Annotated in this window: 97 protein-coding genes (2 of these 97 running past the window's edge); 57 read left to right on the plus strand and 40 right to left on the minus strand. The window is 70.3% G+C overall.

Annotation, left to right across the window (positions count from 1 at the left end):
* The 3 genes from DFJ64_RS20115 to DFJ64_RS16515 all read left to right on the plus strand — a co-directional run.
* Nucleotides 1-28, plus strand: the end of a protein-coding gene (locus tag DFJ64_RS20115) for a D-Ala-D-Ala carboxypeptidase family metallohydrolase (protein WP_211310641.1). 719 nt of this gene lie to the left of the window's left edge; 28 of the gene's 747 nt are visible here — the last part of the coding sequence; its start codon lies beyond the left edge, outside the window; it ends in the stop codon at nt 26-28.
* A gap of 340 nt (nt 29-368) precedes the next feature.
* Nucleotides 369-575, plus strand: coding sequence for a hypothetical protein (locus DFJ64_RS16510; protein WP_115851259.1), 207 nt, complete (start codon nt 369-371; stop codon nt 573-575).
* Nucleotides 576-882: 307 nt separating this feature from the next.
* Nucleotides 883-1977, plus strand: a complete 1095-nt coding sequence (locus tag DFJ64_RS16515; RefSeq protein ID WP_245941180.1) for a glycoside hydrolase family 172 protein — start codon at nt 883-885, stop codon at nt 1975-1977.
* A gap of 43 nt (nt 1978-2020) precedes the next feature.
* Here DFJ64_RS16515 and DFJ64_RS16520 read toward each other — a convergent pair whose 3' ends face one another.
* Nucleotides 2021-2842 (minus strand): FadR/GntR family transcriptional regulator, encoded by an 822-nt coding sequence (locus tag DFJ64_RS16520; protein WP_115851260.1) that lies wholly within the window; start codon nt 2840-2842, stop codon nt 2021-2023.
* A 158-nt stretch (nt 2843-3000) separates the two neighbouring features.
* Between DFJ64_RS16520 and DFJ64_RS16525 the strand changes: the two genes are divergently transcribed.
* The 14 genes from DFJ64_RS16525 (at nt 3001) to DFJ64_RS16590 (ending at nt 19032) form a co-directional block, all read left to right on the plus strand.
* On the plus strand, nt 3001-4545 hold the full coding sequence (locus tag DFJ64_RS16525; protein WP_115851261.1) for a UxaA family hydrolase: 1545 nt from the start codon (nt 3001-3003) through the stop codon (nt 4543-4545).
* Nucleotides 4521-5900: a nickel pincer cofactor-dependent isomerase, group 22 gene (locus tag DFJ64_RS16530; protein WP_245941181.1), complete on the plus strand. Its 1380-nt coding sequence runs from the start codon at nt 4521-4523 to the stop codon at nt 5898-5900. The genes DFJ64_RS16525 and DFJ64_RS16530 overlap by 25 nt, the downstream gene beginning before the upstream one ends.
* 125 nt (nt 5901-6025) lie before the next feature.
* Nucleotides 6026-6613 carry a Rieske (2Fe-2S) protein gene (locus DFJ64_RS16535; protein ID WP_245941182.1) on the plus strand — a complete coding sequence of 196 codons (588 nt, stop codon included), beginning with the start codon at nt 6026-6028 and terminating at the stop codon, nt 6611-6613.
* Between the two features lie 84 nt (nt 6614-6697).
* Complete coding sequence (gene uvrC, locus DFJ64_RS16540) at nt 6698-8842, plus strand: excinuclease ABC subunit UvrC (RefSeq protein ID WP_115851262.1); 2145 nt, start codon at nt 6698-6700, stop codon at nt 8840-8842.
* Nucleotides 8823-9692, plus strand: coding sequence for an RNase adapter RapZ (gene rapZ / locus DFJ64_RS16545; RefSeq protein WP_115851263.1), 870 nt, complete (start codon nt 8823-8825; stop codon nt 9690-9692). Before uvrC ends, rapZ begins: the two co-directional genes overlap by 20 nt.
* A complete protein-coding gene (locus DFJ64_RS16550; protein ID WP_115851264.1) occupies nt 9689-10678 on the plus strand; it encodes a gluconeogenesis factor YvcK family protein in 990 nt (329 codons plus the stop codon). The genes rapZ and DFJ64_RS16550 overlap by 4 nt, the downstream gene beginning before the upstream one ends.
* A 99-nt stretch (nt 10679-10777) precedes the next feature.
* Nucleotides 10778-11758, plus strand: a complete 981-nt coding sequence (whiA, locus tag DFJ64_RS16555; RefSeq protein ID WP_115851265.1) for a DNA-binding protein WhiA — start codon at nt 10778-10780, stop codon at nt 11756-11758.
* A gap of 370 nt (nt 11759-12128) precedes the next feature.
* Nucleotides 12129-13151 carry a type I glyceraldehyde-3-phosphate dehydrogenase gene (gene gap / locus DFJ64_RS16560; RefSeq protein WP_115851266.1) on the plus strand — a complete coding sequence of 341 codons (1023 nt, stop codon included), beginning with the start codon at nt 12129-12131 and terminating at the stop codon, nt 13149-13151.
* Between the two features lie 2 nt (nt 13152-13153).
* Nucleotides 13154-14347: a phosphoglycerate kinase gene (locus tag DFJ64_RS16565; protein WP_115852175.1), complete on the plus strand. Its 1194-nt coding sequence runs from the start codon at nt 13154-13156 to the stop codon at nt 14345-14347.
* 35 nt (nt 14348-14382) lie between these two features.
* Nucleotides 14383-15162, plus strand: coding sequence for a triose-phosphate isomerase (tpiA, locus tag DFJ64_RS16570; RefSeq protein WP_211310846.1), 780 nt, complete (start codon nt 14383-14385; stop codon nt 15160-15162).
* Between the two features lie 179 nt (nt 15163-15341).
* Nucleotides 15342-16067: a RibD family protein gene (locus DFJ64_RS19990; RefSeq protein ID WP_115851268.1), complete on the plus strand. Its 726-nt coding sequence runs from the start codon at nt 15342-15344 to the stop codon at nt 16065-16067.
* 3 nt (nt 16068-16070) lie between these two features.
* Nucleotides 16071-16547, plus strand: a complete 477-nt coding sequence (locus tag DFJ64_RS19995) for a cytidine/deoxycytidylate deaminase family protein (protein ID WP_115851269.1) — start codon at nt 16071-16073, stop codon at nt 16545-16547.
* A 64-nt stretch (nt 16548-16611) separates the two neighbouring features.
* Nucleotides 16612-17382 carry an enoyl-CoA hydratase gene (locus DFJ64_RS16585; protein ID WP_245941183.1) on the plus strand — a complete coding sequence of 257 codons (771 nt, stop codon included), beginning with the start codon at nt 16612-16614 and terminating at the stop codon, nt 17380-17382.
* Nucleotides 17383-17448: 66 nt separating this feature from the next.
* Nucleotides 17449-19032, plus strand: a complete 1584-nt coding sequence (locus tag DFJ64_RS16590) for an N-acyl-D-amino-acid deacylase family protein (protein WP_115851271.1) — start codon at nt 17449-17451, stop codon at nt 19030-19032.
* A 20-nt stretch (nt 19033-19052) separates the two neighbouring features.
* Here the strand turns inward: DFJ64_RS16590 and pgm are convergent, their stop codons facing one another.
* A complete protein-coding gene (pgm, locus tag DFJ64_RS16595) occupies nt 19053-20702 on the minus strand; it encodes a phosphoglucomutase (alpha-D-glucose-1,6-bisphosphate-dependent) (protein ID WP_115851272.1) in 1650 nt (549 codons plus the stop codon).
* A gap of 104 nt (nt 20703-20806) precedes the next feature.
* Here pgm and DFJ64_RS16600 point away from each other — a divergent pair, with 104 nt between their 5' ends.
* The gene (locus DFJ64_RS16600) at nt 20807-22282 is read left to right on the plus strand and encodes an MFS transporter (RefSeq protein ID WP_115851273.1); all 1476 of its coding nucleotides are present in this window, start codon (nt 20807-20809) and stop codon (nt 22280-22282) included.
* Here the strand turns inward: DFJ64_RS16600 and DFJ64_RS16605 are convergent.
* A complete protein-coding gene (locus DFJ64_RS16605) occupies nt 22276-22611 on the minus strand; it encodes a YciI family protein (RefSeq protein WP_115851274.1) in 336 nt (111 codons plus the stop codon). The genes DFJ64_RS16600 and DFJ64_RS16605 overlap by 7 nt on opposite strands.
* A gap of 115 nt (nt 22612-22726) precedes the next feature.
* On the opposite strand from DFJ64_RS16605, the gene secG reads away from it, so the two are divergent.
* The 3 genes from secG (at nt 22727) to rbsK (ending at nt 24407) form a co-directional block, all read left to right on the plus strand.
* Entirely contained in the window at nt 22727-22960 is a 234-nt protein-coding gene (gene secG, locus DFJ64_RS16610) for a preprotein translocase subunit SecG (RefSeq protein WP_115851275.1), read from the plus strand.
* Nucleotides 22961-23074: 114 nt separating this feature from the next.
* Entirely contained in the window at nt 23075-23431 is a 357-nt protein-coding gene (locus DFJ64_RS16615; RefSeq protein ID WP_115851276.1) for an RNA polymerase-binding protein RbpA, read from the plus strand.
* A gap of 55 nt (nt 23432-23486) precedes the next feature.
* Nucleotides 23487-24407, plus strand: coding sequence for a ribokinase (gene rbsK, locus DFJ64_RS16620; RefSeq protein WP_115851277.1), 921 nt, complete (start codon nt 23487-23489; stop codon nt 24405-24407).
* Between the two features lie 3 nt (nt 24408-24410).
* On the opposite strand, the gene DFJ64_RS16625 is transcribed toward rbsK, so the two are convergent.
* Nucleotides 24411-24623, minus strand: coding sequence for a DUF2277 domain-containing protein (locus tag DFJ64_RS16625; RefSeq protein WP_115851278.1), 213 nt, complete (start codon nt 24621-24623; stop codon nt 24411-24413).
* Between the two features lie 214 nt (nt 24624-24837).
* Nucleotides 24838-25803: a dihydrodipicolinate synthase family protein gene (locus DFJ64_RS16630; RefSeq protein ID WP_245941184.1), complete on the minus strand. Its 966-nt coding sequence runs from the start codon at nt 25801-25803 to the stop codon at nt 24838-24840.
* 201 nt (nt 25804-26004) lie between these two features.
* Here DFJ64_RS16630 and DFJ64_RS16635 point away from each other — a divergent pair, with 201 nt between their 5' ends.
* Genes DFJ64_RS16635 through DFJ64_RS16645 form a run of 3 tightly spaced genes read left to right on the plus strand, consistent with a single transcriptional unit; the run spans nt 26005 to nt 27936 of the window.
* Nucleotides 26005-26700, plus strand: a complete 696-nt coding sequence (locus DFJ64_RS16635) for a FadR/GntR family transcriptional regulator (protein ID WP_115851280.1) — start codon at nt 26005-26007, stop codon at nt 26698-26700.
* Between the two features lie 58 nt (nt 26701-26758).
* On the plus strand, nt 26759-27631 hold the full coding sequence (locus DFJ64_RS16640) for an acyl-CoA thioesterase (RefSeq protein ID WP_115852176.1): 873 nt from the start codon (nt 26759-26761) through the stop codon (nt 27629-27631).
* A 5-nt stretch (nt 27632-27636) separates the two neighbouring features.
* Nucleotides 27637-27936, plus strand: coding sequence for an MTH1187 family thiamine-binding protein (locus DFJ64_RS16645; protein ID WP_115851281.1), 300 nt, complete (start codon nt 27637-27639; stop codon nt 27934-27936).
* Here DFJ64_RS16645 and DFJ64_RS16650 read toward each other — a convergent pair.
* On the minus strand, nt 27933-28871 hold the full coding sequence (locus DFJ64_RS16650; protein ID WP_245941185.1) for a spermidine synthase: 939 nt from the start codon (nt 28869-28871) through the stop codon (nt 27933-27935). The two genes, DFJ64_RS16645 and DFJ64_RS16650, sit on opposite strands and share 4 nt — an antisense overlap.
* Before the next feature lie 117 nt (nt 28872-28988).
* Here DFJ64_RS16650 and DFJ64_RS16655 point away from each other — a divergent pair, with 117 nt between their 5' ends.
* Nucleotides 28989-29402: a hypothetical protein gene (locus DFJ64_RS16655; RefSeq protein WP_115851282.1), complete on the plus strand. Its 414-nt coding sequence runs from the start codon at nt 28989-28991 to the stop codon at nt 29400-29402.
* Nucleotides 29403-29567: 165 nt separating this feature from the next.
* On the opposite strand, the gene DFJ64_RS16660 is transcribed toward DFJ64_RS16655, so the two are convergent.
* Entirely contained in the window at nt 29568-30128 is a 561-nt protein-coding gene (locus DFJ64_RS16660) for a hypothetical protein (protein ID WP_115852178.1), read from the minus strand.
* Between the two features lie 75 nt (nt 30129-30203).
* Here DFJ64_RS16660 and mgrA point away from each other — a divergent pair, with 75 nt between their 5' ends.
* The 4 genes from mgrA to DFJ64_RS19560 all read left to right on the plus strand — a co-directional run bounded on the left by mgrA (nt 30204) and on the right by DFJ64_RS19560 (nt 33338).
* Nucleotides 30204-31241 carry an L-glyceraldehyde 3-phosphate reductase gene (gene mgrA / locus DFJ64_RS16665; protein WP_115851283.1) on the plus strand — a complete coding sequence of 346 codons (1038 nt, stop codon included), beginning with the start codon at nt 30204-30206 and terminating at the stop codon, nt 31239-31241.
* A 145-nt stretch (nt 31242-31386) separates the two neighbouring features.
* On the plus strand, nt 31387-32373 hold the full coding sequence (locus tag DFJ64_RS16670; protein ID WP_170152648.1) for an ATP-binding cassette domain-containing protein: 987 nt from the start codon (nt 31387-31389) through the stop codon (nt 32371-32373).
* Nucleotides 32370-33020: an ABC transporter permease subunit gene (locus tag DFJ64_RS16675; protein ID WP_115851285.1), complete on the plus strand. Its 651-nt coding sequence runs from the start codon at nt 32370-32372 to the stop codon at nt 33018-33020. Before DFJ64_RS16670 ends, DFJ64_RS16675 begins: the two co-directional genes overlap by 4 nt.
* 165 nt (nt 33021-33185) lie before the next feature.
* Nucleotides 33186-33338: a hypothetical protein gene (locus DFJ64_RS19560; RefSeq protein ID WP_170152649.1), complete on the plus strand. Its 153-nt coding sequence runs from the start codon at nt 33186-33188 to the stop codon at nt 33336-33338.
* A 104-nt stretch (nt 33339-33442) separates the two neighbouring features.
* Here the strand turns inward: DFJ64_RS19560 and DFJ64_RS16680 are convergent, their stop codons facing one another.
* The 3 genes from DFJ64_RS16680 to DFJ64_RS16690 all read right to left on the minus strand — a co-directional run bounded on the left by DFJ64_RS16680 (nt 33443) and on the right by DFJ64_RS16690 (nt 37539).
* A complete protein-coding gene (locus DFJ64_RS16680) occupies nt 33443-34612 on the minus strand; it encodes a carbohydrate kinase family protein (protein ID WP_115851286.1) in 1170 nt (389 codons plus the stop codon).
* 191 nt (nt 34613-34803) lie between these two features.
* On the minus strand, nt 34804-35760 hold the full coding sequence (locus DFJ64_RS16685) for a sigma-70 family RNA polymerase sigma factor (protein ID WP_115851287.1): 957 nt from the start codon (nt 35758-35760) through the stop codon (nt 34804-34806).
* 213 nt (nt 35761-35973) lie between these two features.
* A complete protein-coding gene (locus tag DFJ64_RS16690; protein ID WP_115852179.1) occupies nt 35974-37539 on the minus strand; it encodes an ATP-dependent DNA ligase in 1566 nt (521 codons plus the stop codon).
* 42 nt (nt 37540-37581) lie between these two features.
* Between DFJ64_RS16690 and DFJ64_RS16695 the strand changes: the two genes are divergently transcribed.
* The gene (locus DFJ64_RS16695; protein ID WP_115851288.1) at nt 37582-38685 is read left to right on the plus strand and encodes a quinone-dependent dihydroorotate dehydrogenase; all 1104 of its coding nucleotides are present in this window, start codon (nt 37582-37584) and stop codon (nt 38683-38685) included.
* Nucleotides 38686-38690: 5 nt separating this feature from the next.
* Here DFJ64_RS16695 and DFJ64_RS16700 read toward each other — a convergent pair whose 3' ends face one another.
* The 5 genes from DFJ64_RS16700 to DFJ64_RS16720 form a co-directional block, all read right to left on the minus strand.
* Nucleotides 38691-39989, minus strand: a complete 1299-nt coding sequence (locus DFJ64_RS16700; protein WP_245941186.1) for a S1C family serine protease — start codon at nt 39987-39989, stop codon at nt 38691-38693.
* A 393-nt stretch (nt 39990-40382) separates the two neighbouring features.
* On the minus strand, nt 40383-41810 hold the full coding sequence (locus DFJ64_RS16705) for a HAMP domain-containing sensor histidine kinase (RefSeq protein ID WP_211310643.1): 1428 nt from the start codon (nt 41808-41810) through the stop codon (nt 40383-40385).
* Entirely contained in the window at nt 41807-42487 is a 681-nt protein-coding gene (locus tag DFJ64_RS16710) for a response regulator transcription factor (protein WP_115851290.1), read from the minus strand. Before DFJ64_RS16710 ends, DFJ64_RS16705 begins: the two co-directional genes overlap by 4 nt.
* A 95-nt stretch (nt 42488-42582) precedes the next feature.
* Nucleotides 42583-42867 carry an acylphosphatase gene (locus DFJ64_RS16715; RefSeq protein WP_115851291.1) on the minus strand — a complete coding sequence of 95 codons (285 nt, stop codon included), beginning with the start codon at nt 42865-42867 and terminating at the stop codon, nt 42583-42585.
* Nucleotides 42864-43388 (minus strand): hypothetical protein, encoded by a 525-nt coding sequence (locus DFJ64_RS16720; protein ID WP_147304741.1) that lies wholly within the window; start codon nt 43386-43388, stop codon nt 42864-42866. The genes DFJ64_RS16715 and DFJ64_RS16720 overlap by 4 nt, the downstream gene beginning before the upstream one ends.
* Before the next feature lie 146 nt (nt 43389-43534).
* Between DFJ64_RS16720 and DFJ64_RS16725 the strand changes: the two genes are divergently transcribed.
* From DFJ64_RS16725 to DFJ64_RS16735, 3 genes are all read left to right on the plus strand, one after another.
* Nucleotides 43535-44089 (plus strand): hypothetical protein, encoded by a 555-nt coding sequence (locus DFJ64_RS16725; RefSeq protein ID WP_115851293.1) that lies wholly within the window; start codon nt 43535-43537, stop codon nt 44087-44089.
* A 370-nt stretch (nt 44090-44459) separates the two neighbouring features.
* Nucleotides 44460-44828, plus strand: a complete 369-nt coding sequence (locus DFJ64_RS16730) for a DUF6318 family protein (protein WP_147304742.1) — start codon at nt 44460-44462, stop codon at nt 44826-44828.
* Nucleotides 44825-45697 (plus strand): hypothetical protein, encoded by an 873-nt coding sequence (locus DFJ64_RS16735; RefSeq protein WP_115851295.1) that lies wholly within the window; start codon nt 44825-44827, stop codon nt 45695-45697. The genes DFJ64_RS16730 and DFJ64_RS16735 overlap by 4 nt, the downstream gene beginning before the upstream one ends.
* 89 nt (nt 45698-45786) lie before the next feature.
* Here the strand turns inward: DFJ64_RS16735 and DFJ64_RS16740 are convergent, their stop codons facing one another.
* Nucleotides 45787-47166: a DNA polymerase IV gene (locus DFJ64_RS16740; protein ID WP_115851296.1), complete on the minus strand. Its 1380-nt coding sequence runs from the start codon at nt 47164-47166 to the stop codon at nt 45787-45789.
* Nucleotides 47167-47541: 375 nt separating this feature from the next.
* Here DFJ64_RS16740 and DFJ64_RS16745 point away from each other — a divergent pair, with 375 nt between their 5' ends.
* The 3 genes from DFJ64_RS16745 (at nt 47542) to DFJ64_RS16755 (ending at nt 51549) form a co-directional block, all read left to right on the plus strand.
* Nucleotides 47542-49020, plus strand: coding sequence for a glutamate-cysteine ligase family protein (locus DFJ64_RS16745; protein ID WP_115851297.1), 1479 nt, complete (start codon nt 47542-47544; stop codon nt 49018-49020).
* A 180-nt stretch (nt 49021-49200) separates the two neighbouring features.
* Nucleotides 49201-49593: a universal stress protein gene (locus DFJ64_RS16750; RefSeq protein ID WP_115851298.1), complete on the plus strand. Its 393-nt coding sequence runs from the start codon at nt 49201-49203 to the stop codon at nt 49591-49593.
* Nucleotides 49594-49956: 363 nt separating this feature from the next.
* On the plus strand, nt 49957-51549 hold the full coding sequence (locus DFJ64_RS16755; RefSeq protein WP_115851299.1) for an RNA polymerase sigma factor: 1593 nt from the start codon (nt 49957-49959) through the stop codon (nt 51547-51549).
* Between the two features lie 364 nt (nt 51550-51913).
* Here DFJ64_RS16755 and DFJ64_RS16760 read toward each other — a convergent pair whose 3' ends face one another.
* Complete coding sequence (locus DFJ64_RS16760; protein WP_211310644.1) at nt 51914-52120, minus strand: DUF7455 domain-containing protein; 207 nt, start codon at nt 52118-52120, stop codon at nt 51914-51916.
* 388 nt (nt 52121-52508) lie between these two features.
* Here DFJ64_RS16760 and DFJ64_RS16765 point away from each other — a divergent pair, with 388 nt between their 5' ends.
* Both DFJ64_RS16765 and DFJ64_RS16770 read left to right on the plus strand, forming a co-directional pair.
* Nucleotides 52509-54590 (plus strand): DNA gyrase/topoisomerase IV subunit B, encoded by a 2082-nt coding sequence (locus tag DFJ64_RS16765; RefSeq protein ID WP_115851301.1) that lies wholly within the window; start codon nt 52509-52511, stop codon nt 54588-54590.
* A 361-nt stretch (nt 54591-54951) separates the two neighbouring features.
* Nucleotides 54952-56301 (plus strand): APC family permease, encoded by a 1350-nt coding sequence (locus tag DFJ64_RS16770; RefSeq protein ID WP_115851302.1) that lies wholly within the window; start codon nt 54952-54954, stop codon nt 56299-56301.
* Here DFJ64_RS16770 and DFJ64_RS16775 read toward each other — a convergent pair.
* From DFJ64_RS16775 to DFJ64_RS16785, 3 genes are all read right to left on the minus strand, one after another.
* Nucleotides 56261-58006, minus strand: a complete 1746-nt coding sequence (locus DFJ64_RS16775) for an MFS transporter (RefSeq protein WP_115851303.1) — start codon at nt 58004-58006, stop codon at nt 56261-56263. The two genes, DFJ64_RS16770 and DFJ64_RS16775, sit on opposite strands and share 41 nt — an antisense overlap.
* Nucleotides 58003-58683 (minus strand): LppX_LprAFG lipoprotein, encoded by a 681-nt coding sequence (locus tag DFJ64_RS16780; protein WP_170152650.1) that lies wholly within the window; start codon nt 58681-58683, stop codon nt 58003-58005. The genes DFJ64_RS16775 and DFJ64_RS16780 overlap by 4 nt, the downstream gene beginning before the upstream one ends.
* 109 nt (nt 58684-58792) lie before the next feature.
* Nucleotides 58793-61237 carry a DNA gyrase/topoisomerase IV subunit A gene (locus tag DFJ64_RS16785; protein WP_115851305.1) on the minus strand — a complete coding sequence of 815 codons (2445 nt, stop codon included), beginning with the start codon at nt 61235-61237 and terminating at the stop codon, nt 58793-58795.
* 343 nt (nt 61238-61580) lie between these two features.
* On the opposite strand from DFJ64_RS16785, the gene DFJ64_RS16790 reads away from it, so the two are divergent.
* Nucleotides 61581-61763, plus strand: coding sequence for a hypothetical protein (locus DFJ64_RS16790; RefSeq protein WP_147304743.1), 183 nt, complete (start codon nt 61581-61583; stop codon nt 61761-61763).
* Between the two features lie 310 nt (nt 61764-62073).
* Complete coding sequence (locus DFJ64_RS16795) at nt 62074-63690, plus strand: ABC transporter substrate-binding protein (protein ID WP_147304744.1); 1617 nt, start codon at nt 62074-62076, stop codon at nt 63688-63690.
* 287 nt (nt 63691-63977) lie between these two features.
* Here DFJ64_RS16795 and DFJ64_RS16800 read toward each other — a convergent pair whose 3' ends face one another.
* Nucleotides 63978-64226, minus strand: coding sequence for a hypothetical protein (locus DFJ64_RS16800; RefSeq protein WP_245941187.1), 249 nt, complete (start codon nt 64224-64226; stop codon nt 63978-63980).
* A gap of 103 nt (nt 64227-64329) precedes the next feature.
* On the opposite strand from DFJ64_RS16800, the gene DFJ64_RS16805 reads away from it, so the two are divergent.
* A complete protein-coding gene (locus tag DFJ64_RS16805; RefSeq protein WP_115851309.1) occupies nt 64330-67008 on the plus strand; it encodes a bifunctional acetate--CoA ligase family protein/GNAT family N-acetyltransferase in 2679 nt (892 codons plus the stop codon).
* Nucleotides 67009-67221: 213 nt separating this feature from the next.
* On the opposite strand, the gene DFJ64_RS16810 is transcribed toward DFJ64_RS16805, so the two are convergent.
* Nucleotides 67222-68217 carry a Gfo/Idh/MocA family protein gene (locus DFJ64_RS16810; protein WP_115851310.1) on the minus strand — a complete coding sequence of 332 codons (996 nt, stop codon included), beginning with the start codon at nt 68215-68217 and terminating at the stop codon, nt 67222-67224.
* A 193-nt stretch (nt 68218-68410) separates the two neighbouring features.
* Nucleotides 68411-69412, minus strand: a complete 1002-nt coding sequence (locus DFJ64_RS16815) for a Gfo/Idh/MocA family protein (RefSeq protein WP_115851311.1) — start codon at nt 69410-69412, stop codon at nt 68411-68413.
* A 453-nt stretch (nt 69413-69865) separates the two neighbouring features.
* Between DFJ64_RS16815 and uvrA the strand changes: the two genes are divergently transcribed.
* On the plus strand, nt 69866-72898 hold the full coding sequence (gene uvrA / locus DFJ64_RS16820) for an excinuclease ABC subunit UvrA (protein ID WP_115851312.1): 3033 nt from the start codon (nt 69866-69868) through the stop codon (nt 72896-72898).
* Between the two features lie 121 nt (nt 72899-73019).
* The gene (locus DFJ64_RS16825) at nt 73020-73991 is read left to right on the plus strand and encodes an NAD(P)/FAD-dependent oxidoreductase (RefSeq protein ID WP_115851313.1); all 972 of its coding nucleotides are present in this window, start codon (nt 73020-73022) and stop codon (nt 73989-73991) included.
* Between the two features lie 14 nt (nt 73992-74005).
* On the opposite strand, the gene DFJ64_RS16830 is transcribed toward DFJ64_RS16825, so the two are convergent.
* The gene (locus tag DFJ64_RS16830) at nt 74006-75076 is read right to left on the minus strand and encodes a Gfo/Idh/MocA family protein (RefSeq protein ID WP_115851314.1); all 1071 of its coding nucleotides are present in this window, start codon (nt 75074-75076) and stop codon (nt 74006-74008) included.
* A gap of 162 nt (nt 75077-75238) precedes the next feature.
* The gene (locus tag DFJ64_RS16835) at nt 75239-75964 is read right to left on the minus strand and encodes a class I SAM-dependent methyltransferase (protein WP_115851315.1); all 726 of its coding nucleotides are present in this window, start codon (nt 75962-75964) and stop codon (nt 75239-75241) included.
* A gap of 173 nt (nt 75965-76137) precedes the next feature.
* On the opposite strand from DFJ64_RS16835, the gene DFJ64_RS16840 reads away from it, so the two are divergent.
* Together DFJ64_RS16840 and DFJ64_RS16845 are read left to right on the plus strand one after the other, a co-directional pair.
* Nucleotides 76138-77535 carry a hypothetical protein gene (locus DFJ64_RS16840; protein WP_147304745.1) on the plus strand — a complete coding sequence of 466 codons (1398 nt, stop codon included), beginning with the start codon at nt 76138-76140 and terminating at the stop codon, nt 77533-77535.
* A 110-nt stretch (nt 77536-77645) separates the two neighbouring features.
* Nucleotides 77646-80537, plus strand: a complete 2892-nt coding sequence (locus tag DFJ64_RS16845; RefSeq protein ID WP_115851317.1) for a DUF2961 domain-containing protein — start codon at nt 77646-77648, stop codon at nt 80535-80537.
* 131 nt (nt 80538-80668) lie between these two features.
* Here the strand turns inward: DFJ64_RS16845 and DFJ64_RS16850 are convergent, their stop codons facing one another.
* Both DFJ64_RS16850 and DFJ64_RS16855 read right to left on the minus strand, forming a co-directional pair.
* Complete coding sequence (locus DFJ64_RS16850; RefSeq protein ID WP_115851318.1) at nt 80669-81094, minus strand: pyridoxamine 5'-phosphate oxidase family protein; 426 nt, start codon at nt 81092-81094, stop codon at nt 80669-80671.
* Nucleotides 81095-81261: 167 nt separating this feature from the next.
* Nucleotides 81262-81687 (minus strand): pyridoxamine 5'-phosphate oxidase family protein, encoded by a 426-nt coding sequence (locus DFJ64_RS16855; protein ID WP_115852181.1) that lies wholly within the window; start codon nt 81685-81687, stop codon nt 81262-81264.
* A gap of 229 nt (nt 81688-81916) precedes the next feature.
* On the opposite strand from DFJ64_RS16855, the gene DFJ64_RS16860 reads away from it, so the two are divergent.
* On the plus strand, nt 81917-83323 hold the full coding sequence (locus DFJ64_RS16860) for an MFS transporter (protein ID WP_245941188.1): 1407 nt from the start codon (nt 81917-81919) through the stop codon (nt 83321-83323).
* Nucleotides 83324-83500: 177 nt separating this feature from the next.
* Complete coding sequence (locus DFJ64_RS19755; protein ID WP_211310645.1) at nt 83501-85036, plus strand: lytic murein transglycosylase; 1536 nt, start codon at nt 83501-83503, stop codon at nt 85034-85036.
* Nucleotides 85037-85180: 144 nt separating this feature from the next.
* Here the strand turns inward: DFJ64_RS19755 and DFJ64_RS16870 are convergent, their stop codons facing one another.
* A complete protein-coding gene (locus DFJ64_RS16870; protein ID WP_115851319.1) occupies nt 85181-86446 on the minus strand; it encodes a hypothetical protein in 1266 nt (421 codons plus the stop codon).
* A 131-nt stretch (nt 86447-86577) separates the two neighbouring features.
* Here DFJ64_RS16870 and DFJ64_RS16875 point away from each other — a divergent pair, with 131 nt between their 5' ends.
* From DFJ64_RS16875 to DFJ64_RS16895, 5 genes are all read left to right on the plus strand, one after another.
* Nucleotides 86578-87831: an AAA family ATPase gene (locus DFJ64_RS16875; RefSeq protein WP_115851320.1), complete on the plus strand. Its 1254-nt coding sequence runs from the start codon at nt 86578-86580 to the stop codon at nt 87829-87831.
* The gene (locus tag DFJ64_RS16880; protein WP_115851321.1) at nt 87828-88820 is read left to right on the plus strand and encodes a DUF58 domain-containing protein; all 993 of its coding nucleotides are present in this window, start codon (nt 87828-87830) and stop codon (nt 88818-88820) included. Before DFJ64_RS16875 ends, DFJ64_RS16880 begins: the two co-directional genes overlap by 4 nt.
* Nucleotides 88817-89770: a VWA domain-containing protein gene (locus tag DFJ64_RS16885; RefSeq protein WP_115851322.1), complete on the plus strand. Its 954-nt coding sequence runs from the start codon at nt 88817-88819 to the stop codon at nt 89768-89770. The genes DFJ64_RS16880 and DFJ64_RS16885 overlap by 4 nt, the downstream gene beginning before the upstream one ends.
* 56 nt (nt 89771-89826) lie before the next feature.
* On the plus strand, nt 89827-90588 hold the full coding sequence (locus DFJ64_RS16890) for a DUF72 domain-containing protein (protein WP_115851323.1): 762 nt from the start codon (nt 89827-89829) through the stop codon (nt 90586-90588).
* 185 nt (nt 90589-90773) lie between these two features.
* On the plus strand, nt 90774-91271 hold the full coding sequence (locus DFJ64_RS16895) for a DUF3145 domain-containing protein (RefSeq protein ID WP_115852183.1): 498 nt from the start codon (nt 90774-90776) through the stop codon (nt 91269-91271).
* Nucleotides 91272-91580: 309 nt separating this feature from the next.
* Here the strand turns inward: DFJ64_RS16895 and DFJ64_RS16900 are convergent, their stop codons facing one another.
* The 4 genes from DFJ64_RS16900 to DFJ64_RS16915 all read right to left on the minus strand — a co-directional run bounded on the left by DFJ64_RS16900 (nt 91581) and on the right by DFJ64_RS16915 (nt 97206).
* Nucleotides 91581-92909 carry a (Fe-S)-binding protein gene (locus DFJ64_RS16900; RefSeq protein WP_115851324.1) on the minus strand — a complete coding sequence of 443 codons (1329 nt, stop codon included), beginning with the start codon at nt 92907-92909 and terminating at the stop codon, nt 91581-91583.
* Entirely contained in the window at nt 92900-94084 is a 1185-nt protein-coding gene (locus DFJ64_RS16905; RefSeq protein WP_115851325.1) for an FAD-binding oxidoreductase, read from the minus strand. The genes DFJ64_RS16900 and DFJ64_RS16905 overlap by 10 nt, the downstream gene beginning before the upstream one ends.
* On the minus strand, nt 94065-95519 hold the full coding sequence (locus DFJ64_RS16910) for an FAD-linked oxidase C-terminal domain-containing protein (protein ID WP_115851326.1): 1455 nt from the start codon (nt 95517-95519) through the stop codon (nt 94065-94067). Before DFJ64_RS16910 ends, DFJ64_RS16905 begins: the two co-directional genes overlap by 20 nt.
* Before the next feature lie 73 nt (nt 95520-95592).
* Nucleotides 95593-97206, minus strand: coding sequence for an MFS transporter (locus DFJ64_RS16915; RefSeq protein ID WP_170152652.1), 1614 nt, complete (start codon nt 97204-97206; stop codon nt 95593-95595).
* Nucleotides 97207-97311: 105 nt separating this feature from the next.
* Between DFJ64_RS16915 and aceB the strand changes: the two genes are divergently transcribed.
* A complete protein-coding gene (gene aceB / locus DFJ64_RS16920; RefSeq protein ID WP_115852185.1) occupies nt 97312-98910 on the plus strand; it encodes a malate synthase A in 1599 nt (532 codons plus the stop codon).
* A gap of 3 nt (nt 98911-98913) precedes the next feature.
* On the opposite strand, the gene DFJ64_RS16925 is transcribed toward aceB, so the two are convergent.
* From DFJ64_RS16925 to DFJ64_RS16955, 7 genes are all read right to left on the minus strand, one after another.
* Entirely contained in the window at nt 98914-101649 is a 2736-nt protein-coding gene (locus tag DFJ64_RS16925; RefSeq protein ID WP_115851327.1) for a hypothetical protein, read from the minus strand.
* 197 nt (nt 101650-101846) lie between these two features.
* Nucleotides 101847-103298: an acyl-CoA carboxylase subunit beta gene (locus DFJ64_RS16930; RefSeq protein WP_245941189.1), complete on the minus strand. Its 1452-nt coding sequence runs from the start codon at nt 103296-103298 to the stop codon at nt 101847-101849.
* Nucleotides 103299-103347: 49 nt separating this feature from the next.
* Entirely contained in the window at nt 103348-104583 is a 1236-nt protein-coding gene (locus tag DFJ64_RS16935) for a beta-ketoacyl-[acyl-carrier-protein] synthase family protein (RefSeq protein ID WP_115851328.1), read from the minus strand.
* A 114-nt stretch (nt 104584-104697) separates the two neighbouring features.
* Nucleotides 104698-104949, minus strand: a complete 252-nt coding sequence (locus tag DFJ64_RS16940; protein WP_115851329.1) for an acyl carrier protein — start codon at nt 104947-104949, stop codon at nt 104698-104700.
* Between the two features lie 64 nt (nt 104950-105013).
* A complete protein-coding gene (locus DFJ64_RS16945; protein ID WP_115851330.1) occupies nt 105014-106012 on the minus strand; it encodes a beta-ketoacyl-ACP synthase III in 999 nt (332 codons plus the stop codon).
* Entirely contained in the window at nt 106009-107199 is a 1191-nt protein-coding gene (locus tag DFJ64_RS16950; protein WP_115851331.1) for an acyltransferase domain-containing protein, read from the minus strand. The genes DFJ64_RS16945 and DFJ64_RS16950 overlap by 4 nt, the downstream gene beginning before the upstream one ends.
* A gap of 87 nt (nt 107200-107286) precedes the next feature.
* Nucleotides 107287-108459 carry a PucR family transcriptional regulator gene (locus tag DFJ64_RS16955; protein WP_245941190.1) on the minus strand — a complete coding sequence of 391 codons (1173 nt, stop codon included), beginning with the start codon at nt 108457-108459 and terminating at the stop codon, nt 107287-107289.
* Nucleotides 108460-108662: 203 nt separating this feature from the next.
* Between DFJ64_RS16955 and DFJ64_RS16960 the strand changes: the two genes are divergently transcribed.
* From DFJ64_RS16960 to DFJ64_RS16970, 3 genes are all read left to right on the plus strand, one after another.
* Nucleotides 108663-109679 (plus strand): PHP domain-containing protein, encoded by a 1017-nt coding sequence (locus tag DFJ64_RS16960; RefSeq protein WP_115851332.1) that lies wholly within the window; start codon nt 108663-108665, stop codon nt 109677-109679.
* A gap of 28 nt (nt 109680-109707) precedes the next feature.
* Nucleotides 109708-109905, plus strand: coding sequence for a hypothetical protein (locus DFJ64_RS16965; protein ID WP_115851333.1), 198 nt, complete (start codon nt 109708-109710; stop codon nt 109903-109905).
* Nucleotides 109906-110088: 183 nt separating this feature from the next.
* Nucleotides 110089-111600 carry an SPFH domain-containing protein gene (locus DFJ64_RS16970; RefSeq protein WP_115852188.1) on the plus strand — a complete coding sequence of 504 codons (1512 nt, stop codon included), beginning with the start codon at nt 110089-110091 and terminating at the stop codon, nt 111598-111600.
* A 126-nt stretch (nt 111601-111726) separates the two neighbouring features.
* Here the strand turns inward: DFJ64_RS16970 and aceE are convergent, their stop codons facing one another.
* Nucleotides 111727-114492, minus strand: coding sequence for a pyruvate dehydrogenase (acetyl-transferring), homodimeric type (aceE, locus tag DFJ64_RS16975; RefSeq protein WP_115851334.1), 2766 nt, complete (start codon nt 114490-114492; stop codon nt 111727-111729).
* Between the two features lie 468 nt (nt 114493-114960).
* Here aceE and DFJ64_RS16980 point away from each other — a divergent pair, with 468 nt between their 5' ends.
* Nucleotides 114961-115343: the 5' portion of a secondary thiamine-phosphate synthase enzyme YjbQ gene (locus DFJ64_RS16980; protein WP_115852189.1), read on the plus strand. The gene runs 31 nt beyond the window's last position; only the first 383 of its 414 coding nucleotides appear in the window; its start codon is at nt 114961-114963; its stop codon lies off the right edge, out of view.

Raw genomic sequence — 115343 nt, forward strand, 5'->3', positions numbered from 1 at the left:
CTGGGACGCGCCGAGCTGTGGCATCTGATCCCGGTGAGGTGAGCGGAACAAGCGAGAAGTCTCCACCGTCCCCGACCACCGGGTGGTCTGCTCGACCAGCCGCCCGACCTCCGGTGGTCGGGGCTTCTCGTGCGTCGGGGCCAGCGTCGGGGTGACCGCGGACGGCCCTTCCCGCCGGCCTTCCGACGGCCCGGAAGGAAGCCAGATGTTCCAGTCCGCAAGGGAGCCGTGCGAGGAGCGCCACGCCGAGGCGCACCCACCGGTGTCCACCGTGCGGGTGGTCCGAGTAGGGTCGGATCTTGGCGACAGGCCGACGTCGGTCCGGATCGTCGAGAAGGAAGGACGGACTTCGGAATGCAGGTGGGTCGGTGATCCGCATCCAAGGTGATGAGGAGAGCGGCTACCTCACCACGGTCGCCTGTGACGAGTGTGACACGCGTGTGGTGTTCCGCCCGCGTGACCACGGCTTGTGGATCGGCTCCGCTCGCCAAGTCCGCATCTACCTGACCGACCACGCCGGTTGGGTGTGGGACGAGAACTCCGGAGCCTTCTACTGCCCGGAGCACTTCCGCTGAGCGACGAGCCGACGCGGCCCCTCCACCAGCTCGGGAGCCCGCGACGCCGGGTGTCTCGAGGATGACGACCGTCCGGGGTGGTCGACCACCGGGGTGCTCCGTGGTCGACCACCCCCAGTGTTTGCCTCTGCACCGTTGACCGTCAGGCACACCGTTGACCGTCAGGCCGGCGGCCCCAGTGATCAGTCCCAGGGCGACGTGTCCGGCATCACGCCCCGTGTCCGGGACAGGTCACGACGGAGGGTCGGGTTGGGTGGCCGTGGGCCGGTACGTTTCCGGGGTATCGATTTCTCGGAAAGGATGCAGCGTGAACGCACTCGGAGGTCTCGGCAGCGGACTGGTCAACGGCCTGGCTGACCTCGCGCGGGTGTCCACCGCGGTGACCCGCTCGATCAGCGCGGAGAACCCCACGGGCGAGAAGGGCCGGGGTGGCGCGGCGACCGAAGGCACCGGGGCGCACGCCGCCCGTGACCTCGGACGAGGGTGGAAGGTCTCGCCCTCCATCCGGATCGAGGGCGGCACCACGGCGACCCTCGCCGAGATCCAGGGACCGGGCGCGATCCAGCACATCTGGCTCACCACGCACACCGTCAACTGGCGCCGCCTGGTGCTCCGCTTTTTCTGGGAGGACGACCCGCGACCCGCGGTCGAGGTGCCCGTCGGTGACTTCTTCGGCCAGGGATGGGGCACGTTCGCCCAGCTCAGCTCGTTGCCGGTGGCGGTGAACCCGCACGGCGGGTTCAACTGCTACTGGGCGATGCCGTTCCGTCGCTCGGCTCGGATCACGCTGGAGAACCTCAGCGACGAGGACGTGATCGTCTACTACCAGGTCGACTACACCCTCACCGAGGTCGGCGAGGACGTCGCCTACTTCCACGCCCAGTGGCGACGCAGCAACCCCCTCCCGTACGCCGAGGTGCACACGATCCTCGACGGGGTGGAGGGGGCCGGTCACTATGTCGGGACCTACCTCGCCTGGGGGGTCAACAGCACCGGCTGGTGGGGCGAGGGCGAGGTGAAGTTCTACCTCGACGGAGACGAGGAGTTCCCGACGATCTGCGGCACCGGCACCGAGGACTACTTCGGCGGCGCCTGGAACTTCGACGTGCCGGGGCAGGGATACACCGCGTTCACGACCCCGTTCCTCGGGTTGCACCAGATCATTCGGCCGGACGGCCTCTACCAGAGCCAGCAGCGGTTCGGCATGTACCGCTGGCACGTGCTCGACCCCATCCGGTTCAGCACCGACCTCCGCGTGACCGTGCAAGCACTGGGATGGCGGTCGGGCGGCCGCTACCTCCCCCTCCAGGACGACATCGCCTCGACCGCGTTCTGGTACAGCGACCAGACCTCCCACCCCGGCTGGGGTCCGATGGACCACGACACGCTGGAGATCTGCTGAGCGGCGGTCACGGTGTGCGCAGTGGCCAGGGCTGGGCTCGCCGTCACCGCCCGGGTGCGGCGGCCCGGCCCACCCGCTCACGGTGCGCCGCTGACGCGGCGGCGAGGGAGGCGGTGAAGTCCTCCGTCTCCTGCAGGTGCTGGTCCATGAGCACACCGGCGGCCTTCCGGGCCCTCCGCCGCACCGCGGCCATGATCTTCGTGTGGTACGCGATGGCGCGTTCGGCCAGCTCGGCGTTCTCCTCGACCGTGCGACGCCGCACGGTCCGGAGCGCGCCATCGATGGAATGGAAGAGGGTCAGGGCGAAGGTGTTGCCGGCGGCGCGGAGCAACGCGTCGTGGAAGTCGACGTCCGCGGAGCTGAAGGTATCCAGGTCCTTGCGCTCCCAGGCCTCCCGCATCGTGCGGACGGCGTCCTCCATGCGGGCCAGGTCGGCGGCGGTCCTGCGCACCGCGGCGAGCTCGGCGATGCCGCGTTCGACGATGCGGCGCAGCTCGGTGAGCTCATGGGCCAGTTCATACCCTTGCTCCAGCGACACGCGGGCGTTGAGGACGGTGCTGTCGAACGGCGCCCAGACCGTTGGGGGGTTGACGAACGTCCCCCTGCCCTGCTGGACGCGGAGCACGCCCCGCTGCCGCAGGTCCTTGATGGCCTCGCGTAGCGTCAACCGGCTCACTCCAGCGCGCTCGGCGAGGACCGGCTCTGGTGGAAGGCGGGTATCGGGGGGATACACGCCGGCCACGATCTCATCCAGCAGGCGTTCGGCCAGCTGATCGGCGAGGACGGCGCGATTCGCGGTGGCGAGGTCGGCGTCAGCGCGCCGGCTGCTCGACGTCGCGGTGCCGTTGGCGAGGTGCTCGGTCATCTCGACGTACGCCTTTCTGGGTGGCCAGCTCCGGACGAAATCCACGGCCAACAGGAAGGTTCAGAGTATGGCAGTCGGCTGGGCAGCTCGTCGGCACGGGCCGGGGCAGTACCATCGCCAAATCGAAACATCAGATGTCTGGAGGGTGGCGTAACCCCATGGACGCTCCGACGCTCGCCGAACACACGCTCCGGCTGCACGCCGACGACAACGTGGTCATCGCCATGCGGGACATCGAGCCGGGGACCTACCAGCTGCCCGGCGGTGGCACCCTCGACGTGACGGACGTGATACCCCGAGGGCACAAGCTGGCGGTCACGCCGGTCGCGGAGGGGCAGCCGGTGCGGAAGTACGGCCAGGTGATCGGCTTCGCTAAGGAGGCCATCGCGCCCGGCCGCCACGTCCACACCCACAACACAGCGTTCCAGATGTTCGACCGGGAGTACGAGTTCGGCGTCGACACCCGACCGACGCAGTACGTCCCGGAGACGGCGCGAGCCACGTTCCAGGGCATCGTCCGGCCGGACGGCCGCGCCGCGACCCGGAACTACATCGGCATCCTCACGACCGTCAACTGCTCGGCGACCGCGGCGAAGCTGATCGCGGAGCGGTTCCGGTGGGACGCCCTCGACGACTACCCGAACGTGGACGGGGTCGTCGCGCTCACCCATGGGACCGGCTGCGGCATGGCGGGGCCGGGCAGCGAGTCCTTCGAGGTCCTGCGGCGCACGCTCACCGGTTACGCCAACCACCCGAACTTCGCCGGCTTCCTCGTGCTCGGACTCGGCTGCGAGGTCAACCAGGTCTCGACGCTCGTCGAGCACTGGCAGATCCCCGAGCACAAGATCACGGTACCGATGACCATCCAGGAGCTTGGCGGCACGCGCAAGACGGTCGCGGAAGGCGTGGCCCGCATCAAGGAGATGCTGCCCGACGTCAACAAGGTGACGCGGGAGACGGTGCCGGCGAGCGAGCTGATCCTGGCGATGGAGTGCGGCGGATCCGACGCCTACTCCGGCATCACCGCCAACCCGGCGCTCGGCGCCGCCGCCGACCTGCTCGTCCAGCACGGCGGGACGGCCGTCTTCGGCGAGACGCCGGAGATCTACGGCGCGGAGCACCTCCTCGCTCGGCGCGCAGTGAGTCGAGAGGTAGGCGAGAAGCTCATCGCCCGCATCCGCTGGTGGGAGGAGTACACCGCCAAGCACGGCGGCTCCATGGACAACAACCCCTCGCCCGGCAACAAGGCGGGTGGCCTCACCACGATTCTCGAGAAGTCGCTCGGCGCCGCCGCCAAGGGCGGGACGACCAACCTCGTCGACGTGGTCGAGTTCGCCGAGCCCGTCACCGCGAAGGGCCTGGTCTTCATGGACACCCCCGGCTACGACCCGGTCAACGCGACCGGCATGGTGGCGGGCGGTGCGCAGGTGCTCTGCTTCACCACGGGACGGGGTTCGGCGTTCGGCTGCAAGCCGACGCCGTCGATCAAGCTGGCGACCAACACGCCCGTCTACGAGCGCATGATCGACGACATGGACTACAACTGCGGGCTCATCGCGGACGGCGGCATGTCGGTCGAGGAGGCTGGGCGGGAGATCTTTGAGCTGGTGCTCCGGGTGGCGTCCGGCGCCAAGACGAAGAGCGAGGAGCTTGGCTACGGTGACGAGGAGTTCGTGCCATGGCAGCTGGGCGCGGTGATGTGACGACGGCGACCGTGCCGCCGGGACAGCCGACGGCGGCGTCCGCGGCGTGCGCGCCGAGCCTGGGGCCCTTCGAGCGGGTCCGCGGGCTGACGGCCAAGGCCCCGCTGCCGCGTCTGCTGCCGGTGCGTCAGCGCTACGACGCCCCTGTCGAGCCGGACGTCGTCGCGGCCACCCGCCGGGAGCTGGAGTCGCTGCGTGGCCGGATCCAACCCGGCGCCCACATCGCGGTCACGGCAGGTAGTCGGGGAATCCGGGATGTCGCGGTCGTCATCAAGGCGGCGTGCGACTGGCTGAAGGAACTCGGCGCCGAGCCATTCATCGTGCCGGCGATGGGCTCGCACGGTGGCGCGACCGCCGACGGGCAGCGGGCGGTCTTGGCGTCGTACGGCGTGACCGAGGAGCGGATGGGCGTGCCCATCCGCGCGACCATGGACACCGTGGTGCTGGGTCGGGTTCCCGACGGCCCACCCGTCCACCTCGACGCGTACGCCGCCCAGGCGGACGGGATCCTGCTCGTCAACCGGGTCAAGCCGCACACCGACTTCCACGGCGAGGTGGAGAGCGGCCTCGCCAAGATCGCCGCGATCGGGCTCGGCAAGCAGCGCGGCGCGGAGGCCATCCACGCCTACGGTTCCCCGAACCTGCCCCGGTGGGTGCCTCTCGTGGCGCGGCGCATCGTCGAGAGTGGCCGCGTCCTGGGTGGGCTGGCCATCCTGGAGAACGCGTACGAGCGAACGGCACGGGTCGCGTTCGTCGAGCCGGACGGCGTCGCGGGAGCCGCGGAGGCGGCGCTGCTGGGCGAGGCGCGCCAGCTGCTCGGTCGACTCCCGTTCGACGACCTCGACGTCCTGATCGTCGACGAGCTGGGCAAGGACAAGTCCGGCTCGGGCATGGACACCAACGTCATCGGACGGATGTGGATCGAGGGCGTCCCAGAGCCGGAGCGTCCGCGCGTCACCAACATCACCGTCCACGCGATCAGCGAGGCGTCCCACGGGAACGCCGTGGGGGTGGGTCTGGCCGACTTCATCCCCTTCCGCGTCCTCGAGCAGATCGACCTCCACGCCCTCTACGTCAACGCGATGACGTCCGGGATCGGCGGCGTCCGCAGGGCCAAGCTGCCGATCGCGCTGCCCACGGATCGCGACGCGGTGGCCGCCGCGATCGCCATGTGCGGGCGGCCCGACGTGGAGAACGTGCGACTGGTGCGGATCCACGACACGCTCGACACGGTGTCACTGCTCGTGTCGGAGAGCTTGCGGGCGGAGGTCGAGGCGCATCCGCGGCTGGAGGTGACCGGAGACCCGGTACCGTTCGAGTGCAGCGCGGAGGGGGATCTGCCGGCGTGGCCGTAGCCACGTGCTCAGGTGACCGGTGGGTTGGGGACGATCCAGCCGGGGTGAACCGGTCGGCGGGTCCTTCCGTGTGACAGGTCGAACCGACCATCACACAGGAGACGCCACGCACTCAGGAGAGCCACGTGGACTACACCAAGCCGCAGCCCGTGCCTGCGTCCGACATCTCCGGCGAGACCACCGGTGACCATGGCCGGTCGTCGACCACCGACCTGAGCCGGCGCCGGGTGCTGGGAGGCGTCGCGTTGACCGGGGCCGCCCTCCCGATCCTGGCCGCCTGCGGCGGCGGGCCGGAGCCGTTGCCGGACAATGACGACACCGGGTCGGACGATGGCACGGCGGCTGAGACGCCGGAGGCCGCCGCGTCCGAAGAGACGGAGACCGGCGAGCCGGGGGCTGGAGACCAGGGTCGGCAGGGCTCCACCGGTCAAGCCCTGGCCAAGACCTCGGAGATCCCGGTCAACGGCGGCAAGGTCTATCCCGAGCAGCAGGTGGTCGTCGTCCAGCCGGAGGCCGGCAGCTTCAAGGCGTACAGCGCCGTCTGCACCCACCAGCAGTGCACCGTCACCGCCGTCCAAGACGGCTCGATCATCTGCCCCTGCCACCAGACCCGGTTCAGCGTCGCCGACGGCAGCGTGCAGTCCGGTCCCGCGCCGGAGCCACTGCCCGCGCGGGCCATCACGGTCGACGGCGACACGATCATCCTGGCCTGACGCGAGAGTGATCTTGCGCACGACGTGATCAGCCAGTGCGGGGCGGGAGGCCGACACGCGGGTGAGTCGCCTACCCTCGGATAAGTGGCAGATCCCGCGACCTACCGCCCCGCACCCGGGTCCGTCCCGGACGCACCCGGCGTCTACCGCTTCTCGGACGAGTCCGGGCGAGTGATCTATGTCGGAAAGGCGAAGAGCCTCAGGTCGCGGCTCGCGTCGTACTTCCAAGACCTCGCCTCCCTCAACCCGCGCACTCAGGCGATGGTCCAGTCGGCCGCCAAGGTCGAGTGGACGGTGGTCAACAACGAGGTCGAGGCGCTGCAGCTGGAGTACTCCTGGATCAAGGAGTTCGACCCACGGTTCAACGTCAAGTACCGCGACGACAAGAGCTACCCGTGGCTCGCGGTCACGCTCAATGAGGAGTACCCACGGCTGCAGGTGATGCGCGGGCCGAAGAAGCGGGGCGTCCGCTACTTCGGCCCGTACGTCCACGCCTGGGCGATCCGGGAGACGCTCGACCTGCTGCTGCGGGTGTTCCCGGCGCGGACCTGCTCCAACGGCGTCTTCAAGCGGTCGCAGCAGATCGGCCGGCCGTGCCTCCTCGGGTACATCGGCAAGTGCTCCGCTCCCTGCGTCGGCCGGGTCTCGGCCGAGGAGCACCGCCGGATCGTCGAGGACTTCTGCGACTTCATGTCTGGCCGCTCCGCCCCGTACGTCAAGCGGCTGGAGCGGGAGATGAAGCAGGCGGCCGCGGAGCTGGACTTCGAGCGGGCCGCGCGGTTGCGTGACGACCTCAAGGCGTTGGAGCGCGCCCTGGAGAAGAACGCCGTCGTCCTCCCCGACGGTACCGACGCCGACGTGATCGCGTTGGCGGAGGACCAGCTCGAAGTCGCCGTCCAGGTGTTCCACGTGCGCGGCGGTCGGATCCGCGGCCAGCGCGGCTGGGTCGCCGACAAGACCAGCGACGCCGGAACCGGCGACCTGGTGGAGAGTCTGCTCACCCAGCTCTACGGCACGGAGTCCGGCGAGGGAGTCCCGAAGGAGGTGCTGGTCCCGGCCTTGCCGGCCGATGCGGAGGCGCTCGCGCAGTGGCTGAGCGAGCGTCGCGGCTCCCGGGTGGATGTGCGGATTCCTCGACGCGGCGACAAGCGGGCCTTGCTCGAGACGGTCGCGCGCAACGCGGCCGAGGCGCTCGCCCTGCACAAGACCAAGCGGGCCAGTGATCTGACCACTCGAAGCCGGGCCTTGGAGGAGATCAGGGACGCTCTCGGGCTGGACGAGGCGCCCCTGCGGATCGAGTGCTACGACGTGTCGAACCTGCAGGGTTCGAACGTCGTCGCGTCGATGGTGGTCTTCGAGGACGGGCTGCCTCGCAAGAGCGACTACCGGCGCTTCACCATCCGCAGCCGGGGTCGGGGCGACAGCGCCAATGACGTCGCGGCGATCCACGAGGTGATCACCCGGCGGTTCCAACGCTACTTGGCCGAGCGCTCACAGACCGGCGAAGTCGCCGCGGGGCAGCGGCCCGACGGCGGGGGAGGCGAGCCTGACGCGTCCGCTGTGCCCGCCCCCGGTGAGGGCTCGCCCACCGTCAGCTCGCTCATCGACCCGGAGACCGGGCGCCAACGCAAGTTCGCCTACACACCGGGCTTGGTACTCGTCGACGGTGGACCGCCACAGGTAGCCGCCGCCAAACGCGCGCTCGACGAGCTGGGCATCGACGATATTCCGGTCGCGGGTCTGGCCAAGCGGCTGGAGGAGGTGTGGCTCCCTGGGGCGGAGGATCCGGTCATCCTGCCGCGTACGAGCGAAGGGCTGTACCTGCTCCAGCGAGTGCGTGACGAGGCTCACCGCTTCGCGATAACGTTCCACCGCCAGAAGCGGTCGAAGTCGATGGTCGAAAGCGCGCTCGACGGCATCAGCGGTTTGGGGGAGACCCGGCGCAAGGCGCTCTTGCGGGCGTTCGGCTCTCTCAAACGTCTGCGGTCGGCCTCCGTGGAAGAGATCGCCCAGGTCCCCGGGATCGGAACCCGAACGGCGCAGGCGGTGGTCGAGGCGTTGCGGCAACGCGCCGAGACGCGCCCCGCGGTCAACACCGCCACGGGTGAGATCGTCGACGACGGGTCCGCCGGACCATCGGACGATGGCGAGCCATCGGACGACGGCGGCGGCCCGAGCCCGAACATCCCGCAGCGACAGGAAGTCACCAATGGCGAGGCGCCCACCTGAGCTGGTGCTCGTCTCCGGCATGTCCGGGGCGGGCCGAAGTACCGCCGCCGATGTCCTCGAGGACCTCGGCTGGTTCGTCGTCGACAACCTCCCTCCAGAGTTGCTCCCCACCGTGGTGAAGCTGCTCGCCGAGGGGCAGCGCGCGGTCGCCAAGGTCGCCGTCGTGATCGACGTGCGGTCCGGCTCCTTCTTCGCCGCCTTGCAGGGATCGCTCAGGGCGCTCCGCGCTCGCGGGGTGCGACCCACGCTGCTGTTCCTTGAGGCGAGCGACGAGGTTCTCGTCCGTCGCTACGAGAGCGTGCGGCGCCCCCACCCGCTCCAAGGCGACGGGCGGGTCCTGGACGGCATCGTCGCCGAGCGTGAGGCGCTGCGCGAGCTGCGTGCCGTCGCCGACCTGGTGATCGACACCTCGAACCTCAACGTCCATCAGCTCACGGCCAAGATCGTCAACGCCTTCGGTGATCCGGACGACCAGGCCCTGCACGCCACGGTCGTCTCGTTCGGGTACAAATACGGCATACCGGTCGACGCGGACCACGTGGTCGACTGCCGGTTTCTCCCCAACCCCTACTGGCAGCCTGAGCTGCGCGGACAGACCGGTCTCGATCCAGATGTCCGCGAGTACGTGCTCAAGCAGGACGACGCCCTGCCGTTCCTCGACCGGTACGAGGCGTTGGTGACCTCCTTGGCACGTGGCTACCTGCGCGAGGGTAAGAGGTTTGTGACGATCGCGGTCGGTTGTACTGGCGGCAAGCACCGGAGTGTGGCGATGGCAGAGGAACTGGGGACGAGGCTACGCGCGCACGGAATCGGGACCCTCGTCCTGCACCGCGACCTGGGGCGGGAATGAGCCGGCGAGAGTCGTCCAGCGGTCGGAGCGTGCCCGCCGCGCCGCGGTCGGGGCCCAAAGTGGTAGCACTCGGCGGTGGTCACGGTCTCGCGGCGTCCTTGTCCGCCCTGCGCCACGTGACCGATAACCTCACCGCCGTCGTGACGGTCGCCGACGACGGCGGGTCCTCGGGGCGCCTGCGTCGCGAGTTCGGGGTCCTGCCACCCGGCGACCTCCGCCAGGCGCTCGCCGCGTTGTGCGGCGACGACGAGTGGGGACGGACCTGGGCTGAGGTCCTCCAGCACCGGTTCGAGAGCGACGGCCCGCTCGCCGGCCACGCGGTCGGCAACCTGCTCATCGTGGCCATGTGGCAGCGGCTCGGCGCGCACGTCACCGGGCTCGACTGGGTGGCCCGGCTGCTGGGTGCGCAGGGGCGGGTGCTGCCGATGTGCGACGTGCCGTTGGAGATCACCGCCCAGGTCGAGGGCTTGGACCCGAATGACCCGACGGCGGTGCGCACGTTGCGCGGCCAGTCCGTGGTGGCGGCCACGACCGGGCGAGTGCTCAGCGTGGCGCTCGAACCCGCCAACCCTCCGGCTTGCCCCGAGGCGCTGGCGGCGATTCGTGCGGCCGATGGCATCGTCCTCGGCCCGGGCTCGTGGTTCACCAGCGTGCTGGTCCACCTCCTGGTGCCCGAGCTGTCGGCTGTCCTGCACGAGGCCAAGGGCACGCGCGTGCTCACCCTGAATCTCGCTCCACAGGCGGGGGAGACGCGAGGCTTCTCGCCGGAGCGGCACTTGGAGGTGCTGCGCGCGCACGCACCGGACCTGCGCATTGACGTCGTGGTGGCGCACGATGCGTTCGTCGCCGACCAACCGGCGCTGGCGGCGGCCGCCTCCGCCCTCGGCGCTGAGCTGGTCGTCGCCGATGTGGCTCGCCGTGATGGATCTCCACGGCATGATCCCGAGCGCCTGGCCCAGGTCTACGCCAAAGTCCTCGGCGGCTAGGACGGTCAACTCACTCTGCGTCACCATTTCTATTCGCGGCGAGCTGACCGGCTTGACCCATTGGCCGAATGACACCGCTATGCGTGGCAGTATCAGGCCATGGCAATGACGGCTCAGGTCAAGGCGGAACTGACGAGCACGACGGTGACGAAGCCGTGCTGCCGCAAGGCGGAAGTATCCGCCATGCTCCGCTTCGCGGGAGGCCTGCACATCGTCAGCGGCCGCATCGTCGTCGAGGCGGAGCTCGACACCGGCGCCTGCGCCCGCCGACTACGGAGAGAGATCGCGGAGGTCTTCGGTCACCCCAGTGACGTCCTCGTCCTGGCGCCGGGGGGCATCCGTAAGGGCAACCGGTTCGTGGTTCGCGTCGTCAAGGACGGCGAGGCGTTGGCTCGGCAGACCGGGCTACTCGACGGTCGGGGGAGGCCCGTGCGGGGCCTGCCTCCCCAAGTGGTCAACGGGTCCACGTGCGACGCGGTGGCGGCGTGGCGCGGCGCGTTCCTGGCGCACGGTTCCTTGACCGAGCCTGGTCGATCGGCCGCACTCGAGGTCACCTGCCCTGGCCCCGAGGCCGCCCTCGCCCTCGTCGGAGCGGCTCGGCGCATCGGTATCGCCGCCAAGGCCCGCGATGTGCGGGGAGTCGACCGGGTGGTCATCCGGGATGGTGACGCGATCGGAGCGTTGCTCACCCGGCTCGGCGCGCACGAGAGCCTGATGGCGTGGGAAGAGCGCCGGATGCGGCGCGAGGTGCGCGCGACCGCGAACCGCCTCGCCAACTTCGACGATGCCAACCTGCGACGGTCGGCGCGGGCCGCGGTCGCCGCCGGCGCGCGCGTCGAGCGCGCTCTGGAGATCCTCGGCGACGACGTGCCGCCGCACCTGAGGACTGCCGGTGAGCTTCGGATCAAGAACAAGCAGGCCAGCCTGGAGGAGTTGGGGCAGCTGCACGACCCCCCGCTGACCAAGGACGCCATCGCCGGGCGTATCCGTCGGCTCTTGGCGATGGCCGACAAGCGTGCGGCTGAGCTCGGCATTCCGGGGACGGAGGCGAACTTGACCCCGGAGATGCTGAACTCCTGAGACATCGACTCCTGAGACATCGACTCCTGAGACGGACGTCACGCCTCAGACACGTCGGTTCACCACCGCGATGCTCGGCTGCCGCACCCCGGCGCGTGACTAGGCTGAAGGTGGGGGAGATGTCGAAGCAGCCGCGGATTCGAGCTGGTCTCGAACAACCTGGGGCGGCCCATGACCGCGCCGCGACCGTGTGAGGGCGGCCATATCGGGGTCAACCTCACCCGATAGTCTCCGAAGGAGAGTGTCGGCGGCCGCCGACCTCTGCGAGCCTGCCCTTCGGCGCAGACACCGGGGAGGCGGCGCCAGGCAACGAGGCCACGCCCCTGTCCGCACAAGCATTGAGAACGCGACTACTGCGAGGGAGCGTCCTGTGACCGTTCGCGTAGGAATCAACGGCTTCGGCCGCATCGGCCGTAACTTCTTCCGCGCCGTTCTCGCCCAGGGAACGGACATCGAGGTTGTCGGCATCAACGACCTCACCAGCAACGACGTCCTCGCGCACATGCTGAAGTACGACTCGGTGCTCGGCAGGCTCGACGCGCAGGTGAGCTTCGATGACAACAACCTCATCGTCAACGGGAAGGCCATCCGCGCGACGGCGGAGGCCGACCCCGCTCAGCTGCCGTGGGGTGAGCTCGGCGCGGACATCGTCATCGAGTCGACCGGGCGCTTCACCAAGGCTGAGGACGCCCGCAAGCACGTCGACGCGGGTGCGAAGAAGGTGATCATCTCCGCGCCGGCGACGGGTGAGGACATCACGATCGTCCTCGGCGTGAACGACGACAAGTACGACCCGGCCAAGCACACGATCATCTCGAACGCGTCGTGCACGACCAACTGCGTCGCGCCGATGACCAAGGTGCTGCTCGACAACTTCGGGATCGTCAAGGGTCTCATGACGACGATCCACGCCTACACCACCGAGCAGCAGCTGCTTGACCAGATCGCGCTCACCCGTAAGGGCACGGTGAACTTGCGTCGTGCTCGGGCCGCGGGCATCAACATCGTCCCGACCACCACGGGCGCGGCCAAGGCCACGAGCCTGGTCATCCCCGAGGTCAAGGGCAAGCTCGACGGCATGGCCTTCCGGGTGCCTGTGCCGACCGGCTCGGTGACCGACCTCGTGGTCGACCTCGAGCGTGAGGTGACCAAGGAGGAGGTGAACGCCGCCTACAAGGCGGCCGCGGAGGGCCCGCTCAAGGGCATCCTGGTCTACACCGAGGACGAGATCGTCTCCTCCGACATCGTCAACACCGCGCCGAGCTGCACGATCGACGCCTCGCTCACGATGGTCAACGGCAACCAGGTCAAGGTTGTCGGCTGGTACGACAACGAGTGGGGCTACTCCAACCGGTTGGTGGATCTGGCGCTTCTTGTGGGTCGGTCGCTGTGACGGTGAAGACCATCGAGGATCTGGGAGACCTGCGGGGCCGCCGGGTCTTGGTGCGCTCCGACCTCAACGTCCCGCTGGCGGGTGACCCGCCCAACCGAACCATCACCGACGATGGGCGGATCCGGGCCAGTGTGCCGACGATCCGTGCGCTTCGTGATCGGGGCGCACGGGTCGTCGTCATGGCTCACCTCGGCCGTCCGAAGGGCCAGCCGGACGAGAAGTACTCGCTCGCTCCGGTCGCCAAGCGGCTCGGTGAGCTCCTCGGCACGTCGGTGGCGTTCGCGGCCGACGTGGTCGGCGAGAGCGCGCGAGCGGTCGTCGCCGGCCTCGGTGAGGGAGAGGTCGCGCTCCTGGAGAACGTGCGCTTCGACCCGCGCGAGACGAGCAAGGTCGACGCGGAGCGGGAAGCCTTCGCCGAGGAGCTGGCGGCGTTCGGTGACGCGTTCGTTTCCGATGGGTTCGGCGCTGTTCACCGCAAGCACGCCAGCGTCTACGACGTGGCCCGGCGGTTGCCGCACGCGGCCGGCCAGCTCGTGCTGGACGAGGTGAAGGTGCTCCGCTCGTTGACGGAGAACCCGGAGCGTCCCTACGTCGTGGTGCTCGGCGGAGCGAAGGTCTCCGACAAGCTGGGTGTCATCGACAACCTGCTCGGCACGGCCGACCGACTGGTCATCGGTGGGGGCATGGCCTTCACCTTCCTGGCCGCGCAGGGGCATGAGGTCGGCCGGAGCCTGCTGGAGGAGGACCAGATCGAGACGGTCCGGGGCTACCTCCAGCAAGCAGGTGATCGGATCGTGCTCCCGGTCGACGTCGTGGCGGCGACCGCGGTGTCCGAGGACGCCGAGTACAGCGTGGTGCCGGTCGACGCGATCCCCAAGGATCGGATGGGCGTCGACATCGGTCCTGAGTCGGCGCGGCTGTTCGCCGAGAAGCTCGCGGACGCGCGGACGGCCTTCTGGAACGGCCCCATGGGGGTCGCGGAGATCCCGGCCTTCGCCAAGGGCACCCGCGCTGTCGCCGAGGCGCTCACCCGGGTCGACGGCCTGTCGGTCGTCGGCGGTGGGGACTCCGCCGCCGCGGTCCGCGCGCTCGGCTTCGCCGAGGACGCCTTCGGACACATCTCGACGGGTGGAGGTGCCAGCCTCGAATACCTCGAGGGCAAGACACTTCCCGGCCTCGCCGTCCTGGAGGACTGACAGTGGCAACCAAGCGAGCCGAGCGCACGCCTTTGATGGCCGGTAACTGGAAGATGAACCTCGACCACCGCGAGGCGGTCCATCTCGTCCAGAAGCTGGCCTGGATCCTGCAGGACAAGAAGCACGACTTCGACGCGGTCGAGGTCGTCGTCCTCCCGTCGTTCACCAACATCCGGTCGGTCCAGACCCTGATCGACGGCGATCGGCTGCGCATTCGGCACGGTGCGCAGGACCTCAGCCCGCACGACAAGGGCGCCTACACCGGGGACGTCTCCGGTGCGATGCTGGCGAAGCTGGGCTGCTCCTATGTCGTGGTGGGCCACTCCGAGCGTCGCCAGCACCACCGTGAGGACGACACGATCGTCAACGCCAAGCTGCAGGCGGCGCTGCGGCACGGGATCCGACCGATCCTGTGCGTGGGCGAGGGACTCGACGTGCGCAAGGAGGGCCGGCACGTCGAGTACACGGTCGGGCAGGTGCAGGCCGCGCTGGACGGCGTGAAGGCGGAGCAGATGTCCGACGTCGTCATCGCCTACGAGCCGGTATGGGCGATCGGCACGGGCGAGGTCGCGACACCGGACGACGCGCAGGAGGTGTGCGCGGCGATCCGCAAGGTCGTGGGCGACCGCTTCGGGGACGACGTCGCGCGCGGTGTTCGGGTTCTCTACGGCGGCTCGGTCAAGGCGTCGAACGTCGCCGGGATCATGGCGAAGCCCGACGTCGACGGCGCTCTGGTGGGCGGGGCGAGCCTCGACCCCGAGGAGTTCGCCGGCATCTGCCGCTACTACGACCTGCCGATCCTGCCGTCGGCATAGGACGGTTGACGCTGGTGGGGCGGGCACGCCGTGCTCGCCCCACTGTCGTCTTCGGGCGAGGTCCCGTACGAGGGCGCTCGGACCTCGCCGATCGGACCAGGGTTGATCGGACTACGGTCGATCGGACAGGGGGTCGATCGGACAGGCGGTCGATCGGACAAGGGTCTCGGGAGCGACGCATGGAGAGTGGCAGGGGGAGGCGGCCGTACGTCGTGGCGAGCTGCGCGATGTCCGTCGACGGCTTGATCGACGACGCCAGCGACCGACGGCTCGTCCTCTCCAACGACGCCGACCTGGATCGCGTCGATCAGGTGCGGGCCGAGTGCGACGCGATCCTGGTGGGCGCCGAGACGGTCCGTCGGGACAATCCGCGCCTGCTGGTGCGATCGGCGAGGCGGCGACGTCTGCGACGCGAGGAGGGTCGTCCCGACTCTCCGCTCAAGGTGACGTTGACACGCAGCGGTGACCTCGACCCGGCGGCACGCTTCTTCACCGAGGGAGGGGCGGAAACGCTCGTCTACGCGGCGTCGGCTGCGTACACCCGGACCCGCGACCGGCTGGGATCCGTCACGACCGTGGTCGACGCCGGGAGCTCGCCCGAGCCGGACGAGGTGCTCGCCGACTTGTGGGCACGGGGCGTTCGCCGGCTCCTCGTCGAGGGTGGGGAGCGCGTCCATACGGCGTTCCTCACCGCGGACCTCGTGGACGAGCTGCACCTGGTGATCGCGCCCTGCTTCGTCGGGCACGCCGACGCCCCGCGCTTCGTCGGACCTGGCCCGTTCCCCCACCACCCCGGCCGCCCCATGACGCTGGTCGAGGTCCGCCCGATCGGCGACGTGGCTTTGCTGCGCTACCGCTTGGGCAGCGGACGGGACGCCGCGGCGGGAGACCAAGCCGACAGGTGAGCGATGGCTGAGCGAACGTCAAGGCGAGAGCCCAGTGAGAGGGATCTCCGATGGCTTCGGGCTGCGATCGAGCTGTCTCGACGCTGCCCGCCCTCCCCGTCGGCGTACTCGGTGGGCGCGATCGTGGTCGACGCGAGCGGCGAGGAGATCGCGCGGGGATTCTCCCGTGAGTCGCACCCGCGTGACCACGCCGAGGAGGCCGCCTTGGCCAAGCTCCCCCCGGGTGATCCTCGCCTCCGCACGGCCACGGTCTACTCGAGCTTGGAGCCGTGCAGCACCAGGGCGTCCCGACCGACTCCCTGCGCACAGCTGCTGATCGAGGCCGGCGTTCCACGGGTCGTGCTGGCCTGGCGGGAGCCCGAGCTGTTCGTCGACTGCCGTGGTGTGGAAGTGCTCGAGGCCGCGGGTGTCGAGGTGGTCGAAGTCCCCGAGCTGGCATCGCTCGCTCGCGCGGTCAACGCCCACCTGTTCGACACCTGAGCGAGTCCGTCGCTCGAGCCGGCCATGTGCCCACGCCGGTGGCAGGGGGCACCATCTCCACGTGGTGGACGAGCTGCTCCTGGACAGGGACGGGGCCATCCTGCGGGTCACGTTCAACCGGCCGCGTCGACGCAATGCCCTGACCTGGGAAATGTACGACGCGTTGCTCGCGGTGTGCCACCAGGTCGAGGCCGACCCTGGCGTCCGGGTGTTGGTCCTGCGGGGCGCTGGCGGTGAGGCCTTCGTCTCGGGCACCGACATCGCGCAGTTCGCGGAGTTCGCGAGCGGCGAGGACGGCGTGGAGTACGAGCGGCGGGTGAGCGACGTCCTCGAGGGCCTCACTCGCCTGCGCGTTCCCACCATCGCGGTGGTGACCGGGTGGTGCGTGGGTGCCGGGCTCGCCGTGGCGGCGGCGTGCGACCTGCGCATCGCCACCCACGGGTCGCGCTTCGCGATCCCGATCGCGCGCACCGTGGGAAACACCCCCTCGCTCGCGACGATCGCCCTCCTCGCCGACCAGCTCGGTGTCGGGCGCACCCTGGACCTTCTCCTGCGCGCACGCGCGATGACGGCGCGGGAAGCGCACGAGGCGGGTTTCGTGTGCGAGGTCTGCGGCGACGAGGAGATCGTCGAACGCACCGCGGAGATCGAGCGGCGACTCCTCGAGCACGCGCCGCTGACCATGTGGGCGGCCAAGGAAGCCATGCACCGGCTGCGGACCGCTCGACTTCCAGACGACACCGACATCCTGCGTCGCGTCTATGGCAGCGAGGATTTCCGCGAAGGAGTCCGAGCGTTCCTGGCGCGCGAACCCCCCAGGTGGGGAGGCCGCTGATCGCTCGCCGTCCAGGGGCACCACCGCCGGTAGCGACCACGTCGGGGGCCTGCCAGGGTTGGCTCCATGAAGGGTGACATCCTCCTGCGCGGGGGCACGCTGCTCGACGGGACCGGAGCACCGGCACAGACCGCGGACGTCCTCCTCGCGGAGGGCCGCGTCGTCGCGGTCGGCCAGCTCTCCGGCACGGACGCTCGGCGGGTGCTCGACGTCTCCGGCGCCGTGGTGTGCCCTGGCTTCATCGACCTGCACTCCCACGCCGACTTCACGGTCTTCAGCGCACCCGACGCCCTCACCCAGGTGACGCAGGGCGTGACCACGCTGGTGACCGGCAACTGTGGCTTCTCCCCGTTTCCGGTGCAGCCCGAGCACGCCGAGGAGCTTCGGGCGCATGGCGGCTTCCTCGACGACGGCCTCCCATGGGAGTGGTCGAGCGCGGCCGAGTACGCCGAGGCGGTGTCCCGGCTTCCGCTCGGCGTCAACCTCGCCTTGCAGGTCGGCCACGGCGCCCTCCGCATCGCGGTCATGGGAGGCGCGGACCGGGCGCCGACCGACGCGGAGCTGACCCGAATGCGGGACCTCCTGCGTTCCTCCGCGAGGACGGTCGTCGGCCTGTCCAGTGGGCTGATCTACGCGCCCGGCTCCTACGCGGACACCACCGAGCTGGTCGCGCTCGCCCGCGAGGCAGCGGCGGCCGGCTTGTTGTACTCCACCCACATCCGAAACGAGGGCGCGGGCCTCCTCGACGCCGTCACCGAGGCGCTGACCGTCGGCCGGGAAGCCGGGGTGCGTGTCCAGATCTCGCACCTGAAGGCGAGCGGCGCCGACAACTGGGGCAAGGTGACGGACGCGCTGACATTGGTGCGACAGGCACAAGCCGAGGGCCTCGACGTCGGCGTCGACCAGTACCCCTACACCGCGTCCAGCACCACCTTGACCGCCTGGCTTCCGGCATGGGCGCTCGCCGGCGGGCGTCAGGCGCTGGTCCGTCGCCTGGACGACCCTGAGCAGGCCGGGCGAATGGCGGCGGAGATCGCCGGCACCGTCAACCGTTCGTTCCGCCCCGACCGCGTCGTCCTCGCGGACACGCCGGACGGTCCCTACCGGCACCTCGTCGGCAAGACCGTCGCGGACGCGGCGGCGGAGCTCGGCCTGGATCCCGCCCGCGCCGTCGTCGAGCTGTTGCGCGGCCAGCGGGGCGTGCTCGGCGTCATCCACCACAGCATGTCCGAGGACGACGTCCGCACGGTGCTGCGGGACCCTGAGGTCGCGGTGGCCAGCGACGGCCACGTCCTCGGCTGTCACGGGCGTGGTCGACCTCACCCGCGTGGGCTCGGTACCTTCGCCCGGGTGCTCGGTCGCTACGTCCGGGAGGAGGGCGTCCTCGACCTCGCGGTGGCGATCCGCAAGGCCACCTCGGTGCCGGCGACGCGGCTGGGCTGGACCGACCGCGGCGTCGTCGTCCCGGGCGCGATCGCCGACCTGGCGGTCTTCGATCCCGCCACCGTGCTCGATCGAGCCACCTACACCGACCCGTGGCAGCTGTCGACGGGTGTGCTGTACACGTTCGTCGGTGGGACGCCTGTCCTCGACGACGGTCATCCGACAGGGGAGGCGCCGGGCCGCGTGCTGCGCCCGGCTCGCCGCTGACCGCGCGAGGGGGTGTGGGGTCAGGCCCCAGTCCGCAGCACCGCGTCGACGATCGCCCGGGCCTCGGCCTGGACCTCGGCCAGGTGCGCGGGACCCCGGAAGGACTCGGCGTAGATCTTGTAGACGTCCTCGGTCCCCGAGGGGCGAGCGGCGAACCACGCGTTGGGCGTCACCACTTTCAGCCCACCGATCGGCGCGTCATTGCCCGGCGCACGGGTCAGCGTCGCGGTGATCGGTTCGCCAGCGATCTCGGTGGCCGTCACCTGCTCGGGTGAGAGGGCGCCGAGGAGCGCCTTCTGCTCCCTCGTCGCCGGCGCGTCGACCCGCGCGTAGGCCGGATCACCGAAGCGGCGGGTGAGCTCGGTGTAGTGCTCGCTCGGGGACCGCTCCGTCACCGCCTGGATCTCCGCCGCGAGCAGGCACAGGAGGATGCCGTCCTTGTCGGTGGTCCACACCGAGCCGTCGCGGCGGAGGAAGGACGCGCCGGCGCTCTCCTCGCCACCGAACGCGAGGCTGCCGTCGAGCAGGCCGTTGACGAACCACTTGAAGCCCACCGGTACCTCGACCAACCGACGACCGAGGTCAGCCGCCACGAGGTCGATCATCGAGGAGCTCACCAGCGTCTTGCCGATGGCGGTGGACGCCGGCCAGCCCGGCCGGTGGCCGCACAGGTACCAGATCGCGACCGCGAGGTAGTGGTTGGGATTCATCAGGCCGGCCTCGGGCGTGACGATGCCGTGACGATCGGCGTCGGCGTCGTTGCCGGTGGCGATCTGGTAGGTGGCCCGTCGGTCGATGAGGGACGCCATCGCGTGGCGAGACGAGCAGTCCATGCGGATCTTGCCGTCCCAGTCCAAGGTCATGAACCGCCAGGTGGGGTCCACGAGCGGGTTGACGACGGTGAGATCGAGCCCGTAGCGCGCGCCGATCTCGCCCCAGTACGCCACGCTCGCACCACCCAGCGGGTCCGCGCCGATCCTGATGCCCGCCGACCGAATCGCGTCGAGGTCGACGACGCTCGGCAGGTCGGCGACGTACGCGTCGAGAAAGTCGTACCGACCCGTGGTGTCGGCCGAGCGCGCGCGGGCCAGGGGGACTCGCCGGACACCGGCCAGCTTGTCGCGCAAGAGAGCGTTGGCGCGGTCCTGGATCCAGCGCGTCACATCGGTGTCGGCCGGGCCACCGTTCGGTGGGTTGTACTTGAAGCCGCCATCGCTTGGAGGGTTGTGCGACGGCGTGACCACGATCCCGTCCGCCAGACCGGACCGGCGGTTCCGGTTGTAGGTGAGGATCGCGTGGGAGAGGGCCGGGGTCGGCGTGTACCCGTCACGGGCGTCGACGAGGACCGTGACGCCGTTCGCCGCGAGGACTTCCAAGGCCGTCGCCCACGCCGGCTCGGAGAGCGCATGGGTGTCCCGTGCGAGGAACAGCGGCCCGTCGACACCCGCGGCCTTGCGATGCTCGCAGATCGCCTGCGTGATCGCCGCGATGTGGTCGTCGTTGAACGACCCGGTGAGGCTGGACCCGCGGTGGCCGGAGGTTCCGAACGACACCGCCTGCTCGGGGACCGTCGGGTCAGGGTGCTCGGTGAAGTAGGCGGTGACGAGGCGGGCGACGTCCACCAGATCGTCTGGTTCGGCTACCTGTCCGGCGCGCGGGTGGGTGCTCATCGACAACCCTCCGAATCGACTCCTGATCCAGGCCTACCCAGCCGCCTAGCCTGCCAGCGGAATCGAGTTGTCCCCACTGGCGGCTCCACCGAGAATGCCGGGTCGTGAGTCGTTCTGAGTCCACGGAGGACGCGTCCCCCGCAAAGGACGCGTCCCCTGGATCACGCACAGCCCGGCTCGTTCGTCGGCTCGGGGCTCTTTGTCCCGATCTGACACCGTTACGAACGTCCCGCGACTTTCGGCTGCTGTGGATCGCTGGCACGATCTTCTACCTGGGCGGGATGGTGACGTATGTCGCCCTCCCGTACCAGATCTACCAGCTCACCGGCTCCAACTTCGCGATCGGCCTTCTCGGGCTCGTCCAGCTGGTGCCGTTGATCGTGTGCGGGCTGTACGGCGGCGTGCTGGCCGACCGTGTCGATCGCAAGCGGGTGCTGGTGGTGACCGGGGCCGCGCAGTGCGTGCTCATCGGTCTGTTGCTCGTCAACGCGGCCCTTCCTGACCCACAGATCTGGCCCATCTACGCCCTCGGCGCGCTCCTCACCGTGACGCAGTCGCTGCAGCGCCCGAGTCGAGAGGCGCTGACTCCCCGGGTCGTTCGCCACGAGGAAGTGCCAGCCGCGGTCGTCCTGTCCTCGATCGGCCTCCAGGTCGGGATGCTCGCCGGGCCCGCGCTCGGCGGCGTTCTCACCGCCAAGGTCGGCGTCGCGTGGGCGTACGCGATCGACGTCGCGGGGCTGCTCCTCTCGACCGCGCTGTTCGCCGCGTTGCGGCCGTATCCACCGCTGACCGACAGCGGGCAGGCTGGACTGGGGAGCGCCATCCGAGAGATCGCTGAAGGGATGCGCTACGCCGTCCGACGCAAGGACCTGCTCGGCACGTACGTCGTCGACATGACCGCGATGGTCCTCGCGATGCCCGTCGTGCTCTTCCCAGCGTTGGCGTCGGACGTGTTCCACCAACCTGCCGCGCTCGGACTCCTCTATTCCGCGTCGACCGTCGGCTCGCTCGTGGCGACCGCGACCAGCGGCTGGACCTCGCGCGTGCACCACCACGGGCGAGCCGTCGTCCTGGCCGCCGCTGCCTGGGGCGCGGCGGTGGCGCTCGCCGGCCTGGCGCCGTCGGTGTGGCTCGCGGTGGCGGCCTTCGTGATGGCGGGCGCGGCGGACATGATCAGCGGCTTGTTCCGCAGCGTCATCTGGAACCAGACGATTCCCGACGATCGTCGTGGTCGGCTGGCGGGCATCGAGATGCTGTCGTACTCGATCGGTCCGCTCGCCGGCGAGGCTCGCGCCGGTCTCGTCGCGGACATGACGAGCGTGCGCGCCTCGATCGTCAGTGGCGGCGCGCTGTGCGTCGTGGGTGTCGGCTTGGTCGCCCGTTGGCTTCGCGAGTTCTGGAGGTACGACGCCCGTACCGACGAGCACGCCGTCCGCGAACGTGAGCGAAGGGCCGCGCTCGCGGCACAGACCGCGACGTCGGATGTCCACGGAGGCGGCAGCGACGCACCTCCCGACGCCAGGGAAGCCTCACCACACGACGGGGCCGCCGCGTCGCTGACCTCCTCAGGACGTCACTGACCTGCTGGCGAAGGAGCGTTCCCCGACGAGGGAGAGGGCGGGGACGAGGTTCCCGCGGCCGATAGCGGAAACAGCGGACGCCACTCCCGCAGCTCCGCGATCTCGTAGACGTCCTCGGGCGTGTAGGGGTCGTCGGCGAGAAGCCGCCGAAGCTCCGCCTCGTCGGCCACGTTGTAGATGAGGAGGGCGCCGGTGTCGTCGACCCACGGTCCGGCGGTCACCAGCTTGCCGGCGGCATGGAGAGAGGCGAGGTACTCACGGTGCTTGGGACGGACACGAAGACGACGCTCGTTGTCCGTGAACCGCAGCTGCACGATGAAGAGCGCCATGCGGGCGAGGCTACAGTGCCGGGGGCTTTCGTTCCCTGTGCAGTGTCGTACTCTTGGGCTTCAGCTTCCAAAGAGTCGGTCAGTGGCGTAGTCGGACAAAGGGGTTCACCGGACCGTGGTCACCACGCTTGCGATCCTGTTGATCCTCACGAGCCTGACGCTCGTGTTGCTCATCTTGCTCCACAAAGGGCGGGGTGGCGGCCTGTCCGACCTGTTCGGTGGCGGAGTGACGTCCAGTCTGGGCGGTTCGTCCGTCGCCGAGCGGAATCTCGACCGGATCACAGTGGGCACCGGCATCATCTGGCTCGCCTGCATCGTCGGGCTCGGATTGATGCTCAAGTTCACCTAGGCCACCACTCCCGTGCGGTGGCGCCACGGCCCGCGGAGCCCGCTCCACTGATCGACCGCGTGAGCTACCCACTGATCCATCGCCCCCGTCAGCGTTCATCACGAGGAGACGTCCGTGGCAAGTGGCAGCGCCATTCGAGGCAGCAGGGTCGGTGCCGGCCCCATGGGAGAGGCCGAGCGTGGCGACGCCGCACCGCGTCGGCGTGTGAGCTACTGGTGCGCCAACCGACACGAGACCCGACCGAGCTTCGCGCTCGATGCTCAGATTCCCGAGTCGTGGGACTGCCCACGCTGCGGGCTTCCGGCCAGCCGGGACGCCGATAACCCACCACCGCCGCCGAAGAACGAGCCCTACAAGACCCACCTCGCCTACGTCAAAGAGCGCCGCACCGACGAGGAGGCCGAGCAGATCCTCCAGGAGGCCCTCCAGCAGCTGCGGGAGCGGGTCGCCCGAGGCGAGATCATCCTCTGAGTGAACCGTCCAGCCCGTCGTGGCTGGTCAGGGTGCCGAGGCTGAGGAGGGTCCGATGCCGAGCCCGCGGGTCTGCGTGCTGGGCAGCGCGAACATGGACCTGGTCGTCTTCGCCGACCGCGCGCCAGCCCGGGGCGAGACCGTGGCCGGCCGGAGCCTCCTCACCGTGCCCGGCGGCAAGGGCGCCAACCAGGCGATCGCGGTGGCCCGAGCGGGGGGCGACGTCCGCATGGTCGGAGCGGTGGGCACCGACGTCTGGGGCGACCAGGTCCTCGCCGTCCTGCAGGCCGCTGGCGTCGATGTCAGTGCGGTCCGCAGGGTGGACGGCCCTACCGGCACGGCGCACGTCCTGGTGGACGCGTCGGGCGACAACTCCATCGTCGTCGTCCCCGGCGCCAATGGCGCCGTCCATGACCCGGTCCCGGGCCTGGACGCCGCACTGGACGGCGCAGGGATTCTCCTGCTCCAGTTGGAGCTGCCTCTCGACGCGGTGCTCGCCGGAGCGCGGGCCGCGCGACAGCGCGGCGTGCGGGTCGTCTTGACGCCCGCTCCGGCCCGAGCCCTACCCGCCGAGCTGCTCGAGCTCGTCGACCTCCTCGTGCCGAACGAATCTGAGGCGGCCGTGCTCACCGGGTGCGGCGATCCCGAAGCGGCCGCCGCCGCACTTCTGGACGCGGTGCCTGAGGTCGTCGTCACCATGGGGGCGCGGGGCGCGGTGTGGCGGCGTCGCGGCGCCGATCCGCTGCACGTGCCCGCGCCCCAGGTGACCGCGGTGGACACGACAGCCGCTGGCGACACCTTCGTCGGCGCGCTCGCGGTCGCGCTTGGGGAGAATCGACCCCCGCGTGCGGCGCTCACCTGGGCCGTGGCGGCCGCCGCGCTGTCGGTGCAGAAGCGGGGCGCGAGCACCTCGATGCCGAGCCGCGCGGAGATCGTGGCCTTCGTGCGGGATGCGTTCGGGCACGAGGTCTGCTGACGGTCAGGCCCTGCCTCGTACGACGAGCTGGTCGAGGAGCTGCTGCGTCGCGGCGGCGACGGCCTCGACAGCGGCGTCGAACGCTTCCCGGTTGTGGGCCGCAGGCGTCCGGAAGCCCGACACCTTCCGGACATACTGGAGCGCCGCGGCGCGAACGTCGTCGGGTGTCACGGTCTCCACGTACGGCGCTCGCAGCGTCTTGATGCTCCGGCACATGGGCGGCTCCGGCGAGTCACAGGCCACGCAGTGTGGTCACGGCGGGTGTCGGACTCGGGCTCGGCGAGCGGCGCCGCCGTGACCCGGTCACCCTGGTAGTACAGCACGGTCGTCGTGCCCGAGCGGAACCACGGGCGACGGCGAGGCGCTGTCCGGCGTCGACTGGGCCACGAGTCGGCGGACGGCAGGGGCACCTCAGGTCGTCCGCGCCGTGTCACAGCAGGCCGGCGTCTCGCAGGTGTGTGGTCACCGCGTCGACCTCGACGTCGTTGAGCGGAAGCATCGGCAGGCTGGTCGTCGCGTGGGCCAGGATCCCCCGTTGCACCAGCGCCGACTTGAACGCCCCGATCGCGGAGGAGTACCGCCCGATGCGCCGCTGGTCGCCCACCGTGATGATCCGGGAGAGCCGCCGGAGTCGTTCTTGCTCGGCCATCGCCGCGGTCCAGTCGCCTCGGCGGGCGGCCTGGTAGAGACGGACGAAGCCGGCGGGGTCCACATTGCCGAGTCCTGGGACCAGGCCCGCCGCGCCGAGCAGCAGTGCCAGGTCGGCGTGCACCTCCGAGCCGGTGTACGCCTTGAAGGACGGAGCGCCGGCCGGCCTGGCGACGTCCCGGAAGCCGTCGAGGTCCCCGCTGGAGTCCTTGACGCCGGCCAGGACGCCCTCCTGGGCCAGTGCGGTGACCAGCTCAGCGGGGAGCTTCGTGTGGACGGCGCTGGGAATGTCGTAGGCCACGATCGGCACGTCGACGGCCGCTCGTAGGGTGCGGAAGTGGAGCTCGATCTCGGCCGGATGGGTGGGCGCGTAGAACGGCGCGGTGGCGACGAGAGCGTTCGCTCCGTGTCGCACGGCCGCGCGTGCCCGGTCCACGACGCGCGGGGTCGTCATGTCGATGACCCCGGCGAGCACGGGCACCTGCCGGGCGGTGAACGACACGACTACCTGGAGAACCCGGGCGCGGAGCTGGTCGGTGAGGTAGGCCGCCTCCCCAGTCGAGCCGGCCACGAACAAGCCGGCGACACCGGCGTCGAGGAGGAACGTGCACAGCCGTTCGAGGGAGGAGACGTCGAGCTCCCGCTCCGGCGTGAGTGGGGTGAGGATCGGAGGAATGACGCCGGAGGGCAGGACCTCGTCGCTCTCCGGTTCGGTGGCGGGGTCGGGTGGGACGTGCGATGAGGACACGAGAGGCCTCCGGGCTGGCGCGCGGCTGGGTGTCGACAGCGCGGACATCGGACGTGGGATGACGACCCGTAGGCTAGTCCGGTCGGGCGGCAAAGAGCCGTCGCAGGGCTTCTCGCCGCGTCGAACGGAGGCCCGACTCGGCGGAATCGAGGCCGAGCCGGGACGAACGAGCCGACGGTCGAGTCGAAGGAGGGCGGGCGGATGGCCGCGAGCGGTCGCCAGTTGGAGGCGCGCATCGTCGACCTCATCCTGGAGCGGCGCCTCACCGCAGGAGAGCCCCTGCCCGCCGAGCCCGTACTGAGCAAGACACTCGGCGCCAGTCGCAACTCGATCCGGGAGGCGGTGCGCGCCCTGCACACCCTGGGCATCGTCGAGCTCCGGCACGGGTACGGCACGTTCGTCGGTCGGGCACCACTCACCGCGGTCACCCCCGGCCTGCTGTTCCGCACCCGCCTCGCGGTTCGCGAGGACCCTCGCGCCCTCGCGGATCTCGTCGAAGTCCGCGAGCTGCTCGAGCTCGGCCTCATCGAGCAGGTCGCCGAGCACGCCGACGACCAGCTGCTCCGGTCACTGGACGAGGAGGTCGCCGCGATGCGTGCGGGCGACCTTCCCGGCGCCGACCGGCGCTTCCACGAGAAGCTGTACGCGCGGATCACCAACGAGCTGGCGACCCAGCTCATCGCGTTGTTCTGGGACGTCTACCACCAGGTCGCGGCGGAGCTGGAGGCCCCGCCGGTCGACAGCGGCCAGGTGGCCGACAGCCACCGCCGCATCGTGGACGCCCTGCGGGCGCATGACGCCGCTCAGGCCCGCAGGGTGCTGCGCTATCACTTCGAGGATCTCCACGAGCGAGTCGACCGCATGGTCGAGGCCGCACGGGCGCGAAGCTCCGCGTAGCCAGCTCGGCGCCCGACCGGCACGCTCGCGGAGGCGGCGCGGATGACACGATGTGGCCGTGCCACGTTCTCTCGACGAACTGCTCGACCTCCTCGACCTGGAGCGAATCGACGACAACCTGTTCCGGGGCCGGCAGCCGGAGACCCGACTCCAGCGGGTCTTCGGTGGGCAGGTCGCCGGCCAGGCCCTGGTGGCCGCGGCTCGCACGATGGAGCCCGGCCGGACGGTGCATTCCCTCCACGCGTACTTCCTGCGACCGGGTGACACGAGCGTCCCGATCGTCTACGACGTCGAGTGCACCCGTGAGGGGCGGTCGTTCAGCACCCGGCGGGTCGTGGCACGGCAGCACGGCGAGACCATCTTCTTCATGGCCGCCTCGTTTCACGTCGCCGAGAGTGGCTTCGACCACCAGGACGTCGCGCCGGACGTACCGCCGCCGGAGTCCTGCCCCACTCTCGGCGAGGTGATGGAGAAGGTGTCGGGTCGCCCGAGCGACGACTGGGCCGAGGAGTGGTCCGCGCTGGAGGTCCGTTACGTCGGTGACTCCCGACGCGGTGGTGTCCCGCGGGACGGCGAGCACCCGGCCCGGGCGCGCGTGTGGTTCCGCGCCGCCGGCACCTTGCCCGACGACCCGGTGCTGCACAGCTGCGTGCTCGCCTACGCCAGCGACCTCACCTTGCTGGGCGTGACGCTCGTCCCCCACGACACCTACATCGGCGCGCCCAAACTGCAGACAGCCTCGATCGACCACGCGATCTGGTTCCACCGACCCGTTCGGGTGGACGACTGGCTGCTCTACGACCAGCACTCGCCCTCCGCCGCCAACTCCCTCGGGTTGGCGACCGGGCGGATCTTCGCAGGCGGCCGTCGGCTGGTCGCCTCGGTCGCTCAGGAGGGCTTGATCCGAGGGCCGCGCGATACGGCAAGGTGAGATCCATGATTGTGGCGTTCAGCATCAGCCCTTCGACGACGGACGAGAGCGGCAGCGTCAGCGAGACGGTCGCCGAGGTCGTCAAGGTCGTTCGGGAGTCCGGCCTGCCCAACGAGACCAACGCGATGTTCACCAACATCGAGGGGGAGTGGGACGAGGTGATGGCGGTGATCAAACGTGCCGTCGACGTCGCCCTCGCCCGGTCGCCCCGCGTGGGCCTCGTCCTGAAGGCCGACATCCGCCCCGGTCACACCGGCGAGCTGACCGGCAAGGTCGAGCGGGTGGAGCGTCTCCTCCGCGACTAGGGCGACGTCGGCGAGAGGTCTTGGTCCCCACCGGACGAGTCCCGGTCCGAGGGGGTCGCCGGGGGATCGGTGAGCGGACGCAGACCGGCGACTAGCCGCGCCACGCGCTCCGGGGGAACCACGCGGGCGCGGATCGCGCCCGAGGCCAGCCGCCGGGTGAGAGCGTCCAGCGGCAGGGGAGCGTTCGAGGCGAGGACGAGCACGTTGCCGTAGCGGCGGCCGCGCAGCTGGGATGGCTCGGCGATCAAGGCCACCTCGCGGAAGACCTCCCGCAACGTGGCGGCCTCCGCTCGGGCGTGCCGCTGCTCGGCCCGGTCCGCGACGTTGGCGACGTACACCCCGTGGGGCGCGAGGACCCGGGCCACCTCGTGGCCGAACTCCACGGTCGTCAGGTGTTCCGGCACCGTGTCCCCAACGAAGGCGTCCCGGATCACGACGTCCACGGAGGCCTCCCACAGCTTGCTCAGCCCTGACCGCGCGTCGTCGACGCGGATCCGAAGACCCCCCTCGCGCCGCAGCCCAAACGCCTGGCGGACCAGCTCGACGAGCTTGGCGTCGTGCTCGAAGACCAGCTGTCGCGATCCGGGCCGCGTGGCCATGACGTAACGGGCGAGCGTGCAACCGGCGCCACCGAGATGGGCGACCCTCAGCGGCGCGGGCGCGGCGAGAGGCGCGTTCAGGAGGTCGAGGACGTCACCGATCCATCGCACGTACTCGAACTCCAGCCGGGTCGGGTCCGTCAGGTGGACGTAGGAGCTGGGGACCCCGTTGACGATCACCATCCAGCCGTCCGGGTCGTCGCGGTCGGCGACCAGCTCCGCCTCGCCGGTGGCGATGGGGTGCGTGCCGGCGAAGGGCCTTGGCTCAGGCGTACGCGAGCGCCGCGCCGGAGCCCTGCCTCGCCCGGCGCGTGGGGAACGTCGGCGGTCAGGCACGCCGCCAGCCTCGCACGGGCGCACGCGACGACGGAGGGAGGGCCGGCGGTGTTCCGGGCGGCCCGAGCGGCGTGCGGCGTGGCAGGCTGAGGGGGACGAGGGGCCGGAGGTGGTCGGATGGCAGGCAAGGGGCGGTTCGTGAAGGTCGCGGTGATCTACGCGGCGAAGTACGGACCGATCGTCTTCGAGGCGGTCAAGCACGGGCGGGAGCCGGCCCAGCGCGCCCTCCAACGGGCGTTGGCCCGGCAGTCTCACCGTCGGCGGGCCCGCGAGCACGCCTCCACCGTGGTCGACGGCTCCGTGCTGCGGGTCTTCCACCAGGGCGAGCCCCTCTGGGTCGTCTTCTCCGGCGACACTCCGGTCGCGAGCTACCCCCCGGTCGACACGCCCCTGGAGACGGTCCTGGAGTACGCGGACCTGAGCTTGCGCGTCCGCCCGGAGGCTCTCGCCGACAGGTGGGTCGTACCGGACCCCCGTCGGGTTCCCACCCTGGTCCTTCGCGTCCTTCGTCGCCGTCCACCAGGGTCGTAGCACGTGCCGCGCCCTTCGATCGGAAACGGCGAGCCTTGTCCTCCGACGCCGTGCGACGGTGCTGTCCCGCCGAAGCGGGCCAACCACGACGAACCGCGGGCGGGGCTCCGGTGGCAAGGTCACTGATCGCGCGTGGTCCCCGCGAGACCATCAAGAAGCGGCCAGTCAGCTGTCCAATGCTGCCCCGAGATCCCGTCCACGGTGGTAGCCGCGCCGGGTGATCGAGTCGATGAGGTGGCGAGCGTCGGTGAGATCCTCGGCGCCCGCCCGACGGATCAACGTGCGGAGGTCGCGGTCACGTTTCTCGCTGGGCCGCCAGAGGAGCTTGACCGCGATCAGATGTCCGATGCGAGCGACGGGGATCGTCAGACCCGGCGCGACCTCCAACGGCTCCGCTGCCCCCACGACCTCGGCTTCGACGCCGCAGCTCGCGAGGAACAAGTCAACGGCCACGTCCTTGGCGACGGCAGGTGAATCCAGCTTGACGGTCGCAAGTCGACCGGTCTGGGCGTTCGCGATCGACTTCTTCCACCGGTAGCCGACGGCGAGCAGGTCATCGACGTATGCCTTCGCTGTCGCGTCGTCAGCGGTGACGACGGCAATGTCGATGTCAGCGGTGGGCCGCGGCTCCGCCCGGGCACAAACCGCGAGGCCTCCGACCAGCGCCCAAGGCAACCTCCGATCATGAAGATCGCCGACGACGTACGTGAGGGCCTCTTCGATCATGGTCACCAGGATTCATCCACGCACTGGTTCGGCCCCACGCGGGATGCCTTGACGGCCATGGGACACTCGGGGCCCATGGGATACACCGCCGCGTCGAATCGCTATGACTCCATGCAGTACCGCCGCTCCGGTCGCAGTGGCTTGCAGCTCCCGGCGATCTCGCTCGGTCTCTGGCACAACTTCGGTGACGACGTCCCGCTCGAGCGGCAGCGGGCGATCCTGCGGCGTGCGTTCGACCTCGGGGTGACCCACTTCGACCTCGCCAACAACTACGGCCCTCCGCCGGGCGCGGCGGAGCGGAACTTCGGCACGCTGCTCCGCCAGGACTTCCGGCCGTACCGTGACGAGCTCATCATCTCCACCAAGGCTGGCTACCGCATGTGGCCAGGACCCTACGGCGAGTGGGGATCGCGCAAGTACCTGCTGGCCAGCCTCGACCAGAGCTTGTCGCGGATGGGCTTGGAGTACGTTGACATCTTCTACTCCCACCGCTTCGACCCAGACACCCCGCTCGAGGAGACGATGGGGGCACTCGCCTCCGCCGTCCAACAGGGCAAGGCGCTCTACGCCGGCATCTCGTCGTACTCGCCGGAGCACACCCGGCAGGCCGCCGCCATCATGGCGGACCTCGGCGTGCCGCTGGTGATTCACCAGCCGTCGTACTCGATGCTCAACCGGTGGATCGAGGAGAGCCTGCTCGACACCCTCGCCGAGGAGGGCATCGGGTGTATCGCGTTCTCGCCGCTGGCGCAGGGCCTCCTCACGGACAAGTACCTCGCGGGCATCCCCGCTGACTCCCGAGCGGCCCAGGGCAAGTCGTTGCCGCGCGAGCAGATCTCGGAGACCAACCTCAAGCACGTGCGCGCGCTCAACGAGATCGCGGCCCGTCGAGGGCAGACACTGGCGCAGATGGCGCTCGCCTGGGCGCTCCGCCATTCCGAGATGACCTCGGTGCTCATCGGCGCGAGCAGCGTGCGCCAGGTGGAGGAGAACGTCGCCGCGCTCGACAACCTCGATTTCAGCTCCGACGAGCTCGCCGAGATCGACCGGCACGCCGTCGAGGCAGGCATCAACTTGTGGCGGCGATCCAGCCATGGTTCGCGCGACGCCTGATCGGCTCCGCTGGCCCTACCCGCCATCCTCTGGCGACCCTGCCGTCACCGCCAGATGATCATGGTGGTTGACTACGCGTGATCTTGGTCGGACGGTTCTGTCGTCCGACTCCCACCTACGAGCCACGCGTGTCGAAGGCCCCGCCGTGATCGAGCTGGACGACATCCGCAGGACCCGTCGCCATGACCACGGGGAGCAGATTCTCCTTGACAGCGTTGACCTCTACCTCGACGCGGGGGAGGTCTGCGGCGTCGTCGGGGAGCCCGCCGACGGACCCCGGACCCTCCTCCGCTGCGTCAACCTGCTCGAACGTCCCGACGAAGGCACGGTGCGGGTCGCCGGTGAGGACTTGACGGCGATGAGCCCCCGGCAGCTCCGTCGGGCCCGCCACGCCATCGGCGTCCTCGGGCCGGGGGACCGGCTCCTCGAGCAACGGACCGTCGCACGCAACGTCTCCTTGCCTCTGGAGTTCGCCGGGGTTCGGCAGCGAGAGCGCGACCTTCGGGTTGACGAGATCCTCGACCGGATGGGGCTCGCGGAGGTCGCCGATCGCTGGCCCTCCGACCTGACCGCGGAGGAGCGTCGTCGGACGGCGGTCGCTCGGGCCTTCGTCACCCGGCCACGCGTGCTGTTGTGTCAGGAGCCGACCGGCGGCCTGAGTGAGGACGGCGCCCGCTCCCTCCTCGCGCTCATGCGGGGGCTCATCGCCGACCAGCAGACCACGGTCCTCGTGGCGACGCAGAACCCCGCCGAGCTCGCGGCCCTGTGCGAGTCGGTGGCGTTCCTGCACGACGGCCGGGTCGTCGAGCAAGGCACCCTTCCTGACACGATCGCGAACCCGTCGTCGAAGCTCGCGAGCCTCTTCCTGCCGACGCTGCCCGACCCGGACGCCGAGCACGGGACCGGAGCTGTTCTGGTCGACCTCACCTTCGCCGGCGTCGACCCCCACGTTCTCAGCGAGGTCACCCGAGCGTGCGGGGTCGGCGTCAGCGTCGTCGCCGGGTCGTTGGAAAGCCTTCGCAGCCGAACGGTGGGTCGGCTCCGCGTTGAGCTGACCGGGTCAGGAGAGGACTGTCAGCGGGCTCTGGACAAGCTCACCGACCTCGCCCTCTCTCCCAAGGTGCATCCATGAGTCACTGGCTGAGCGTGCTGCCGGAGCTGGCGCGAGCGACAGGGACCACGCTGGCGACAGCGTCTGTGGCGACGGCGTGCGCTGTCGCCCTCGGCCTCCTCTTCGGGGTCGCACTGGTAGCGACGGACAAGGACGGTCCGCTGCGGGTTGTCCACGCGGTGCTCGCTTGCCTCGTCGAGATCGTGGGCTCCGTTCCCGTCGTCATCGTTCTGCTCGCCGCCACGTCGCTGCTCCGTGCCAGCGCGGAGCGCGGTCTCGCGGCCTCCGTCGTGCCGCTTGTCGTCGCCGCGACACCGTGGTTCGCCCGACGCGTCGAGTCGAACCTGCGTGCGGTGAGCCCTGCGGTCGTCGAGATCGCCGTCGCCATGGGCGCGCGGCTTCGTCACGTCCTGGTGACCGTGCTGCTGCGGGAAAGCCTGCCCGGAATCGCCTCCAACGTCGCGCTGACCGCGGTGCTCCTCCTGGGCTTCACCGCGGTCGCGGACGTCCTCGACCGACGAGGGCTCGGTGGTCTGGCGCTCGCCTACGGCGTCGAGGAGCCGCGAGCCGACGTCGTCGTGGTCGTCGCCGGCGTCTTCGTGGCCCTCGCCCAGGCGGTGAAGTGGCTCGGCGATCAAGTGGCCCAACGGCTGGACCACCGACGGTGACGGTGCCAGCTTCCAGGTGCCCGCCTCCAGGTCGCCCCGAGTCGTCGTCCTGTGACGACAGCGGCCACCTCAGGGACCCGTAGGGGAGACGTCAGGGATCACCGAGGGTTTCGCCGGCCCACTCCGTGCCGTTCCTCGGCCTACGATGACCATGGGAGGTGGCACATGCTGCTCAAGATCCTGCTCGTCATCGCCATCATCTGGCTGGCCCTCGCCCTCATCGGCTTCATCATCAAGGGCCTGCTGTGGCTCGGCATCATCGCGGCGGTGCTGTTCGTCGCGACCAGCCTGTGGGGTTGGATCAAGCGCAATACCTGACCGCAGAGTCACACCCGATCGGGTGACTCCTCCGCGTCGCCCCGCCCCCACCGTCCACGCTGGCCACTCGCTCGCGGAGACGCCGGCGGGATAGCTGCTCGACCCTACTGCTCGAGACCTTCGGTCTCGAAGCCGATCGTCGCGGTCGCCCGGCGGACGGCCCCGACCGGCTCGTGGGGCACGACGTCGTCGAGGAAGGCGTACTCCTTCGCGATGTCCCCGAGACCGGGCACCCGCTGCGCGACCTGCCACCAGCCGGCGATGTCGGCCCAGCCAGGCGCCGAGAGCGACCCACCGAAGTGCTGCACCGACAACGCGGCGCACAGGTTCGCGAAGCGCAGCCGGTGGAGCAGGGGCCAACCCGCGAGAGTGGCGGTGATGAAGCCGGCGGCGAACACGTCCCCAGCGCCCGTGGTGTCCAAGGCCGCGACCGGGAGCGCGGGGACGTCGGCGTACTCACCGGTCTCGTTGTCGATGGCCACCGCCCCCTTGCTGCCTCGCGTGACGACGGCGACCCTGACGTGCTCGGCGAGCTTGGCGACCGCGTCCTCGGGGGTGTCCGTCCTCGTGTAGGCGAGCGCCTCGGGGGTGTTGGGCATGAAGGCGTAGCACCAACGCAGTCGCTCCAACAGCGCGGGCGACCACTGCTCGGTGGGGTCCCATCCCACGTCGGCGAAGACCAGCGCGCCCTCGGCGGCGGCTCGCTGAGCCCAGGTGTCCGCGTCCTCGTCCAGGTCGATGAAGCAGGCACGCGTCCCAGGCGGACCGTCCTTGGCGGCGATCATCTCGTCGGCGCAGACCGGCGGCTCGTGCGCGTGCGTGATCAGACTGCGGTCGGCCTCGTAGGCCAGGGAGACCGTGACCGGCGAGTGCCAGTGCGGGAACCGCTGGGACCTCGACAGGTCCACTCCCTCCTGCTCGGCGAGCGTCCGCCAGCAGAAGTCCCCGTAGACGTCATTGCCGAAGGCTGCCGCCAGCGAGGTGCGCAGCCCGAGACGGGACAGCGCGATCGCGAGGTTGGCGATCCCACCGGGGGAGCAGCCCATGCCCTCGGTGAAGATCTCCGTGCCGTTGGTGGGCGGACCAGCCAGCCCCGTGAAGATGATGTCGAGGAAGACGGTGCCGGACAGGAAGACGTCGAACGGCGGATCGTCCGGCATGCGACGTGACGCGAGCGGGTCATGGGAAGGGCCGCGGCCAACGATCCCACCCAGCTCCCATGGAGTCGACGTGGTGCCGTTGTCCGGACTCGGTGTCGTCCGGGTTTGGTCCATCGACCCCTCCTTCTCTCGAGCAGTGCCAACGCGTCCGCGCGGGGACAGGGAGATGCCAGAAACCGTAGCGTGACGGCCATGCGTCGCACGGCAGACCAGGCCCACAAGTGCGTCACACCTGCGCCAGACACGTCATGTCCCCGCACCGCAGCACGGCGGGCGGGGACATGAGCGATCGTGTGGTCGTCCGCTCACGCGGCGTTCGGGCCGACCAGGTCCGGCTCGGCGAGCTTGCGGAGCCGGTGCAGCGCGTCACGCTCGAGCTGACGGACCCGCTCGCGGGAGAGACCGAACCGGTCGGCGATCTCCGCGAGCTTCCATGGCCGACCATCGTCGAGGCCATAGCGCAGTCGGACGATCTCGGCCGACCTCGGGTCGAGCGTCTCGATCAGCGCGGCGAGCCGGGAGCTGGACTCCGCGGCGACGACGGTCTCGTCGGGTCCGGGCATCACGTCACGCGCCACCAGGTCGCCGAGCGAGGTCTCACCATCGTCGTCGACGGTGACGTCGAGCGACACATGGTCGCGACCCCAGCTGACGAGCTCCTCGACCCGGTGCTCGGCCACGCCCAGCTGCGCGGCGAGCTCGGCGTTGTCCGGCTCGCGTCCCAGCTCCCGCTCGAGGGCACGTCGGGCGGCGCCGAGCGCGTTGAGGTCCTCGACCACGTGCACCGGCAGCCGGACGACCCGCGCTTGCTGGGCGATGCCCCGGGTGATCGCCTGCCTGATCCACCACGTGGCGTACGTGGAGAACTTGTAGCCCTTGGTGTAGTCGAACTTCTCGATCGCCCGGATCAGGCCGGTGTTGCCTTCCTGCACCAGGTCCAGCAGGGGCAGGCCCGACCGCCCGTAGCGGCGCGCGATCGAGACGACCAGGCGAAGGTTCGCCTCGAGGAAGTGCCGCTTGGCGCGACGGCCCTCCTCTGCGATCCAGGCGAGTTCCTCCGGGGTCGCTCCGTCCGGGACACGAAGGTCCGTATCCTCACGGTTGGCGAGGAGCTGCTCCGCGTATTGACCAGCCTCGATCGCCTTGGCAAGCTCAACTTCCTGAGCCGCGTCGAGTAGCGGCGTACGCGAGATCTCGTCGAGGTAGCGACCGACGAGGTCGCGGTCCTCGACGTAGTCCTCGGCTTGGCGGCGCACCGGCAACGTGGCTCCCCTCCCACAATCAACAACGCGGACCTCGACTTCCCCGGAGATCCGTCACCAGGTCAACGTCCTGGCCAGGCGACCGAATTCCCGGGGCGGGGGACTTCATGCGCAATCCGCGGGCTGAGTTCCGTCCGACAGGGCGATCAAGGGTTCGACCCGTGGGACCGCGTCCTCGCACCACCTGGTCGCGATCGTCCGATGGGCTTCACCTCAGGACGTCTCGCGACGGCTTTGTCCGCTCTCGTCGCCTTGGTGAATCGCCCGCACCGTCTGGACGGTGTCAGCCTCCGCGGCCGACTTGTCAGGGCGGTAACGAAGAACGCGGGCGAAGCGCAACGCCATTCCCCCGGGGTAGCGGCTCGAGGTCTGGACGCCGTCGAAGGCCACTTCCACGACCAGCTCCGGCCGAACGTACACGGTCCAGCGATCGCGGTGGGTCTCCAAGGCCAGGAGCCGCTCGGTCTGCCACCGCAGGAGCTCGTCGGTGAGGCCCTTGAAGGTCTTGCCGAGCATGACGAAGTCCCCGGTTCGCGCGTCCCGCGCTCCCAGGTGCAGGTTGGACAGCCAGCCGGTACGCCGTCCGTGCCCCCACTCAGCGGCCAAGACCACCAGGTCGAGGGTGTGGCGGGGCTTCACCTTGATCCACGCAGCGCCGCGCCGACCGGCCTCGTAGGCGGCCTCGAGGGACTTCACCAGTACTCCCTCGTGGCCTCGGTGAACGGCGTCGGCGAAAAAGCCGGCGGCCTCGGCGGGATCGGAGGTGACGACGCGCGGCACTCGCATGGCGGATGGGACGAGAGCCTCCAGGACCGCCGCCCTGCTCCTACCGGGTTCGCCCAGCAGATCGCGTCCGTCGTGGTGGAGGACGTCGAAGAAGAACGCCCGCAACGGCACGGTGGCCCGCATCGTCGCCGGATCACTGCGGGTCCCCACCCGGCTCGCGGTGACCTGGAACGGGCGGGGACGCTCGTCCGCGTCGAGTGCGATCACCTCTCCGTCGAGGACGAGGGACGTCACCGGGAGAGCCCGCACCGCCTCGACCACCTCGGGGAGACGGTCGGTGACGTCGTCGAGGGTGCGGGTGAACACCTGGACGGCGTCCCCTGCGCGGTGCACCTGCACCCGGATGCCGTCGAGCTTCCACTCCAGCGCCGCCTGGCCGCCGAGCTTGTCCAAGGCCTCGCGGACGTCGGGCGCGGAGGCGGCGAGCATCGGGCGAAGGGGACGACCCACCTCGAGCCGGAATCGATCGAGGACACCGGGGTCTCCCTTGGCGGTGACCACCGCGCTGGCGACCGGCGGTAGGGACCCAGCGACCATGACGGCACGACGGACATCGGCCGCGGGAAGCTCGCTTGCCTTGATGATGGCGTCGAGCATCACCCCGTCGAGTGCACCCTGGCGGAGCTCGCCACTGATCAGCCCGCGGAGGAAGCGTTGCTCCTCGGCGGTCGCCGCGCCCCACAAGCGGGCCAGCAGCTCTCGCCGACGGCGTTGCGCCCCGGTGCCGGAGACCGCCGCGATCTCCTCGAACACCGCGTCGACCTGGCTCACCCCCAGACTGGGCGACTCCGCCGGTGGGGGAAGATCACGAAGCGCGGCGTACCCCACACCGGTACGGCGTTGCCGCAGCTCGCCGGACAAGTACCGCACGACCAGACCGGTCTCGTCGGGGTCGGCGGCGCGCAGGCACGCCACGATGCGGCGGACCTTCTCCAGCCGGGACGAGGTCTCCGACACCGCCGCGGAGGCCCGCGCGAGCTCGGCGAACAGCATGGAAGGATTCTGCCCGGCGGCCACCGACAGGCTGGATGGTTGATGTACAGGCTCCTCTTCTCGCTGGTGTTGACGCGGCTGCCGGCAGAGACCGCGCATCGGCTCGCCTTCGCACTCATCCGGGCGGTGGGCGCCGTCCCTGGACTGTCCGGACTGCTGCGGCGGTGGCTGGGGCCGCGCGATCCGGTGCTCCGGGTCCAGGCGCTCGGGCTGGATCTTCCCGGACCTCTGGGCCTCGCGGCGGGTTTCGACAAGGACGCCGTCGGTGTTGACGCGCTCGCGTGCCTCGGCTTCGCCTATGTCGAGGTCGGCACGGTCACCGCGCACCCTCAGCCCGGCAACCCCCGGCCACGCATGTTCCGCTTGACCGCCGACCGGGCACTGGTCAACCGGATGGGGTTCAACAACGAGGGCGCGGCGGCCGCTGCTGGGCGACTTCGTCGTCGACGGGCTCGAGGGCGGCGCTTCCCCGTCGGGGTCAACATCGGGAAGACGAAGGTGGTGCCCGAGGCGGAGGCCGTGGCCGACTACACCACGAGCGCCGGGCTGCTCGCCGAGGTCGCCGACTACCTCGTGGTCAACGTCAGCTCACCCAACACCCCGGGGCTGCGGAACCTGCAGGCGGTCGAGCACCTGCGACCGCTGCTCCTCGGGGTTCGCGAGGCGCTCGACCGGGCGACGACCCGACGGGTGCCCCTTCTCGTGAAGATCGCGCCTGACCTAGCCGACCAGGACATCGACGCCATCGCTGACCTCGCGCTCGAGCTCGGCCTCGACGGCATCATCGCCACCAACACGACGATCGATCGTCCAGCGACGCTGCGCACCCCGCGTGCTGACGTCGAGGCCATCGGGCCCGGTGGACTGTCCGGTGCGCCGTTGAAGGCCCGCGCCTTGGAGGTCCTGACCCGTCTCTACGAGCGCGTCGGCGACCGCGTCGTGCTCATCGCAGCCGGTGGCATCGAGGACGCCGAGGACGCGTGGCAGCGGATCACCGCGGGCGCCACCTTGCTCCAGGCGTACACCGGATTCGTCTACGGCGGCCCACTCTGGCCGCGACGCCTCCACCGCGAGCTGGCCCGGCGCGCCCGGGCGGAGGGATACGCCCGCCTCCGCGACGCGGTGGGTGCCGCCCACCGCCGGTAGGCCGGTCACCGCGACCAGGGGAAGGGAAGCTCCTCCTCCTGCTGCTCCTCGCCCTGTGGCGCCTGTCCGCCGTCGCTGCCGAGGGTCGCGGTCGTGGTGTGCGTCCGGCCATTCCTGACGTAGGTCAACCTCACCGTGTCGCCCGGTCGGTGGGAGCGCACGGCGGCGATGAGCGCGTCGGGGTCGGGCACCAGGCGATCGTCGACCTTGGTGATGACATCGCCGCGTTGCAGGCCGGCCTTCTCCGCAGCGCCGTTCGGGGTGAGCGACTGGATCTGCGCTCCCTCGGTGACACCGCTCCCCACGACGGCCTGGCTCACCGAGACGCCGAGCTGGGCGTGCTCCGCGCGGCCGGTCTCGATCAGCTGCTTCGCGATGGGCCGCGCCTGGTCGATGGGGATGGCGAACCCCACCCCGATCGAACCCGACTGGCCGCCCATCGAGGCGCCGAGGGTCGCGATGGCGGTGTTGATGCCGACGATCTGGCCGGACATGTCGACCAACGCGCCGCCGGAGTTGCCCGGGTTGATCGCGGCGTCGGTCTGGATGGCGTCGATGACAGTGTTGTACTGGTCAGTGGGGGAGTCGTCGGTTCGGACCGGGCGGTTGAGGGCGCTCACGATGCCCGAGGTCACCGTGCCGGAGAGGCCGAGCGGTGAACCGATCGCCACGACCGGCTGACCGACCGACAGCTCGGAGGACCGGCCGAGCTCCGCCGGCTTCAGCCCCGACACCCCCTCGGCGCGGATCACGGCCAGGTCGGTCACCGGGTCCAGGCCCACGATGCGAGCGGGGGCGCTCGTGCCGTCGTTGAAGGTCACGCCGAGTTGGGCGCCCCGCTGCGCCGACTCGACGACGTGGTTGTTGGTGAGGATCAGTCCGTCGGAGCTCAGGATCACGCCGCTGCCGTTCCCATTGCCGCGCGGCGTGGCGATCGTGATCGACACCACGCTCGGCAGCACCTTGTTGGCGACGTCCTGGACGCTCCCGGCCGGAACGCGAGAGGCGGAGCGGGCCGACGGGGTGTCGTCGAGGGAGGAGGACACCTGCGCGCGGTCGCCCCGGGTGAGGTACCACGTGGTGGCGGCGCCTGCCCCGCCACCCACGAGGCCAGCGGCGAGTACGGCCGCGGCGATGGCGGCGGCACCGCGCTTGCGCAGCGAGTGCTCCTTCGTCCGAGGTGTCGGAGTTGGCCCGAGACTGAGCGTCGGCTCCCCGTAGGAGTAGCCGAACGGCGGGGGTAGTGGGCTGGTCGTCGCGTTGGACGGCTCGAACGTCGGACGGTTGCGTGTCGTCTCCTCCACGGTTGCCTCCCGATTCGGTGCCGTGCGCCCGTAGCCCGGCGTGCCGGAGGCCGTCGCGTCGTGTGCGCCCCGGGGACCTGGAGCCTGCCCGCTGAGGGCATACGGTGCCACCCGTGTGGTGGGCTCGTCGGCCGCCTCGGCCTGGTGCGTCAACGAGCGGGACGGTGTGGACGAGGTGGCCGTCGACGGGTGAGACGACGTCGACGGGCCAGGCGACGTCGGCCGGTCGGGTGGTGCCGACGGGCCGGGCGGGGTGGCGTCGGACTGCCGTGGCTGGTTCCCCAAGGTCTCGCTCATGTCCTCAAGCGTTCCTGCGCTACCTGAAACCAGACTGAGAGTCACGTCAAAGGTGACAAAGAAACCACGCCGCCGGTCGTGGCAGCCGGCCCGGCCTCAGCGGGCGGTCGTGCGGGGAGCATCCGGCCAGCCATGCCCGGGCACGCCCGGCAGTCGAAGCGTCAGAAGGGCGCCACCGCCAGGCGCGCGACCGGCACTGACCGAACCGCCGTGGCGTTCCGCGGCCTGCTTGACGATGGACAAGCCCAGTCCGGAGCCGGGCATGCCGCGCGCCTCCGCCGACCGGTAGAAGCGTTCGAAGACGTGCGGGAGGTCCGCGTCCGCGATGCCGGGTCCCTGGTCGGCGACGGTCAGCACCCCGTCCCGCAGGGCCACGGTCACCACGCCGTCGGGTGGGCTCCACTTGGCGGCGTTGTCGAGCAGGTTCGTGACCGCTCGCTCGAGTGCCTGCGCGTCGCCGAACACCGTCCACGGCTGCGTGTCGACGTCGAACCGCACGCTGGGCGCACGGCGGCGGACCCGCTCCACGGCGTGCGCGACCACCTCGCTGAGATCGACGGGGGCGTGGACGGCGGCCGGAGGATCGTCGCGAGACAGCTCGACCAGGTCACCGACCAGGGCGGACAGCTCCACGACTTGGGCGCGGACGTCCTCCAGCAGGGCGGCCCGGTCCTCCGGCGACAGCCCAGGGCGTCCCTCGCTCTGGGCGAGCAGGTCGAGGTTGGTGCGCAGGCTGGTCAGCGGCGTACGAAGCTCGTGACCGGCGTCGGCGATGAGGCGACGCTCGCGCGCTCGAGCCTCCGCCAGCGCGGACAGCATCGCGTTGAAGGCGTGTGCGAGCCGAGCCAGCTCGTCGCTCCCGCGCACCGGCACAGGCCGCAGGTCGCCGGTGCGGGCGACGTGCTCGGCCGCCGCGGTCAGCCGTTGCACCGGGCGCAGACCGGTCCGCGCGATCGCCGCGCCTGCCCACGCCGCGGTGCCGATCCCCGCCGTCCCCACCAGGAGCAGGACCAGGCCGAGGCGACGCAGCAGCGCCTCGGTCGGTGCGGTCGGCTGGCCCAGGACGAGGGCGAAGCCAGGGACGCCGGACGCGGGAACGGCGACCACCCGATAGCGCACCCCGTCCGGCCCGACACCGGTCCGGACGCTCTCGGGCTCCGCACCGTGAGCGACGAGACGCTCCGGCTCTCCCAGGGGAGGACGGATGGGGCGGCCGTACTGGTCGTGCGCCGAGATGTAGTAGCCGTCGGCGCGCAGCAAGGCGATCCGGATGTCGCCGGCGCCGAGCGCCTCGGACGGAATCGAGGCGAGGACCTCCTGCTGGGCGAGCCGTCCGGCGGCCGCGGCGTGCGCACGAGCCAGCAGGGTCGAGTCGACCTGGCGCAGCAGGGAGACCCGGACCGTCACGTACGCCGCGACCGAGATCAGGACGACGAGGAGTCCGGCGCCGAGCGCGGCGAGCAGACCCACGCGGGCGCGCAGGCTCAGGTCGCGGTGCTTGGTCAAGGCGGAGAGCGGGCTCACGGCGGGGTGTCTCGAAGCACGTAGCCGACGCCACGGACGGTGTGGATGAGCCGGGGCTCCCCGCCGGCCTCGGTCTTGCGGCGAAGGTAGCCGACGTAGACCTCCAGAGAGTTCGCGGTGGTGGGGAAGTCGAAGCCCCAGACCTCCTGGAGGATCCGCGAGCGTTCGAGCACCTGGCGGGGGTGCCGCATGAACAGCTCCAGGAGGGTGAACTCGGTGCGGGTGAGACTGATGGGACGCTCGCCGCGGCGGACCTCGCGCGTGGTGAGGTCCAGGGTGAGGTCGGCGTAGGTCAGGCGGTTGCCGTGGGTGCCGGGGGTCGCACGGCGGAGCAAGGCCCGCAGCCGGGCGAGCAACTCCTCGAGCGCGAACGGCTTGGGCAAGTAGTCGTCGGCTCCCGCGTCGAGCCCCGCCACTCGGTCGGCGACCGCGTCCCGAGCCGTGAGCACCAGGATCGGTACGTCGTTGCCGCTCGCCCGAAGTGCCCGACAGGTGGCGATACCGTCAAGCCCCGGCATCATCACGTCGAGGATGACCGCGTCGGGGTTGCGAGCGGCGACTGCTCGCAACGCCGCCTCGCCGTTCTCGGCCAGCTCGACCTCGTAGCCGTTGAAGGCGAGTGAGCGACGCAAGGACTCCCGGACGCCTTGGTCATCATCCACGACAAGGATGCGCACGGACCCAGTGTGCCCGCTTCACCTGAGCGGATGCTGAGCACGCCGCCCGCGCCCAGTCCGCCAGAGCAGCCAGACTCAGGCCGGCGACGACGGGCTCAGGCTCGGCGGATGGTGAATCCGGTCAGTCCCTCGGGTTGTTCGGGGTAGGTGTCGACGCGTTCGACGCGAGCCAACGGCGGTCCCTTCCGACACCACTCGACCATCGCCTGGACGTGGTCCTCGGCCCCTTCGAACACCGCCTCGACCGATCCGTCGGGCAGGTTGCGCACCCACCCAGCGACGCCGCGCGTCACGGCCATCCGCCTGCAGGTGTCGCGGAAGAACACGCCTTGGACCTTTCCGTGCACGACGACACGGACTCGTGTGGGGGACGCGCTCATGTGCTTAGCGTGCCCAACCACCGTGCCTGCGGGATCTCGGCGTGCCGCATCCCCGTTCCGCACGCGTCGCTCAGCCGCCGGGCAGGGAGGCTTGGGCTTCGGTCGGCCACCCCGCTGACCCGCGTCCGCCATCCGTGTTCGGACACCAGGAAGGCGTCGGTGAGGGGAAGTCCTCGTGTGCGCGCGCCGAAGGTCGCCGCGTCAACCCACCGCTCATCGGAGGGCAGCCAGATGACGCGACCTGGACGACAGCGAACGACCGTGATCGCGTGGGTGGGTGGGTGCGTGCGGCCCGGTGGTACCAGGGGGTCGAGGGCGTCGTGGACCAGGGCGTGGACCTCGGCCAGCGTGAGGGTGTGGTCGTCGGGTTCGTCCACCCAACCGGCTCGCTCGACGTAGGAGCGGGACAAGCGGACGAGGGCGAGGATGACTCGACCGGCTTCGAACGGCACGTGTCGGCCGACGCGCCGCAGCAACGTCCGGGGATCGCAATGCGTGACGTGATGAACCTGTGGAGTCACGATCTCCAGCGTGCCGCGTCCGCCCTGACCGTGCGGTGCGTTGTCCACAGGCCGCTGTCTGTGGATGACGATCATCCCCGCTCGTGCCGCCCCGCCATGCTGGGCCTCGTCCCGACAGCGGGCGGTCAGGACAGGGAGGCGACGTCATGGAGCTCATGGAGCTCACGGCCACGGAGCTTGTCGAGCGGTTCCACCTGGCGGGGTGCGTCTGGATCGACCCGCCGCTGCGCCGTGAGGAGCTCGAGTACCTCACCGCCTTCACCGAATCCCGTCGGTGGCGCCGACCCGGTGGACCCTACGCCGTCCCCGACAACCCCCTCGCGGAATGCCTCGACCCCGCGCTTGACCTCGCCCTCTACACGACTCCGCCGGCAGGACAGCCCAGCGTGTACTGCCCGTGGACGCCGGCACGTGCCGGGCACGCCCTCGCGCTTCGCCAGGACGTCGCGGGCGGTCACGGCGTTCCCCCTCACGAGGTCGCTGCATGGCTGGCGTACCTGCGGGACCACTTCCTGCGGCCCGGCGCCCTCGCTGCCCAGTCGAACGAACCCGCCTTCGCCGGCTTCGGCTTCGACCACGTCCTCCAGGGCGCTGCCGCGGTGTGCAGCGAGTGGACGGGACTGGTGACGGTGCTGCAGGTCGAGGCGAACGACATCACCGTGCTGACCTTCGGTCGTCACGCGCCGACCGGCCGCGCGTGACGCCCAAGGCTCTGACGCACCTGCGTGACGCTCAGGCCTCTGGCGGACGTAAGCGAATGTTCGGTCTCGCGTCCACACGTCCGGCGTGCTAGCCTCCTGCGGGTTTGCGAGATCACAGGGTTGTTGAGTGACGCCGACACCACCTGCTCGTGAGGCGGTTCCGGTGAGGAAACGGGGGAGAGTGAGCCGAGTCGGTGCCGCGAGACGTATCGCCTGCGTCGCAGCGGCCGCGGGAGTGTTCATCCTCGCGAGCTGTAGCGCTGACCCCGTGGAGCCGGACGTTCGCACGACGTCACCGACGACCACGGCTGCGACGCGCTCCCCCTCAGCCACACCCACGACCACGCCGAAAGCGGCGCCGGACGACCCCGTGGAGTTCGTTCGGCACTACGTCGAACTGGTCAACACCGCGCGGATGAGCGGCGATGTGTCGGCCGTGCTCGCGCTGAGCGCCCCAGGATGCGAGGGCTGTCGAAGTGTCGCGCGCGTCATCAAGGAGATCCACGACAACGGTGGCACTTACGAGGGGGATCCGAACTGGACGATCCCGGCGGACGGCGCGAGTCTGGTGAACGAGGACCCACCCATCGTGCAGGCGTACATCCACACCCAGGAGGTCGAGGTCGTCCGCAAGGCCGGGGGAGAGCCCGAGACGTGGCCCGGCCAGACCACGCTCAACGAGTTCACCTTGAAGCGTGAGGGGGATGGATGGAAGGTCGAGGAGTTCGTCATCCGGTGAGCGGGTCGGGCCGATCGCGCAAACTCGCTGCGGTCCTCATGGCGGTCGCCGTCATCGTGTTCACCGGGATGCTGGCCGGTACAGCCCAAGCGCTGCCACCGGGCTGTCGGCCGCGCCCCGACGGCCGGATCGACTGCGGCGGCAGTGAGGAGGACCCGAGGAATCCTGGACCGGACCGCCCCGGTCCGAGGGTGCCTCGGCCGCACGACATCTACTACACGCCGGCGTGCCCGTATAACGGGCCTCCCCCCAACGACCCGAGCGTGATGTGCGAGAGCGCCGTCCGCACCTGCGAGCTGCGCGGTCAGGACGGCATCCTCATGCGCATCTACTACCAGTGGGAGCCGGGCGGGCCCTGGGAGCTCCAGGCCACCCGCTGTGTGGGCGGTGCCCAGGAGGATGAGCTCCAGGTCGACCCCGGCCGCGTGCGCCTGGAGCTGGTCACCCGCTACCTGCCCGCGGCCAATGTCGCGGTCAACCCCGGCAACGGGCGGACGCTGCTGAACTTCCCGACCATCTTCTACACGGAGGTCGGACCGTACCGGGAGACCGTCACGATCCTCGGCCAGCCGGTGACGATCGAGGCGGAGCCGGTCGCGTTCCTGTGGACGTGGGGCGACGGCCAAACCGCGCGCACGACGACACCGGGTCGCCCCTACAGCCCGTCGGCCGACCCCTCGGAGTACGTCACCCACGAGTACACCGTGGCTCGCGCGACCCCCTACACCGTCGACGTCGACGTCGAGTGGCGGGCCAGCTTCTCGGTGGGCGGCGGTCCGCAGCAGGACCTCGGCACCCTCACGGTGACCCGTGGCGAGACGGCGAGCGTGACCGTGCTGGAGAAGGCCGACGTCCTCTCCGGGTCCTAGAAGGCGCTCCTGCACGCGGAGGGGCCGGCCTCGGGTCGGCCCCTCCGCGTTTCCGAGGGTCTGCGCCGAGGGAACCTGTGGCCGAATGATCAGCCGGCGGGTGGGGGGTCGGTCCGTGCGAGCGGAGAGTGCGGGGTCAGCGGCGAGTAGGGGGCGAGCTCGGGGTCATCCGAGGCGAAGGTGCGCACCGGGCCGGGCCCGGTCGTCGCGGTCTCGAAGCGCACCGTGACCCGTCCGAGTCCCGAGCCCCACACCCATCCCGCGCCGTAGCGCCGGTGGATGACGTCGGCTCCAGGCACCCACCGCGGACCGGTCTGGACGGGCCCTGACGTGACCCGCTCCGTCTCACTGTGCTCAGCGTCGGCGTGCTCAGCGTCGGCGTCGGTCTCGTCGACGAGTGCGCCGAACAGGTCCTCCTGCACCCAGTCGGCCAGGCCGGACACGCCGACGCCGAGCAGGCGCACCCCGGCGGAGGTGTCGACCTCCGACAGCAGCCGCCGGGCCAGTCGCGTGATGACACGGTCGTCGTCGGTGGGACCGGCGAGGGTCGCCGAGCGGGTGTGGGTGGTGAAGTCGTACAGCCGCACCTTCACGGTGACCGTCCGGCCGGAGAGGCGCTCGCGGGCGAGGCGCTCGCACACCCGGCTGGCCAGTCGTTCGATGACGACGCCGAGCAGCGCCGGGTCGGCGATGTCGTGGTCGAAGGTGTCCTCGACGCTGATGGACTTCGCCTCCCGCTCGGCGACGACGGGACGGTCGTCGCCGGCGCAGGCGAGCCGGGCGAGCGCCTGGCCGTGCGCCTTGCCGAGGGCGCGAACGAGCTCCTCCTCGCCCACCCGGCCGAGGTCGCCCACGGTGTGCACACCCATCCGTCGCAGCCGCTCCGCTGTGGCCGGCCCGACCCCAGGGATGACCGAGACGGGCATCGGTGACAGGAGCTCGGTCTCAGCGCCCGGGGTCACGACCAGGAGCCCGTCGGGCTTGCGCAGATCGCTCGCGATCTTGGCGATGAGCTTGGAGGTTCCCACCCCGATCGACGCGGTGAGTCCTCCGGTGACCCGCCGCACCGTCCGCTTCAGGTCACGGGCGAGGCTCTCGACAGCGCTGGGCGAGAGGTCACCGATCGTGCCCGCGGTCAGGTCGACGTACGCCTCGTCGAGCGACAGCGGCTCGACGACGGGGGAGAGCTCGCGCAGAGCCGCCATGACGGCCCGGCTCGTCCGGCGATAGATCGTGAAGCGCGGGGACAGGAAGGCCGCGTGCGGACACCGGGCGCGCGCCTCCGCCATCCGCATGGCGGAGCGAACGCCGAACGCTCGCGCCTCGTACGAGGCGGTCGCGACGACACCGCGAGGGCCCAGACCGCCGACCACAACCGGCTTCCCGCGCAGCGACGGCTTGTCCCGCTGCTCGACGGCGGCGAAGAAGGCGTCCAGGTCCAGGTGAAGGATGCTCGGCTGGGGGCGCACGCGGCGATCCTCCCAGGCGTCCCGGACCTCCCCGCAACGACGACGGCTTGGCGCCGCCTGACGGCCGTGGCGAGTCGTGACGCCACCGCGTACCCGGACCCGAGGTCGGGTTTCACCCACCCGATGGTGGGTACGACCGCGGCCGCCTCGCGTGTCGTGGAACAGTCGACGGGAGTGGAAGGTCCCGGCGCCTACCACCGAAGGCGCTCCCGCGCCGCACACCTTCTCGACTCCGCAGCGAGGACGGGAGGTCGCATTCGTCCGGTTCGACAGCTGTGCGACGAAATTTGGTCACGAGACGGGACCGCCGACCCCTTGGCTCGACGCGGTCCCGGTGTCACGCTCCGAGCAAGGTCCCTGGGGGAGGAGCCGTCGATGGGCCAGCGCATCGAACCCCAGGTCTTCACTCGCGAAGACCGCACGCACTTCCGGCACAAGCTGCGTCGCTGCTTGCAGGCTTTCAGCCAGATGGTGGAGGAGTCCCGGTTCGACCCCACCCATCGCTCGACTGGCTTCGAGATCGAGCTCAACCTCGTCGACGACCGCGGCGACCCGGCGTTGAAGAACACCGAGGTCCTCGCCGCGATCGCGGATCCGGCCTTCCAGACCGAGCTCGCGCTCTACAACATGGAAGTCAACATGACGCCGCGCTCGCTGCGCGGGAGTGGGCTGAAGGAGTTCGAGGACGATCTCTGGGCCCGCCTCAACGCCGCGGACAAGAAGGCGCGGGAGCTCGGGGTCCGGGTCGTCATGGTCGGCATTTTGCCGACGGTGACCACCGACCACATGTCGATCGAGGCGCTGTCCCCGGACGCCCGCTACACCTTGCTCAACGACCAGATCATCCTGGCGCGGGGCGAAGACATCCACATCGCGATCGACGGGGTCGAGCGGCTGTCGTTGACGACGGACACGGTGGCGGCCGAAGCGGCCTGCACGAGCGCCCAGTTGCACATCCAGATCAGCCCCGAGGCGTTCCCGGCCTACTGGAACGCCGCGCAGGTGATCGCCGGTCCGCAAGTGGCCCTCTCGGCCAACTCGCCGTTCCTGTTCGGTCGAGAGCTGTGGCGTGAGACCCGCATTCCGCTCTTCGAGCAGGCGATCGACACGCGCACGGACGAGCTGACCTACCAGGGGGTTCGCCCACGGGTGTGGTTCGGGGAGCGGTGGTTGAGCTCGGTGAGCGAGCTGTTCGAGGAGAACGTCCGCTACTTCCCGCCCCTCCTCCCGGTGAGCGAGGAGGAAGACCCGGTCGAGGAGCTCGCGCGGGGGAACACACCCAACCTGGGCGAGCTGCGCTTGCACAACGGCACGATCTATCGGTGGAACCGGCCGGTCTACGACGTGGTGGACGGACGCGCCCACCTGAGGATCGAGAACCGCGTCATGCCGGCCGGTCCCACCGTGGTCGACGTCCTGGCGAACGCCGCGTTCTACTTCGGGCTGCTGCGTCGGCTGGCCGAGGAGGAGGTTCCGCTGTGGTCGCGCATGTCCTTCGACGCGGCGGCTGACAACTTCTTCCAAGGCGCCCGCGCCGGTATCCAGGCCGAGCAGTACTGGCCGGGGGCGGGCTGGATCGGCACGCCGGAGCTCGTCCTGCGCAAGTTGCTGCCGCTGGCGCACGAAGGGCTGTCGGACATGGAGGTCGACCCGGCTCAGCGTGACCGCCTCCTCGGGGTGATCGAGCAGCGCTGTCTGTCGGGGCAGAACGGCGCGGAGTGGCAGGTCCGGACCTTCCACAGGCTGCTCGAGTCCACCGGCGGGTCGAGGCTCGACGCGCTACGGCAGATGCTGCGGCGCTACGTGGAGTACATGGCGACGAACGCGCCGGTCCACACGTGGCCGGTCGACTGAGGGACGCAGGCTCCTGGCGCCAGTCACGTGTGGGCCGTAGGGGTGAGTGAGAGCCGCCCTGTCCCCACGGCCTGAACGCGCCGGGCGCGTCGTGGGTCATCCGTGGCGGGCCAGCCGGTGTAGTAGCGTCCGGACCAGGTTCGTGGCCGGGAGTTCTCGTGGCGCGGGAGGTGACCCCCGATGACGGCGATCGTCGTGAGCTACGTCGACAAGCCAGAGGGCTGGGCAGCCCTGCGCCGCGCCGTCGCGGAGGCGAAACTGCGCCGGGCCCGCCTCGTCGTGGTGTGCGCGCGCCGAGTCGTCGACCCGGACGCCGACCCGGCGATCCGTGCCGCGCGCGAGGAGCTGGAGTCCGACGGCCTCCCCAGCGCTGTCGAGATGACGCCGGTGGATCGGGAGCCGGCCGACGGGCTCATCACGGTGGCTGAGCGTGAGGGAGCCGACTTCATCGTGATCGGTCTGCGCCGGCGCTCGGCGGTGGGCAAGCTCATCCTGGGCAGCAACGCGCAGCGGGTCCTGCTCGACGCGCCGTGCCCCGTCCTCGCCGTCAAGGCAGCGCCTGGTGCGGCCTAGCGTGGGGTGAGCTCGCCCACATCGCGTCTGGTCTCCTCGGTCGCGGGCCGCGAGATGTCGCCGAAGCGGTGAACCCGGATTGCGCCGGGGAGCCTCCCGGGCATACCCGCTCCAGGGACCACGTCTGCCAGGGGGGACCACATTCGCCGCCACCGGCGTCGCGACCGGGGTTGCCTTGATGGCCGACGTATGCTGAACATCAAGCAATCCGGGCCCGACCGCGTGAGGCATCGTGCCGCGTCATCCTGACCGATCCCACGTAGGTGCCGCGCGAGCATCTGCGAAGGGGCATGCCACAATGCACCTTTGCGTCATGCCGGGTGTCCCGGTCACTCTCACCACAGGTACGACGAGAGGAAGGTCGTGTCGTCCCGCACGTCCCGGAATGCCCATCTTCTTGAGATTCCGCAGGTCCGGCAGCTGGTCGAGAAGGGCAGAGAACGCGGGCACGTCACCGCTGAGGAAGTCCGCGGCGCCTGCGAAGAGGTTGGGATCGGCAAGTCTCAGTGGGCAAACTTGCTGCGGTACCTCGGCGAGGAAGGTGTGACCGTGTCGGTCGACTCCACAACTCAGACGACCCGCAAGCGGGTGGCCGCCGCCGCGTCGAGACGCGCGGCCGCCGTGACCCAGAGCACGACCGCTCCCGCCAAGCGGACGTCCACGTCGAAGTCCCGCACCACGAAAAGGGCGGCGAGTGCGGTCAAGACGTCCACTGAGCGTCCCGCCGCCGAGGAGACGCCGACCGTGCGCGCGGACACGCCGGACGACGCCTCGACGACCTCGACAGCCGCTGAGGCCCCGGCGTCTCGTGCCGGTACCGGTCGGAAGAGCTCCAGTTCGGGCAAGAGCACGACCAAGACCGCGAAGAAGACGTCCTCGGCCAAGTCCTCCAAGGCCAAGAAGGCGCCGAAGCCCATCGACGAGCCGGACTTCGTCGACGACGAGGACCTCAACCTCGACCTGGAGGGCGATCTCGACGACGAGGGCTTCGTGCTGTCGGAGGGCGACGACGCCGACGAGCCGGAGCAGCAGGTCATGGTCGCGGGGGCGACCGCCGACCCGATCAAGGACTACCTCAAGCAGATCGGTAAGGTCCCGCTGCTCAACGCCGAGCAGGAGGTCGAGCTCGCCAAGCGGATCGAGGCCGGGCTGTTCGCTGAGGAGAAGCTCGCGAACAGCAAGGACCTGCCGCCGCAGCTGGTGACCGAGCTGGAGTGGATCGCCGAGGACGGCCGACGGGCGAAGAACCACCTGCTGGAGGCGAACCTGCGGCTGGTGGTCTCGCTGGCCAAGCGGTACACCGGCCGGGGCATGCAGTTCCTGGACCTGATCCAGGAGGGGAACCTCGGCTTGATCCGTGCGGTGGAGAAGTTCGACTACACCAAGGGCTACAAGTTCTCCACCTACGCGACCTGGTGGATCCGGCAGGCGATCACCCGGGCGATGGCGGACCAGGCCCGGACGATCCGGATCCCTGTCCACATGGTCGAGGTGATCAACAAGCTCGCCCGCGTCCAGCGGCAGATGCTCCAGGACCTCGGTCGCGAGCCGACTCCGGAGGAGCTGGCCAAGGAGCTGGACATGACGCCGGAGAAGGTCGTCGAGGTCCAGAAGTACGGCCGGGAGCCGATCAGCCTGCACACCCCGTTGGGTGAGGACGGCGACAGCGAGTTCGGTGACCTGATCGAGGACTCCGAGGCCATCGTCCCCGCCGACGCGGTGTCCTTCACGCTGCTGCAAGAGCAGCTCCACGCGGTTTTGGACACGCTGTCCGAGCGGGAGGCCGGTGTGGTGTCGATGCGCTTCGGGCTCACCGACGGCCAGCCGAAGACGCTCGACGAGATCGGCAAGGTCTACGGCGTGACGCGGGAGCGGATCCGCCAGATCGAGAGCAAGACGATGAGCAAGCTCCGCCACCCGAGCCGCTCCCAGGTCCTGCGGGACTACCTGGACTGAGCCCCGGGGACCGCGCTCGCACGGGCTCGGGACGCCGAAGACGGCCCTCGTGGCCGTCCTCGCGTCCTGCGCTCGAGCCTCGCGGTTCCGAGATCCCGCGCGTGTCACAGCTCCGGGGTGGCTCGGCGTCGGCGCCGCTGGGGCCTTCGCCCTGGGAACTCACCCTCGCCCACGTGGCGAGGGTTTTCTCACGCGTGGACCTTCACGCAAAGTCGCATCACATGAGCATTTCGTTATCTCTCAGACGGAGTGGGACGCACCCGAGACTGACTCCGAAACACGACGTGCCGGCCACCCGTCGATGGCCGGCACGTGTTCGCTTATGTGCACAAGGACGCGCGCAGGGGACCCCGCCCCCGCGGCCTCAGCTGGAGGAACCCGCGCGGAGTCGGTCCGTCTCGTCCTGGATGTCGATCGCGACCTCGCGCAGCTTGGCCGAGTGCTTGCGCCCGTGGTGCGCGCAGAAGAGCAGCTCACCACCGGACGGCAGGATCACCCGGACATACGCCTGGGCGCCACAGCGGTCGCAGCGGTCCGCGGCCGAGAGCGGTGTGGCAACTGCAGCAGTCACGTGTCCTTCTCTCCGATCGTCGGGGTCTCCAACTCTCTCCAACATCCAACCAGGTGCCGGCTCTTCCCGCCCACACGCGCGAATGACCCGGGCATGCAACCAAGCTTCGCGCCTGTGGACGCTGAACGCCAGTGACGCCGGCCGCTAGGCGCGGCGACGCGCGCCTGAATCGGGACCTTTGACGGCCGGATGTGGCCGTATGGTCCCACCGCGGTGTGACGAAGCTCACCTACCCGCGATCGCCTCGGTGAGCCGAGCGATCAGCCTAACCGGAGTGGTAACACGCCGTCCGACCGGCGCGTCGGTAGCCTGGTTCCGCTCGCCGAGAGGCGGGTGGCGCCCGCCGTCTCGCCCCCGCGAATCGTGCCTATTCGAGAGGAGTCGTTCGTTGTCGACTCGGCCCGCGTCACTGGACCACTCCAGCTACACCGCACGGCACCTGACGGTGCTCGAAGGGCTGGAGGCGGTGCGCAAGCGGCCCGGCATGTACATCGGCTCGACCGACACCAAAGGCCTCATGCACTGCCTTTGGGAGGTCATCGACAACGCCGTCGACGAGGCGCTCGCTGGGGCGTGCACCCGGATCGAGGTCATCCTCCACGCCGACGGCTCCGCCGAGGTCCGGGACAACGGTCGCGGGATCCCCGTCGACATCGAGCCGCGGACGAAGCTGTCCGGTGTCGAAGTCGTGTTCACGCGGCTGCACGCGGGCGGCAAGTTCGGCGGCATCTCCTACACCGCCTCCGGCGGCCTGCACGGCGTGGGTGCGTCCGTCATCAACGCGCTGTCGGCTCGCCTCGACGTCGAGGTTGACCGACCACCGGCCACGTGGGCGATGAGCTTCCGCCGCGGTGTCCCCGGCACGTTCGCCGGGGAGGGGCCGCGCGCCCCCTTCACCAAGAAGTCGGGCCTGACCAAGATCGGCCGGGTCAAGAAGGGCGTCACGGGCACCCGGGTGCGCTTCTGGCCGGACCGTCAGATCTTCACCAAGGACGCGGTCTTCGTCTTCGACGAGCTGCTGACTCGGGCGCGGCAGACCGCCTTCCTGGTGCCCGGACTGGAGGTCATCGCTCGCGACGAGCGTGGTGAGTCCGTCGTCGAGGAGCGGTTCTGCTACCAGGGCGGGATCGCCGAGTACGTCGAGTTCCTCGCCCCTGACGAGGGGGTCACCGACGTCATCCGCCTCCAAGGCACCGGCCATTTCACCGAGACGGTCCAGGTGCTCGACGACAAGGGGCACCTCACGCCCCGTGAGGTCGAACGGGAGCTCGCGGTCGACATCGCCCTGCGGTGGGGAACCGGCTACGACACCGAGATCCGATCGTTCGTCAACGTGATCGCGACCACCAAGGGCGGCACGCACGTCCAGGGTTTCGAGCGGGCGCTCACCCGGACCTTCAACGAGGTTCTCCGCGGCACCCGGCTCCTGCGCGCCAACGAGGCGGACGTGATCAAGGACGATGTCCTCGAGGGTCTCACGGCCGTCGTCACGGTGCGACTGGCCGAGCCTCAGTTCGACGGGCAGACCAAGGAGGTGCTGGGCACGCCGGCCGCGTCCCGCATCGTGGCCAATGTGGTGTCCAAGCAACTCAAGGCGTTCCTGACGTCCACCAAGCGCAGCGAGAAGCCTCAGGCCAGGGCCGTCCTGGAGAAGGTCGTGGCGGCGGCGCGCACCCGTGTGGCGGCGCGGCAGCACCGCGAGGCGCAGCGCCGCAAGAACGCGCTGGAGTCGTCGGCGCTCCCCGCCAAGCTCGCGGACTGCCGGTCCACCGACGTCGACCGGTCGGAGCTGTTCATCGTGGAGGGGGACTCGGCGCTCGGCACCGCCAAGCTCGCGCGCGACTCGGAGTTCCAGGCGCTCCTCCCGATCCGGGGAAAGATCCTGAACGTCCAGAAGGCCTCGGTCTCCGACATGCTGAAGAACGCCGAGTGCGCGTCGATCATCCAGGTGGTCGGGGCCGGGTCGGGTCGGACGTTCGACATCAACCAGGCCCGGTACGGCAAGATCATCTTCATGGCGGACGCCGACTCCGACGGCGCCCACATCCGGTGCTTGCTCACCACGCTCTTCTGGCGCTACATGCGACCGCTCATCGAGGCTGGGCGGGTCTACACGGCGGTGCCGCCGCTGCACCGGATCGAGCTGCTCAACCCGAAGAAGGGGCAGGACAAGTACATCTACACCTACTCCGATCCCGAGTACCAGCGAGTCCGGTCGGAGCTGGAGAAGAAGGGCGTTCGCTTCAAGGAGCCGCCCCAGCGCTACAAGGGTCTCGGCGAGATGGACGCCGACCAGCTGGCGGAGACCACGATGGACCCGCGCAGCCGGACGCTCCGCCGGATCACCGCCTCCGCCGCTGAGGAGGCGGAGAAGATCTTCGAGCTCCTCATGGGCAACGAGGTCGGGCCCCGCAAGGAGTTCCTGATCGCGGGTGCCCAGGAGCTGGACGAGTCCAGACTCGACGTCTGAGCCGTACTCACGGGCCTCGAGCGAGGAGCTGCGGCTGCTCCAGCGGCCGGGGTCGTGGGCCCGTTTCCCGCGAGGCGTCTCGATCGACGTCCGAGACGCGACACCACGCGGCCGGACCGGCGCGGGAGGGCTCCCTACCGCCGGCAACGCAACTATCGTCGGGGTATGTGCTCGCGTCGTGACCGGGCGTCGCGGTGACGACCAGGCGACCAGCGCCCTGGACGCCAGACGGCCGACCGCGAGAGCCGTCACGGTGGGTCAGCATGGGCTGGCAGCAGACGGGCGGGCGGTCGGCTCGCACGCGCCATGTCCGACTGGCGGTAGGGAGTCCGACTGGCGGTAGGGATGGAAAGGACAGTAGGTGGCCGACTCCACCGGGACGGCGGGAGCCGAGCAGGACGCACAGCCGCCGCTGCGCCGCGTCATCGGGCCCAAGCTTCTGGTGTTCTTCGTCATCGGCGACATCCTCGGCACCGGCATCTACGCCTTGACCGGTGCGGTCGCCGGAGAGGTCGGCGGCGCCGCATGGATGGCGTTCGGCCTCGCGTTCATCGTCGCCATGTTCACCGCGACGTCCTACGTCGAGCTCGTGGGGAAGTACCCGCGGGCCGCTGGGGCGGCGCTCTACACCCAGCGTGCGTTCGGGATCCACTTCCTCACGTTCATGGTGGCGTTCGCAGTCATGTGCTCCGGCCTGACCTCGGCCGCGGCGGCGTCCCGCGCCTTCGCTGGTGACTACCTGCAGGAGTTCGTCAGCCTTCCGGCGCTCGCCGTGGCGATCGCCTTCTTGGTCGTGCTCGGGCTCATCAACTTCCGAGGCGTGGCCGAGTCGGTGCGGCTCAACGTGGTCCTCACCACCATCGAGCTCTCCGGGCTCGTGCTCATCATCGTCATCGGTGCCATCGCCTTGGCCCGTGGCATGGGGGACGCCGGCAACGCCTTCCGGTTCCAGCCCGAGGGCACACCGGTGAGCCTGGTCATCAGCGGCGCTGCCCTGGCCTTCTTCGCCCTCGTCGGGTTCGAGGACTCCGTCAACATGGCGGAGGAGACGACCGACCCCACGCGCACGTTCCCCCGGGCGCTGTTCACCGGGATCGCCATCACCGGCGTGGTGTACATGCTGGTCGCGTTCGTCGCGACCGCCCTGGTGCCGCTCGAGACGCTTGCGCGGTCCACGGGTCCGCTGCTGGAGGTCGTCCGCGTTGGCGCGGCCTGGTTCCCGCTGGCCGTGTTCTCCTTCATCGCCTTGTTCGCGGTCAGCAACTCCGCGCTGATCAACATGATGATGGCGTCCCGCCTCGTCTACGGCATGGCGCGCGAGGGCATCATCCCCGGTGCTCTCGGCTTGGTGCACCCGCTCCGGCAGACGCCGTGGGTGGCCATCGTCTTCACGTCCGTGCTGGCGATCGGACTGGCCAGCTACGGGGGAGTGGAGAACCTCGGCGGGACCACTGCGCTGCTCCTGCTGTGCGTCTTCGCCCTCGTCAACGCCGCTGTGCTGGTGCTGCGACGACACAAGGTCGAGCACGAGCACTACCGGGCGCCGACGATCTTCCCCGTCCTCGGCGTGGTGTCCTGCGCTTACCTCGCCTCCCCGTGGTCCGGCCGCGACGTGCAGCAGTACCGCATCACCGGAGTCCTGCTCGCGATCGGGCTGGTGCTGTGGGCCGTCAACCGGGTCGTCCAGCGACGGGTGAGAGGACGCCGCTAGCCCGCCGCTCGCGGAGCGTCAGCAGAGCGAGGACGCCGGCGACCGCGGCGCAGACGGCCGCGCCTGCGAAGATCGTGTGGATCTGGACGAGGGCGGCGTCGCGCAGCGCGTCGAGGTAGGGGCCACATCCCACGGGGTCGTCCGGGCAGAGCCGGTCCGGTGGCGGGATTCGCTCCTGCGCGAGGAAGAACCTCCGCAGGCCCACGGCGGTGAGGGCGGACAGCCCCACGAGCATTCCCACCATCCGGGCGGCCACGAGCAACGCGCTGGCCACTCCGTGGGCGAAGGCAGGCGTCCAATCCAGCAAGACCGCGTTGACCGGCGCGATGGCGAGGCCGAATCCGAGCCCGGCCGCGACCAGCGTGAGGTCATCACTGAAGCCGTCCAGGGCGTCGTGGTGCCACGTGGCCATGAGGGCGAAGGAGCCCGCGGCCAGGGCCATGCCGACGGCGGTGAGGGGACCAGCGGCAATCCGGCGGACCAACCAGCCACCCAGGAGGGCGCCGACCGGCAACGCGGCGAGGAAGCGGACGAGGACGAGCGCCGCGCCCAGCTGGGAGTCGGGATACCGGGTGGCCCGCGCGAACACCGGGACGTCGACGAGGGCCGCGATGAGCGCGGCTCCGACGAAGAAGCTCACCACCAGGGCACCCCAGGCCGGGGTGGCCGCGAGCGCGCCGGGCGGCACCACGGGCTCGCGAGCACGACGCTGTCGGGCGAGGAAGGCCAGGCCGCTCACCATGGCGCCGGCCAGGAACCACGGGCCGGCGGGGGAGAGGACTTCGGTCGACGGATCCGCGACGGCGAACGCCACCACCACGCCACCCAAGGCGAGCGCGAGGAGCGTCGCGCCGAGAATGTCGGCGGCACCGAGGACGGCTGGCAGCCGGCGGAGGTCGACCAGCGGACGCCTGGCGGTCAGCTCCCGGATGACGAAGAAGGTCAGGACGACCAGTGTCGCCACGCCCATCGGCGTCGCCAGGCGGGAGTCAGAGACGAGCGGGACGAACGCCAGCCCGATCGTCACGTGGGACGCCAGCCGGTCCGGCACGGTGAGGGTGAGGGCGAGCGCGGCGACACCGGCAGCGGCGAGCGCGACGCCGGGGAGGTCGCTCAGCCATCGGTCCGTCGCTCGGCCGCCGACGAAGCCGAGCACGAGCAGGAGACCTCCGGCGAGGTTGATCCAGAAGATCGCGCGCCAGTCGGAGACCGCGAGCACGGCGGCCCCGTAGAGAGGACCGAGGACACTGCCCAGCTCCTGGACCGCACCGACCATGCCGAGGGGGAGCCCTCGCTGCCGCGGCGGCCACAGGTCAGCGACCAGCGACAACGTGACGGGCACGAGGCCGCCCCCGCCGACGCCTTGGAGGAACCGGCCGAGGACGACCACCCCCAGGTCGTACGCGGCTGCGGTGAGCAGCGATCCCAGCCCGAACAGCGCCAGGGACGCCACCAGCATCGGCGCGCGCCCGAGCAGGTCGGACAAGCGCCCGATGAGCGGGAGCATGGCGACGTACCCGAGCAGGAAACCGGAGATGACGGGTGCGGCGCGGTGCAGCTCGTCCACGTCGAGCCCGACGCCGACCATGATGTCCGGCAAGGCGAGGACGACGACATAGGTGTCCGCGGCGGCGAGGAGGACGCCGACGCAGGCCAGAGCGAACCGGAGGCGCGCTCGTGTCGTCACCGCTCTGGAGCTGCTCACCGCGGTCTGGTGATGGTCGCCGGTTCGTCGTACCGATCCAGCACGACGGTGTAGGTGGTCGGGGTCGTGGCGTCGTAGAACGGCCCACGGAAGCTCGCGCGACGAAGCTGCCCGGTGCCCTCGTCGACGAAGAAGCGAGCGTGGAACGTGGCGGACGGGTCGGCGACGTGGAGGAGCCGACCGAGGACGCGTGCGGGCAGGCGGGCCCTCAGCTCCTCGACCACCTCCCGCCCGGACCGCGACTTGCCGACGCTGCGCACGTGCGTGGCCTGGGTCAGAAACGACGACAGCCCGCGCTCGGGGTGCAGGAGGGAGGCGGGATCAGGGATCCCGAGCCGCTCGGGCCGTGTGGCAACGAACCGGTCGGTGAGCGGCAGCCGCGCGTACAAGGTGCCGTCCACCGACACCACGGAGACGGTCACCGCGACGCCACCGGTCGCGACGCGGAACCGACCACGGAACGCCAGCGGACGTTTGGCGACGCCGCCGCCACTCACCAGGACGACGCCGGTCTTCGGCAGGTCCTCGCTGGAGAGGTCGAAGCGCACGGTCCGGGCCGCGTCCAACCGCTTCTTCGCGAGGGCGAGGGTCTCCTTCGGGTCCGGTGGCGGTTCCGTCGAACAGCCGAGGCACACGCCGAGCAGCAGCGAGATCAGCAGGGTGGACCATCGACGCACTCGCCTTAGCCTGCCACGGACGCCACCGCGGACGGGCGAGACTGGCCATGGTCGCCCAGCCCGGCCCGCCGGACTCGCGACAGGCCGGGCTCGCGCATCGGGTGGGCGGTCAGCTGGGTGGACCGGCCACGGCCGCGATGGGCTGGCTGACGGACACGCCGGAGCCGTCCCGCTTGCCCGTGGCGGGCGGGAGATCGACCGCCGTGCCGCTCGCCGCGGCGGCCCGCGCGGGCGCTGGCCCGGCCCAGGCGAGCAGCAGGGCGTCCTCGCCCTTCAGCAGCCGATGGCAGCGTACGCCGCCGGTCGCGCGCCCCTTCGCCGGATACTCCGTGTAGGGCGTCACCTTGACCGAGCCAGCGTCGGTGCCCGGGAGCGCGGACGACGAGCCCGCCACCGTGACGACGACCGCCTCCCGATCGGTGGGCACCGCCCCGAAGAAGATCACCTTGGCCTTGGCGTTGAGGCGAATGCCCGCGACCCCGCTGGCGGAGCGACCTTGCGGTCGGACCGACGAGGCGGGGAACCGCAGCAGCTGGGCGTCGCTGGTGACGAAGACGAGGTCCTCGTCGCCCGTGCGCAGCTCGACCGCCCCGACGACCTCATCGCCTTCCTTGAGCGAGATCACCGGCCAGGTGTCGCGGTTGGTGAGGTGGTCAGGCTGGACACGCTTCACCACGCCCGCCGCCGTGCCGAGGGCCAAGCCGGGGGAGTCGGTCTCGAGGGTGGACAGGCACAGCGGGCGCTCGCCGGCTTCCAACGAGACGAACTCGCTGACCGGCGCGCCGCCTTGCAGGTTGGGGGCGTTCGCGGACGGCGGGAGCGCCGGCATGTCGAGCACGTTGAGCCGGATCATCCGCCCGTGGCTGGTGACGAGCCCGACGTGGCCACGTGCGGTGGCTCGGACCGCGGAGACGATGACGTCGTGCTTGGTGCGGCGGCCGCTGGTGGACAGCTCGTCGGCCGTCGTCGAGCGAGCGAGGAGGCCAGTGGAGGAGAGCAGCACCCAGCAGGGGTCGTCCGCCACCTCCAGCGGCATGGCCGCGGCGACCTGGTGGCCGGACGACTCCAACAGCACCGTCCGACGCTCGCTGCCGTAGGCCTTGGCGACGTCGGCGAGCTCCTTGGAGACCACACGCCGCAGCAGTCGGTCGTCCTCCAGGATCGCGGTGAGCTCGCTGATCTCGCGCTCGAGCTCGGCCTTCTCCTTCTCCAGCTCGATCCGGGAGAACTTGGTGAGGCGGCGCAGCTGCATGTCGAGGATGTGCTGGGCCTGCACCTCGGACAGGTCGAACACGGCCATGAGCCGCTGCTTGGCGGTCGCCGCGTCGTCGCTGCTGCGGACGATCTGGATGACCTCGTCGATGTCGAGGACGGCGATGAGCAGGCCTTCGACGAGGTGGAGGCGGTCGGACGCCTTGGACAGCCGGTACCTCGTCCGACGGCGGGTGACGTCGAAGCGATGCTCGAGGTAGACCTCGAGCAGTTCCTTGAGGCCGAGGGTGCGCGGCTGGCCGTCAACCAAGGCGACGTTGTTGATGCTGAACGACTCCTCCATGGGCGTGAGCTTGTACAGCTGCTCGAGGATCGCCTCGGGATGGAAGCCGTTCTTGACCTCGATGACGAGCCGCAGCCCCTTCTCGCGGTCGGTGAGGTCTTTCAGGTCGGCGATGCCCTGGAGCTTCTTCGACTGCACGAGCTGCTTGATGCGTTCCATGACCCGCTCGGGGCCGACGTTGTACGGCAGCTCGGTCACCACGATCCCTCGGCGGCGCGGCGTGATGGACTCGATACGAGCGGTGGCTCGCATCTTGAACGCGCCGCGTCCGGTCTCGTAGGCCTCCCGGATCCCCTCGAGCCCCACGATCTTGCCGCCCGTGGGGAGGTCCGGCCCGGGGATGAAGCGCATGAGCTCGTCGAGGCTGGCGTTCGGCTTCTTGATCAGGTGCCGCAGCGCCTGGACCACCTCGACGAGGTTGTGGGGCGGCATGTTGGTGGCCATGCCGACGGCGATCCCGGAGGCGCCGTTGACCAGCAGGTTCGGGAAGGCGGCCGGGAGGACGGTCGGCTCCATCTGCTGGCTGTCGTAGTTGGGCTTCCAGTCGACGACCTCCTCGTCGAGGGACTCGGTCATCGCCAGGGCCGCGGCCGCCATCCGGCACTCGGTGTAGCGCATGGCTGCCGGGCCGTCGTCCGGGGAGCCGAAGTTGCCGTGGCCGTCGACGAGAGGAACCCGGAGCGCCCACGGCTGCACCATGCGGACGAGAGCGTCGTAGATCGCGGCGTCGCCGTGGGGGTGGAGCTTTCCCATGACCTCGCCGACGACACGGGCGCTCTTGACGTAGGCGCGGTCCGGGCGGAGGCCCATGTCGGACATCGTGTAGAGGATCCGACGTTGCACGGGTTTGAGACCGTCGCGAGCGTCCGGCAAGGCGCGGGCATAGATGACCGAGTAGGCGTACTCGAGGAAGCTCGCGCGCATCTCGTCGCCGACGTCGACGTCGAGGATCTTCTCCTCGAACCCCTCCGGCTCCTTCGTGCTCTTACGGCGGGCCATGCGGCTGTCTACTCCTCGCGCTTGGTGCGGTGGGCTCGGACAATCCCGGCCAGGCTCGCGGGCCGGGTTCCAGGCGCGTCCCAGTGGCTCCGCCTGTCGAGGCGTCCCTGGCCTTGGCCTGGAGCTCGGCCGGTCGAGCATGGCCACCCACGACGTCCGGGCCGTCCTCGAGGCGGTCCGTGACGTCAGGGCAACTGGAGAATGGTCGCATCTTCCGGCCCGGACGCCACATCGACGCGCGGCGCGTCCGTCGACAGCGCCGACGGTGAGCGCACCGGAACGCCCCGCAACCGGGTGCAGTCGTGCAGGTCGGGCATCTCGGGCGGGCGGGATGGAGCCGGCCGTGCCGACCCTCGGGTCGATCCGGCTCGCCGGGTCCGATGGCGTGTTCGCGGGCTGGCGAGCAGGCGAGAACGCGGGGTGCCGTCAGGACCTGGAGGTCGAGGCGACGTCGGCCGACGCCGCGCGAACCGCTCTCGTGCTACGGCAGTGGGCCGGCGGCCGCGTCGTCGCGGCCTTGAGGTGAGCGCCGGCGCCGCGACCAGTCGGCGAGGCCCGCGTGCCTTCGCTCGACGGTCTCGACCCGGCGCAAGGTCTCCTTGACAGTGCGAGGGCCGCGCCGCCGTGGCGGCGTCCGCCCTCGCCGCCTCGCGTGCGCTGGTTCGGCACGAGGCTCGCGGGATGGCTCCGCCGCTCGGCGGTCAGAGGATACCGGAACAATGGGGCCCGATCGCGGTACCGAAGGAGCGGATCCCTAGTTTGGCGGTGTCGGACGTTCGGCCCGCGAGGCAGAGGAAGGCACGGGTACTGTGGTCGCGAACCGTCAGGGAGGGTCGATGTCTGGCTCTAGCAGGCGCGCGTTCCTCGCTCGTTTCCTCGCGCTCGGAGCCTCGGCGTCCTCGCTCGCGCCGCTGCTCGCGGCGTGTACCGGTGACGGCGATCCCGGATCTGACGAACCGCCCACGCGACGGCGCCCGGCCGGTTCCGCGAAGAAGTACGAGGGACGGATCGTCATCGCCACCCGGTACAACCCGTCCGCCCGAGCCCGGCAGGCCCTCGCCGCGGCGTACCGCCGGCACCAGCCCGGCGTCGAACTGGTCTGGATGACCGACGACTATCCAGACGCCGCCTCCTACGCGCGCTGGCTCGAGCAGCAGCTCGCGGTCAACAACGTGGGACCCGACATCGTCTCGGGTAACTACGCGCCGACCTTCCGCCGCTACGTGAACCTGGACGAATACCGCGCCCAGGTCAACCCCTACACGGGTCGCGAGTGGGAGAAGGACTACGACTTCGCTCGTTACCCCGAAGTCGACGCGCGGGGTGAGCGGACGTCCATCGGCACCGAGGCGATGAACCTGCTCTTCTACTACAACAAGGACATCTTCGCCGAGGTGGGCGTCGAACCGCCGAGGGACTTCAACGAGCTCCTCGACGTGTGCGCCAAGCTGCACGCGGCACGTCGCAGGCCGTTGGCGCTGAGCTTCGACCCCGCGGTCACGACCTGGATGTCGTCGGTCTACTTCGACCAGTACCACGACGCGTGGGTCGACACGGTGCGTGCGCAGCCGGGTGACTGGTGCTGGGATCCCGAGCTGGACGGCACGTTCGAGTACGACGCCAAGGACCCCCGCCTGCACACTCGGTACACCTTCAACCCGCAGCGCTTCTACCAGGGTCTGGCGGACCACACGCTGCGTTTCGACACGCCGGCGATGCTGGACTTGGTGACCAACCTCACCAGGCTCGTCCCCAGGTACGCCACGGCGGACTTCTTCACCGGCTCGAGCCCGTACCCGGCTTTCCTGCGCAGGCAGGCGGCGATGCTCGTGGACGGGGCGTGGACGATGTGCCAACTGGCGCAGGACCTCGCCGACCCCACGCCAGGGCGGCTCCAGCAGTTGGGTCTGCAGGAGGAGGCACTCGAGCCGTTCGAGTGGGACGTCTTCGAGTTCCCTCCGATGCGAGGACCGCTCGTCCAGTCAGAGCTGCGACCCTTCGAGGGGACGACGGGCACGTACCTCAGCGTCATCGACAAGGGGCCGGACCACACCGAGATGGTGATGGACTTCCTCATGTTCTGGGTCTCGGCCGAGGGCTACACCGCGTTCCTCGAGGGCGAGGCGAAGGCGAACGCGCTCACCCCGCAGGGGCCGTTGCTGATCTCCGGCGTGAGCTACGACAAGCAGGTGGAGGATCTCTTCGCGAAGGTGCGGTCGCACGGCAGCATCGCGCCGGCCTACGGCAACTTCTGGGTCGTCGGGGCGGGTGGTCGGAGCTCCGTCGACCTGCGCAACCACTTCGTCAGCGTGCTGCAAGGCAAGTTCGACCCCCAGGACTACGCCACCAGACTCCAGCGGTACGTCGAGACCCACCTCGAGGAGATGGTGAAGCTGGCTGGGCTGTCCATGGATGACATCGCGAACCCAGCGCGGCGTCCGGCCACGGTCTAGCGAGCGACGCCTGCTCCAGTGGGCTGTCGGCCAGCGCTTGTCACCTCGAGGAACTGCTTTCGGGGCTCGTCCGCCGCGGCCGTGAGCGTGGATGGGCCGCTAGGGCACGGTCGGCGCGGCTCACGGACTCCGGCGGCCGGGGGTCCGGGGTCCGCCGGTGGTGGCGGCACGGTGGTCCGGCGTCGCCGGAACCGACGCAGGAGACGGCGGGCGGGTCCGAGTCCTCGTTGCCGTAGCCCCGGTCGTGGTGGCTCTCGTCGTGGCATCGTCGCCCCTTCGCTCGTTCGTCACCGGTCACCGCTTGCCCAGAACCGACCGCGACGTCGTGGCTCCACACGACCGGCGTACTTCTTGTGCGCGGCTTGCCGGCTGATGCCGAGTGCCGCCGCGATCGCCTCCCAGGAGCAGCCCTGTTCGCGGGCTCGGCGGACCTGAAGCGCGGCTTCGGCCTCGAGGGTCTCGCGTGCGGCGGCGATGTCGGCGAGCGCCTCCAGCGGTGCCTTCTCGCGGAGGCTCGCCACGAGCATGCTCGTCATGGTGTCAACGTACGTTGACACACGGTGGTTCGTCAACCTCGGTTGACGTCACGCGTTGCGTGAACGGTGCCCCGAGACGACCTGCGAAGCTAGATTCGGAGGCGTGACGGATGCGCCGGCCCCGCCGTACCCGGCCCACTGGGAAGCCGACGTCGTCTTGAGCGACGGCGGCACGGCGACGCTCCGCCCGATCCGCCCGGACGACGCCGAGCTCCTCCTCGCGTTCTACGACAAGGTCTCCGACGAGTCGAAGTACTACCGCTTCTTCGCCCCGTATCCGCGGCTGTCGGAGCGGGACGTGTACCGCTTCACCCATGTCGACCACCGCGATCGGGTCGCGTTGATCCTCACCGTCGGCCAGGAGATGATCGCCGTCGGCCGCTACGACCGGGTCGGGCCGAAGGATGCCGAGGTGGCGTTCCTGGTCCAGGACGCGCACCAGGGACGCGGGGCCGGCAGCGTCCTGCTCGAGCACCTCGCGCAGGCCGCTCGGGAGAACGGCATCGAACGCTTCCGCGCGGAGGTGCTTCCCGACAACGTCCGCATGGCGCACGTCTTCCGGCAGGCCGGGTACCAGGTCGCCCACGACCTCGAGGACGGCGTCCTCGAGTTCACTCTCGACATCGAGCCCACGGCCACCAGCCTGGAGGTCATGGCCGCGCGGGAGCAGCGGGCGGAGGCCCGCTCGGTCGAGCGGCTGTTGACACCTCGATCGGTGGCCGTCATCGGCGCGAGTCGATCTCGCGACACCATCGGCCAGACCCTCGTCCGCAACCTGATCCTCGGTGGCTTCACGGGACCGGTGTACGCGGTCAACCCCGCCGCGCGTGCGGTCGCCGGCGTGCCGGCCTACCCCAGCGTCCTCGACATCCCGGGCGAGGTCGACATGGCGGTGGTGGCGGTGCCCGCCGACGCGGTGCGCGACGTCGTGGTGGAGTGCGCCCGCAAAGGGGTGCGCGGGCTGCTCGTCGTCTCGAGCGGGTTCGCCGAGACGGGGCCCGAGGGCCGCGAACGGCAGCGCGACCTCGTGCGACTCACGCGGGCGCACGGGATGCGGCTCCTCGGCCCGAGCGCCCTCGGTGTCATCAACACCGACCCCGCCGTCTCGCTCAACGCCTCCCTCGCTCGGGTGGTGCCGCCCCGGGGCCGGGTGGGGTTCTTCTGCCAGTCCGGTGAGCTCGGCACCGTCATCCTGGAGACCGTCGCGCGGAGAGGACTGGGGCTGTCGACGTTCGTGTCGGCCGGGAACCGCGCCGACGTCTCCGGCAACGACCTGCTGCAGTACTGGGCGGACGACCCGGCGACCGAGGTCGTCTTGCTGTACCTGGAGTCGATCGGCAACCCGCGCAAGTTCAGCCGCATCGCCCGACGGCTCGCTGGCGAGAAGCCGGTCGTGGCCGTTCGGTCTGGCCGGTTCACCCAGGGCGTGCCGATCGGTCACACCGTGGCTCGCTCCGCCGTCCCGCAGGCGGCCGTCGACGCCATGTTCCGGCAGGCCGGGGTCCTCGTCGTCGACACCCTCGACGCCATGCTCGACGTCGCGCAGGTGCTCGCCCACCAGCCGCTGCCGGCCGGCCCGAACATCGCGATCGTCGGGAACTCCGACGCGCTCGCCCTCCTCGCCGCCGACACCGCCGCCGAGGTGGGGCTACCCGTCGTCCACCACCCGACCGCCCTGCGACCGGACGCCACGCCCGCTGACTTCGAGCGCGTGCTCAGGGAAGCCGTCGAGGACCCCGCGGTCCACTCGGTGATCGCGGTGTACGTCTCACCGGTCGACGTCGACGGACTGCCGGTCGCCGAGGTGATCGCGCGGGTGGCGGCCGCCAGCGCCAAGCCCGTCGTGGCGACCTTCCTCGGTAGCGAGGGAGTCCCAGAGCCGTTGCGCCGGCTCGACGAGAGCGGGGTCGTGATCCGGGGGTCGGTACCGTCCTATCCCTCACCGCAAGCCGGCGTCCGGGCGCTGGCCAAGGCCGCCGAGTACGCCGAGTGGCGCCGCCGGCCCCGAGGCGACCAGCCTGCTCTCGAGGGGATCGCGGAGGAGCGGGCGCGGGCCATGGTGGACGCGCTTCTCGCTGAGCACCCGGAGGGCATGGACCTCGAGGGTGAGCTCCTCTACCAGTTCCTGCGGTGGTACGGCATTACGGTCGTGCCGGCCTATCCGGTCCGGTCTCTCGACGAGGCGGTGGCCGCCGGTCGCCGGTTGGGCTGGAACGTCGTGCTCAAGGCGACCGCGCCCCAGCTGCGGCAACGTCCTGACCTCGCCGACGTCTGGCGCAACATCGACAGCGAGGCGGAGATGCGCACGGCGTGGCAGACGATGACCACGACCATGGGGGATCCCAGCACCGCGTCGTTCGTGGTGCAGCGGATGGTCGACGCCGGCGTGCCGACCGTGATCGGTGGCGTCGAGGACCGGATGTTCGGACCCATCGTGTCGTTCGGGCTCGCCGGCGTGACCGCCGACCTGCTCGGCGACCTCGCCTACCGCATCCCGCCGCTGACCGACGTCGACGTCGCGAGCATGATCCGGGAGGTGCGGGCCTCGCCGCTGCTCTTCGGGCACCGTGGCGGCGTCCACGCCGACGTCGCGGCGCTGGAGGACCTCCTCCACCGGGTCGGCCGGCTGGCCTACGACCTGCCCGAGGTGGTCGAGCTCGAGCTCATGCCCGTCATCGCGAGTCCGGCCGGGGTCAGCGTGCTCGGCGCTCGCGTCCGGGTGACGCCCGTCGAGCCGATCGTTCGCACCGATTGGTACGCGCGACGTCTCACCCGCCTGTGAGTCACCCGACCCGGGTGACGACCACTCGGACCGCTCGCGACCTCTCGCCGCCCGAAGCTCCACCGCAGCCCTGGACGGCGACGGGCCCTCCGCGACGGCTGACGTCGTCGACTGGTAGCTCTTCGTCGACTGAGAGCTACGTCGCGGAGGGCCCAATGCCCCAGGAGGAGCCGTGGGGCGAGCGCGAGCTGCGCGGCGCCACCCGCAGCCGGCTTACAGGTCGGCCAGGCTGATGACGCGCTTCTCCCGGACCGAGGCGTAGGCACCGAGGATCACCTTGAGCACGTGGACGCCCTCGACCTCGGTGTTGAGGGGGCGACGGCCCTCGGTGATGCAGCTGATGAAGTCCGCCACCTCCGCCTTGATCGTGTTCACCTCGGGGAACTCCACCGTGGTGAGCTGTCCGTCGATCGTGCGGTGGTAGAGGGTGCGGCCGTCGCTCCAGAGCGTGCCGTGCTCACCGACGACCGAGAACTTCTCGGTGTTCGACGACGGGATGTACGCCCAGCTCGTGACGATGTTGCCGACGCTGCCGTCCGCGAACCGGACGAGAACCTGCGCGGAGTCCTCGCCCTCCATCGTCAGCCGGTGACGGCTGGTCATCGCCACGACCTCGACCGGTTCGGCGGTCGCCAGGTGGAGCAGGAGGTACGTGGGGTGGTAGCCCGTGTCGATCAGCTCGCCGCCGCCGGCGGTCTCCAGGCTCCCGCGCCAGCCCATGTCGGCGTGCAGGCCGCGGTTGAAGAAGCTGTCGGTGGTGCGCAGCTCGTAGACCTTGCCCAGCGCTCCGCTCTGGATGAGCTCGCGCGCCTTGGCGACCGGGGGCATGAAGAGCTGGTTGTGGGCGCACATCAAGGTCACGCCGGTGTCCTGGACGACCTTGGTGATCTTGTCCGCTTCCTCGGTCGAGATGCACAAGGGCTTCTCGCAGAGGATGTGCTTGCCTGCCTCCGCCGCCGCGATGATCGCGTCGGCGTGGAGGTGGTGCGGCAGGCAGATGTCGACGGCGTCGACACCGGCGGTGGCGATGAGCTCGCGGTAGTCGGAGAAGATCTGCGCTCCGCCGACCTGCTCCGCGCGCGCACGGGCGTTGGCCTCGACCACGTCGGCGACCGCGGTCACCTTCGCCTTGTCGGGGATCTCGAGGTATCCCCGGACGTGCGGATTGGAGATTCCGCCGCAGCCGATGAGTCCGACGTTCACGGTCATGAAGGTGATCCTCCTCGATACAACTGCAGGTTGACGCCGGATGAATGCGACCTCGCCGCGTGGCCAGCCGTGTCGGCCGTCGCTCCAGGCGGGTTGGGGCTCTTCACACCCGGGGGTCCGGCGGGCTTCGGCGGCGCTGACGGGCTTCGGCGGCGCTGCCGAAGCGCGGTCGGTCGACTAAGGGACGGTCGGGTCAGTCACCGATGCTGTCGATGCGCACCGGCGCGTTGACGGCCACGGAGTGGTTGGCCGCCTCCATCAGGCGGGTCAGGTCGAGGCCGAGCTCGACGTTCTCCCGCGGCTTGGTGCCTTGCTGGATGTGGGTGACCCACTGGGCGAACGGCGACGGCTCCTTCTCGGGGATGGGGAGCTCCACCCACCGCTCGCCGTTGGCGTGTGCTGGACTGCGGACGAGCAGGCGTCGGTCGTGGTCGCTGTAGACCAGGCTGCCGAGCGTGCCGTGCACCTCGATGGAGAACGGCGAGTGGTTGGTGGCGAAGCCGGCCTCCACCACGCCGAGCGCTCCGTCGGGGTAGCGCAGGACGGCCACCGCGTTGTCCTCGACGGCTCGACCGGTGACGTGGCCGTAGCTGGCGACGACGGACTCCGGCATCCGGCCGAGGAACAGGCGGGCGAGGTACATCGGGTGGCAGCCGAGGTCGATGAGCGCACCGCCGCCGCACTGCTCCGGGTCGTAGAAGTGGGGCGGCAGCCAACCCTCGCCGACCGCGCCACCGTGGGACAGCCGAGTCCGCACGAGTGTGATCTGCCCGAGGTGACCCGCCTCGAGCACCTCGCGGATGGCCAGCGTGTAGCCGTCGTAGAGCCTCGGCAAGGACAGCATGAGCGTCACGCCGGCCTTGTCGACCTCGCTGAGGATCTCGTTGCACTCGCGGACGGTGAGGGCGAGCACCTTCTCGGTGAAGATGTGCTTGCCGGCTCGTGCGGCGGCCGTGATGACCTCGGTGTGGAGGTTGGTGGGCGCGTCGACGATCACTCCGTCCACGTCGGGGAGGGCGAGGAGGTCGTCGAGGTTGTCGTAGAAGGGGATGGCCAGCTTCTCGGCTTCGGCCCGACCGCGCTCGGGCTCCTCGTCCCAGGCGGCGACGAGCGTGGTGGCCGGGTGCTCCTGCGCCTGCCGCGCGTACCCGCGGGCGTGCACGTGCCAGAAGCTGAGCATGGCGAGACGAATCATGAAAACCCGTTCCCTGCTGATAAGAGCGGCATCTGCGGTCCGCGACGTGGATCCGGGTCCATTCTCTCGGTGGGGAGCCGGGGTACGTCCAACCCCTTAGGGCGGGAAAGTCGGCCGGTTCTGGCCGGATCGGCCACACTGGGACGGCGGGCGACTCCTTCGTCACCTGGAGTCTCGGCTGGAGTCTCAGGTGGACACGGCGAGGGCTTGATCGGGCACGGCCCGTACGGCCGGGGGTGTCGACGCGACCCCGTGATCGTTCGACCGCGCCGCCGGGGGTTGTCGGCGCGCCCGGCTAGCATGACCAAGCCGTGTCAAGCCACCCTCGCCCGCCGTCGACCGGCCCCTCGCCGGCTGTCGGTGGCCGTTGACCAGCGACGACACCCGCGAAGAGAGCCCACAGCGAAGCACAGCCCACACAGCGAAGACAGTTGCCGAGGACGGACCGTCACCGTGGTCGACCAGCTCATCATTCGAGGCGCGCGCGAACACAACCTCAAGGACATCTCGCTGGAGCTGCCGCGTGACGCGCTCATCGTGTTCACCGGTCTCTCTGGGTCGGGCAAGTCCAGCCTCGCCTTCGACACGATCTTCGCCGAGGGCCAGCGCCGGTACGTCGAGTCCCTGTCGGCCTACGCCCGGCAGTTCCTCGGGCAAATGGACAAGCCGGACGTCGACTTCATCGAAGGACTGTCACCCGCGGTCTCGATCGACCAGAAGTCGACCTCGCGGAACCCACGATCGACGGTCGGCACGATCACCGAGGTCTACGACTACCTCCGCCTGCTGTACGCCCGAATCGGACATCCGCACTGTCCGGAGTGTGGACGGCCGATCGCGCGCCAGACCGCGCAGCAGATCGTCGATCGCGTCCTGGAGCTCGAGGAGGGCACCCGCTTCCAGGTGCTGGCGCCGCTCGTGCGAGGTCGCAAGGGTGAGTACGCCGACCTGTTCCGCCAGCTCACCACGCAGGGGTACGCCCGGGTGCGGGTCGACGGCGTCGTCTACCCGCTCAGCGAGGTACCCAAGCTGGAGAGGCAGAAGAAGCACACGATCGAGGTGGTGGTGGACCGGCTCACGGTCAAGTCGTCGGCGAAGCGGCGACTGACCGACTCGATCGAGACCGCGCTCCACCTCGGCGGCGGCCTGGTCATCCTCGACTTCGTCGACCTGCCCGAGACCGACCCGCAGCGGGAGCGGGTCTGGTCGGAGCACTTGTACTGCCCGTACGACGACGTGTCCTTCGAGGAGCTGGAACCTCGGTCGTTCTCGTTCAACTCGCCATACGGCGCCTGCCCCGAATGCACCGGTCTCGGCACCCGGATGGAGGTCGATCCCGACCTCGTCGTCCCCGACCCGACCAAGAGCCTCGACGAAGGCGCGATCGCCCCGTGGTCGGGCGCTCACGTGTCCGAGTACTTCACCCGCCTCCTGGAGGCGCTCGCCTCCACCATCGGGTTCCGCATGGACCAGCCGTTCGAGCGGCTGCCGGCGAAGGCGCGCAAGGCGATCTTGCACGGGTATCCGGACCAGATCCACGTCCGCTACCGCAACCGCTACGGCCGCGAGCGCGCCTACTACACGACGTACGAAGGGGTGATCCCGTACGTCGCGCGCCGCTACGCGGAGGCCGAGTCCGACGCGAGCCGGGAGCGTTTCGAGGGCTACATGCGCGAGGTCGCCTGCCCGGCCTGCCGCGGCGCCCGCCTGAAGCCGATCTCGCTGGCGGTGACGGTCGGCGGCAAGTCCATCGCGGAGGTGTGCTCGCTGCCGATCGCCGAGGCGGCCGCGTTCTTGCGTGACCTCGACCTCAGTCCGCGTGAGAAGCAGATCGCCGCTCGAGTCGTGAAGGAGATCGGAGAGCGACTGCGGTTCCTGCTCGACGTCGGTCTGGACTACCTCACCCTCGATCGGCCGGCCGGCTCGCTATCCGGTGGTGAGGCGCAGCGGATCCGTCTCGCCACCCAGATCGGTTCCGGTCTCGTGGGTGTCCTCTACGTCCTCGACGAGCCGTCCATCGGGCTGCACCAGCGCGACAACCACCGCCTGATCGAGACCCTGCTGCGGCTGCGGGACATGGGCAACACTCTGATCGTCGTCGAGCACGACGAGGACACCATTCGCGCCGCCGACTGGATCGTCGACATCGGCCCCGGCGCGGGTGAGCACGGCGGACAAGTCGTCCATAGCGGACCGCTCCCAGAGCTGCTGGAGAAGCCGGACTCGCTCACGGGCGCCTACCTGTCCGGGCGACGGGAGATCCCGGTGCCCGAGGTGCGACGCCCGCGGACGCCCGGACGTCAGCTCACGGTCCACAAGGCGTGGCAGCACAACCTCCAAGACGTCACCGTGTCGTTCCCGCTGGGCTGCTTCATCGCGGTGACGGGCGTCTCGGGTTCCGGCAAGTCGACGCTGGTCAACGACATCCTCTACACCGCGCTGGCCAAGCAGCTGTACGGCGCCAAGGAGGTACCTGGTCGACACCAGAAGATCACCGGCGTCGAGCACATCGACAAGGTCATCCACGTCGACCAGTCGCCGATCGGGCGGACACCCCGGTCCAACCCGGCCACCTACACCGGCGTCTTCGACCACATTCGCCGGCTGTTCGCGGAGACCCCGGAGGCGAAGATCCGCGGCTACCTGCCCGGACGGTTCTCCTTCAACGTCAAGGGTGGTCGCTGCGAGGCATGCGCGGGTGACGGGACGATCAAGATCGAGATGAACTTCCTCCCGGACGTCTACGTCCCGTGCGAGGTCTGCCACGGCGCCCGCTACAACCGAGAGACGCTCGAGGTCCACTACAAGAACAAGACCATCGCCGACGTCCTCGACATGCCGATCGAGGAGGCCCTGGAGTTCTTCCAGGCGATCCCCGCGATCTCCCGCCACCTCCAGACGCTCGTGGACGTCGGGCTCGGCTACATCCGGCTGGGGCAGCCGGCTCCGACGCTGTCCGGTGGTGAGGCGCAGCGCGTCAAGCTGGCCTCCGAGCTGCAGAAGCGAGCGACCGGTCGAACGCTCTACGTGCTCGACGAGCCGACCACCGGCCTGCACTTCGAGGACATCCGCAAGCTGCTCGGGGTGCTGAGCCGGTTGGTGGACCAGGGCAACACGGTCATCGTCATCGAGCACAACCTCGATGTGATCAAGACCGCCGACTGGATCATCGACCTCGGCCCCGAGGGTGGTAGCCGTGGCGGCCGGGTCATCGCGGAGGGGACCCCGGAGGAGGTGGCCGCCAACCCGGCGAGCTACACCGGGAAGTTCCTCCGGTCGGTGCTGAACGGGAATGCCAGCCGGGCCGTCGCGTCAGCCGCCAGCGACTCGAGAACGCTGCGGACCACCAGTCGGGCGAGGGCGAAGGCGGCAAGCGGTGGGGCGGCGCGGAAGCGCGCGGCGAAGACCGACCGAGATGGCGGTACCGCCCGGAAGCGGTCAGCCTCCGGCGGGCCGGCAGCGCGGTCGACCCGGACCCGTTCGTAGCGCGGTCTGGCGCACCCGCCGTTCCGAGCTCGAGCCGACACGTATGGTGAAGGGCGAGGACAAGGGGTGAGCCTCGCCGTCTTCTCATCTCGGCGGGAACCCTCCAGCGACGGAGGTACGGGTGATCAGGACCGACCTGCTGATCATCGGGGCGGGTCCCACCGGGCTGTTCGGCGCCTACTACGCGGGCTTTCGCGGCCTCTCGGTCGCGGTCATGGACTCGCTGCCCCAGCCGGGCGGGCAGATCACCGCGATGTACCCGGAGAAGCTGATCTTCGACGTCGCCGGGTTCCCCGCGATCAAGGGCCAGGAGCTCGTCGACAGGCTCGTCGAGCAGGCCGGACAGTTCGATCCGCTCTACTTGCTCGGCCACCGCGCCGAGAAGCTCGACCACGGCGACGACGAGGTCAAGGTCACGAGTCATCAAGGACTCGCCGTCGTCGCCAAGGCCGTCCTCATCACCGGCGGCATCGGCATGTTCAGCCCGCGTCGGCTCCCCGTCGGGCAGGAGTACGAGGGACGCGGGCTGCGGTACTTCGTCCCCAGGTTGGACGAGCTCGCCGGCCTGGACGTGCTCGTCGTCGGCGGCGGCGACTCCGCGTTCGACTGGGCCCTCAGCCTGGAACCCATCGCCCGCTCGGTGACGCTCATCCACCGCCGCACCCGTTTCCGCGCCCACGAGCACAGCGTCGACCGGGTCCGCGCATCACGTGTCCGCCTCCTCACACCGTGGGAGGTGCGCGACGTCTTCGGTGATCCCCACGTCGAGGGCGTCGAGATCCACAACACCGCCACGGATCAGCGTGAGATCGTGTGGGTGCAGGCGATCGTGGCTGCGCTCGGGTTTCACGCCGACCTCGGCCCGCTGACCCGCTGGGGCTTGAAGCTGCGCGCACGCCACATCCAGGTGGACTCGGCGATGCGCACCAACCTGCCGAGGGTCTTCGCCGCGGGTGACATCGGCGACTACGACGGCAAGGTCAAGCTGATCGCCACCGGCTTCGGTGAGGCCGCGACCGCGGTCAACAACGCCGTTCCCGTGATCAGGCCAGGTGCGAAGGTCTTCCCGGGTCACTCCAGTGACGCCGGGTGACCTGGCGGGCTGAGTCAGCTCGCGGGGAATCGCTCCACCGGCTCGGGACGGCCCGACTCCGCCGACCGTGCCGCGGCCTCGGCGAGCGCGAGGCTCGGGAGATTGCGCCGACCGGACGTCTCCGGCTCGGTTCCGGTCGCCACGGCCTCGGCGAACGCGACGAGGACACCGGCACGCCCGACGTACTCCAGCTCCGTCAGCGGCACGAGCTCCTCCTGGACGGCCTGGTCGGTGCCAGGTCGTGGCCGCCGACGGATGCGTACCACGTCTCCGCGAACCGAGCCGACCGGCCCATCACCCCGTCCGGTCCAGAACAGCTCACCGTCCTCGCATTCCAAGCTCCACGCCCCCGACCAGGTGGTGGGCTCCGCGGTGCTCACCCAGCTGCCGCGATAGCTCACGACCGTGCCTCGGTCGAAGGTGATGGTGAGAACCGCGGCGGCCTCCTCCACGAAGTTGCTCCAGGGCGGGTCCGTGATCTGGGTGAAGACCCGCACAGGCTCTTGACCCAGCACCATCCGCATGAGGTCGAAGTGGTGGATGGCCATGTCGAACAACAGCGGATGGCGCAGCTTGTAGTGGCGCCGAGTGCCCGGCGGCGCGTCGTTGGCCCACTTCCGGAAGTCGACGTTCACGCTCCCGACCAGACCCAGGTGGCGGTCAGCGACCAGGCGCGCCGCCGTGCGCGCTGCCGGATGGAAACGGTAGTTCTGGCTCACCATGAGCACCCGGCCGGCCGCGTTCGCGGCCTTGACCGCCTGCTGGGCCTCCGCCACCGTCGGCGCGAACGGCTTCTCGAGCAGGACGTGACGTCCCGCGGCCAGCGCCTCGAGAGCGAGCGGGACGTGCGCGGCCAGGGGTGCGGTGATGAGGACGGCGTCCGCCTCCACGGTCGCGAGCGCGGTCGCCAAGTCCGTGAAGCACTCTCTCTCGCCGAGGTCGAACTCCTCCCGTGCTTTCGCCAGCGTCGTCGGATCGGAGTCGACCACCGCGACGCGGTCGACCATGGGAACCCGGGGGAGAGCGTTGGTCTCCCAATCGCGCCCCCAGCCACCGAGTCCCACGTGGATCAGCCGCAGTGTCACCGTCGCTCCCTTCGCACCCGTCGGTTGTGTCGTCCTCGCTCTCGGCTGCCATGGCCGGCAGGTGTCGTCGTCCCACCGGAGGCTCACGAGCCTGGAGGAGAGGTGGACGCGAAGGCGAGCTGGTGCCCGATGGTGGCCACGGTTTCTCGGAGACCGCCACAGTCATCGCAGACGAAGTTCGGCGAGGTAGTCGGGGCCGTCGCTGTCGAGCGCGGCGAGCTGCCACGGCGAGGTGGTGAGGAGGTCGACGAGCTCGTCCTGCGAGCAGAACAGGTAGTCCAACCACCGGTCGGCCAGTCTTCCGACACGGCAGCGGATCCGGGTCTGGCCCCCGAGCCGGCCGTGGGCGCGGTTGCAGGCGTGGTAGGCGGTGTGGAGGGGGTCCTCGGTCACGTACGGGTCCCGGTTCCGGCCGAGGATCCGCGCGTCCGGCGCGGCGACCGCCGCGAGAGCGGCGAGCGCCGCCTGCGCACGGCCGGGCGACCCCAGCAGCGCGAGGTTGTTCCCGAGGAGAAGGAACGTGTCGAACCGCTCGCCGAGGCTCGTCACGTCCTCGAGTCGCACCTGGTGGACGCGTCGAACACCGCGCGCGCGGGCGACCTGGCACGCGCCGGGGGAGACGTCGATCGCGGTGACCTCGCGTCCCTCCGCTTGGAGGTGCAGGCTGTGCCGGCCGGCTCCGCATCCCACGTCGAGGACGTGGCCGACGGCGCGCTGGCAGGCGAGCCGGTCCAGCGCGTCCCACTCGTCGGGGCCGGTGAAGTAGATCCGGGGATCGTGGACCTCGACCAGCCCGTCGTCGCGTTCGATCACGCCGAGGACGTCGTGGCCGTCGTGCGCCAGGCGCAGCAATTCGCCGAACGCGTCGCCGGTGGTCGGTCCGTCCATGGCGCGCGAGCCTACCGAGGGGACCTCACACGCTCGCCGGACGCTCCGCGCCCGGGCGGCACGGGACCCCGCCTGGCCTGGCCGGGATTGTCCTCGCTCGACGCCCGCATGCGCGGCTCCCGGCCATCGACCAGGGCGTATGGACGCCGGGGCGGATGGACGACACTGTGGGCATGGCTCTTCGCCGGTGGCTGACCACCCTCGTGCGGCGCGATCCCGGACCCGACGCCCGCACCAAGGCCGAGGCGCTCCAGCTGTTGGGCGGTGAGGGGTGCCCGGTCTGCCGTGTGGCCGAGGACGCGGTGCGGCGCTGGTTCCACACCTACGAGAACGAGAGTCGCTCGGATCCGCGGATGCGGGAGCGGATCGAGCGTTCGTTCGGGTTCTGCGCGACGCACACGCGTCACTTGCTCGATCTCGGCGCTTCCAGCTCGTGGCTGGCACGGTGGGTGTTCGCGGACGTGGCCCGCGCCGGAACCGCCGCTCTGCGTGTGGCCACGGTTCCGACGCCGGAAGCGTGCCCGGCGTGTGAGGTCGCGGCTCGCGCGGTGACGGACACCTTGGGCACGCTCGCGGTCGGCCTGGTGGATGACGAGGCGAGGAGCCTGTTGGACGCTGGCGACGGCTTGTGCGTGACGCATGGCGTGGCGGTGATCGAGCGGAGCGGGCCCGTTGTCGCCCGGGCGGTCGCCGAGATGCTGGAGAGCCGGTTGGGCAAGGACCCCGTGCTGGCTCGCGACCACCTCATCGGCCTGGATCCGGATCGGTCACGTCGGCGGCGCGCGCGGGAGGAGCGAGCCGAGCGGGTCCTCGCGGCGGAGGAGACGAGTCGTCGTCGCGGAAGCGCGGCGGACCTCGTGCTCGACTGGCCGTGCTGTCCTCTGTGCGCGGCGGCGGACCGAGTGGAGTGGCGGTACCTTCACTGGCTTGCCGGGCTGAGCCGCGACGAGAGCGCGGAGCTCCGAGCGGAGGCGATGTTGTGCCCTCGTCACCTCGGCGACCTCACGTCGTTCCGGCACGTCGGCGACCTCTCGGACCGTGAGCTCACCGACGACGGACTGCTGGGCTCGGTCGCCGCGGTGATCGACCATGTGGCGGGCCTGTGGCGCGCCGATCTCCACGCGTTCCTGCAGCGTCTGGACGCCAGTCCTTGGGCGGGCATCGTCCACGTCCAACCGCCTCGTGGGGTGGAGTCCTGTCAGCTTTGCGCACGGAAGCGGGCGGCGGAGCAGCGCGAGGCGCGCTTGTTGGAGGCCATCGCCGCCGACCCGGCGTACGACGCCCGGCTGTCGCGGGCGCACGGTGTGTGCCTGCGACACGGGCTCACCACGGAGCTGCCGCCAGCGTGGCGGCGTCTGCTCCGCGCGCGGGTGGGTCTGCTGTCGTTCGAGCTCGACGAGGCCGAGCGCAAGGCAGGCTGGGACGCTCGCTGGGAGGTCCGGGGCAGCGAGATGGCCGCATGGCGACGGGCGCCGACGCTCCTCGACGGCGCGGTGCTGGGTCCGATCGCACCGGACTCCGATCCGCCGCCGCGGACGTCGGCACCGCCGGAGCCACCTGACGCGCTGTAAGGAGCGCTCCTCGGTCCTATCGAGGACACGACACTGGCCCGAGGCCGCCGAGATCATCTACGGTGATCACGGGAAATCGATTTCCAACCTCGTGTCCCCGTGAGGAGCCGATGCGTCGGATCGTTGCCTCGCTCGTCGCCTCCGTCCTTCCGTTCGGTGGTCTCACCGGCACCGCTCTCGCGGCCGACCGTCCCTCGGACGAACGGCTGCGGGAGACCCTGGCTCATGCCAGTGGCGCTCCCGCACCGCGTCTTGGCCCGGTCGGCTGGGAGACGTACCGCCACCCCGAGCGACTGGCCGAGATCGGCAATGCCGCGCGCACCCGACAGTTCTCCAGCTTCGACCGTGGCGGAGGCAACAACGACGGCTTCGAGGGCACGTACTCGTGCCTGCGCACCACCGCCTCCGGCGGCTGCGTGATCGCCGAGCACACCGGCGCGGGGGAGATCGCCTCCATCTGGTTCACCAGAGACGGCGGCGACGTCTCCCAGACGGGGACCATCACGATCGAGCTGGACGGCAGGACCGTCGTCGACGCCGACCTCCAGGACCTCGTCGACGGCAAGCTGGGAGAGCCGTTCGTCTACCCCCTCGTGGCGAACGCCGACCAGAGCTCGGGTGGCGTCTACATCAAGGTCCCGATGCCCTACCGCCACTCGATGCGGATCACGACACAGCACAACCCGTACTTCCACCACGTGACCTACCGGGAGTTCGCCAGCCCGGAGGGCATCGAGACGTTCGACCCCACGGATCCGGCGACGGACGTGCTGGCCGCGCTCCGCGCAGCCGGCACCCGCGACCCCAAGCCGGATCTGCCGGGAGAGCGCACCACCACTCGACTAATCGACGTCGCGCCGGGCGAGACCGTCACCCTCGGCCATGCCACGGGCCCGGGCGCCATCACTGAGCTCGTCCTCCGGCTCCCGCAGCTGCAGCCGTCACCGACGGACGAGGTGGTCGTCTCCCGCCGCACGGCCGTCGCACCGTCGCCGGTGCCCGGCAAGGCGCGGTGGGTGCGTCCGCTGGCCCGGCCAGCGGTGACGGGCGCCGTCGCCGACGAGACCGAGGAGATCCTGCGCGAGGCGCGGCTGCGGATCAGCGTCGACGGCGTGCGCACCGTCGACGCCCCGCTCGGTGAGTTCTTCGGCAGCGGGTTCGGGCTCTACCCGGTGCGTGCGTACATGTTCGGCGTCGACCCGGAGCAGCGCACGCTGTCGAGCTGGTGGCTCATGCCGTACAGCCGAGCGGCGACGGTGGAGCTGTACAACGGCGCGGACGTCGCCCTCAACGCCGGTGAGGCACGGCTCACGGTCGCCCGCAGCGCGACCTGGAAGAGGGACCTCGAAGCCGGCCGGATCGGCTACTTCCGAGCCACCGCGGTTCGCTCCGAGGCGACGTTCGGTCGTGACCACCTGTTCCTCGACGTCACTGGTCGCGGCCGGGTCGTCGGTGTCACGCACACCGTCCAAGGTCTCAACGAGGCCGGCTGGCGTCGCGGCTACCTGGAGGGCGACGAGCGCGTCTTCGTCGACGGCTCGACCAGCCCGGACCTGCACGGCACCGGGACCGAGGACTTCTACGAGGGCGGGTGGTACTTCAACCGGGGCGCCTTCAGCGCGCCCTTGACCGGCAGCCCGGTCCCCGACCGGGCCGACTGCCCCGCCGGTTGCACCAGCATGTACCGGCTGCTGCTGGCCGACGGCATGGACTTCGCCAGCAGCATGCGGTTCGGCATCGAGCACGGTCCGGGCAACGACGAGCCGGTCATCGAGTCGACGACGACCTACTGGTACGGCGTTGATCACGGCGGTCTGGTCTGGACCGACCACCTCGACGTGGGCGACGCAGCGAGTGAGGCCGCCCACGACTACCGCTCACCCGATCCGGGCGCGGTGGAGTCGCTGACCAGTCGCTTCGAGGGCCTGGACGGGCCACCGGAGCCTGTCACGGTCGACACGCGAGCGACGAGCGCGCCGGTCTCCTTCACACTCGCGGTCCATCCAGGCAACCACGGTGTGATCCTGCGGCGCGTCTCCGACCAGGCCGAGGGCTACCAGGCGGCGGAGGTGAGCGTGAACGGGAAGCCGGCCGGCACGTGGACTCAACCGCTGGCGAACCCGGAACAACGTCTGCTGGACGACTACTTCTGGTTGCCGGCGACGTTGACCGCTGGACGGCGGACCGTCACGGTGACGCTCCGGCCGCTCGACGGTCACGCGCCCTGGTCCGCGGCTGACTACCACGCCCTGTCCATCCGGTCGCCGTACACCGATCGCGACGCGCCGGCGCGGGTCTCAGGCCTGACTGCGCGAGGCGACGAACGCACGGCGATCACCTTGGGGTGGACGGTCGCGCGGGACGACGTGTACGCGGTGACGTACGAGGTGCACGCCTCGACGACGAAGGGCTTCACCCCGAGCGACGAGACCCTCGTCGGTGTGGCGCGGACGCCGGGGTTCGTCCACGAGACCGGCACCGTCCGCCAAACCTGGTACTACCGCGTCCGAGCGGTGGACGCGGCCGGACACGTGGGCGCCTTCTCCAGTGAGGTGAGCGCCACCACCGGCGACACCCTGCGCATCGAAGCGGAGTCGCTGCTGCCGCCGGTCGAGGCGACGGCACCTGTCCAGGTCCAGGGCAACTGCTGTGGTGTCGTGTGGTCCGGCAACGCGCAGCTGTGGTTCACCCCGACCACGTCTGGGCAGCACGTCGTGGTGGAGGTCACGCTGCCGACCACGGGGACGTACGAGCTGACGACTCGCCAGACCCTCGCCCGCGACTACGGCATCAACACCCTGACTCTCGACGGGCAGCCCATCGGCGAGGCCTTCGACGCCTACCACTTCCCAGAGGTCGTCCTCAGCGAGGCGTTGAGCTACGGCACGCACCACCTGACCGCGGGCAAGCACACCTTGACGATCGCGGTCCCCGACAAGAACCCCGCGTCGGAGAGCTACATGGCTGGCTTCGACTACTTCCAGTTCCAGCTCGTCGACTGAGCGCCCCACCGCCCCACCACGTCGGAAAATGTCTCGCCGACGAGCGGCGGCCACGCTGCCGCAGGATCCAGCGGTGTGGCGGCTGGTGTGCCACGACTCGGCGTCCGATGTGACGCCGTGCTCGTCGGCGATCAGACGGTGCCCAGGTCGGAGGAGAACCAGCGCTCCGGCCGCATGTAGAAGATGACCTGCTCACCATGCGTGGCCTCGGCCATCGCCATGTAGCCGGGCACCTTCTCCTCCGGGAGGTAGCGGCGACTGATCTCCTCGAGGTGTGCGCGCGTCGCCGGCTCGGTCCGGGTGACCGCGCCCTCGACCGAGACGTAGCGGATCGTCGGCTCGACTCGTTCCACGAGCAGGCTGAACTGGCCCGCGGCCCGGATCAGCCGCGCCTTGACCGAGTTGGCGCCGGTCATCACCCACAGCTCGCCGCCCGGTGTGTACTGGTACCAGACCGGCACGACCAGGGGTGGACGGTCCGCGCCACGGGCCACGGCGAGGGAGCCGATGTGCGGCTCGGCGAGGAACCGCTCACGTTCGTCGACGCTCAGGGGCATGACAGATCAACCTCCAGGTTTCTGGCCCGGATACGTGGCGCGGCCACTCTCTCATCGAGAGCCGACATGGTGGCCGCCTTCTCACCAACACCGGACGGGCTCCTCGAACCGCCGCTGAGGACTGGGAGGCGCACGACCCGTGGGTGTGGCGACGAGCGTCCTCCGACCTAGAGGGTTCCCAAGTCGGAGGAGAACCAGCGTTCCGGCCTCATGGCGAGCACGATCCGCTCGCGCCCGTCGTTCTCGGCGTTCCTGACGTACCGGCTGGCCTGCTCCTCCGGCAGGTAGCGACGATGCAGCGCCTCCAGGTGTGCTCGCGTGACCGGCTCGACCCGAGCGAGGCGGCCCTCGACCGAGACGTAGCGGATCGTCGGCTCGACTCGTTCCACGAGCAGGCTGAACTGGCCCGCGGCCCGGATCAGCCGCGCCTTGACCGAGTCGGCGCCGGTCATCACCCACAGCTCGCCGCCCGGCGTGTAGTGGTACCACGTCGGCACCACCAACGGTGGGTTGTTCGGTCCGCGCGCGACCGCGAGGGAGCCGACGTGGGGTTCGGCGAGGAACTGCTCGCGTTCGGCAACGCTGAGCGGCATGGAGGCCTCCAGTCCCGGCATCGAAAGGCTGTCACCGGCCGCCGGCCGTGCCGCCAGCATACGTGGCCCTGGAGTCGTGCCGGTGGCGTGCGCTGACCGGAGGGCGATGACCGAAGGGCTTGGGCGGCGACGTAGCCGGCCACGCGGCCTGCCGAGGTGGGACGACGCCTGGGAGCGACGCGAATTTGGGTAGCCGGGCTTCGGGGGCGACCCGCTACTGTGGCACGACGTGTCTGTCTCCGAAACTCAGCCCACCAGCAAGCCGGACGCGTCGGACAGTCTCTGGAGTCCGGCGTACGCCGCCCTCAGCGTCGGCATCGTCTCCCTGATCTCCCTCGTCGCCTTCGAGGCGATGGCGGTCGGGACGGCGATGCCCCGGGCTGTGGCGGACCTGGACGGGCTCGCCTTCTACGCGTGGGGCTTCTCCGGCTTCATGACGGCGAGCATGTTCGGCACCGTGCTGGCCGGAGAGGCGTGCGACCGCTTCGGTCCCCTCGCCCCGTTCCTGGCTGGCATCGCTCTGTTCACCGGTGGGCTGGTGGTGGCCGGGGTGGCGCCCACCATGCCGGTGTTCATCGCCGGGCGGGTCATCCAAGGACTCGGGGGCGCGGCCGCGATCGTCACCGCCTACGTCATCGTGGGACGGGCCTACGATCCGCGGCTCCGTCCGCGCGCGTTCGCGGTCATGTCGGCCGCCTGGGTGCTGCCCTCGATCCTCGGGCCGGCGATCGCGGGCGTCCTCACCGAGACCTGGACCTGGCGTCTGGTGTTCCTCGGCCTCGTGCCGTTCGCCATCGCACCCCTGCTCTTGGTGCTGCCGCGGCTGCGGGCTTTGCCGGCGGTCGAGCCGGCGGAGGGACGCTCCGGCCGGAAGCTGCGCGCCGCGGCCACCGCGGTCGGGGTGGGCCTCCTTCAGTACGCCGGTCAGGAGGTCGGTGAGGAGCCGGGCCAGCGGCTTCTCACCCTGGCGGCGGTCGGCGCGCTCCTGATGGCGGTGAGCCTGCCTGGCCTCCTGCCGGCCGGGACCCTGCGCTTCGCGCGCGGCCTGCCCACCGTCGTCGGCTTGCGCGGGATCTTCGCCGGCGCCTTCTTCGGCGCGCAGGCGTTCCTTCCCCTCATGCTCGTGGAGCAGGTCGGGATGTCGGTGACCACGGCCGGCCTGGCGTTGACGGTCGGATCGTTGGGGTGGTCGACGGGCTCGTGGTGGCAGGGCCGTCCGGCCACGCGCACCCCGCGGCACCGGCTGATCGTCGCCGGCGCGACGTTCGTGGCGGTCGGGCTCGTCATCGTCCTGGTGTCCGCGCAGCCCGGCCTCCCGGCGTCCCTCGCGGCGTGGCTGCCCTCGGCGGGGTGGGTGTTCGCGGGGCTCGGCATGGGCCTGGGGCTGTCGAGCCTGTCAGTGCTGCTGCTGGAGTACTCGCCGCCGCAGGACCAGGGTGCCAACGTCGCCGCCGGCCAGGTGTCGGACTCGCTGGGAAACGTTCTGCTCGTCGCGACCGGTGGGGTGATCTTCGCTTCGCTCCACGAGGCGGTCGAGGGCTGGGACGTCTACCGCGTGATCTACGCGGTGATGCTGGCGGTCGCGTGCGCCGGGATTGTCCTGGCCCGCCGGGTGCGGCCGTCGACCGCGGGCTGACCGCCGCCGACCACTCCGCCTCGCCACGGTCGGGACGGATCCACGTCGAACGGACGCGCCGGTCCGGTGTGAGTTCAACGCGCTGGTTTGTCCCCCCGCAGAGGTCCCGGATCGGCCGCACGCCACCGGTGCGCCATGCCATGGTGGGTGCGTAGCGGGGGGATGCCGATGAGGCTCGTGACGGCTGTGCGCGTGGCGGTGGCAGTGCTCGCGGTCGCGGCGGTCCCGAGCGTCCCCGCCTCCGGCGGAGCACCAGCCACGGGTGGGCTCGGGGCTCTCGGCAGGCCCGGCGACGCCGACAACGGACGACGGGCTGGTGCGGTGGGCGCGAGCGGGTTGTCGGTCGACGAGCCCCTCCGGGAACGGTCCGACGCACCCGGCATGTTGGGCATTCCCGGCATCGTGCTGGACGCCTACCGAAACGCGGCACTGCAGCTCGGATCCACCGACCCTGGTTGTCGGCTCACCTGGCAGATGCTCGCCGGCGTGGGGAAGGTCGAGTCCGACCACGCCCGCGGCGGTGCCGTCACGAAGCGCGGTGACGCCGTACGCCCCATCCTCGGCCCGGTGCTGGACGGCCGCCGGTACGCCGCGATTCGAGACACCGACGACGGTGTGCTCGACGGCGACACGAGGTGGGACCGTGCGGTGGGCCCGCTGCAGTTCATCCCGAGCTCGTGGCAGGTGTATGCCTCCGACGGCAATGGTGACGGACTCGCCGACCCGCAGAACGTGTACGACGCGGCGCTGGCCACCGCGCGGTACTTGTGCGAGGGCGGCCGAGACCTGTCCCGACGCATGGAGCTCGCGACAGCGCTCTACAGCTACAACCACTCGCTGCCGTACGTGCGAGCGGTGTTGGCGTGGATCGACGCGTACACGGCCGGTCGGGTGCGACCGGACGGGATGCCTGACCTTCGCGCGCTGGGCCTCAGCCCGCCCGCCGCGCCGGTTCCCACGGGTGCGCCCACAGCGGCGCCCCCCGCGCCGCGAACCGGTCCCGGCGCGTCAGGTGCGGAACCCCACCCGACCGAACCGGATGCGCGAGGGCCGGACCCGGGCGGACCGGACCTGGCGGGGCCGGACGTCTCCGACTCGGAGGATCAGCCTCCGACGCAGGCGCGGCCGGTCGATCCCACGACGCCGGACGAGCCCGGCCACGCCGCGGGGTCGCAAGCGCCGGCTCCGTCCGACGTGCCGGCACCGGACGCGACATCCGCGCCCGGTGACACGTCGCCCGACGGCCGGGGCGACACGTCGTCCGAGCGAGGCGAGAGGTCGCAGCCATCGTCGTCACCGCGGCCCACGGGACGTGGGCCGACCTCACCGAAGCCGAGCCCGATCACGCCGACACCAGAGCCGAGCAGCCCTGCCCCGGCTCCCACCTGTGCCACCACGTCGACCCCGACGCCGAACCCCACGACGCCCAGCCCGAGCGCTCCGACACCGGCGCCCACGACGCCGAGCTCGACGCCCACCGCGACCCCGACCGCGACACCCAGCCCGACGCCCACGACCCCGAGCCCGACCCCGTCTGCTACGAGCCCAACCCCGAGCCCCACAGCGAGCCCGACAACCCCGGTGACGCCAAGCCCGTGTGCGCGGCCGGCCGGCGACGACGCCGCCACCCACCGATGGGCGGTCTTCCTGGAGGCGCTCCGGCTCCTCGTGGCGGGCAAGCCGGACGAGGTGAGGCTCGACCCGGACCAATGAGCTGAGACCCCAGCGACGTGAGGACCCAGTGAGGTGAGGGACATGGCACGCGATCGACGGCTGGATTCCCGGCCGTACCACGCGTGGGTGACGTCCCCGTGGAGGACCTCGCCGCCGTCGCGGACGACACCGACGTCGAGGACGTCAGGGGGTCTTGGCGCGGATCTCGTTGATGATCTTCTGCATGCTGGGCAGCTCGTCCGGCGCGCCGGTGAGGCGAACCCCCACATGGGTGTCGACCGGGCCGTCCCCCTCGGCGGAGAAGACGTGACTCATCGCGACACCCACACGACCGGACCGGTCGGAGAGCTGCCATTCGGCGTACATGGTGGTCTCGTCGACGCGGCGCCAGTCGCCCTGCACCCCCACCGTCTCGCGGACTCGCGCCCATTCGTCACCGCCACACGGTGCCGGGCACGTGCGGACCTCGACGATGCCGCCAGGCGGGTCGCCCTTCTTCGAGCCGAAGATGTAGCCCTCGTCGATGCAGACCCACCGGGCGGCGCCTGGACCTCCCTTGTCGCTGCGCATGCATCCCCATGTGCGTGGGACCCGGAAGTCGAAGGGGAAGCCCTCGAGGTCCATGAGGTAGGTCGGCTCGTTGGCGCCGAAGGTGGGCCCGGCCACGAGGCCAGGCGGACCGTCCTGCGACGTCGACCGAGGCAACGGTTCCTCGGTGTGCCACTGGGCCGGCGGCTCGGAGAAGGACGGCTCTGGCTGGGGAGTGCTCCGTGGCTCTGGGGTCCGGGTCGGCTCGGATGGCGTCGGTATCCGGGTTGGCTCGGATGGCGTCGGCTCCGACGCGGCGGTCGTGTCGCTGTCGTCCTCGAGCACGACGCTCGCCAGCAGAGCGCCGCCCACCACCACGGCGAGGGCCACCGCGACGCAGACCGCGAGGATGGCGAGCGAGCGGCGGTTGTTCGCCGGCGGGACGACGGAGGACGTGAGCTGGGACGGCGCTGGCGGTACGACCTGCGTCGCGGCTGGCGTACCCGACCAGTGCGGCGCGAACTCAGGGCCGGCACCCCGGCTGGCGTGCCCGGCGAGGGAACCGCCTTCCACCGCGGTGAGCCCGGCCGCGCGGGACAGGGCGGCGGCGTCGAGGAGGGCGACCGCTCGGCTGAGATCCTCGCCGAGGTAGGTGGTCGCCACCCAGGGCACTGGGTCAGCGGGAGCGGCGGCCAGAACGTCCTGCGGAGCTTCCCGGGCGAGGTCGTCCAGCGCGGCGCTCAGGCGGTCGCGAGCGGCGGCATCCGCGGCGGCGCCGGCATGCAGAACGCTGATGGCCGCGGGGCGGCCGGCGCCGTCATGGCCGAGGAACACCACGCCCGCCTCGTGTTCGCGAAGGCGCGCGGTCAGGCGGAAGGGTCCGAGGGTCGCTGGATCGTCTGGGCGAAGCGCGTTCGTCAACTGTTCTCCCGTTTCGACCGAGCCCCTGGGTGGGGTGGCAAGGACACGATGCTGGCACCCTTGGTCGCGTGGCCGACGATACGACGTCCGTGCGTGGGGAGGGGCATCGGCGCTTGGAGAGGAATCGTGACATGACGACGCCGGACCCGAGCGAGACGGCCGGGACACCCGAAGGCCACGAGGTGGACCTGCCACACCGGCCGGCGGACCGACCGGACACGGGTTCTCCGGGCAGTGCCGAGCACGCCGGTGGGCCCGACGCCGCGCAAGCCGGCGGCCGTGGCGTGGGCGACAGACTCGACGGGCACCGTGCTGCGACACCGCCGTCCCGTGGCGCCTGGACGGGTGCGGAGACGACACGGGCTCCCGCTCCAGGCTCGGGGGTCGCAGAAGAGGGCCGGCTCATCGGTGAGGCGCTCGCGGAAGTCAAGCGCGTCATCGTCGGCCAGGAGCACATGGTCGAGCGGCTCATGGTCGCGCTCCTCGCACGAGGCCACTGCCTCCTCGAGGGCGTGCCGGGGGTCGCCAAGACTCTCGCCGTCCGGACCTTCGCCCAGGTCGTCGGTGGCGACTTCGCTCGCCTGCAGTTCACGCCTGACCTGGTGCCGTCCGACATCGTGGGGACGAGGATCTACCGTCCGAGCAAGGAGTCCTTCGATGTCGAGCTGGGTCCCGTCTTCGTCAACTTCGTCCTCGCCGACGAAGTGAACCGTGCGCCGGCCAAGGTGCAGTCAGCGATGCTGGAGCTCATGGCCGAGCGCCAGGTCTCGGTAGGCGGGCGCACGTACCCCCTCCCGAAACCCTTCATCGTCATCGCCACCCAGAACCCCTTGGAGTCGGAGGGCGTCTACCCGCTGCCGGAAGCCCAGCGGGACCGGTTCCTCATCAAGGTCGACGTGCGGCTGCCCGACGCCGAGGAGGAGTTCCAGATCCTCGAGCGCATGAGCGTCGACCCGCCGGCGCCGCGACAGGTCCTCGACCCGGAGGGGATCCTGCGGCTGCAGGAAGCCGCCGATCGGGTCTTCGTCCACCGCCTGGTGGCCGACTACATCGTCCGTCTCGTCCTCGCCACGCGGCGGCCCGCCGAGTACCACGTTCCCGAGCTGGCGCCCGTCATCGAGGTCGGCGCCAGCCCTCGCGCGACCCTTGGCCTGGTCGCGTCCGCACGGGCGCTCGCCCTCATGCGTGGCCGCGACTACGTGCTCCCGGAGGATGTCCGGGACGTCGCGCTCGACGTCATCCCACACCGGCTGGTGTTGAGCTTCGACGCGTTGGCCGACGGGGTCCAGGCGACCTCCGTGGTCGAGCGGATCCTCGCCGTCGTCCCGCCGCCCCGGCCCGTGTGGCGCCAGCAGCCCGGCGAGGTTGGTCCGGAGTTCCGATGAGTCGAGACCTGCCCTCGGGCGAGCGCGTCCAGGTCGACCTGAGGCGCCTGGCGCCGGAGCGCGCGCTGCGCCGGCTTGAGCTGACGATCGTGCGCAGGCTGGAGGGGTTCCTGCACGGTGACCACCTCGGCTTGCTCCCGGGTCCGGGCAGCGAGCTTGCCGAGGCTCGGGTCTATCGGCCGGGCGAGGACGACGTCCGTCGGATGGACTGGTCGGTCACCGCTCGGACCACCACGCCTCACGTGCGGGACGTCATCGCTGACCGGGAACTGGAGACGTGGGCGCTGGTGGACATGTCGGCGTCGATGGACTTCGGGACGGCGGCGATGGAGAAGCGCGAGCTCGCCGTCGCCGCTGTGGGAACGGTGGGCTTTCTCACCCAGCGGTTGGGCGACCGCTTCGGTGGCGTCGTCGTGCGCGGCGGTCGGGTGCGTCGGTGGCCAGCCCAGTCGGGACGCCTGGCCTTGTACGGGCTTCTCCGGTCGTTGCTCACCGCCTCGGCGAGCGCGGACGGGCACCCCGACGACTTCTCCGGCACGCTCGACCAGATGTCGCGGGTCTACCAACGGCGTGGCCTCCGCGTCGTCGTCTCCGACTTCCTCGACGGCGCGGGTGACGACCCGGCCGCCCCGCTGCCGTGGGAGCGGGCGATGAAGCGACTGTCGGCTCGGCACCAGGTGCTCGCTGTCGAGATCGTCGACCCGCGCGAGCTGGAGTTGCCGGCCGTGGGCGTCGTCTGGCTGACAGATCCGGAGACGGGAGCGCTGAGCGAGGTCGACACCAACGACGCCGGGCTGCGGATGCGGTACGCCGCGGCGGCTGCCGCGCACCGGGAGCGGGTCCGCACCGCGTTACGTCGCTGTGGCGCCGCCCATCTCGTGCTGCGGACCGACCGTGACTGGGTGGCCGACACCGCCCGCTTCGTGTTGGGGCATCGCCGGGTCGCGCAGCGTCTGCACGCTCCCCCCACGAGAGGAGTCGGCGGATGACGTTCCTCGCCCCGGGACGCCTGTGGCTGTTGCTGCTCGTGCCGCTGCTCGTGGGTCTGTACCTGCTGCTGCAGTGGCGGCGGCGGACCTACACGATGCGGTTCACCACCATGGCGCTGCTCTCGAGCGTCGCGCCGCGCCGACCCGGATGGCGACGGCACGTCGCCGCCGCGCTCATGATCCTCACGGTGGCGCTCCTGGTGGTGGCGTTCGCGCGACCGCAGACCGAGGTTCGCGTTCCCCGGGAGCGCGCCACGATCGTCGTCACCATCGACGTGTCGATCTCCATGCGCGCCGACGACGTCCCGCCGAGCCGGCTGAGAGCAGCGCAGGACGCGGCGAAATCCTTCGTGGAGGGCCTGCCCGAGAAGTTCAATGTCGCGCTGGTGTCGTTCGCCGGCACGGCGAACATCCTCGTGCCCCCGACCACGGACCGCTCGGCGGTTCTCCGAGCCATCGACGGGCTGGAGCTGGCCGAGTCGACGGCGACCGGGGAGGCGATCTTCACCTCGTTGGACGCCTTGAAACAGGTGCCGGCCGATCCGGAGAACCCCGACGAGCCCATCCCCGCTCGGGTGGTCTTGCTCTCCGACGGCACCCGGAACATAGGCCGGAGCGTCGAGGAGGGCATCCGCGCGGCCCGCGACGCCGGTGTCCCGGTCTACACGATCGCCTTCGGAACGCCGTTCGGCGTGGTGGAGATCGAAGGCCAGCAGACGCCGGTCCCCGTCGACGAGGAGACGATGCGACAGATCGCTGAGGGCACGGGCGGCCAGACGTACACGGCGACGTCGGGGGAGGAGCTGGAACAGGTGTACGCGGACATCGGCTCCTCCGTTGGCTACACGACCGAGGAGCAGGAGGTCACCGCCCGGTGGGTAGGGTTCGCCGTCCTGGCCGCGCTCGCGACCGCCGTCGCGTCGGTGTTCCTGCTCGGTCGGCTGCCCTAGGCGCACCCACGCACTGGGCGTACCCAGTTGGAAGAGCGGAGTCGGGAGAGGGGACCGTGCCGATCCACGTGGGCACGTGCGGATGGAACTACCGGCACTGGCGTGGCGTGTTCTATCCCCCCGAGGTTCCGCAGCGCTCCTGGCTCGCCTACTACGCCGAGCGGTTCGCCACCGTCGAGCTCGACAACAGCTTCTACCGACTGCCTGCGTACGAGACGTTTGCCCGATGGCGCGACCAGGTGCCCGAGGACTTCGTGGTGGCGCTCAAGGCGAGCCGCTACCTCACGCACATCAAGCGACTGCGCGATCCGCGAGAACCCGTGGAGCGGCTGGTCCGGCACGCGCGAGGGCTCGGCGACCGGTTGGGGCCGATCCTTCTCCAGCTGCCTCCCACGTTGCGGGCTGATGCCGGTCTGCTCGCCGAGTGTCTCGACGCGTTTCCCGCGGACGTTCGGGTGAGCGTGGAGCCGCGACACCCATCATGGTGGACGTCCCAGGTCCGGCGAGTGCTCGAGGATCGCCAGGCGGCGTTGGCCTGGACCGACCGGCTCGGCCGACCGCTGACGCCGTTGTGGCGGACGGCGGGCTGGGGCTACCTCCGCTGTCATGAGGGACGCGCGGTCCCGTGGCCTCGGTACGGCCAGGCGGCGTTGCGTGCCTGGATACGCCGGATCGCCGAGGCCTTCGAGGACGCTGCCGAGGTCTTCGTCTACTTCAACAACGATCCAGGTGGCGCGGCTGTCCTCGACGCGGTGGCGTTCGCGCGGGCGGCGAACCGTGCCGGACGCTCGGTGTCCCGGACCTTCGTTGAGCGGTAAGCCGAGCCGACGCCGCGAGCGTGGCGGTGATGGCGCCGCGAGGGACATCGGAAGATCTCGGACTTTTCAGGAAGTTCTTTGGGCGTGTCGCTGGGGAATCAGGCAGAATGACCGCGGCACCGCATCATCTCGGCTGGGACGAGGACGCTGGGGAAGGCGCTCCCTCGGCCAGAGAGGTGGTTCCGGTGACGACAACTCGAGGTGTGCTGTACATCCACTCAGCGCCGTCGGCGGTCTGCGCTCATGTCGAGTGGGCCGTCGCCGGCGTTGTTGGCATGCGCGTGAACCTGGACTGGATTGCTCAGCCGGCATGCGTCGGCACCTACCGCGCCGAGCTTTCCTGGCAGGGAGAGCCGGGCACGGCCGCCACTCTCGCCTCCGCGTTACGCGGGTGGCAGCAGGTTCGCTACGAGGTGACCGAGGAGCCGAGCCCGGGGTGTGAGGGCGCCCGCTACTCCTACACTCCGAGCCTCGGGCTGTTCCACGCGGTCACAGGTCCGCACGGCGACATCCTGATTCCCGAGGATCGGCTGAAGGCTGCGATGGTGCGAGCCTCGCTCGGCGAGGTGTCCTTGGAGGAGGAGCTCGAGCGTCTCCTTGGCAAGCCGTGGGACGACGAACTCGAACCGTTCCGATACGCCGGCGAGGGCGCCGCTGTGCGGTGGCTGCACCAGGTGGTCTGAGAGTGACGGCGATGCTCCAGACGGCGCTCGACGGCAGTACTTCGAGTCGCGGTCGTCCTGCCGCCGGCAGCCAGCGGACAGTGGCGTCATCCATTCAGAAAGTTCTTAGCCCGCTTGGTCTTGACCGACGCGTTGTGCATATGGGTAATCTCGCGGTGACATAAAGCTTCGAGTCACAGGCTTGCACGAAACAGCGGGGCAGTGACGTGGCCGCGCGGTGCCGACAGGGCCGAACCTCGGCAGCCGGGAACGCGGCCGCACCACGTGGGGCGTGGCCTTGGGGAACAAGGCCACGCCCTTCTTCGTGCCTCACGTTCCACCAGGGAGCCCGCGCCCGCGGATCGACGCGTCGACCAGCTCGACCGGATGCAGGAGCGGGAGGTTGGCGTGCTCCCCGAGGTGCCGGCGGATCTGGAGCAGACAGCCGGGGTTGGCTGTCACGACGGCGTCCGGCGCCAGCGAACGGATGTTGTCGACCTTGCGGCGTCCCAGCGCTTCGGCGGCCTCGGGTTCCAGCAGGTTGAAGACTCCCGCCGAACCACAGCACACCTCCGTCTCGGGGACGTCGACCACCTCCAGGCCGGGGATTCCGCGCAGAACCGCGCGAGGCTCGGCTCGCACCCTCTGGGCGTGGCCCAGGTGACAGGCGTCGTGGTAGGCGACCCGAGCCCGCACCGGATGGCGTGGGGCGCGTGGCGCCAGCTCCGCCAGAACCTCGGTGACGTCACGCACCTTGGCGGCGAAGGTCGCGGCGCGGTCCGCCCACGCGGGGTCGTCGGCCAGCAGGCGGCCGTACTCCTTCATCGCTGACCCGCACCCGGCGACATTGACCACGATCGTGTCGACGTCGAAAGCTTCGAACGTCGTGATGGTGTGGCGGGCCCGTTCGACGGCTTCGCGCCGCCGACCCACGTGCGTGCTGAGCGCGCCACAGCATCCCTGGCCGCGTGGGATCAGCACCTCGCACCCCTCCGCCGCGAGGGTGCGGACCGTGGCGGCGTTCACCTCGGAGAAGAAGACTCGCTGCACGCAGCCGGTCAGCAGAGCGACCGTGCGCCTCCGTTCCCCGACAGCGGCGACGCGGGTGGGAGGTCGGGTCAGCAGGTCGCGCAGTCGCGTCGGCGGAACCAAGGACTCCAGCGCACGCAACCGAGCCGGCAACCGGCCGCGCAGCCCGCTCGCACGCACCAGCCTCGCCAGGCCTGAGCGTTGGTAGACCCACCCCCCGAGCGCGGCGAGTCGAAGCCGGCCGGGGTAGGGGAAGAGCTCGAAGATGGCTCGCCGGAACGCCCGATCACGCCACGGTCGGGTGTGGTGACGTTCGATCTGGAACCGCATGGACTCCAGCAGCTCGTCGTATCGCACGCCTGAGGGACAGGCGGTGACACAGGCCATGCAGCCCAAGCAGGTGTCGAAGTGGCGGACGAGCGTCTGATCGAAGTCGGCCGCGCCGTGACCTACGAGGTCCATGAGGTAGATGCGTCCGCGTGGGGAGTCCATCTCCTCGCCCCACAGCACGTACGTCGGGCAGGTCGGCAAACAGAAGCCGCAGTGCACGCAGTCGTCGATCAGTTCCGGCGCCGGCGGCTGGTGCTCGTCGAAGTTCCCCCACGCGGTGGAGCGGTTGTTCACAACCATGGCGCGAACCGTCCCGGTGCGAGGCGTCCGTCGGGGTCGAGCTGCTGTTTGAGCGCCCGCAGCAGGGTGGCGCTCGTCGGCGCCGGTCCCCAGCTGGGCACGAGCTCATCGAGCGCGTGAGGACGTCGGTGGAGCGTCACGCTGCCACCCGACTCGAGGACACGCCTCCGCCAGGCGCGCACGACGTGCGCGTGCCCGTCCAGCGAGCCACCGCGAAGTCGCACGGTGTGGACACCGACGCCGAGGCTGGAGGTGAGGCTGGCCTCGACGCCGTGCTCGGCGGCGAGGGAGTCCAGCGCCGCCGCCAGCTGGGGGAGAGCGTCGGGTCGGGTGCCTGCCCGGAGAACGGTGTCCCCCTCGACGCCGCGGACCACCTCGGCGACCTGAGCCCACGTGGCGGCCTCCCGTGGGCCGTCGACGATGTCGTGGTCGACGCCCAGCGACGTGGCGGCCTTGTGGAGGCGGGTCTCCACGCCGGTCGGCGTCCCCTCGAAGCGCGCCAGCAGGGTGCCGTCGCACCAGTCCACCGCGGCCGGCTCCCACGGTGACGCGAGCAGTGTGGTGGCGTGGGTGAACGCGGTGGGAACGTCGCACGGCACGACGAGCGTGCCCGTCGCCTTCGGCCGCGGGTGGAGCCGCAGGACGACCTCCGCGACGAGGCCGAAGGCCCCGAGCGAGCCGGCGAAGAGCTTGGCCAGGTCGTAGCCGGCCACGTTCTTGATGACGTGACCGCCGGAACGGGCGACGGTGCCGTCGGCGAGGACGACGGTGACCCCGATGACCAGGTCGCGGAGTGTCCCGTAGGTCAGGCGGAGTGGACCGCCATCAGCGGTCGCGAGCAGGCCGCCAACGGTGGCGCCCTCGGCCACCCGGGCTGCGTCGAGCGCGACCCGCTGCTCTCGCAACGTGGCGTGCAGGTCCGTGAGCGGTATCCCAGCGCCGACGGCCACCGTCATGTCGGCGGGGTTGTAGGCGAGGACGCGGTCCAGCCCGGTGGTGTCGACCACGAGGTCGACGTCGTGGACGGGCGCTCCCCACGACTGCGCCGTCCCCGTGCCCCGGATCAGCACCCGCTGGCCGGCGCGGGCGGCCGCCACGAACACGTCGCGCGCCTCGCGCAGGTCGCGTGGGCGCGCGACCTGCGGGCTGGCGAGGTCAGAGCCGCTGGATGACACCGGCCGCCTCCAAGGGGTGTGGACGGTACGGGCCCAGGCGCTCGCCGCAGAGGCGCGGTGTCGGCAGGACCTTGCCCGGGTTGCAGAGCGAGTCGGGGTCGAAGGCGCGGCGTACCCGGTCCATGACCGCCAAGTCGTCTCGGCCGAACATCACCGGCATCGAGCAGGCCTTGTCGGTGCCGATTCCGTGTTCGCCGGACAGTGATCCGCCCAGCTCGACGCACAGCTCCGCGATCGCCTTGGCCAGCCGCTCGGCTCGGTCGTGCTCGCCGCGGCTCTCGTCGTAGAGGACGAGCGGATGGAGGTTGCCGTCGCCGGCGTGGAAGACGTTGGCCACCCGCAGCCCGGCGTCGTGACTCATGACCGTGATGCGGCGCAGCGCCTCGGCGAGCCGGGTCCGGGGAACCACGCCGTCTTGGACGAAGTAGTTCGGGCTGATCCGGCCCATCGCGGCGAAGGCGGCTTTGCGACCGGTCCAGATCCGCGCCCGCTCGGTCTCGTCGCCGGCGACCCGAATCTTCGTCGTTCCGTGGCGGTGGCACAGCTCGCGCACCGCGTCGAACGTGGCGTCGCATTCGTCGACCGGACCGTCCAGCTCCACGATCAGCGCGGCCGCGGTGTCACGGGTGTAGCCGGCGGCGACCGCGGCCTCGGCCGCCTCGATGGCGAGCTGGTCCATGATCTCCAGGGCCGCGGGGACGATTCCGGCAGCGATGATCGCGGTCACGGTGTCACCGGCCGCTTCGATGGTGGGGAAGTCGGCGAGCAGGGTCCGCACCGACTCCGGCTTGCGGAGCAGCCGGACTGTCACCGAGGTGACCAATCCCAAGGTGCCTTCCGACCCGACGAACACTCCCCGCAGGTCGGGTCCGGCCACCTCCGGGGACGGGCCGCCGAGCACGACCTGGCTTCCGTCAGGCAGCACGACGTCGAGGGCGAGTACGTGGTGCGTGGTGAAGCCGTACTTCAGGCAGTGGGCACCGCCGGAGTTCTCCGCGACGTTGCCGCCGATGGTGCACACCTGCTGGCTCGACGGGTCGGGCGCGTAGTACAGGTCGTACGGCGCGGCCGCCCGGCTGATCGCCAGGTTCGTGACACCCGGCTCCACGACGGCCCGTCGGTTGACCGGGTCCACTGTCCGAATCGCCCGCATGCGCTGGAGGGAGATCACCACACCGTCGGCCACAGGCAAGGCACCACCGGACAAACCCGTCCCGGCGCCCCGGGCGACGAACGGGACGCGAGCGCGATGGCAGGCGGAGACCGCGGCCGCGACCTCGGCCGCCGAACCCGGCAGCGCCACCAAGGCCGGCGTCACGCGGTAGCCGGCGAGCCCGTCGCACTCGTAGGTCCGCAGCTCGAGGGGATCGCTGATGACCCAGCGCGGCCCGACGATGCTCGCGAGCTCCTCGCGCAGGCGTTCGATGACGGTCATGGCCCTCCCGCTGGCAGGTGTGCCACGACCCACGCTAGTCGGTGGGGCGCCGTCGAGGGCGGCCCGAAAGCGGTCAGCCGCGCTGGCGTCCGCCGACGACGATGGCGAGGCCGAGCAGCGCGGCCGCCAACCCGGTGATGATCCACCCCACCTGGTGTAGCCCTTGGGTGCTCAGATTCTGCTCGAAGACCACGCCGAGCACGCTGGTGGACATCATCGCGCCGAGGTAGCGGCAAGTCTGGAACAGCCCTCCCGACGACCCCATGCGCTCGGGTGGGCTCGCCTCGTACAGAGCGGTCTGGAGGCCGAGGTTGTTGAAGCCGTTCGGTACTCCCAGCAGCAGGGCGAGGCCGGCCACCACCGCGAGGGGCGTGACGTCGTCCAGCAGCTGCACGAGGAGCGTCGCCGCGACCAGGATCGCCGACCCTATGACGAGCGTGGCCCGGGAGCCCTGCAGCCGCACGGTCCGAGCGGCCAGCGGAGTGGTGAGCACCCCCATGAGGGCGATGGGCAGCACCAGCAGTCCGGTCGCGTCGGCGGAGACCCCGCGTACCGACTGGAGCCACAGCGGCATGCCGAAGAAGACGGAGTAGAAGACGACGTTGAGCCCCACCTGCTGCCCCAGCACGGCGGACAGGCGTCGGTTGGCGATCAGGCCCCTGATGTCGAGGAACGGCGCCTCGGTGGCGCGTTCACGCCGGTGGAGCAACACGCCGGCCAGCGGCACGACGCCCAGCAGCCACCACTGTGGCCGGGTACCCAGCGACAACAGGAAGCTGAGCAACGCCGTGAGTGTCACGGTGAACAGCACCAGACCGGCGAGGTCGAAGGATCGGAGGAACCGTGCGGCGGCGACGCGGAACCCGGCCGGCGCGGTCTCGTCCGGCGTTTCGTCGGGCGGTGTCCTGGGCGCGCGTGAATCGTCGCGCGCGGCGCCAGGCTCGTCAGCCGTGGCCCTGGTTGGCGCAGGCTCCCCCGGCGCTGGTCGGTCCGGCACTGGTCTGTCCGGCACTGGTCGGTCCGGCACTGGTCTGTCCGCTCCAGGGCCGGTAGCCCGTTGGCTCGCGTGAGCGCTCCGGACCCGTGGCAGGAAGCGAAGCGCCAGGATCACCCCGAGCGCGGTGACGGGGACGTTGACGAGGAAGACCGCTTCCCACCCGGCGAAGGCCACCAGGAAGCCGCCGAGAACCGGGCCGCAGGCGGCGCTCGTGGCCGCGGCGACGTTGAGAACCGCCAGCGACCCGGCCGGCGGACGCGAGAGTGCCGGGCGAGTCCCTGCTCGAGATGCGGCGGTGGGCGCGTCCTCCGCGGCCGCGCGGATCAGCACGAGGGCCGCCGGGAACGCGGCGGAGGTGCCGATCGCCAGCAGCACCCGCATCCCGACGAGCCACCAGAACCCGGGGACGAGCGGCGCGAGCAGCGAGACCGTGCCCGCCGTCACCAGGCCCGCGATGAACAGCCGGCGGCCTCCGAGGAGGTCGACGAGCCTGCCCACGAGCGGTTGTCCGACCGCGGCCGACAAGTAGAAGGCCGACACCAGCCAGCTGACCGTCGCCACCCCGACCTCGAACTCCCGCTGCACCGGGACGAGGGCGATCGCGATCATCGAGGAGTTCAAGGGGTTCAGCAACGTGCCCAAGGCGACGGTGACGACGAGCGAGGTGGGCGCTCCCAGGCGGCCGGGCACAAACCCATCATCCCCGCCCGTGGCGCGAGACCGGTCGACTGGGCCCCCGAGCGCCCTGCGATGTGCTAGACGTGGCATAGGCGCGGGGAAGGGAAGGTGCGGAACGTGGTCGACATCACGGTGACCGGTCCCCCTGTCGAGCGAGCGGACGAGATTCTCACCAGTGACGCTCTGGCGTTCCTGGGAGAGCTGCATGAGCGGTTCACCGACCGGCGCGACGATCTTCTGAGACGTCGGGCCAAGCGTCGCGAGGAGGCGGCGCGGGCCGGTCGCCTCGACTTCCTCCCCGAGACCCGCGAGATCCGCGAGGATCCGTCGTGGCGGGTCGCGCCCGCCCCACCCGACCTCCAGGACCGCCGCGTCGAGATCACCGGTCCGACCGAGCGCAAGATGACGATCAACGCGCTCAACTCCGGGGCCAATGTGTGGCTCGCCGACTTGGAGGACGCCAACACGCCCCACTGGGCGAACGTCGTCGGCGGGCAGGTGAACCTCTACGACGCGATCAGGCGGCGGATCTCGTTCACCTCACCGGAGGGGAAGTCCTACACCTTGCGGGAGGACGGTCGCCTGGCCACCATCGTCGTCCGGCCCAGGGGGTGGCACCTCGACGAGCGCCATCTCACCGTCGGCGGCCGACCGTTGCCCGGCGCCTTGGTCGACTTCGGGCTCCACTTCTTCCACAACGCCAAGGAGCTGCTCGAGCGGGGCAGCGGGCCGTACTACTACCTGCCCAAGATGGAGAGCCACCTCGAGGCGCGGCTGTGGAACGACGTCTTCACCTACGCCCAGCAGCGCCTGGGGATCCCGGTGGGCACGATCCGTGCGACGGTGCTCATTGAGACCATCCCCGCGGCGTTCGAGATGGAGGAGATCCTCTACGAACTGCGCGAGCACGCGTCCGGGCTCAACGCCGGCCGCTGGGACTACCTGTTCAGCATCATCAAGTACTTCCGGGACGCCGGCCCGTCGTTCATCCTGCCTGATCGCAACGCCGTGACCATGACGGCACCGTGCATGCGCGCCTACACCGAGCTGCTCGTGAAGACCTGCCACCGCCGCGGGGCGTTCGCCATGGGTGGCATGGCCGCCTTCATCCCGAACCGCCGTGACCCAGAGGTCACCGAGCGAGCCCTGGCCAAGGTGCGGGCCGACAAGGAGCGCGAGGCGAGCGACGGCTTCGACGGCTCCTGGGTGGCCCACCCCGACCTCGTACCGATCTGCAAGGAGGTCTTCGACACCAAGCTCGGCGACCAGCCCAACCAGCTTGACCGGCTGCGGGACGACGTCCACGTCACCGCCGACCAGCTCCTCGACATCGCCGCGACGCCGGGCTCGGTCACCGAGGCGGGGCTGCGCAACAACGTCGCGGTGGCCCTGCGGTACCTGGCCGCCTGGTTGGGAGGCAACGGCGCGGTCGCCATCTTCAACCTCATGGAGGACGCCGCGACGGCGGAGATCGCCCGCAGCCAGATCTGGCAGTGGATGAACAACGGGGTCAAGCTCGACACCGGGGAGACGGTGACGGCCGACCTGGTCCGCCGCATCGAGGACGAGGAGCTGGCGCGAATCCGCTCCGAGGTGGGGGACGAGGCCTTCGTCCGCGGCGACTACGACCGTGCGCGGGAGCTGTTCGAGCGCGTGGCGTTGGCGCCTGACTTCGCCGACTTCCTCACTCTTCCGGCGTACGCGATGATCGACTGACCCCTAGCGCGGGGCGGCCGGTGCTCGGTCGACCCGGACGTGGCGTGGCGAGGTGTCGGGGAGATCGACGGTGAACGTCACTCGACCGCGCTCGACCCGCGTGGGCACGGGCACGTCGTCCACGACGACCGTGGGGTTCGACCCGAAGCCGCGCAGTGACACCGACGCCGTCCCCGCCGCGTAACCCCGGACGGTCAGGGTGAGTGAACGGCCGGGGTGGTGTGCGGTGACGTCGACGTCGACATCGACGCTCGGGCTGACCGCGACGGGGAAGGGCTTCAGGGCAGCCGGGGACGTGGTCGCCCGCACCTGGTACAGCACGGGGTAGCGCAGCACGTCGGCTCGCATCGCCAGCCGGTAGGCCTCGACGTACCGGCCCTGGGTGAGGCGAGCCTTCGCCTCCCGCAACAGGTCGCGGGACCGCGTGTCGTCAGGGCCGATGTCCGCGCTGATGTGCCGGATGGCGTCGGCGGCGTCGCGCCGCCACTGGATGACCAGGCTGCGGTCCCGTTCGGTCGGCATGTCCAGGCCGACCCGGAGGGCGAGGTCGCCGTCGACGGTGGGGAACGCGTACGCGGGCACGCCGTCACCGGCCACCTGCTCGACCGTCACGGTGTAGTCCTGGCCCCGCTCGAGGGCGACGACGGGAATCCCGAACGTCGCCCAGCCGGAGGTGGGGACCTCAGCAGCGCCGAGGTGACGCATCGCGACGATCCTGCCCTCGTCGTCGGACAGGGTGAGACGCAGCGGTGTCGGGCGACCGATCCGCTCGACCCGCACGTCGACGTGGTTGGCCAGCCGCACGTCGCCCGCGGTGAACGTCGTCGTCACCGTCCGCAGGCCAGGGAGGCGACCGTTCGGTGGTGCGGACCGGTCGACGTCGAAGGGGTGCATGTCGTCGATGAACGCGTTGACCCACGCGGCCGCGGCGTCGGGGCCGGTCTCCTGCCAGTTGTAGATCGAGGTGTAGCGCGAGCCGTTGACGTAGGTCTGGCGCAGCAGGAGCGTCTTGTCCGGGCCGTAGCCGGACACGGAGTTCTCCAGGTTGGGGTTGGCGATCCGACCGAACTCCCGCATCCGTTGCAGGTGGGCGAAGCCGCCTTTGGTGTAGTCGTCGAGCGTGATGTACTCCGCGCCGGGGCGGGCGTGCTGGACGACACCTTGGATGCTGCTGGGGTGCGTGTCGGCCCAGTACGGCTCCTGCATGCGGGAGTAGACCTCCGCGTGCACGTTGTGCCGCCGCATGTCGGTCGGATACCGCACGCCGTCGGGTCCGGCCTCGACGCGCTCGCGGGGGAGACCGGCGTAGAAGATGTCGGCGAAGAGCTGCTGCGGATAGGACTGGTTCTTGTACAGCCAGCGTTTCTCCGCCTCCGAGAGCCCGTCGGTCGGGTCGAGCTCCACGCCGTCCGCCCGGGCGGCGGCGACCGTGCTCGGGTTGAAGTCGGCGTAGAGGTCACGACGTTCGACGCCGTCGTTGTAGTCGGTGTACGCCTGGTCGGCCACGCCCTTGCCGTCGCGCTTCGACCAGTACGTGCTCTCCATCGTCGTGGAGAAGTCCAACAGCCGATCGCCCTCACCCTGCCGCTGGAGGTCCCACGCCAACGCGCGGATCAGCTCCAGCGACTCGTTCGCCTTCTGCTCGAGGTAGGCGTTGAGGTCCGGGTCGCGCCAGGTCAGCCACGGTGTGCTGCCCCAGATGTTCGGCACCGACAGGCCGTACCGCGGCTCGTACCGGTCTCCCAGCAGCTCGTCAAGCCGCTGACCCTGGTAGACGTCCTTGTCCGGACCGGTGCGGTCCTGCGGGCTCCACAGGATCTGCTGGTACCTGATGTCGCCGAAGGTGCCGCCTTTCCCGTCGGGAATCCGGGACGGGGTTCCCTCCCAGTCGCTGGTCGACTCGATCGCGAAGGGCAGCCCGTACTCGCGGCTGAGCCGCAACCACAGCTCGTAGTTCGCCCGCATCTGTTCCTTGGTGCGGACCGGGAAGTAGTCCAGCACCGCCATCCCGAGGCCGACGTCCGACGACTCGTGGACGTGGTCGCGCACGTAGTCCAGGCGCGACCGGAAGTACGCCTCGCCACGGTGGTCCTGACCGAGCACGAAGATCACCCGGTCGGGCACCCGCATGCCCTGGTCGTGGACCATCGCGGGGAGATCCGTGTACGCCCAGATCTCGGTCAGGTACGCGGGCTCGGCGCTGGTGCCCTCGACGGTCACCACCACGACGCCGTCCCGGAGCACCTCCGGGTCGGCGGTGTCGAGGAAGAACGACGAGTACGGCCCGCCACCTGGGTCCGGTATCCGCGCGTCCCGAACGTAGTGCGGGATCCCGTCGAGCAACAGGCGGAACCCATACGGCTGGCCCCAGGTCTCGTTGGGTCGGACCTCCCTGACCTGTAGCGTCAACGGTCGGCTGCGGTCGACCGCGAGTCGGACGCTGAACCGACCGCCCCTTCTGACCACTCGAGCGATGTAGGACTCGGTGATCTGTCCCGCCTCCACGTGGCAGGCGGTCCGAGCGGTCGCTCCGGACGTGCGGAGGCGGTGGGCGGCCTCGCTCGCGGGGTCACCGAGACGCACCTGGTCGGAGACACCGACGGCCGCGGCGCGCGGGGCGTGGGCACGTGGGGTGGACTTCGCGGCCACGGCTTCGGTCTCGCCGCCGACGAGACTGGCCGAGCCCAGGGCCATCACGAGGAGGAGTCCGAGGAGTCCCGTCCCGGCGTGTCGGCGCATGGGCGCTCCTTCGCTGTCGAGGCGTCGGGCGCATCGTCGATCACACGGAACGGCCGGTCAACGCGCGTGGCGTCGACCGGCCGTGCCCAGACCATCTCCGGCCAGCGAGAGGCCTGGTCGTTCAGTCCCGCCACGACCCCCGCGGCAAGCGGCGCTCGACCCTTGCGGTGGGCGAAGGCCGCCTGGACCGCCGTGGATCACAGCGGAATGTTGCCGTGCTGTCCCCGACGCTCCTCCGCGGCCGCGAACGCCTCGGCGATACGTGAGCGGGTCTGCTTGGGGGAGATCACCTCATCGACCACGCCGAGGGCGACCGCCTTGTCGATGCCGCCGACGATCTGCTGGTGCTCCGCGGCGAGCTCGGCCTCCACCTTCGGACGCAGCTCCGGATCGACCTCGGCCAGCTTGCGCCGGTGCAGGATGCGGACCGCCGCGATCGGGCCCATGACCGCGATCTCGGCCTGCGGCCAGGCGAACACGGTGGTGGCGCCGAGCGCGCGGGAGTTCATGGCGATGTAGGCGCCGCCGTAGGCCTTCCGCGTGATGAGCGTGATGCGGGGCACGACCGCTTCGGCGAAGGCGTGCAGCAGCTTGGCGCCGCGTCGGACGACGCCGTCCCATTCCTGGCCGACACCGGGCAGGTAGCCAGGCACGTCGACGATGACGAGCAGCGGCACGCCGAAGGCGTCGCACATGCGCACGAAGCGCGCCGCCTTCTCCGCCGACGTGGAGTCCAAGCAACCGCCAAGGCGGAGCGGGTTGTTGGCGATGACGCCGATCGTTCGACCGCCCAGGCGGCCGAGCGTGGTGACGACGTTCGGCGCCCACTTGGGGTGCAGCTCCAGGCTGCTCCCGGGGTCGAGCAGCTGCTCGATGAGCGGGTGCACGTCGTACGCACGTTTCGGCGACTCCGGCAGGAAGTCCGACAGGTCCTGGTCGCTGACCACCTCCAGGTTGACCCGCCCCTGGTTGGCGAAGAAGGCCGCGAGCCGGCGAGCCTCGGCCAGCGCGGACTGCTCGGAGTCGGCGATGACGTGGACGACGCCGGATCGGCGACCGTGTGGTTCCGGCCCACCGAGCCGCAGCATGTCGACGTCCTCGCCGGTCACCGAGCGCACGACGTCGGGGCCGGTGACGAAGATCCGACCCTCGGGGCTGAGCACCACGATGTCGGTGAGCGCGGGACCGTACGCCGCGCCTCCCGCGGCCGGTCCCACGACGACCGAGATCTGCGGAACCCGACCCGAGGCCTTCGTCATGGCGTGGAAGATTCGCCCCACCGCGTGGAGGGACAGCACACCTTCCGCGAGCTGGGCGCCCGCGGCGTGCCACACCCCGATGATGGGGACCTGGTCGGCGACGGCGCGCTCGTAGGCGCGGACGACCACGTCGCAGCCGGCCTCGCCCATGGCGCCACCCTTGATGGTGGCATCGGAGCAGAACGCCACGACGCGGTTTCCCTCGATGGTGCCGGTGACGGCGAGCATGCCGCTGTCGTCCTCGGGTGTGAGGAGCTCCATGCTGCCCTCGTCGAGGAGGGCCGCGAGCCGGTGACGCGGGTAGCGGGGATCCTGCTCGCGTGGCGGCTTGGCCGGCTTGGCAGCGGTGTCGGCTGGCCGGACGCCGATGGCTTTCTCGCTGACGGTCACGTCCCTTTCACTCCGGTGCAAGTCAAGGCATGCGCGGGGTGGTTCCCGCTCAAACCGTTCGGAAGGCGATGACGAGGTTGTGGCCGCCGAAGCCGAACGAGTTATTCAGCGCGGTCAGCGGGCCGTCCGGGAGCTTGCGAGGCTCGGTGGGGATGTCGAGTTGGATCTCGTCGTCGAGGTCCTCGAGGTTGGCCGTGGGTGGCACGACCCGGTGGTAGAGGGTGAGGACGGTCGCGACCGACTCTGCGACCCCGGCCGCGCCGAGGAGATGCCCCAGCGCGCCCTTGGGCGCGGTCACCACCACGTTGTCCGCCGCGGCACCGAGCACACTCCTGATTCCCACCGCCTCGGCCACGTCACCCGCGGGGGTCGAGGTGGCGTGCGCGTTGATGTGGGTGAGCTCCTCCGGTGCGATGCCGGCGTTCTCGAGCGCCTCCCGCATCGCGGCCGCGTTGCCGCTCCCCGTCGGGTCGGGTTGCACGATGTGGTGGCCGTCGGCGGAGGCGCCTGTCCCGGCGACCTCCGCGTAGATGCGGGCGCCTCGCCGCTGGGCGTGCTCGAGCGACTCCAGCACCATGACGGCGGCCCCCTCGCCGAGCAGGAAGCCGTCTCGGGCCTTGTCGAACGGCCGAGACGCCCGCTGCGGCTCGTCGTTGCGGCGAGAGAGGGCGGTCATCGCGCCGAACGCCGCCAAAGGCAGCGGGTGGATGACAGCCTCGGCGCCGCCGACGACGGCGACGTCGGCCTTGCCCGTGCGGATGAGGTCGAACCCATGCCGGATCGCCTCATTGCCGGACGCGCACGCCGCAACCGGGGTCTGGACGCTCGCCTTCGCCCCGATCTCGAGCCCGACCCAGGCGGCCGCGCCGTTCGGCATGATCATGGGGATGGTGAACGGGGTGACATGGCGGGGCCCCTTCTGCCGCAGGACGTCGTAGACGTTGAGCAGGCTGATGAGGCCACCGATCCCCGACGCGATGGAGACGGCGAGGCGTTCACCGGGAACGTCGCCTTTCGCCAGGCCGGAGTCCTTCAAGGCCTCCCTGGCCGCGACGAGAGCGAACTGCTCGAAGCGGTCGAGCTTGCGGGCCTCCACCCGAGACAGCACCTCGGTGGGGTCCACGGCTGCGGGTGCGGCGATCCGGGACGGCAGGTTGGCGTACTCCTCGCCGGTCAACGCCTGTGCGCCCGAACGTCCGGACAGCAGGCCTTCCCACGTGGAGGCGACGTCGCCGCCGAGCGGGGTGGTGGCGCCCAGCCCCGTGACGACAACTTTGGTGCTCATCGGGTTCTCCTCATCGTTCGTGGTGCACGCTCGCTCGCGGGTATCCCAGCGGACACGGATGCCGGGTGAGTCGTGTCGGGAAGGGGACGCCCACCCGGCGGTCCCGTGCGCCTGTCAGACTCCCGCCTGCGCTCGCTCGATGTAGGCGATGGCGTCGCCGACCGTCTTGAGGTTCTTCACCTCGTCGTCGGGGATCTTGACGCCGAACTTCTCCTCGGCGGCGACGACGACCTCCACCATCGACAGGGAGTCGACGTCCAGGTCGTCGGTGAAGGACTTGTCGAGCTGGATGTCCTCCGGCGGAATACCCGCGACCTCGTGGACGATCTCCGCGAGTCCCGCGCGGATCTCCTCGGTGCTAGCCATGCGTTCGTGCTCCTTCTCGTTAGCGATGGATCCCGCCCCGTGCTTCGAGGCGGTGGGTGGTCGGTCAGGGGATGCGCACGACCTGGGCGGCGTGGACCAGGCCGGCGCCGAAGCCGATGATCAGGGCGGTGTCCCCGCTCTTGATCTCGCCGGCCGCGAGCATGCGCTCCATGGCCAACGGGATCGAGGCGGCGGAGGTGTTGCCTTGCTCGGCGATGTCGCGAGCGATCACCACGTGGTCCGGCAGGCGCAACGCCTTGGCCATGGCGTCGGTGATCCGCATGTTCGCTTGGTGGGGGATGAAGGCGTCGAGGTCGTCGACCGTGACACCTGCCCGGTCGAGCGCTTCCTGGGCGACCTTGGCCATCTCGTACGACGCCCACCGGAAGACCTGGTTGCCCTGCATCGTCAGGTACGGGAACTCGCCGTCGGCGAGCGCCTGGTCCCAGGTGCGCGTCTGGCGGATGAGCTCGGCCGCACTGCCGTCGGATCCCCACACCACGGGTCCGATGCCGGGCTCCTCGGAGGGACCCACGACCGCCGCGCCGGCACCGTCGCCGAACAGGAAGGCAGTCGTCCGGTCGTGATGGTCGGTCAGGTCGGTGAGTCGCTCGACTCCGATGACGAGTACGTACCTCGCGGAGCCGACCCGCACCATCGCCTGGGCGAGCTCGATGCCGTAGCAGAAGCCCGCGCACGCCGCCGAGATGTCCATCGCCGCCGCGCCGTTGGTGCCGAGCTCCGCGGCGATGGTCGTCGCGACCGCCGGAGTCTGCGCGAGGTGGGTGACCGTGGCGACGATCACACATTCAACCTGGTCAGGTTGGATGCCGGCGGCCGCGATCGCCTTCCCGCCGGCCGCGACCGACATCGAGGCGATCGTCTCCTCAGAGGTGGCCCACCGTCGGCTGATGATTCCCGAGCGGGTCCGGATCCATTCGTCGGAGGAGTCGATCCGCTCGCAGATCTCGGCGTTCGTCACCACCTTCGACGGACGGTAACCGCCGACACCGAGGATGCGGGCGTGTGGTGCGCCGCCGGAGGGACGAATTGCTGTGCTCACGAACCGCTCACCACCGGATGGAGCCGGACGATCGGCTGGCCGGGGGAGAGCGGGTCGCCGTCCTCGACCAGCCACTCCACAATGGTCCCGCCGTGCGGAGCCACCACGGGCTGTTCGTCACGCAGGCTCGTGACCTTGCCGACCACCGCCCCCGGCTCGAGCGTGGCCCCCACCGGCTGCCGATCCGGGCAGCTGAAGAAGCCCTTCATCGGCGAGACCAGCAAGCGCCAGGTGGGGTTGCCGTCGAGCGGACCGCTCCCCTCACCGTGCTTCTCGACGAACGCTCGGGCGTCGTCGAGCTGGTCGGGTGTCTTGAGGGCGAAGGTCTCGACCCCGGGCATGGCCCGCTTCGCGATGCCGGTGAGAGTGCCAGCGGGCGGGACCTCGAGCATGCCGGTGACCCCAAGGTCCTGCATGGTCTGCATGCACAGGTCCCAGCGCACCGGCGAACTCACCTGGGTGACGATCCGCTCGAGGACCTCACGGCCGTTGTGGACGACGTGTCCGTCCCGGTTGGACAGCAGCCTGGTCCGCGGGTCGTGCGTGGTGATCGCCCGGGCGTAGCGACCCAGCAGCTCGACGGCGTGGGCGACGTGGTGCGTGTGGAACGCGCCGGCCACCTGCAGCGGCACCACGCGGGTCTTCGGCGGTGGGTTCTTGGCCAACCGCTCGAGGTCCTCGATCTTGCCGGCGGCCACGACCTGCCCAGGGCCGTTGTTGTTGGCGGCGATGAGGCCGTGGGCTTCGATCGCGGCGAGGACCTCATCCGGGTCGCCGCCGAGGACGGCCGACATGCCGGTCGGCGTCTTGGCGGCCGCGCGCGCCATCGCCTTGCCTCGCTCACGCACGAAGACCATTGCCTGCTCGGCGGTGATCACCCCCACACCGGCGGCCGCGGTGATCTCACCGACACTGTGGCCGGCGGCCAGGTCGATGACCCGGAACGCGTCGGCGGGTTGCGGGAACAAGGCCAGCGCGGCGACCAGGCCGGAGGCGACGAGCAGTGGTTGCGCGATCGCGGTGTCACGAATCGTCTCCGCGTCGGCCTGTGTGCCGTAGTGGATGAGGTCGATGTCGCAGACCGCTGACAACCAGTGCATGCGGTCCTCGAACACCGGGTCCTCAAGCCACGGAGTCAGGAATCCTGGCGTTTGCGCCCCTTGGCCGGGCGCCACGATGACGAGCACGAACCCACCATGACCGCTGAACAGTCTCGAGTGTGCGAACCGTCGAGACGAAAGTTCAGCGCGGATCTTCGTAGGATCCCCACAAAGTCACCGCGTGTCGGGCGTGTCGACCGCGTGGAGACGACCGAGTGTGAGCGCGATACGGAGCGTGTAGGCGTGCCGGGGGTTGGACGGCGCGTAGCCGGTGAGCTCGGTGATCCGACGCAGCCGGTACCGCACGGTGTTCGCGTGGACGAACAACATGCGCGCGGTCGCCTCGATCGAGGCGCCGTTCTCGAAGAACGCCGCCAGCGTCTCCAACAGCACCGGCCCGGCCTGTGCCAGCGGGGTGTAGACGTCGGTGATGAGCTGCTGTCGAGCGCCGTCGTCTCCGGCGAGCACTCGCTCGGGTAGCAGCTCCTCCGCCGAGACCGGGCGTGGGGCGTCGAGCCACGCGGGCGCCGCGCGGAAGCCTGCGATGGCGGCCCGGGCGGCCTCGGACGCGGCGAGGAGGTCGGGGACGACCGCGCTGTGGACGACAGGCCCCGGCCCGAAGTGCGCGGCGAACCTCGCCGCTGCCTTGTGGGAGTCCTTGACGCCGCCGAGCATGACGATGAGTCGGTCGCCTTGGACGCCAGTGAGCACGTCGAGGCTGGCGTGGCGGGCGTCTCGACGGATCAGCTCGACCCCCGCCTCGACGTCACCCTCCGGGGTCCGGCCGACCACCACGAGCACCTGGTTCGACTCGGGCCAGCCCAGGGCGGCCGCCCGGGAGCGCACCGCCTCGTCGGGGTCGCCGCGCACGATGCCGTCCACGATGAGCGCCTCCAGCCGGGCGTCCCAGGCGCCGCGCATCTCGGCCGCCCTGGCGTAGACCTCCGCGGCTCCGAACGCGATCTCTCGGGAGTAGAGCAGGACGGCCTCTCGCACGCTGGGCACGTCCTCGGCCGGGACGATGTCCTCGATGCGCTCCTCGACGACCTCGATGCCGGTGCGGATCATCTCGACGGTCTGCTGCAGGGTCACCTTGCGCGTGAGCTCACGAGGTGCCGTGCCGAGGACGTCGGTGGTGAACACCGGCCCGACGCCAGGGTCGCGAAACCACGCGACGAACGCAGCGAAGAACGTCTGCGCGACCAGGCCGATCCAGGAGCGGTCCTGTGGGTTCATGTCCCGAAACCACGACAGGCGCTCCCGCATCCGCTCGATCGTGGCGGAGGCCAGCACCCCGCTGGCGCGTTCCAGTCGGTCAGCGGTCTCGGCTCGGTTCAGTGTGGGCACGTGTGCAGTTTCCCACGCCGTGCGCCGAAAGTTGTGGCAGCCACACAGTGTCGAGCGGGAACGGCCAGGAGATCTCGGCTCGACCGTTGTGATGTTCAGACAAAGGCTGCGCGCGGAGGTCAGCCCAGCGTCGTCAGTCGAGTACCGTCAGCTCAGTGCCGTCAGCCCGCGAGCCAGTCGCCGCACGCGGGGAGGATGGGCCCATGCGGCCTGTGGACCAGCTCAAGCGCATCGCGTTCCTTCTCGAACGCACTCGTGCCCAGACTCACCGTGTCCGGGCGTTCCGCAAGGCGGCCTGGACACTCGAGGCGCTCCCCCCGGGTGAGCTCGAGCGTCGCCTCGAGACGGGTACCCTCACCCAGCTGCCGGGCGTGGGCCCGGTCTCCGCCAAGGTCGTGGCCGAGGCACTCGCCGGTGAGCGGGCAAGCTACCTCGTCAAGCTCGAGGAGGAGGCCGCGACGCCGCTCGTCGAGGGTGGGACGACGTTGCGCCGGGCGCTCCGGGGTGATCTGCACACCCATTCGGACTGGTCCGACGGCGGTAGCCCGATCCGAGAGATGGCCGAGGCCGCCCGCGAGCTCGGCCACGAGTACATCGCCTTGACCGACCACTCGCCTCGCCTGCGGGTCGCGCGCGGCCTGTCGGCCGAGCGGCTGCGGGAGCAGCTGGAGGTCGTGCGGACCCTGAACGAGGAGCTGGCGCCGTTCCGCATCCTCACCGGCATCGAGTGCGACATCCTGGAGGACGGCTCCCTCGACCAGGACCCCGAGCTGCTGGCCGAGCTGGACGTGGTGGTCGCGAGCGTGCACTCCCACCTGCGGATGCCGCGGGACGAGATGACAGCCCGCATGGTGGCGGCGATCGCCAACCCGGCCGTCGACATCCTCGGCCACTGCACTGGGCGGCTCGTCACCGGCGACCGTGGCACCCGGCCGGAGTCGGTCTTCGACGCCGACGCGGTCTTCGATGCCTGCCGGCGCTTCGGTGTCGCGGTGGAGATCAACTGCCGGCCGGAACGTCTGGACCCGCCCCGGCGTTTGCTGCGGCGGGCAGTCGAGCACGGGTGCGTGTTCACGATCGATACCGACGCTCACGCTCCCGGTCAGCTCGACTGGCAGCCCTACGGATGCGCGCGGGCGGAGGAGTGCGGTGTGACCGCCGACCGCGTCCTCAACACCCTTCCGGCCACCGATCTTCTCGCCCGGTTGGCGTCGGCCTAAGATCAGCCCAGATCGGGAAAGGGGAACGATGGTCGGAAAGCAGGGGAGGGTTACCGGCGAGATCGGCCCGGGCCTGGTCGGTGAGGTGATGGTGCCGGTCCGCGGTGGAGTCGAAGCGTTCTACGCCTACGCGAGTGTTCCGGGCGAGCGCTTCCCCATCGGCTCGCAGGTCGTCATCGTCGAGTACCACGCCCCGCGCACCGTCTACGTCGCGGCCGCGGTGTGAGCCCGGCCGACTTCCCGATGTCTCGCACAGCGCTCCCGCGGCCACCGTCACCTCGGTAGGGCGCGCTATCCACAGCCCGCGTCCACGACGTTCCCTCGGGTGATCAATTCGCCATAGGCTTGGCCGGCCCACCCTGTGGCTCTCAGAGGGCTGACGAACGTCTCGAGGGGAGTCGTGACGACCATGTTGTTCGGAGTGCCGTGGTACTCCATCGCGCTCATCGCGGTCGCCGTTGTCGTGATCGTGATCCTCGCGTTCCGCGCGATATGGAAGGTGGCCGAGCCTAACGAGGCGCTGATCATCTCAGGGCTTGGTGCCCGTGGTCAGAACGCCGACACCGCCGAGAGCCTCGGCTTCAAGATCGTGACCGGGAAGGGGAAGCTCGTCATCCCGGGCTTCCAGACCGCCCGCCGGTTGCTCCTCGACTCACGCGCCGCGACCCTCGAGGTTGGCTGCGTCACCAAGCAGGGCATCCCCGTCCATGTGCGTGGCGTGGTGATCTACAAGGTGGGTGACGACTTCGCGTCGATCGCGAACGCCGCCCGGCGTTTCCTCGACCAGCAGGACACGATGGACGAGAAGATCCACGAGCTGTTCGCGGGTCACCTGCGGTCCATCATCGGCAACCTGACCGTCGAGGACCTCATTCTCAACCGTGAGCGCCTCGCCTCCGAGATCCGCAGCTCGTCCGCTGACGAGATGAGCAAGCTCGGACTGGTCGTCGACTCCCTGCAGATCCAGGAGATCGACGACACCGTCGGCTACATCGCCAACCTCGGGAAGCCCCACGCCGCCGCCGTCGCGGCGCAGGCGCGGATCGCCGAGGCCCAGCGTGACCAGGAGGCCACTCGGGCGGAGCAGGAGGCTGAGGCGGAGAAGGCCGCCGCGGTCCGCGACAGCAAGATCAAGCAGGCCGAGTACCAAGCCGAGATCGACCGGGCGGCCGCGCGGGCCCGCCAGGCCGGTCCGCTCGCCGAGGCGTCGGCCAAGCAGGACGTCATCCGCGCCGAGACCGAGGCGGCGGAGCTCGCCGCGCAGCTCGCCGAGCAGAAGCTGCAGTCGGAGGTGCGGAAGCCGGCCGACGCGCGCGCGTACGAGACACGCACGCTCGCCGAGGCCGAGCGTGACGCTCGGATCTCGGCGGCGGAGGCGGCCGCGAAGGAGACCGAGCTGAAGGCGCGGGCGGAGGCGACGGCGGTCACGACGGCCGCCCGCGCGGAGGCGGAGGCTACCCGCATGCGCGGTGAGGCGCAGGGTCACGCCACCCGCGCGACGGGTGAGGCGGAGGCGGCGGCCGCGCGGGCGCGTGGTCTCGCCGAGGCCGAGGCGCAACGAGCCCAGGGTCTGGCCGAGGCGGAGGCGATCAAGGCGCGGTCCGCGGCTCTGGCCGAGAACCAGGAGGCCGTGGTCGCGCAACAGCTCGCCGAGAAGTGGCCCGAGATCGTTCGCGCCGGCGCGCAGGCTCTGGGCAACGTCGACCGCATGATCGTCCTCAACGGCGCGGACGGCTTGTCCGACCTGCTCGCCAAGACCTTGACCATGGGCGGCACCGGTCTCGGGCTCGCTCGCACCCTGCTCAACGCCATGCAGGAGGCAAGCCCGCAGACCATGAACGGCTCGGTGTCCACCACCTCCCTGGCGAACCCTGCCGACGGTGCGACCACCGGCGGAGCCGCCGCGCAGAAGGGCGAGTAGCGCGAACGCAGGACCTCCGTCGCGAGCCGAGCACGACAAGACCGAGCACGACAAAGGAGCGCCCGGCGCTGGGCCGGGCGCTCCTTGCGTTCGCCGGAGGCGTGTCGCCTGCTGGCGGTGCCGTCGCTAGGCGTCCGCCCCCTCCTGGGCGATGTGTCGGACAGCGGTCGGGTCGTCGATGGCGTAGCGCTCGGCCGCTTCCTTCACCGTCGACGGCTTCACCTCGCCACGCCGTGCGAGTGCGGCCAGCGTGGCCACGACCACCGACTCGGCATCGACGTTGAAGAACCGTCGGGCGGCCGGGCGGGTGTCGGCGAAGCCGAAGCCGTCCGTCCCCAGCGAGACGAACTCACCGGGCACCCACTTGGCGATCTGGTCCGGAACCGCCCGCATCCAGTCACTGACCGCCACGAACGGGCCTGGGGCGCTCTCGAGCTTGGTCGAGACGTAGGGGATGCGCGCCGGGCCCTCGGGGTTCAGCAGGTTCCACTTCTCGCACTCGACCGCTTCGCGGCGCAGCTCGTTCCACGACGTGACCGACCAGACGTCGGCGGCGACGCCCCACTCGTCCGACAGCAGCCGCTGCGCCTCGAGCGCCGCCGACATCGCCACACCGGAGGCGAGCACCTGCGCACGTGGCGTGCGACGTTCGGTGGGGTGCGGGTACGGCGCGTACAGGTAGAGGCCACGCAACAGGCCTTCGACGTCGAGGTTCTCCGGCTCGGGCGGCTGGACCTGCGGCTCGTTGTAGACGGTGATGTAGTAGAAGACGTCCTCGCCGTGAGGGTGCTCCTCCGACGAGCCGTACATCCTCCGCAAGCCGTCCTTGACGATGTAGGAGATCTCGTAGGCGAAGGCCGGGTCGTACGCCACGCACGCCGGGTTGGCGGCCGCGAGGAGGTGCGAGTGCCCGTCAGCGTGCTGGAGCCCCTCGCCGGTCAGGGTGGTCCGGCCCGCGGTGGCGCCGATGAGGAAGCCGCGACCGAGCTGGTCAGCGAAGGCCCACATGAGGTCGCCGGTGCGCTGGAAGCCGAACATCGAGTAGAAGATGTAGACCGGGATCATCGGCTCGCCGTGAGTGGCGTAGGACGTCCCCGCGGCGATCACCGAGCCCATCGCGCCGGCTTCGCTGATGCCCTCGTGCAGAAGCTGGCCCTGGGGCGACTGCTTGTACGACAGCAGCAGCTTGCGGTCGACGCTCTCGTAGAGCTGGCCGTGCGGGTCGTAGATCTTCGCCGTCGGGAACATCGAGTCCATACCGAAGGTACGGAACTCGTCCGGCGCGATCGGCACGAACCGCGCGCCGATCTCCTTGTCGCGCATCAAGTCCTTGAGCAGGCGGACGAACGCCATGGTGGTGGCGACCTTCTGCTTGCCCGACCCCTTCCGCAACTCGCTGTAGACCGGGTCGCCAGGCAGCTTGAGCATCTTCGGGCGTACTCGACGCTCGGGTAGCGGGCCGCCGAGCGCACGCCGCCGCTCCAGCATGTACTGGATCTCTTCGGACTCCGGACCGGGGTGGTAGTAGGGCGGCAGGTCGTTCTCGTCGATCTCCTTGTCGGAGATCGGGAGGTACAGCCGGTCGCGGAACTTCTTGATGTCGTCCTTCGTGAGCTTCTTCATCTGGTGGGTCGCGTTACGACCCTCCAGCGCCTCGATCGTCCAGCCCTTGATGGTGTGGGCGAGGATGACCGTCGGCTGACCGACGTGCTCCGTCGCCGCCTTGAACGCCGCGTAGACCTTGCGGTAGTCGTGACCGCCACGCGACAGCCGCCGCAGCTGCTCGTCGGTCATGCCCTCGACCATGGCCCGCAGCCGAGGGTCGGTGCCGAAGAACTTCTCCCGGATGTAGGCACCCGACTCCACGGAGAAGGTCTGGAACTGCCCGTCCGGCGTGGTGTTCAGCTTGTTGACGAGGACGCCATCGACGTCCTGGGCGAGCAGCGGGTCCCAGTCCCTGCCCCAGATGACCTTGATCACGTTCCAGCCGGCGCCGCGGAAGATCGACTCCAGCTCCTGGATCACCTTGCCGTTGCCGCGGACCGGCCCGTCGAGCTGCTGCAGGTTGCAGTTGATGACGAACGTGAGGTTGTCCAGCTCCTCGCGGGCGGCGACGGCGATGGCGCCGAGCGACTCCGGCTCGCCCATCTCGCCGTCACCAAGGAACGCCCACACGCGCTGCTGCGAGGTGTCCTTGATGCCGCGGTTGTGCAGGTAGCGGTTGAACCGCGCCTGGTAGATGGCCTCGATCGCGCTGAGCCCCATCGACACCGTGGGGAACTCCCAGAAGTGGGGCATCAGGCGGGGGTGCGGATAGCTGGACAAGCCGTTCCCACGACCGTGCGACACCTCCTGCCGGAACGCGTCGAGGTGCTTCTCGGTCAGACGTCCCTCGAGGAAGGCACGGGCGTAGATGCCCGGGGAGGCGTGGCCTTGGAAGAACACCTGGTCGCCGCCGCCGGGATGATCCTTGCCACGGAAGAAGTGGTTGAAGCCGACCTCGTACAGGCTGGCGGCGGACTGGTACGTGGAGATGTGGCCGCCGACCTCCAGGCCCTTCCGGTTCGCTCGCGACACCATGATCGCGGCGTTCCACCGGATGTAGGCGCGGATCCGGCGCTCGATGTGCTCGTCGCCGGGGAACCAGGGCTCCTTCTCCGGCGGGATCGTGTTGATGTAGTCGGTACTCAGCAGGGAGGGCACGCCCACTTGATGCTCACGAGCGCGTTCCAGGAGCCGGAGCATGATGTAGCGGGCACGCTCCCGCCCGCGCTCGTCGAGCACGGCGTCAAGGGACTCGATCCATTCCCGGGTCTCGTCTGGATCGATGTCGGGGAGCTGAGTGGGAAGGCCACCGGTGATGATGGGCCTACGCGCTGCTCCAGAAGCCACGGCGATCCCTTTCTCGGGGGTGGGGGTGTGGTCCCCACGAGATGCTGCCTGTCTCGACCCCATACTCTCTCGCGACGTCGGTTGCAAGGTCTCCAGGTCCGGTCCACGTGTCCAGGTCGTCATGGCCGGTCCCGGTACGCGCCACGTCAGGCTGTCGGCTCCGCAGGTCAGCCCCGGTGCTCCCAGCCACGGGCGGTGGAGGACGGTGGGCGCGGACCGGTGATCGACGCGGGACCACCGTACGACCTCTGGCGAACTGGCCGGGACCGGGCGGACTATCCGGATCCGTGACCTGGTGTAGCAGTCCACCCTATGCCGTCGGCCTCACTGGGACCACAACGCACTAGTCTTCGCGGGGCCGGATGTGGTCGCCCGCTGCCGCCCGCCCGTCAGCCGCTGGGGACTCGAGCGAGCGGCCGAGGGTGACAGCCAGTCCGAGGGGTGAGCTGGAGGACGTTGGAGGAGGAGATGCGAAGCGAGGTCCTCACCATCGCGACCGGTGAGCGGGAGCGGGTCGTCGATGTGACCGACCAATGCGAGGCGTTCCTCGCCACGGTTGCCGAGGGCGCGGACGGTCTTCTCCACGTCTTCGTGCCGCACGCCACGGCCGGCTTGGCCTTGATCGAGACTGGTTCTGGGAGTGACGCGGACCTCCTGGACATCCTGCGTGACATCCTTCCGCCCGACGCCGGCTGGCGCCATCGACACGGCTCGCCTGGGCATGGCCGCGACCACGTGCTCCCTGCGTTCCTCAGCCCGTCCGTCACGCTTCCGGTGCTCGGGGGTCGCTTGGAGCTCGGTACGTGGCAACGGGTGTGTCTGGTCGACACGAACCGTGACAATCCGTACCG

It is taken from the genome of Thermasporomyces composti, from assembly GCF_003386795.1.
In the GTDB taxonomy this organism is placed as follows: Bacteria; Actinomycetota; Actinomycetes; order Propionibacteriales; family Actinopolymorphaceae; genus Thermasporomyces; species Thermasporomyces composti.

Excerpts from the sequence above, each read along its gene's own strand:
- DFJ64_RS16520 (WP_115851260.1), bottom strand. The coding sequence starts at position 2,842 with ATGACCGAGCACCTCGCCAACGGCACCGCGACGTCGAGCAGCCGGCGC.
- DFJ64_RS16525 (WP_115851261.1), top strand. The coding sequence starts at position 3,001 with ATGGACGCTCCGACGCTCGCCGAACACACGCTCCGGCTGCACGCCGAC.
- DFJ64_RS16530 (WP_245941181.1), top strand. The coding sequence starts at position 4,521 with ATGGCAGCTGGGCGCGGTGATGTGACGACGGCGACCGTGCCGCCGGGA.
- rapZ (WP_115851263.1), top strand. The coding sequence starts at position 8,823 with ATGGCGAGGCGCCCACCTGAGCTGGTGCTCGTCTCCGGCATGTCCGGG.
- DFJ64_RS16550 (WP_115851264.1), top strand. The coding sequence starts at position 9,689 with ATGAGCCGGCGAGAGTCGTCCAGCGGTCGGAGCGTGCCCGCCGCGCCG.
- whiA (WP_115851265.1), top strand. The coding sequence starts at position 10,778 with ATGGCAATGACGGCTCAGGTCAAGGCGGAACTGACGAGCACGACGGTG.
- tpiA (WP_211310846.1), top strand. The coding sequence starts at position 14,383 with ATGGCCGGTAACTGGAAGATGAACCTCGACCACCGCGAGGCGGTCCAT.
- DFJ64_RS19990 (WP_115851268.1), top strand. The coding sequence starts at position 15,342 with ATGGAGAGTGGCAGGGGGAGGCGGCCGTACGTCGTGGCGAGCTGCGCG.
- DFJ64_RS19995 (WP_115851269.1), top strand. The coding sequence starts at position 16,071 with ATGGCTGAGCGAACGTCAAGGCGAGAGCCCAGTGAGAGGGATCTCCGA.
- DFJ64_RS16590 (WP_115851271.1), top strand. The coding sequence starts at position 17,449 with ATGAAGGGTGACATCCTCCTGCGCGGGGGCACGCTGCTCGACGGGACC.
- pgm (WP_115851272.1), bottom strand. The coding sequence starts at position 20,702 with ATGAGCACCCACCCGCGCGCCGGACAGGTAGCCGAACCAGACGATCTG.
- DFJ64_RS16605 (WP_115851274.1), bottom strand. The coding sequence starts at position 22,611 with ATGGCGCTCTTCATCGTGCAGCTGCGGTTCACGGACAACGAGCGTCGT.
- rbsK (WP_115851277.1), top strand. The coding sequence starts at position 23,487 with ATGCCGAGCCCGCGGGTCTGCGTGCTGGGCAGCGCGAACATGGACCTG.
- DFJ64_RS16625 (WP_115851278.1), bottom strand. The coding sequence starts at position 24,623 with ATGTGCCGGAGCATCAAGACGCTGCGAGCGCCGTACGTGGAGACCGTG.
- DFJ64_RS16635 (WP_115851280.1), top strand. The coding sequence starts at position 26,005 with ATGGCCGCGAGCGGTCGCCAGTTGGAGGCGCGCATCGTCGACCTCATC.
- DFJ64_RS16645 (WP_115851281.1), top strand. The coding sequence starts at position 27,637 with ATGATTGTGGCGTTCAGCATCAGCCCTTCGACGACGGACGAGAGCGGC.
- DFJ64_RS16655 (WP_115851282.1), top strand. The coding sequence starts at position 28,989 with ATGGCAGGCAAGGGGCGGTTCGTGAAGGTCGCGGTGATCTACGCGGCG.
- DFJ64_RS16660 (WP_115852178.1), bottom strand. The coding sequence starts at position 30,128 with ATGATCGAAGAGGCCCTCACGTACGTCGTCGGCGATCTTCATGATCGG.
- mgrA (WP_115851283.1), top strand. The coding sequence starts at position 30,204 with ATGGGATACACCGCCGCGTCGAATCGCTATGACTCCATGCAGTACCGC.
- DFJ64_RS16675 (WP_115851285.1), top strand. The coding sequence starts at position 32,370 with ATGAGTCACTGGCTGAGCGTGCTGCCGGAGCTGGCGCGAGCGACAGGG.
- DFJ64_RS19560 (WP_170152649.1), top strand. The coding sequence starts at position 33,186 with ATGCTGCTCAAGATCCTGCTCGTCATCGCCATCATCTGGCTGGCCCTC.
- DFJ64_RS16680 (WP_115851286.1), bottom strand. The coding sequence starts at position 34,612 with ATGGACCAAACCCGGACGACACCGAGTCCGGACAACGGCACCACGTCG.
- DFJ64_RS16690 (WP_115852179.1), bottom strand. The coding sequence starts at position 37,539 with ATGCTGTTCGCCGAGCTCGCGCGGGCCTCCGCGGCGGTGTCGGAGACC.
- DFJ64_RS16695 (WP_115851288.1), top strand. The coding sequence starts at position 37,582 with ATGTACAGGCTCCTCTTCTCGCTGGTGTTGACGCGGCTGCCGGCAGAG.
- DFJ64_RS16715 (WP_115851291.1), bottom strand. The coding sequence starts at position 42,867 with ATGAGCGCGTCCCCCACACGAGTCCGTGTCGTCGTGCACGGAAAGGTC.
- DFJ64_RS16725 (WP_115851293.1), top strand. The coding sequence starts at position 43,535 with ATGGAGCTCATGGAGCTCACGGCCACGGAGCTTGTCGAGCGGTTCCAC.
- DFJ64_RS16745 (WP_115851297.1), top strand. The coding sequence starts at position 47,542 with ATGGGCCAGCGCATCGAACCCCAGGTCTTCACTCGCGAAGACCGCACG.
- DFJ64_RS16750 (WP_115851298.1), top strand. The coding sequence starts at position 49,201 with ATGACGGCGATCGTCGTGAGCTACGTCGACAAGCCAGAGGGCTGGGCA.
- DFJ64_RS16785 (WP_115851305.1), bottom strand. The coding sequence starts at position 61,237 with ATGGCCCGCCGTAAGAGCACGAAGGAGCCGGAGGGGTTCGAGGAGAAG.
- DFJ64_RS16795 (WP_147304744.1), top strand. The coding sequence starts at position 62,074 with ATGTCTGGCTCTAGCAGGCGCGCGTTCCTCGCTCGTTTCCTCGCGCTC.
- DFJ64_RS16800 (WP_245941187.1), bottom strand. The coding sequence starts at position 64,226 with ATGACGAGCATGCTCGTGGCGAGCCTCCGCGAGAAGGCACCGCTGGAG.
- DFJ64_RS16810 (WP_115851310.1), bottom strand. The coding sequence starts at position 68,217 with ATGACCGTGAACGTCGGACTCATCGGCTGCGGCGGAATCTCCAATCCG.
- DFJ64_RS16815 (WP_115851311.1), bottom strand. The coding sequence starts at position 69,412 with ATGATTCGTCTCGCCATGCTCAGCTTCTGGCACGTGCACGCCCGCGGG.
- DFJ64_RS16835 (WP_115851315.1), bottom strand. The coding sequence starts at position 75,964 with ATGGACGGACCGACCACCGGCGACGCGTTCGGCGAATTGCTGCGCCTG.
- DFJ64_RS16840 (WP_147304745.1), top strand. The coding sequence starts at position 76,138 with ATGGCTCTTCGCCGGTGGCTGACCACCCTCGTGCGGCGCGATCCCGGA.
- DFJ64_RS16845 (WP_115851317.1), top strand. The coding sequence starts at position 77,646 with ATGCGTCGGATCGTTGCCTCGCTCGTCGCCTCCGTCCTTCCGTTCGGT.
- DFJ64_RS16850 (WP_115851318.1), bottom strand. The coding sequence starts at position 81,094 with ATGCCCCTGAGCGTCGACGAACGTGAGCGGTTCCTCGCCGAGCCGCAC.
- DFJ64_RS16855 (WP_115852181.1), bottom strand. The coding sequence starts at position 81,687 with ATGCCGCTCAGCGTTGCCGAACGCGAGCAGTTCCTCGCCGAACCCCAC.
- DFJ64_RS16875 (WP_115851320.1), top strand. The coding sequence starts at position 86,578 with ATGACGACGCCGGACCCGAGCGAGACGGCCGGGACACCCGAAGGCCAC.
- DFJ64_RS16880 (WP_115851321.1), top strand. The coding sequence starts at position 87,828 with ATGAGTCGAGACCTGCCCTCGGGCGAGCGCGTCCAGGTCGACCTGAGG.
- DFJ64_RS16885 (WP_115851322.1), top strand. The coding sequence starts at position 88,817 with ATGACGTTCCTCGCCCCGGGACGCCTGTGGCTGTTGCTGCTCGTGCCG.
- DFJ64_RS16900 (WP_115851324.1), bottom strand. The coding sequence starts at position 92,909 with ATGGTTGTGAACAACCGCTCCACCGCGTGGGGGAACTTCGACGAGCAC.
- DFJ64_RS16910 (WP_115851326.1), bottom strand. The coding sequence starts at position 95,519 with ATGACCGTCATCGAACGCCTGCGCGAGGAGCTCGCGAGCATCGTCGGG.
- DFJ64_RS16925 (WP_115851327.1), bottom strand. The coding sequence starts at position 101,649 with ATGCGCCGACACGCCGGGACGGGACTCCTCGGACTCCTCCTCGTGATG.
- DFJ64_RS16935 (WP_115851328.1), bottom strand. The coding sequence starts at position 104,583 with ATGAGCACCAAAGTTGTCGTCACGGGGCTGGGCGCCACCACCCCGCTC.
- DFJ64_RS16940 (WP_115851329.1), bottom strand. The coding sequence starts at position 104,949 with ATGGCTAGCACCGAGGAGATCCGCGCGGGACTCGCGGAGATCGTCCAC.
- DFJ64_RS16960 (WP_115851332.1), top strand. The coding sequence starts at position 108,663 with ATGCGGCCTGTGGACCAGCTCAAGCGCATCGCGTTCCTTCTCGAACGC.
- DFJ64_RS16965 (WP_115851333.1), top strand. The coding sequence starts at position 109,708 with ATGGTCGGAAAGCAGGGGAGGGTTACCGGCGAGATCGGCCCGGGCCTG.
- DFJ64_RS16970 (WP_115852188.1), top strand. The coding sequence starts at position 110,089 with ATGTTGTTCGGAGTGCCGTGGTACTCCATCGCGCTCATCGCGGTCGCC.